Origin of the sequence: Henriciella sp. AS95 (assembly GCF_038900055.1) — a bacterium.
In the GTDB taxonomy this organism is placed as follows: domain Bacteria; phylum Pseudomonadota; class Alphaproteobacteria; order Caulobacterales; family Hyphomonadaceae; genus Henriciella.
The window spans coordinates 2,370,209-2,485,209 of the sequence record NZ_JBBMQM010000001.1 but is presented as its reverse complement, the minus strand read 5'-3'; the positions used below and the strand labels follow the sequence as shown (position 1 = coordinate 2,485,209).

The 115,001-nt window shown below is 58.2% G+C and carries 104 protein-coding genes and 5 tRNA genes (2 of these 109 running past the window's edge); 68 read left to right on the top strand and 41 right to left on the bottom strand.

The window, feature by feature from the left end; translation table 11 throughout:
- Nucleotides 1-745 carry the 3' portion of a hypothetical protein gene (locus WNY37_RS12275; RefSeq protein WP_342973676.1) on the top strand. 50 nt of this gene lie to the left of the window's left edge, so 745 of the gene's 795 nt are visible here — the last part of the coding sequence; the start codon falls outside the window, past its left edge; the stop codon is at nt 743-745.
- Here the strand turns inward: WNY37_RS12275 and WNY37_RS12270 are convergent.
- Together WNY37_RS12270 and metG are read right to left on the bottom strand one after the other, a co-directional pair.
- A complete protein-coding gene (locus WNY37_RS12270) occupies nt 726-1,358 on the bottom strand; it encodes a hypothetical protein (protein ID WP_342973675.1) in 633 nt (210 codons plus the stop codon). The two genes, WNY37_RS12275 and WNY37_RS12270, sit on opposite strands and share 20 nt — an antisense overlap.
- A gap of 79 nt (nt 1,359-1,437) precedes the next feature.
- Complete coding sequence (gene metG / locus WNY37_RS12265; RefSeq protein WP_342973674.1) at nt 1,438-3,180, bottom strand: methionine--tRNA ligase; 1,743 nt, start codon at nt 3,178-3,180, stop codon at nt 1,438-1,440.
- A gap of 104 nt (nt 3,181-3,284) precedes the next feature.
- On the opposite strand from metG, the gene WNY37_RS12260 reads away from it, so the two are divergent.
- Entirely contained in the window at nt 3,285-3,746 is a 462-nt protein-coding gene (locus WNY37_RS12260) for a DUF1761 domain-containing protein (protein WP_342973673.1), read from the top strand.
- A gap of 118 nt (nt 3,747-3,864) precedes the next feature.
- Here WNY37_RS12260 and WNY37_RS12255 read toward each other — a convergent pair whose 3' ends face one another.
- Nucleotides 3,865-4,356, bottom strand: a complete 492-nt coding sequence (locus WNY37_RS12255) for a hypothetical protein (protein WP_342973672.1) — start codon at nt 4,354-4,356, stop codon at nt 3,865-3,867.
- Between the two features lie 119 nt (nt 4,357-4,475).
- Nucleotides 4,476-4,931 carry a hypothetical protein gene (locus WNY37_RS12250; RefSeq protein WP_342973671.1) on the bottom strand — a complete coding sequence of 152 codons (456 nt, stop codon included), beginning with the start codon at nt 4,929-4,931 and terminating at the stop codon, nt 4,476-4,478.
- Nucleotides 4,932-5,073: 142 nt separating this feature from the next.
- Between WNY37_RS12250 and WNY37_RS12245 the strand changes: the two genes are divergently transcribed.
- From WNY37_RS12245 to WNY37_RS12180, 14 genes are all read left to right on the top strand, one after another.
- Nucleotides 5,074-5,149: transfer RNA gene (locus WNY37_RS12245), tRNA-Thr, on the top strand.
- A gap of 244 nt (nt 5,150-5,393) precedes the next feature.
- Nucleotides 5,394-6,251 carry a type II secretion system protein N gene (locus WNY37_RS12240; protein ID WP_342973670.1) on the top strand — a complete coding sequence of 286 codons (858 nt, stop codon included), beginning with the start codon at nt 5,394-5,396 and terminating at the stop codon, nt 6,249-6,251.
- A 7-nt stretch (nt 6,252-6,258) separates the two neighbouring features.
- Nucleotides 6,259-8,208, top strand: coding sequence for a type II secretion system secretin GspD (gspD, locus tag WNY37_RS12235; RefSeq protein ID WP_342973669.1), 1,950 nt, complete (start codon nt 6,259-6,261; stop codon nt 8,206-8,208).
- A gap of 28 nt (nt 8,209-8,236) precedes the next feature.
- Nucleotides 8,237-9,742: a type II secretion system ATPase GspE gene (gene gspE / locus WNY37_RS12230; protein WP_342973668.1), complete on the top strand. Its 1,506-nt coding sequence runs from the start codon at nt 8,237-8,239 to the stop codon at nt 9,740-9,742.
- Complete coding sequence (gene gspF, locus WNY37_RS12225) at nt 9,720-10,943, top strand: type II secretion system inner membrane protein GspF (RefSeq protein WP_342973667.1); 1,224 nt, start codon at nt 9,720-9,722, stop codon at nt 10,941-10,943. The genes gspE and gspF overlap by 23 nt, the downstream gene beginning before the upstream one ends.
- A 15-nt stretch (nt 10,944-10,958) precedes the next feature.
- Nucleotides 10,959-11,408, top strand: coding sequence for a type II secretion system major pseudopilin GspG (gene gspG, locus WNY37_RS12220; protein WP_342973666.1), 450 nt, complete (start codon nt 10,959-10,961; stop codon nt 11,406-11,408).
- A 3-nt stretch (nt 11,409-11,411) separates the two neighbouring features.
- Nucleotides 11,412-11,891 carry a prepilin-type N-terminal cleavage/methylation domain-containing protein gene (locus tag WNY37_RS12215; RefSeq protein ID WP_342973665.1) on the top strand — a complete coding sequence of 160 codons (480 nt, stop codon included), beginning with the start codon at nt 11,412-11,414 and terminating at the stop codon, nt 11,889-11,891.
- Nucleotides 11,881-12,264: a type II secretion system minor pseudopilin GspI gene (gspI, locus tag WNY37_RS12210; RefSeq protein ID WP_342973664.1), complete on the top strand. Its 384-nt coding sequence runs from the start codon at nt 11,881-11,883 to the stop codon at nt 12,262-12,264. Before WNY37_RS12215 ends, gspI begins: the two co-directional genes overlap by 11 nt.
- Nucleotides 12,261-12,890 (top strand): type II secretion system minor pseudopilin GspJ, encoded by a 630-nt coding sequence (gene gspJ / locus WNY37_RS12205; protein WP_342973663.1) that lies wholly within the window; start codon nt 12,261-12,263, stop codon nt 12,888-12,890. The genes gspI and gspJ overlap by 4 nt, the downstream gene beginning before the upstream one ends.
- Nucleotides 12,887-13,885: a type II secretion system minor pseudopilin GspK gene (gene gspK, locus WNY37_RS12200; protein ID WP_342973662.1), complete on the top strand. Its 999-nt coding sequence runs from the start codon at nt 12,887-12,889 to the stop codon at nt 13,883-13,885. The genes gspJ and gspK overlap by 4 nt, the downstream gene beginning before the upstream one ends.
- 2 nt (nt 13,886-13,887) lie before the next feature.
- Nucleotides 13,888-15,057, top strand: coding sequence for a type II secretion system protein GspL (gene gspL, locus WNY37_RS12195; RefSeq protein ID WP_342973661.1), 1,170 nt, complete (start codon nt 13,888-13,890; stop codon nt 15,055-15,057).
- Entirely contained in the window at nt 15,054-15,551 is a 498-nt protein-coding gene (gene gspM / locus WNY37_RS12190; RefSeq protein ID WP_342973660.1) for a type II secretion system protein GspM, read from the top strand. The genes gspL and gspM overlap by 4 nt, the downstream gene beginning before the upstream one ends.
- Entirely contained in the window at nt 15,548-16,306 is a 759-nt protein-coding gene (gene gspN, locus WNY37_RS12185) for a type II secretion system protein N (protein WP_342973659.1), read from the top strand. The genes gspM and gspN overlap by 4 nt, the downstream gene beginning before the upstream one ends.
- Nucleotides 16,303-16,800, top strand: a complete 498-nt coding sequence (locus WNY37_RS12180; protein WP_342973658.1) for a hypothetical protein — start codon at nt 16,303-16,305, stop codon at nt 16,798-16,800. Before gspN ends, WNY37_RS12180 begins: the two co-directional genes overlap by 4 nt.
- Before the next feature lie 28 nt (nt 16,801-16,828).
- On the opposite strand, the gene WNY37_RS12175 is transcribed toward WNY37_RS12180, so the two are convergent.
- Nucleotides 16,829-16,904 (bottom strand) — tRNA-Asn (locus WNY37_RS12175).
- 311 nt (nt 16,905-17,215) lie between these two features.
- Nucleotides 17,216-18,484, bottom strand: a complete 1,269-nt coding sequence (locus WNY37_RS12170) for a nucleoside transporter C-terminal domain-containing protein (protein ID WP_342973657.1) — start codon at nt 18,482-18,484, stop codon at nt 17,216-17,218.
- Between the two features lie 251 nt (nt 18,485-18,735).
- On the opposite strand from WNY37_RS12170, the gene WNY37_RS12165 reads away from it, so the two are divergent.
- Nucleotides 18,736-19,602, top strand: a complete 867-nt coding sequence (locus WNY37_RS12165) for a phytanoyl-CoA dioxygenase family protein (protein ID WP_342973656.1) — start codon at nt 18,736-18,738, stop codon at nt 19,600-19,602.
- 111 nt (nt 19,603-19,713) lie between these two features.
- Complete coding sequence (locus tag WNY37_RS12160; RefSeq protein ID WP_342973655.1) at nt 19,714-21,192, top strand: adenosine deaminase; 1,479 nt, start codon at nt 19,714-19,716, stop codon at nt 21,190-21,192.
- An 18-nt stretch (nt 21,193-21,210) separates the two neighbouring features.
- Here the strand turns inward: WNY37_RS12160 and WNY37_RS12155 are convergent, their stop codons facing one another.
- Nucleotides 21,211-22,344 carry a purine nucleoside permease gene (locus tag WNY37_RS12155; RefSeq protein ID WP_342973654.1) on the bottom strand — a complete coding sequence of 378 codons (1,134 nt, stop codon included), beginning with the start codon at nt 22,342-22,344 and terminating at the stop codon, nt 21,211-21,213.
- Between the two features lie 251 nt (nt 22,345-22,595).
- On the opposite strand from WNY37_RS12155, the gene guaD reads away from it, so the two are divergent.
- Nucleotides 22,596-23,915 (top strand): guanine deaminase, encoded by a 1,320-nt coding sequence (guaD, locus tag WNY37_RS12150; protein WP_342973653.1) that lies wholly within the window; start codon nt 22,596-22,598, stop codon nt 23,913-23,915.
- A gap of 4 nt (nt 23,916-23,919) precedes the next feature.
- Here the strand turns inward: guaD and WNY37_RS12145 are convergent, their stop codons facing one another.
- Both WNY37_RS12145 and WNY37_RS12140 read right to left on the bottom strand, forming a co-directional pair.
- Entirely contained in the window at nt 23,920-24,498 is a 579-nt protein-coding gene (locus WNY37_RS12145; RefSeq protein ID WP_342973652.1) for a TIGR00730 family Rossman fold protein, read from the bottom strand.
- 27 nt (nt 24,499-24,525) lie between these two features.
- Nucleotides 24,526-26,325: a 5'-methylthioadenosine/S-adenosylhomocysteine nucleosidase gene (locus tag WNY37_RS12140; RefSeq protein WP_342973651.1), complete on the bottom strand. Its 1,800-nt coding sequence runs from the start codon at nt 26,323-26,325 to the stop codon at nt 24,526-24,528.
- 464 nt (nt 26,326-26,789) lie between these two features.
- Here WNY37_RS12140 and WNY37_RS12135 point away from each other — a divergent pair, with 464 nt between their 5' ends.
- Nucleotides 26,790-29,165: a TonB-dependent receptor plug domain-containing protein gene (locus WNY37_RS12135; protein WP_342973650.1), complete on the top strand. Its 2,376-nt coding sequence runs from the start codon at nt 26,790-26,792 to the stop codon at nt 29,163-29,165.
- A gap of 101 nt (nt 29,166-29,266) precedes the next feature.
- Here WNY37_RS12135 and WNY37_RS12130 read toward each other — a convergent pair whose 3' ends face one another.
- Genes WNY37_RS12130 through WNY37_RS12120 form a run of 3 tightly spaced genes read right to left on the bottom strand, consistent with a single transcriptional unit; the run spans nt 29,267 to nt 33,296 of the window.
- Nucleotides 29,267-30,625, bottom strand: coding sequence for an 8-oxoguanine deaminase (locus tag WNY37_RS12130; RefSeq protein WP_342973649.1), 1,359 nt, complete (start codon nt 30,623-30,625; stop codon nt 29,267-29,269).
- Nucleotides 30,622-32,001: a nucleobase:cation symporter-2 family protein gene (locus WNY37_RS12125; RefSeq protein WP_342973648.1), complete on the bottom strand. Its 1,380-nt coding sequence runs from the start codon at nt 31,999-32,001 to the stop codon at nt 30,622-30,624. The genes WNY37_RS12130 and WNY37_RS12125 overlap by 4 nt, the downstream gene beginning before the upstream one ends.
- A complete protein-coding gene (locus WNY37_RS12120; RefSeq protein WP_342973647.1) occupies nt 31,998-33,296 on the bottom strand; it encodes an NCS2 family permease in 1,299 nt (432 codons plus the stop codon). The genes WNY37_RS12125 and WNY37_RS12120 overlap by 4 nt, the downstream gene beginning before the upstream one ends.
- Nucleotides 33,297-33,543: 247 nt before the next feature.
- Between WNY37_RS12120 and xdhA the strand changes: the two genes are divergently transcribed.
- Genes xdhA through xdhC form a run of 3 tightly spaced genes read left to right on the top strand, consistent with a single transcriptional unit; the run spans nt 33,544 to nt 38,362 of the window.
- Nucleotides 33,544-34,998 carry a xanthine dehydrogenase small subunit gene (gene xdhA, locus WNY37_RS12115; RefSeq protein ID WP_342973646.1) on the top strand — a complete coding sequence of 485 codons (1,455 nt, stop codon included), beginning with the start codon at nt 33,544-33,546 and terminating at the stop codon, nt 34,996-34,998.
- Nucleotides 34,998-37,334, top strand: a complete 2,337-nt coding sequence (gene xdhB, locus WNY37_RS12110) for a xanthine dehydrogenase molybdopterin binding subunit (protein ID WP_342973645.1) — start codon at nt 34,998-35,000, stop codon at nt 37,332-37,334. The genes xdhA and xdhB overlap by 1 nt, the downstream gene beginning before the upstream one ends.
- On the top strand, nt 37,331-38,362 hold the full coding sequence (gene xdhC / locus WNY37_RS12105) for a xanthine dehydrogenase accessory protein XdhC (protein WP_342973644.1): 1,032 nt from the start codon (nt 37,331-37,333) through the stop codon (nt 38,360-38,362). Before xdhB ends, xdhC begins: the two co-directional genes overlap by 4 nt.
- Here the strand turns inward: xdhC and WNY37_RS12100 are convergent.
- Entirely contained in the window at nt 38,302-39,306 is a 1,005-nt protein-coding gene (locus WNY37_RS12100; protein ID WP_342973643.1) for a bile acid:sodium symporter family protein, read from the bottom strand. The two genes, xdhC and WNY37_RS12100, sit on opposite strands and share 61 nt — an antisense overlap.
- A gap of 267 nt (nt 39,307-39,573) precedes the next feature.
- Here WNY37_RS12100 and WNY37_RS12095 point away from each other — a divergent pair, with 267 nt between their 5' ends.
- The 10 genes from WNY37_RS12095 to uraH are packed head-to-tail and all read left to right on the top strand — an operon-like array spanning nt 39,574 to nt 48,643.
- A complete protein-coding gene (locus WNY37_RS12095; RefSeq protein ID WP_342973642.1) occupies nt 39,574-39,747 on the top strand; it encodes a hypothetical protein in 174 nt (57 codons plus the stop codon).
- Complete coding sequence (locus WNY37_RS12090; protein ID WP_342973641.1) at nt 39,747-41,072, top strand: AtzE family amidohydrolase; 1,326 nt, start codon at nt 39,747-39,749, stop codon at nt 41,070-41,072. Before WNY37_RS12095 ends, WNY37_RS12090 begins: the two co-directional genes overlap by 1 nt.
- Nucleotides 41,072-42,658, top strand: a complete 1,587-nt coding sequence (gene ggt / locus WNY37_RS12085) for a gamma-glutamyltransferase (protein WP_342973640.1) — start codon at nt 41,072-41,074, stop codon at nt 42,656-42,658. Before WNY37_RS12090 ends, ggt begins: the two co-directional genes overlap by 1 nt.
- Complete coding sequence (locus WNY37_RS12080) at nt 42,652-43,935, top strand: allantoate amidohydrolase (protein ID WP_342973639.1); 1,284 nt, start codon at nt 42,652-42,654, stop codon at nt 43,933-43,935. Before ggt ends, WNY37_RS12080 begins: the two co-directional genes overlap by 7 nt.
- Complete coding sequence (locus tag WNY37_RS12075; RefSeq protein WP_342973638.1) at nt 43,910-45,136, top strand: alanine--glyoxylate aminotransferase family protein; 1,227 nt, start codon at nt 43,910-43,912, stop codon at nt 45,134-45,136. Before WNY37_RS12080 ends, WNY37_RS12075 begins: the two co-directional genes overlap by 26 nt.
- Complete coding sequence (gene puuE, locus WNY37_RS12070; protein WP_342973637.1) at nt 45,133-46,023, top strand: allantoinase PuuE; 891 nt, start codon at nt 45,133-45,135, stop codon at nt 46,021-46,023. The genes WNY37_RS12075 and puuE overlap by 4 nt, the downstream gene beginning before the upstream one ends.
- Entirely contained in the window at nt 46,013-46,393 is a 381-nt protein-coding gene (hpxZ, locus tag WNY37_RS12065) for an oxalurate catabolism protein HpxZ (RefSeq protein WP_342973636.1), read from the top strand. The genes puuE and hpxZ overlap by 11 nt, the downstream gene beginning before the upstream one ends.
- The gene (gene uraD, locus WNY37_RS12060) at nt 46,390-46,893 is read left to right on the top strand and encodes a 2-oxo-4-hydroxy-4-carboxy-5-ureidoimidazoline decarboxylase (protein WP_342973635.1); all 504 of its coding nucleotides are present in this window, start codon (nt 46,390-46,392) and stop codon (nt 46,891-46,893) included. The genes hpxZ and uraD overlap by 4 nt, the downstream gene beginning before the upstream one ends.
- Nucleotides 46,890-48,308 carry an NAD(P)/FAD-dependent oxidoreductase gene (locus WNY37_RS12055; protein ID WP_342973634.1) on the top strand — a complete coding sequence of 473 codons (1,419 nt, stop codon included), beginning with the start codon at nt 46,890-46,892 and terminating at the stop codon, nt 48,306-48,308. Before uraD ends, WNY37_RS12055 begins: the two co-directional genes overlap by 4 nt.
- Nucleotides 48,308-48,643: a hydroxyisourate hydrolase gene (gene uraH / locus WNY37_RS12050; RefSeq protein ID WP_342973633.1), complete on the top strand. Its 336-nt coding sequence runs from the start codon at nt 48,308-48,310 to the stop codon at nt 48,641-48,643. Before WNY37_RS12055 ends, uraH begins: the two co-directional genes overlap by 1 nt.
- Before the next feature lie 52 nt (nt 48,644-48,695).
- On the opposite strand, the gene WNY37_RS12045 is transcribed toward uraH, so the two are convergent.
- Nucleotides 48,696-48,769 (bottom strand) — tRNA-Cys (locus tag WNY37_RS12045).
- Nucleotides 48,770-48,919: 150 nt separating this feature from the next.
- Here WNY37_RS12045 and WNY37_RS12040 point away from each other — a divergent pair.
- The 11 genes from WNY37_RS12040 to WNY37_RS11990 all read left to right on the top strand — a co-directional run bounded on the left by WNY37_RS12040 (nt 48,920) and on the right by WNY37_RS11990 (nt 60,191).
- Nucleotides 48,920-49,573 carry a protein-L-isoaspartate O-methyltransferase gene (locus WNY37_RS12040; protein ID WP_342973632.1) on the top strand — a complete coding sequence of 218 codons (654 nt, stop codon included), beginning with the start codon at nt 48,920-48,922 and terminating at the stop codon, nt 49,571-49,573.
- A gap of 105 nt (nt 49,574-49,678) precedes the next feature.
- Nucleotides 49,679-50,968, top strand: a complete 1,290-nt coding sequence (locus WNY37_RS12035) for a TolC family outer membrane protein (RefSeq protein WP_342973631.1) — start codon at nt 49,679-49,681, stop codon at nt 50,966-50,968.
- A gap of 107 nt (nt 50,969-51,075) precedes the next feature.
- Nucleotides 51,076-51,864, top strand: a complete 789-nt coding sequence (locus tag WNY37_RS12030) for a DUF2497 domain-containing protein (RefSeq protein WP_342973630.1) — start codon at nt 51,076-51,078, stop codon at nt 51,862-51,864.
- Between the two features lie 82 nt (nt 51,865-51,946).
- Complete coding sequence (locus WNY37_RS12025) at nt 51,947-54,832, top strand: valine--tRNA ligase (RefSeq protein WP_342973629.1); 2,886 nt, start codon at nt 51,947-51,949, stop codon at nt 54,830-54,832.
- A 15-nt stretch (nt 54,833-54,847) separates the two neighbouring features.
- Nucleotides 54,848-54,988, top strand: coding sequence for a hypothetical protein (locus WNY37_RS12020; RefSeq protein WP_342973628.1), 141 nt, complete (start codon nt 54,848-54,850; stop codon nt 54,986-54,988).
- Between the two features lie 143 nt (nt 54,989-55,131).
- Nucleotides 55,132-55,275 carry a hypothetical protein gene (locus tag WNY37_RS12015; RefSeq protein WP_342973627.1) on the top strand — a complete coding sequence of 48 codons (144 nt, stop codon included), beginning with the start codon at nt 55,132-55,134 and terminating at the stop codon, nt 55,273-55,275.
- A 2-nt stretch (nt 55,276-55,277) separates the two neighbouring features.
- Nucleotides 55,278-56,264, top strand: coding sequence for an isoaspartyl peptidase/L-asparaginase (locus WNY37_RS12010; protein ID WP_342973626.1), 987 nt, complete (start codon nt 55,278-55,280; stop codon nt 56,262-56,264).
- A gap of 66 nt (nt 56,265-56,330) precedes the next feature.
- A complete protein-coding gene (locus WNY37_RS12005) occupies nt 56,331-57,272 on the top strand; it encodes an aldo/keto reductase (protein ID WP_342973625.1) in 942 nt (313 codons plus the stop codon).
- The gene (locus tag WNY37_RS12000; protein WP_342973624.1) at nt 57,265-57,804 is read left to right on the top strand and encodes a GNAT family N-acetyltransferase; all 540 of its coding nucleotides are present in this window, start codon (nt 57,265-57,267) and stop codon (nt 57,802-57,804) included. The genes WNY37_RS12005 and WNY37_RS12000 overlap by 8 nt, the downstream gene beginning before the upstream one ends.
- 189 nt (nt 57,805-57,993) lie before the next feature.
- Entirely contained in the window at nt 57,994-59,721 is a 1,728-nt protein-coding gene (gene ilvD / locus WNY37_RS11995; protein WP_342973623.1) for a dihydroxy-acid dehydratase, read from the top strand.
- 86 nt (nt 59,722-59,807) lie between these two features.
- A complete protein-coding gene (locus WNY37_RS11990; RefSeq protein WP_342973622.1) occupies nt 59,808-60,191 on the top strand; it encodes a hypothetical protein in 384 nt (127 codons plus the stop codon).
- Here the strand turns inward: WNY37_RS11990 and xth are convergent.
- The gene (gene xth / locus WNY37_RS11985; RefSeq protein ID WP_342974899.1) at nt 60,188-60,976 is read right to left on the bottom strand and encodes an exodeoxyribonuclease III; all 789 of its coding nucleotides are present in this window, start codon (nt 60,974-60,976) and stop codon (nt 60,188-60,190) included. The two genes, WNY37_RS11990 and xth, sit on opposite strands and share 4 nt — an antisense overlap.
- A 137-nt stretch (nt 60,977-61,113) precedes the next feature.
- Between xth and WNY37_RS11980 the strand changes: the two genes are divergently transcribed.
- Complete coding sequence (locus tag WNY37_RS11980) at nt 61,114-63,879, top strand: M1 family metallopeptidase (protein WP_342973621.1); 2,766 nt, start codon at nt 61,114-61,116, stop codon at nt 63,877-63,879.
- Here WNY37_RS11980 and WNY37_RS11975 read toward each other — a convergent pair.
- Entirely contained in the window at nt 63,840-65,048 is a 1,209-nt protein-coding gene (locus WNY37_RS11975; RefSeq protein ID WP_342973620.1) for a CaiB/BaiF CoA-transferase family protein, read from the bottom strand. The two genes, WNY37_RS11980 and WNY37_RS11975, sit on opposite strands and share 40 nt — an antisense overlap.
- 113 nt (nt 65,049-65,161) lie before the next feature.
- On the opposite strand from WNY37_RS11975, the gene WNY37_RS11970 reads away from it, so the two are divergent.
- Nucleotides 65,162-66,334, top strand: coding sequence for a DUF2336 domain-containing protein (locus WNY37_RS11970; protein ID WP_342973619.1), 1,173 nt, complete (start codon nt 65,162-65,164; stop codon nt 66,332-66,334).
- Here the strand turns inward: WNY37_RS11970 and WNY37_RS11965 are convergent.
- Nucleotides 66,331-67,017 carry an EAL domain-containing protein gene (locus WNY37_RS11965; RefSeq protein WP_342973618.1) on the bottom strand — a complete coding sequence of 229 codons (687 nt, stop codon included), beginning with the start codon at nt 67,015-67,017 and terminating at the stop codon, nt 66,331-66,333. The two genes, WNY37_RS11970 and WNY37_RS11965, sit on opposite strands and share 4 nt — an antisense overlap.
- A gap of 117 nt (nt 67,018-67,134) precedes the next feature.
- Between WNY37_RS11965 and WNY37_RS11960 the strand changes: the two genes are divergently transcribed.
- On the top strand, nt 67,135-67,947 hold the full coding sequence (locus tag WNY37_RS11960; protein WP_342973617.1) for an NUDIX hydrolase: 813 nt from the start codon (nt 67,135-67,137) through the stop codon (nt 67,945-67,947).
- Here WNY37_RS11960 and WNY37_RS11955 read toward each other — a convergent pair.
- From WNY37_RS11955 to WNY37_RS11930, 6 genes are all read right to left on the bottom strand, one after another.
- Complete coding sequence (locus tag WNY37_RS11955; protein ID WP_342973616.1) at nt 67,944-69,209, bottom strand: amidohydrolase family protein; 1,266 nt, start codon at nt 69,207-69,209, stop codon at nt 67,944-67,946. The genes WNY37_RS11960 and WNY37_RS11955 overlap by 4 nt on opposite strands.
- On the bottom strand, nt 69,206-70,633 hold the full coding sequence (locus WNY37_RS11950; protein ID WP_342973615.1) for an amidohydrolase: 1,428 nt from the start codon (nt 70,631-70,633) through the stop codon (nt 69,206-69,208). The genes WNY37_RS11955 and WNY37_RS11950 overlap by 4 nt, the downstream gene beginning before the upstream one ends.
- Nucleotides 70,634-70,724: 91 nt before the next feature.
- Nucleotides 70,725-71,873: a GNAT family N-acetyltransferase gene (locus WNY37_RS11945; RefSeq protein ID WP_342973614.1), complete on the bottom strand. Its 1,149-nt coding sequence runs from the start codon at nt 71,871-71,873 to the stop codon at nt 70,725-70,727.
- A gap of 9 nt (nt 71,874-71,882) precedes the next feature.
- Nucleotides 71,883-72,821 carry a hypothetical protein gene (locus WNY37_RS11940; RefSeq protein ID WP_342973613.1) on the bottom strand — a complete coding sequence of 313 codons (939 nt, stop codon included), beginning with the start codon at nt 72,819-72,821 and terminating at the stop codon, nt 71,883-71,885.
- Between the two features lie 95 nt (nt 72,822-72,916).
- On the bottom strand, nt 72,917-74,917 hold the full coding sequence (gene parE / locus WNY37_RS11935) for a DNA topoisomerase IV subunit B (RefSeq protein ID WP_342973612.1): 2,001 nt from the start codon (nt 74,915-74,917) through the stop codon (nt 72,917-72,919).
- 109 nt (nt 74,918-75,026) lie between these two features.
- Entirely contained in the window at nt 75,027-75,689 is a 663-nt protein-coding gene (locus WNY37_RS11930; protein ID WP_342973611.1) for a uracil-DNA glycosylase, read from the bottom strand.
- A 242-nt stretch (nt 75,690-75,931) separates the two neighbouring features.
- Between WNY37_RS11930 and rpoZ the strand changes: the two genes are divergently transcribed.
- From rpoZ to recO, 7 genes are read left to right on the top strand one after another with little or no spacing between them, the layout of a single operon-like run.
- Entirely contained in the window at nt 75,932-76,282 is a 351-nt protein-coding gene (gene rpoZ, locus WNY37_RS11925; protein WP_342973610.1) for a DNA-directed RNA polymerase subunit omega, read from the top strand.
- 6 nt (nt 76,283-76,288) lie between these two features.
- Nucleotides 76,289-78,532, top strand: a complete 2,244-nt coding sequence (locus tag WNY37_RS11920; protein ID WP_342973609.1) for a bifunctional (p)ppGpp synthetase/guanosine-3',5'-bis(diphosphate) 3'-pyrophosphohydrolase — start codon at nt 76,289-76,291, stop codon at nt 78,530-78,532.
- Nucleotides 78,529-79,110: an orotate phosphoribosyltransferase gene (gene pyrE, locus WNY37_RS11915; protein ID WP_342973608.1), complete on the top strand. Its 582-nt coding sequence runs from the start codon at nt 78,529-78,531 to the stop codon at nt 79,108-79,110. Before WNY37_RS11920 ends, pyrE begins: the two co-directional genes overlap by 4 nt.
- Nucleotides 79,111-79,126: 16 nt before the next feature.
- The gene (gene acpS, locus WNY37_RS11910; protein ID WP_342973607.1) at nt 79,127-79,540 is read left to right on the top strand and encodes a holo-ACP synthase; all 414 of its coding nucleotides are present in this window, start codon (nt 79,127-79,129) and stop codon (nt 79,538-79,540) included.
- On the top strand, nt 79,537-80,301 hold the full coding sequence (gene rnc / locus WNY37_RS11905; protein WP_342973606.1) for a ribonuclease III: 765 nt from the start codon (nt 79,537-79,539) through the stop codon (nt 80,299-80,301). Before acpS ends, rnc begins: the two co-directional genes overlap by 4 nt.
- Complete coding sequence (gene era / locus WNY37_RS11900) at nt 80,294-81,244, top strand: GTPase Era (protein ID WP_342973605.1); 951 nt, start codon at nt 80,294-80,296, stop codon at nt 81,242-81,244. The genes rnc and era overlap by 8 nt, the downstream gene beginning before the upstream one ends.
- Nucleotides 81,244-81,975 (top strand): DNA repair protein RecO, encoded by a 732-nt coding sequence (recO, locus tag WNY37_RS11895; RefSeq protein ID WP_342973604.1) that lies wholly within the window; start codon nt 81,244-81,246, stop codon nt 81,973-81,975. Before era ends, recO begins: the two co-directional genes overlap by 1 nt.
- Here recO and WNY37_RS11890 read toward each other — a convergent pair.
- On the bottom strand, nt 81,972-82,673 hold the full coding sequence (locus WNY37_RS11890) for an extensin family protein (protein WP_342973603.1): 702 nt from the start codon (nt 82,671-82,673) through the stop codon (nt 81,972-81,974). The genes recO and WNY37_RS11890 overlap by 4 nt on opposite strands.
- Nucleotides 82,674-82,752: 79 nt before the next feature.
- On the opposite strand from WNY37_RS11890, the gene parC reads away from it, so the two are divergent.
- Both parC and WNY37_RS11880 read left to right on the top strand, forming a co-directional pair.
- Nucleotides 82,753-84,987, top strand: coding sequence for a DNA topoisomerase IV subunit A (parC, locus tag WNY37_RS11885; RefSeq protein WP_342973602.1), 2,235 nt, complete (start codon nt 82,753-82,755; stop codon nt 84,985-84,987).
- 60 nt (nt 84,988-85,047) lie between these two features.
- Nucleotides 85,048-85,608, top strand: a complete 561-nt coding sequence (locus WNY37_RS11880) for a LemA family protein (protein WP_342973601.1) — start codon at nt 85,048-85,050, stop codon at nt 85,606-85,608.
- Nucleotides 85,609-85,666: 58 nt separating this feature from the next.
- On the opposite strand, the gene WNY37_RS11875 is transcribed toward WNY37_RS11880, so the two are convergent.
- From WNY37_RS11875 to WNY37_RS11850, 6 genes are all read right to left on the bottom strand, one after another.
- Nucleotides 85,667-87,247 (bottom strand): TRAP transporter large permease subunit, encoded by a 1,581-nt coding sequence (locus tag WNY37_RS11875; protein WP_342973600.1) that lies wholly within the window; start codon nt 87,245-87,247, stop codon nt 85,667-85,669.
- Nucleotides 87,237-87,743, bottom strand: a complete 507-nt coding sequence (locus tag WNY37_RS11870; RefSeq protein ID WP_342973599.1) for a TRAP transporter small permease subunit — start codon at nt 87,741-87,743, stop codon at nt 87,237-87,239. Before WNY37_RS11870 ends, WNY37_RS11875 begins: the two co-directional genes overlap by 11 nt.
- A 170-nt stretch (nt 87,744-87,913) precedes the next feature.
- Nucleotides 87,914-89,032, bottom strand: a complete 1,119-nt coding sequence (locus WNY37_RS11865) for a TRAP transporter substrate-binding protein (RefSeq protein WP_342973598.1) — start codon at nt 89,030-89,032, stop codon at nt 87,914-87,916.
- A gap of 53 nt (nt 89,033-89,085) precedes the next feature.
- Nucleotides 89,086-89,850, bottom strand: a complete 765-nt coding sequence (locus WNY37_RS11860; protein WP_342973597.1) for an arginyltransferase — start codon at nt 89,848-89,850, stop codon at nt 89,086-89,088.
- A gap of 12 nt (nt 89,851-89,862) precedes the next feature.
- Complete coding sequence (locus WNY37_RS11855; protein WP_342973596.1) at nt 89,863-91,608, bottom strand: SLC13 family permease; 1,746 nt, start codon at nt 91,606-91,608, stop codon at nt 89,863-89,865.
- Between the two features lie 136 nt (nt 91,609-91,744).
- Nucleotides 91,745-92,383 carry an OmpA family protein gene (locus WNY37_RS11850; RefSeq protein ID WP_342973595.1) on the bottom strand — a complete coding sequence of 213 codons (639 nt, stop codon included), beginning with the start codon at nt 92,381-92,383 and terminating at the stop codon, nt 91,745-91,747.
- Nucleotides 92,384-92,613: 230 nt separating this feature from the next.
- Between WNY37_RS11850 and WNY37_RS11845 the strand changes: the two genes are divergently transcribed.
- The 3 genes from WNY37_RS11845 to WNY37_RS11835 all read left to right on the top strand — a co-directional run bounded on the left by WNY37_RS11845 (nt 92,614) and on the right by WNY37_RS11835 (nt 94,918).
- Nucleotides 92,614-93,480, top strand: coding sequence for an NAD(P)-dependent oxidoreductase (locus tag WNY37_RS11845; protein ID WP_342974898.1), 867 nt, complete (start codon nt 92,614-92,616; stop codon nt 93,478-93,480).
- Between the two features lie 115 nt (nt 93,481-93,595).
- Nucleotides 93,596-94,480, top strand: coding sequence for a TIGR00341 family protein (locus WNY37_RS11840; RefSeq protein WP_342973594.1), 885 nt, complete (start codon nt 93,596-93,598; stop codon nt 94,478-94,480).
- Nucleotides 94,481-94,483: 3 nt separating this feature from the next.
- Entirely contained in the window at nt 94,484-94,918 is a 435-nt protein-coding gene (locus WNY37_RS11835; RefSeq protein WP_342973593.1) for a DUF1801 domain-containing protein, read from the top strand.
- 1 nt (nt 94,919) lies between these two features.
- Here the strand turns inward: WNY37_RS11835 and dacB are convergent, their stop codons facing one another.
- The 4 genes from dacB to WNY37_RS11815 all read right to left on the bottom strand — a co-directional run bounded on the left by dacB (nt 94,920) and on the right by WNY37_RS11815 (nt 98,224).
- On the bottom strand, nt 94,920-96,380 hold the full coding sequence (gene dacB / locus WNY37_RS11830; RefSeq protein ID WP_342973592.1) for a D-alanyl-D-alanine carboxypeptidase/D-alanyl-D-alanine-endopeptidase: 1,461 nt from the start codon (nt 96,378-96,380) through the stop codon (nt 94,920-94,922).
- Nucleotides 96,380-97,384 (bottom strand): porphobilinogen synthase, encoded by a 1,005-nt coding sequence (hemB, locus tag WNY37_RS11825; RefSeq protein ID WP_342973591.1) that lies wholly within the window; start codon nt 97,382-97,384, stop codon nt 96,380-96,382. The genes dacB and hemB overlap by 1 nt, the downstream gene beginning before the upstream one ends.
- Entirely contained in the window at nt 97,381-97,830 is a 450-nt protein-coding gene (locus tag WNY37_RS11820) for a GNAT family N-acetyltransferase (protein WP_342973590.1), read from the bottom strand. Before WNY37_RS11820 ends, hemB begins: the two co-directional genes overlap by 4 nt.
- 118 nt (nt 97,831-97,948) lie before the next feature.
- The gene (locus tag WNY37_RS11815; protein ID WP_342973589.1) at nt 97,949-98,224 is read right to left on the bottom strand and encodes a PilZ domain-containing protein; all 276 of its coding nucleotides are present in this window, start codon (nt 98,222-98,224) and stop codon (nt 97,949-97,951) included.
- A gap of 327 nt (nt 98,225-98,551) precedes the next feature.
- Between WNY37_RS11815 and WNY37_RS11810 the strand changes: the two genes are divergently transcribed.
- Nucleotides 98,552-99,046 carry a MarR family transcriptional regulator gene (locus WNY37_RS11810; protein ID WP_342973588.1) on the top strand — a complete coding sequence of 165 codons (495 nt, stop codon included), beginning with the start codon at nt 98,552-98,554 and terminating at the stop codon, nt 99,044-99,046.
- A gap of 53 nt (nt 99,047-99,099) precedes the next feature.
- A complete protein-coding gene (locus tag WNY37_RS11805) occupies nt 99,100-99,798 on the top strand; it encodes a hypothetical protein (RefSeq protein WP_342973587.1) in 699 nt (232 codons plus the stop codon).
- Here the strand turns inward: WNY37_RS11805 and WNY37_RS11800 are convergent.
- Nucleotides 99,784-100,395, bottom strand: a complete 612-nt coding sequence (locus tag WNY37_RS11800) for a cytochrome c family protein (RefSeq protein ID WP_342973586.1) — start codon at nt 100,393-100,395, stop codon at nt 99,784-99,786. The genes WNY37_RS11805 and WNY37_RS11800 overlap by 15 nt on opposite strands.
- Before the next feature lie 315 nt (nt 100,396-100,710).
- Between WNY37_RS11800 and WNY37_RS11795 the strand changes: the two genes are divergently transcribed.
- The gene (locus WNY37_RS11795; protein ID WP_342973585.1) at nt 100,711-103,686 is read left to right on the top strand and encodes an SdrD B-like domain-containing protein; all 2,976 of its coding nucleotides are present in this window, start codon (nt 100,711-100,713) and stop codon (nt 103,684-103,686) included.
- Between the two features lie 57 nt (nt 103,687-103,743).
- Here WNY37_RS11795 and tig read toward each other — a convergent pair whose 3' ends face one another.
- The 5 genes from tig to WNY37_RS11770 all read right to left on the bottom strand — a co-directional run bounded on the left by tig (nt 103,744) and on the right by WNY37_RS11770 (nt 107,640).
- Nucleotides 103,744-105,078, bottom strand: coding sequence for a trigger factor (gene tig, locus WNY37_RS11790; RefSeq protein ID WP_342974897.1), 1,335 nt, complete (start codon nt 105,076-105,078; stop codon nt 103,744-103,746).
- A 125-nt stretch (nt 105,079-105,203) separates the two neighbouring features.
- A tRNA-Leu gene (locus tag WNY37_RS11785) sits at nt 105,204-105,288 on the bottom strand.
- Nucleotides 105,289-105,328: 40 nt separating this feature from the next.
- Nucleotides 105,329-106,108 carry an NAD(P)H-hydrate dehydratase gene (locus WNY37_RS11780; protein ID WP_342974896.1) on the bottom strand — a complete coding sequence of 260 codons (780 nt, stop codon included), beginning with the start codon at nt 106,106-106,108 and terminating at the stop codon, nt 105,329-105,331.
- A gap of 222 nt (nt 106,109-106,330) precedes the next feature.
- Nucleotides 106,331-106,870 (bottom strand): histidine phosphatase family protein, encoded by a 540-nt coding sequence (locus WNY37_RS11775; RefSeq protein ID WP_342973584.1) that lies wholly within the window; start codon nt 106,868-106,870, stop codon nt 106,331-106,333.
- Complete coding sequence (locus WNY37_RS11770) at nt 106,867-107,640, bottom strand: Coq4 family protein (RefSeq protein ID WP_342973583.1); 774 nt, start codon at nt 107,638-107,640, stop codon at nt 106,867-106,869. The genes WNY37_RS11775 and WNY37_RS11770 overlap by 4 nt, the downstream gene beginning before the upstream one ends.
- A 237-nt stretch (nt 107,641-107,877) precedes the next feature.
- On the opposite strand from WNY37_RS11770, the gene WNY37_RS11765 reads away from it, so the two are divergent.
- The 6 genes from WNY37_RS11765 (at nt 107,878) to WNY37_RS11740 (ending at nt 114,586) form a co-directional block, all read left to right on the top strand.
- Nucleotides 107,878-108,216: a P-II family nitrogen regulator gene (locus WNY37_RS11765; protein ID WP_084393853.1), complete on the top strand. Its 339-nt coding sequence runs from the start codon at nt 107,878-107,880 to the stop codon at nt 108,214-108,216.
- A 57-nt stretch (nt 108,217-108,273) separates the two neighbouring features.
- Nucleotides 108,274-109,677, top strand: coding sequence for a type I glutamate--ammonia ligase (gene glnA / locus WNY37_RS11760; RefSeq protein WP_342973582.1), 1,404 nt, complete (start codon nt 108,274-108,276; stop codon nt 109,675-109,677).
- Nucleotides 109,678-109,859: 182 nt separating this feature from the next.
- Nucleotides 109,860-110,483, top strand: a complete 624-nt coding sequence (locus tag WNY37_RS11755) for an ATP-dependent Clp protease proteolytic subunit (protein ID WP_342973581.1) — start codon at nt 109,860-109,862, stop codon at nt 110,481-110,483.
- Between the two features lie 118 nt (nt 110,484-110,601).
- Complete coding sequence (gene clpX, locus WNY37_RS11750; protein ID WP_342973580.1) at nt 110,602-111,867, top strand: ATP-dependent Clp protease ATP-binding subunit ClpX; 1,266 nt, start codon at nt 110,602-110,604, stop codon at nt 111,865-111,867.
- Between the two features lie 142 nt (nt 111,868-112,009).
- Complete coding sequence (gene lon, locus WNY37_RS11745) at nt 112,010-114,415, top strand: endopeptidase La (RefSeq protein ID WP_342973579.1); 2,406 nt, start codon at nt 112,010-112,012, stop codon at nt 114,413-114,415.
- 95 nt (nt 114,416-114,510) lie between these two features.
- Nucleotides 114,511-114,586: transfer RNA gene (locus WNY37_RS11740), tRNA-Val, on the top strand.
- 6 nt (nt 114,587-114,592) lie between these two features.
- Here WNY37_RS11740 and WNY37_RS11735 read toward each other — a convergent pair.
- Nucleotides 114,593-115,001: the 3' portion of a thioesterase family protein gene (locus tag WNY37_RS11735; protein ID WP_342973578.1), read on the bottom strand. Its footprint extends 137 nt past the window's final position; 409 of the gene's 546 nt are visible here — the last part of the coding sequence; its start codon lies off the right edge, out of view; the stop codon is at nt 114,593-114,595.

Here is a 115,001-nt window from a genome sequence, read left to right as displayed (position 1 = left end):
TCCGCCTGAGGGGCCGCCTCCGCCACCGACAGGGCCGGCGATCAGCGCTTCACCAGCGAAGTCTCCAAAGCCGCGCAAGGGCGAAACACTCGATCGCAACCTGCTGCAGCCAATGAAGGTCTATACCCATTCGCCAATCCTCTATTGGTGGCCGATCTGGTCATTGGGCTTCATCTTCTATTTCCTGCAGGCCACCGGTTTTGTCGGCGAGCCGGTGAACCAGAAGGTCCTGGGCCTGATCTTTGTCTTCACGCTGGCATTCGTGATTTTTTCGACCACAGTCCGGTTGCGCGGAGCCAATTCCGTTATCTTCGGTCTCATTCTTCTGATTGGATTTATTCTGCTGACCTTTGCTAATCTGTCCGGCCCGATTGCCGACTTTTTAGCGCAGCTCGATATTCGCATGAGCAACATGTTCTACCTCGTCACGGCGGTTCTGATCTTCCTTCAATGGGCGCTCATGATCTTCGCCTTCGACAAGGTTCGTTATTGGGAAGTCGTGCCGGGGCAGCTGCACGAACGCGTCTTCTGGGGCAGTGGAGACCGGGCCGAGAGCGGCGCGAATGCGCGCTGCCGTTACCGCTCCGACGATTTCCTGCGTCACCGGATCCTAGGCCTGGTCGTGACGGGAGACATCGAAGTGACGCTCGGTGACGGCGAAGTCTGGCATATGCACAATGTGCTGTTTGCCAAGCAACGTACGCGCAAGATCAATGAGCTGATCGTTACGCGGCCAGTTGATTGAAGCTTGGGTGAAGGGTCGGCAGGTAGCCGCCCCTCAGGGCTTCCAGTGTGGCCGATGGAGTCAGATACCCGACGGGCGCTGATGGAAGGTCGGTTGCTGCTTCATAGCTATTAAAGGACCATGCCAGCGCCTTGTCTTGCCACTTCAGCCAGGCGCGGCCGGCATGCGCAAACATGGCGCCATCCGGCAAGGCGTGAGCCGGCCCACGCATAAGTGGCAGCTTTTGTCGTATTCTGGCCTGCATCTCACCCGCGATCAGACTGTCGAGCTCGCCCACCGATGGTGTGTCATCGAATACTTTGCGAGACATCAGCGCGCCACGGAAGGCGAGCGCATCGCCCTTGCGGCATTCGAAGCATGGGCGGTGTCCGGCCGCGAGCGCCGTCGCCTCGTCCATGAAGAAGAGTTCCGTGTAGAGGCCGGGCTGCATCAGCTTGCGGCGGCGTCCCTTGAACTCAAGCAGACAGATGATCCACTGGCGGCTAGACCACCGGGTGGGTCTGAGCGTCTGATCTTCGCGGTGAAAGCAACCACCTCGATTGCCCGTGAAAAGACCCCTGGATGGCGACGCATGAATCTCGCCAAAGGGATCGACACGGTTTTGTAAGGTCATGGCACGGTCTCCAGATCACCGAAGCGCCGTCGCATTACTCCTATTTGGTGTCGGCATTGCGACACCCGTCAAAACAGGTTCAGTCTTCCCCGCCGAACTTCTCAGTCCATTCGGCGACCTGATCGTCCTCGATTTTGCGGAAGAGCACGTCCGGCGGCGCGATGTCCATGCCGTGGGGCAGGGCATCCAGAAGCGTCCGGACGTCGCTCAGGCCCTCGGCGGTCATGGTTCGATTGGCGTCCGGAATGTTCAAAGCATCGAGGATCATTTTCGCCGCTTCCGGTATGATGGGCTGAGCGATGATGCCAAAGAGGGCCGCGAGGTTAAGGCCAGTTCGTACGCCGATTGCGGCCTCATCGACATTGTTCTTATACTTCACCCATGGTTCGGCCTTGGTGAGGTATTCATTGCCCGCCGCCCAGATCGCGCGCGTTTCCGCGGCTGCTTTGCGGAAGTCCATATTTTCATAATGCTGAACGAGCTGCGGCAGCCGGGTTTCGAGTTCTGATACCATCCAGGCTTCGGCCTCGCCAGTGTCACCAGCGGCAGGCACTTTTCCATCAAACTTGGACGCGCAGTATTTGGTGATCCGGTTCACGAAATTGCCGAGAACGTTGGCAAGGTCGGAGTTGATGGATGACTGGAAGCCTTCCCAGGTGAAGGCCGCGTCAGAGCCTTCCGGCGCATTCGCAATCAGGTACCAGCGCCAATAGTCGGCGGGCAGCAGGTCCAGCGCCTGGTCCATGAAGACGCCGCGCTTGTTCGAGGTAGAGAACTTTCCGCCATACCAGGTGACCCAGTTGAAGGCCTTGAGCTGGTCGACGAGCTTCCATGGCTCCTTCGAGCCCATGATCGTGACGGGGAATCCGACTGTATGAAAGGCGACATTGTCCTTGCCCATGAATTGGACGTACTGGACTTCGTCGGCGCCCTCATCGGTCCGCCACCAGGAGCGCCAGGCGTCCGGGTTTCCTTTCGCCTTCGCCCATTCCTCAGTCGCGCCGATATATTCGATCGGCGCGTCGAACCAGACATAGAAGACCTTGTTCTCGAATCCGTCCCGGACCGATCCGTCCGGATTGATGACCGGCACGCCCCATGACAGGTCACGTGTGATGGCACGGTCGCGCAGGCCCTCATCCAGCCATTTCAGCGCAATACTCCGCGCCAGCGCTGGCCAGTCTGTCGAGGCCTCCACCCAGTCGCGGATCGTCTCTTGCATCTCTGACTGGCGCAGGAAGAGATGGCGCGTCTCGCGCACTTCTACATTCTTCGAGCCGGATACGGCCGAATAGGGATCGATCAGCTCCACAGGGTCCAGCAGGCGCCCGCAATTATCACACTGGTCGCCGCGAGCCTTCTCATAGTCACAATGTGGGCAGGTGCCTTCGACATAGCGGTCTGGCAGGAAGCGGCCGTCGTCGATGGAATAGACCTGCTCCATGACCCGTTCCTCGATGAGGCCATTGGCTTCGAGGACGTTTGCGAAGTGCTGCGTCAGACGTGCATTCTCCTCGCCGGATGAGCGCCCGAAATGATCATAGGAAAGCTCAAAGCCTTCGCCGGCCTTTTTCTGAATTTCGTGCTGTTCGTCGCAGTAATCACGAACCGAAATGCCGGCCGCCTGCGCGGCGAGTTCGGCGGGTGTGCCGTGTTCATCCGTGGCGCAGATGTAAAGTACGTCGTGGCCACGCAGCCGCTGGAACCGTGAATACACGTCAGCCGGAAGCATCGAGCCAGCAAGATTGCCGAGATGCTTGACCCCATTGATATAGGGGAGGGCTGAGGTGACGAGGATGCGGCGTTTGCCAGTGGCGGTCATGTCTCTTCCATAATTCTACTTTTGCGGGCATGCTCGCACCCGCTGGGCTGGGGGCCACTCATAGCGCGGCGAATTAAAAATGAAACGGGCAAGGGGAGGAAACCATGCCACGACTTGCAAATGTGAATCTGCTCGGAGTGCTTCTCGCCGCCATCGCAATCTATTTTGTCGGCTTCATTTGGTACGGGCTCCTCTTCGCCGAGCCGTATTTGAACGGCATCGGTGTGTATTTCGGCGAAGGCATGGAATCGGTCACTTGGATGACGCCGGAGGGCGCGCGGACAGACACGCAGATGCCGATGGATATCACCTGGATGCTGGCGGGAATGGTGATTCCGATCGTGCTGGCATTCGGTCTAGGCTGGCACATGAAGCAGAAAGGCATCAAATCATTGCAGACGGCTGTCCTGTTCGGACTCTGGCTATCCTTGCTGATTGGCGTGCCGCTGATGGGCTACGCGCTTGTTTATTCGCCGTGGCATTCAGTTACCGCATTCCTGGTCGACGCGTCTCATACGGTCGTCACCTTTGTGGTCGGCTGCGCGGTCCTGTCATTCTTTGACTAGAAAGGCATAAAAAAGACCCTGCGGTCTGCGGCCAACTCATTGCGCCGCAATTTGAAAATCAAACGGGCTAGCAGCGTTCAGGCAATCAGGAGTTTCAATCCTCGCAGCCGCAAGCGCCTCACTCGTCCTCGACGCCGATTGTACTCTGGTCGCTGGTCGACACCTCGGATGAATCGGAGGCACTGAACGCGCCGCCTGTCACACCGACGCGGCTGTTTTCCGTCGCCAAAACGGATCGGTCGGACGTGGAAAATCCTTGAGAAGAGCGCGACTCGCTAAACTCCGTCTGATCCTCAAATGTGACTTTGCCGCCTGTGACGGCCAAATTGCTCTTGCCAGGTTTTGTTAGTTTGGATTGGTCGGGAGTTTTCAGCTTCCCTTTTTGGGAGGGCGTCACGAGAGTGCGTTTGGCTGGATCGGCTAACTTGCTCTGATCGGAAACGATAGCCGACGTCTTTCCCGTCTCTACTTTGGACATGCCTGGTTTTGCCAATTGCACTTCGTCTTTTGTTTCAATTCGCTTGTCGCCTTGTGCCGCAGCCATCATGGCGGGTGCTGCCAGCAAAATTAGGACAAATGCGGTCCGGCTGAATGGAGGCGTGAAGGACATGACAATGCTCCCGTGTGGCGACTTTCATGCAAACTAAGCCTCAATATGCACGATCAATATGAATGAACCCCGAATGGCATGAGCCGTTCGGGGTTCGGAACTCTGGACTGTGCAGAAGTCTAGCCGACGACGGCGACTTCAGTGTCCATTTTGAGTTTCACATCGCGCGCCATGACGGCGTTCGAGGCTTCAGCCGACACGTCAGTTTTCAGATTGGTCTTGGCCGATTGGATGCCGTGTGCGCGAAGTTCGCTCATGACGGTCATGCGGCGGGCTTCAGCGAGCGACAGTTTCGTCGCCTCGGTGGTTGCATCGCCAGCCTTCGACGTCGCGTCGATATTGAGGACGGCGCAGCCTGACATCTGTTCACGCACTTCGCGAATGGCGTCGCGGGCAAAGCTGGTCAACTCGGCAGTGCCTGGCTCGAAATAGACATCGAGTTCGACAGTGTCGCAGGTGCGCACTTCAGGGGCGTAATAGGGTTCGGTTGGCGGCGCTGGCAGCGCATCATCTGCGAAAGCAGGGGCGACCAGGCAGGCCATGGCGGTGGCAGTAGCAAAAATCGTCTTCTTCATCTCTAGTGCTCCTTCTTGCACAGTGATGAAACAACGCAGCTTTGGCAAAAAGGTGCCCAAAAAGTTGAACTTTGTGGCGAACAGGTGATCTTACAAAGGAATCTTGCCCTGCCGCTTTTGACAGACTAAAGGGCAGACGTCGGCCGGTATAGCTCAGCTGGTAGAGCACCTGATTTGTAATCAGGGGGTCCCGGGTTCAAGTCCTGGTGCCGGCACCACATTTTCCTTCCATTGCTGTCTGCAGCGCCTGTCAGAAAAACGTCATCGACTTCGCATAAAGAGGCGAGAACGGGCTTTAAGCCTGTTACACTTTTGAACAAATGCTATTCCAGACATTGGGGAGCACCCGATAGCGCGCTGCGGTCGTATCTGTTGGGAGTGGAATGATAAGCCGGTACAGCGGGGCGCGATTGTGCGCGTTCTGATGAGACCGCGAAAGTGGTGATGGTGACAGAGGGAAAATTGACGCTGCCACAGTGGATGCCGCGCTTCCTTGAAGCCGCGCGCGTCGCTATGGAGTTTTTGCTTCTCATTGCCATTGCTTATCTTGTTGCAAAGATCACCTGGCTCATCTTGGCGCCCGGGCCTGCTGTTTCGCCATTGCAACCGCGTCCGCTGCCATCCCCGATTGGGCAGTCCGCTGATAGCGCGGCGCGCGCAGATCTCAGCCTGCTGATGACGACCAACCCGTTTGAAGCCACAGGCGCAGCCATTGAGATTGTCCCGGATGCGCCTGAAACACAATTGAACCTGAAGCTGGTGGCGCTGTTCATGTCGACCGGAGACGCTGGCGGGTCGGCGACGATCGTGACGCCGAACGGCGAGACGACGCGATACGAGCTCGGCGATGACATTATCAACGGCGTGGTCCTGGAACGTATCCTTTCAGATCGTGTGATCATCTCCCGCAATGGCGCTGAAGAAACCCTGATGCGCAGCGGTCGCGATTCCGGGCTGTCGGTGATCGGGGATGGATCGACCACGCGATCCGAGGCTAACCGCGTCAGGACAGACGCTCCGGCGAATTATACACCGGGTGTAAGAGCAGCGACCCTTATGGCTGGCATCGACGCTGTGCCCGAGACCGGCTCGTCCGGTCAGATCAGCGGGTTTGTCCTGCGCCCGCGCGGCGACGCCTCCTTGATGCAGTCGGCCGGGCTCCAGCCTGGCGACCGATTGGTCGAGATCAATGGCTCCGATCTCAGCCAGCTTGACCCGGCTGCGCTGACAAGCCGTTTTCTGAATACACCTCGGGTTAATGTGACTATTATCCGGAATGGCGAACGCCGCTCGCTGGATATCAACTTTGAGATTGATTGAGACACACATGAAGACGCTCCTCACCGCTTGCGCCGTCGCTGCCCTGTCTGCACCATTCGCTACAGCCGAAATGCAGTCGCCGCAGGCCGCGCGCCATGTGCTCAGTCTGGACGACGTGGAGATCACAGCGCTGATCGACGATGTCTCCATCATCACAGGCTATACGTTTATCCTTCACCCCGATGTCGCGCGCACGCGCGTGACGGTATTGTCTCAGTCACCCATGACGACGGAGGAGGTGTTTCAGGTTTTCCTGTCGACGCTTCGTGTTCACGGCTTCGCTGCCATTCCGGCAGGCAAGGGCGTCTACCGCGTGGTGCCAGAGCAGCTGGCTGTAGGAGAAGCGGGAACGGTGAACGCTGGGCCGAATACTTTTATCACTGAGGTTTTCAGGTTCGACACATTCGGTGCGGTCGAGGCCGCTCAGATGATTAAACCAATCGTCGATGCGCAAGGTCAGGTGGTGGCCAATACGCGGTCGAACTCCGTCGTGGTGGTGGATTACGCGTCCAATATGCCCCGCATTCGTAGTATCGTTGACCAGCTGGACGCGGATGACCGGACCGAAGTTCAGTCCCTCGCCCTGAAAAGCGTGCCGTCCAAGGAGATGGCGGAAATCCTCAAGAGTCTGCTCGGCACGCGAGATGGAGAGGCCGTCAAGAATTTCGAAGTCTCTTCGTCGCCAACGAGCAATTCCATTATCGTCCGCGGAGACGCCACCATGGTGGCCCGGTCGATCCAGATCGCCCAGGAGCTGGACCAGGCTGAGCCGACCCGGGACAATCTGCGGGTGATCGAGCTCAACAATTCCAATGCCGAAGAGATCGTCCCGATTCTCGAGAAGATCGCTGCGACGATGGCTGAGCAGCGCGGACCGGCGGAGGGCGGCGTGCCGACCGCGACAATCGCGCATCACCCGGAGTCGAATTCTCTGATCATCAGTGCAACTCCGGACACACTTCTGGCGATGGAGCGAGTGGTCGAAGCGCTCGATAAGCGCCGCGCGCAGGTGCTGGTCGAAGCGATTATTGTCGAAATGTCCGACGACACGGCCCGAGAGCTTGGCGTTCAGTTCCTGCTGTCTGGTACGGGCGATTCCACGACACCATTTGCCAGCACCAACTTCACCCGTTCGGCCCCCAATCTGCTGGCGCTGGCCGGCGCCATCCTGACCGATGGTGACCTGCCCGGCGGCTCTAATGGTAGCCCTTTCACCAACGCTGCGATCAGCTCGCTTCTGGGTGTGAACGGTTCGCTGCTTGGCATTGGCGGCCAGGATGGAGACACGCTGTTTGGTGCCATCATCAACGCGGTCGAACAGGACACTAATTCCCGCGTCCTTTCCAAACCTTTCAACATGACGCTGGACAATGGAACGTCATCCTTGCTTGTCGGCCAGGATGTTCCGCTGACTTCTGGCGAAGTGCTGGGCGACGCCAATTCCAACCCGTTCCGGACGGTTCAGCGCAAACAGGTCGGCGTGAAGCTCGAGGTGACACCGCGCATCTCCTCCGACGACACCATCCGCCTCGATATCTATCAGGAGGTGTCCAATGTGGCCGATTTTATTGGTGGATCGTCTCCGGACCTCATCTTGAACACGCGCGAGTTCTCGACCAGCCTGCTGGCCGATGACGGCGAGATCATCGTTCTTGGCGGCTTGATTGAGCAGACAGATTCGAAAGTGAATTCAAAAGTTCCGCTGCTGGCAGATATCCCGGTGGCGGGTAATCTGTTCAAGTCCGAAGGGCGGGCGAATACGCGAACCAATCTGATGATCTTCATCAAGCCAACGATTGTCAGGGATCGTGACGATGCATCTCGCGTGACGGCGCGTAGTTACAACTATCTGCGCGCTCAGGACTTGCTGCGCGACAACAGGGTCGGCGTTGGCATGGATGAATTTCTGGGCGAAGTCCTGACGGGGCCCGTTCCTGTCACGGAGCCGTCCGAGTAAGCGCCAATCATAGCCAGGCCAATTGTGTATGAGTGAAATCGCCGGACATCGCACACTGACATACGCCTTTGCCCGCGACAAAGGCCTCGTGGTGTTGTCTGACGACGAAGAGACGATTGAGCTCGGCGTGCGCGCGGGTGCCGCTCCTCAATCCATCATCGAAGCCCGCCGCGCCCTGGGACGGCCGCTCCGCTTCCAGCATCTTGATGCTCAGCGTTTTGAGCGCGAACTTTCCGAACACTACGCGCGCAGCGCGGTCGATGGCGGCGAAACCGAAGCGGCCATGGACGGGCAGGGCGATCTTCACTCGCTTATCGACGATATTCCGCAAACGGCCGACCTTCTTGACGGGGACGATGACGCGCCCGTGGTCCGGCTGATCAATGGTTTGATCTATGAAGCGGTGAAACGCAGGGCGTCCGATATCCACATCGAGCCGCATGAGGACAATCTGTCGGTTCGTTACCGGATCGATGGCGTGTTGCAGGAAGTCCTGACGCCAACCCGCCGGTTGGCAGCGCCGCTCACCAGCCGCGTCAAGGTCATGGCGCGGCTCGATATCGCCGAAAAACGCATTCCGCAGGACGGGCGTATCTCTCTGTCGATTGGCGGGCGCTCGATCGATGTCCGCGTTTCGACTTTGCCATCCCGGTACGGCGAACGTGTCACTATGAGGCTGCTGGATACGCGCAACGCCTTGCTGAGCCTCAATGAGCTCGGCATGGATGAAGAGACGCTGACGCGCTTCCGATCCGTTCTCGCTCAACCCAACGGCATTACGCTCGTCACGGGGCCAACCGGCTCCGGCAAGACGACGACGCTCTATTCAGCGCTCTCTGTGCTGAACAATGGTCAGCGCAATGTCATGACGCTTGAAGATCCAATCGAGTATGGCCTGGAAGGCATTAGCCAGACGCAGATGCATCATAAGGTCGGTTTGACCTTCGCGGCGACGCTCCGGGCTATTCTCCGCCACGATCCTGATGTCGTCATGGTCGGTGAGATCCGCGATCTGGAGACAGCAAAAGTCGCGTTTGAGTTCGCGTCAACTGGCCGCCCAGTGCTGTCCACGGTGCATACCAACAGTGCGGCGGGCGCGATCCAGCGCCTGAGGGATATGGGGATCGAGCCTTACGTTCTGGCGGCAACCATGCGCGCCGTGCTTGCCCAGCGTCTGGTGCGTCGGTTGTGCCACCATTGCCGTTCCCCGCACGAAGCGACCGCTGATGAGAAGGCGATGTTCGGCATACCGGAACATGAAGCTCATACCTTCTTTCGGCCAGCCGGATGTATGAGCTGCTCGCAAACCGGCTATGAAGGCCGTCTCGGCGTTTATGAACTTCTCCTCGTCGATCAGGACTTGCGTCAGCTCATTCGCGACGATGCGTCCGAAGATGCTCTGGAGCGCCACGCCTTTGCAGGTCATGACAGCCTGTTCCGCAATGCTCGGCGTTACGTGACCGCAGGGGAGACGAGCGTCGAAGAGGTGTTGCGCGTCTGCCGCAAGGAGGATGAGCGCAGTGGCGGTCTATGATTATCAGGCCATCGGCGCGGATGGAAAGCGCACGTCCGGCGTCATAACCGCCGACTCAGCGCGTGCGGCACGCAAAGAGCTGCGCTTGCGCCAGCTCTCGCCGCTCGATGTCAGCGAAAGTCGCAAGGCCAAAGCCAAAGACGGCGTGACCGGACATGATCAGCGCTTGTCGGGCGGTGATCTTGTCGTCGCGACGCGCCAACTCGCCCTTCTGGTCAAGGCAGGCACGCCGGTTGAGGAAGCCATCGGTTCAGTTGCCGCCGAAGCGGAAAAGCCGGCGACCCGCAAAGTGTTCATGGGCGTTCGTTCATCGATTACGGATGGCTATTCGGTCTCTGAGGCCTTGAATGGTGCCCCGAAAGCCTTTCCGGCTTTCTATCGCGCCGTGGTCTCGTCTGGACAGGCCTCGAGCAAGCTCGACGAAGTGCTGGAGCGTCTTGCCACGCACCTCGAAAAATCACGCAAGATGAAGAACAAGATCCTCTCGGCGCTGATTTACCCGATCGTGCTGAGCGTCATCGCGCTGGTCGTGGTGACGCTGCTCATGGTCTTCGTGGTCCCCGCCATCGTTGAGCAATTCGACACGCTCGGCCAGGACCTGCCATGGCTGACGGAGGCCGTGATCGCAATTTCAGCCTTCTTGCGACGCTGGGGCATTGTTCTGATCCTGGTGATCATCGCCGCCGGTTGGGGCGCCAGGCGCCTGTTCCAGGTGCCCGCCGTGGCCGAAATGCGTGATCGCTTCATCCTGTCCCTGCCTGTTGTCGGCAAGCTTTCACGCGGCGTCTCATCAGCAGCCTTCGCGCGGACATTCGCGACATTGTCCGCCAGCGGTGCACCGGTTCCCGAGTGCCTTGGCGCTGCGCGAAATTCCATGTCGAATGCCGTCTTCCGCAAGGCCGTTTCGAGTGTCCGTCGCCGGGTGGAGGAAGGCTCCACACTTGCGCGTGCGATGCGGACCGAACAGGTTTTCCCGCCAATGCTGATCCATATGGTCGCCAGCGGCGAGCGCGGCGGCGACCTCGCCGGCATGATGGGGCGGGCAGCCGACTATCTCGAAGACGAATTCGACAATGCCACCACCGTCGCGCTCGGCCTGCTCGAGCCGCTGATGATTGTGTTCCTGGCAGGTATTGTCGCGCTGATCGTGCTATCGATCATGCTACCCATTCTACAGATCAATACGCTGGCCATTGGCTAGAAGAGGAGGCGTCGAATGACCCAGAAAAAGAAGCGCAAACCATCGAAGCAGGCCGGCTTCACCCTGACCGAGATCATGGTCGTGATCTTCATCATCGGCCTGCTGTCGACAGTCGTCCTGTTCAATGTCCTGGGTGCCCGTACTGATGCGCAGGTAAAGACGGCGCGCACGAATGTTGCGGCCCTGACCAACGCGCTCGAGCAGTATAGCCTCGACATGTATGACTATCCGACAGAACAACAGGGCCTTGAGGCGCTGGTGACTGAACCGGCCGGTGCCAATTCCGCAGGCACGTACCGCAAGGGCGGTTACATTCAGAAGCTGCCGCTCGACCCATGGGGTCGTCCATTTGTCTACCAGCGCCCTGCTGAGAAATCAGACAAGGCGTATGATCTATACTCGCTTGGCGCGGACGGTCAGGATGGCGGCGAGGAAGAGAATGCCGACATCGGTAACTGGAACTAGGGTTTGAAACACGCGCCCGCATACCGCTGCGAGACCGGGTTTACGCTGGTCGAAGTGTTGCTCGTGGTATTTATCATGAGCCTGATTACCGGCGTGGCTGTGCTGACACTGCCTGAGCGCGAAGATCCATACGAAAAAACGCTTGCCGAGGTGCAGCAAACAATCAGCGCGATCCGTGATCGTTCAATCCTGACCGGTGAGGTCCTGGGCGTATCGATCCACGATGACCGGGTCTCCATCGTCAGCTGGACAGGAACGGAATGGCAGCCGACAGGCAGAGCGGGGTTTGACCTGCCACCCAATGCTGAACTCGAGATTGTTCGCGAGCGCGGCGCTCGGCGCAGCAGTGATGGTCCGTCCGTCATCGTCTTCAACCCCCTCGGTGTGACAGAACCGGTGCGGCTCGACCTTCGCGCCGGGCCGCTCACCTTTGCGCTGAAGCTCACCGAAGATGGCGACCTGGTGGAAGCCAATGAAAGCTAGGCGCGCTCATCAGGCGGAGCGGGGCTTCAGCCTCGTTGAGACGGTCGCCGCTCTGGGCGTCCTGTCGCTGGCGGCGGTGCCGCTCATGCAGCTGTCGTCAGATGCTGTCGTCAATACTGCGCGTCTGGAGTCCCGGCTGCTGGCGCGGACCACCGCCGAGAACGTTCTCGCGCGGGCGATGGCTGACAATGCGCCTCTCGTGGTTGGTCAGGAGAATGGACGAGAAGAACAGCTTGGCCGCGAATACGACTGGTCACTCACCATCCTTCCCACCGAGCGTGAAGACCTCCTGCGTCTTGAAGTGCAGGTGCGCGAATCCGACCGCGAGCAGGTGTTGGCCCGATTGGCAACATTAAGGGCGGTCGAGCCATGACGCACCAGGCATCCAGCCAGTCCGGTTTCACCCTCACCGAAACGCTCGTGGCCCTGTTTATCCTGTCCATTCTTGCGGTGGCGGGCGGCAATTTGTTGTTGCGGGCCACACAAGCGGGCAAGCAGGTCAGAGACCGTGAAGCCGTGATCCGCACATTGGACATCGCGCAGGCCTTCATTCGAGATGACCTCGAAGCCATGGTGGCGCGCGGGTCTATCCCTGAAGACGGGTTTGGTGAACCGGTAAGTCTTGTCGGCGGGCGCACCAACCAGACTGATGCGCTTCTGAGATTTGTGCGCAATGGCTGGATCAATCCTAATCGTGTCATCCCCCGCAGCGGACTACAGACCATCCGCTACGAACTGACAGAAGACGGCGAACTGGTGCGGGCAGCCTACCTTCGCCCCGACCCGACCCCGAATACCAATGTCGCCCGCCGCGTGCTGCTCGATCATGTTGAAACGGTGGACCTGGTCTTCTGGCGAAATGGCCAGCCGTCTGCCTATTGGGAAGGACGTATTGCGCCGCCCGACAATGTTCTACCGGATCTGATCGATATGCGTATCGCGCTGGAGGATGGCCGCGTGCTCACGATCAGCGGCCTTGTCGGAGGGTTGCCGTCATGAGCCAGCATTCCCGACAGAATGAACGGGGGGTGGCTCTCGTCACCACTTTGATGATCGTTGCCGCCATGTCTGTTGTGGCCGTCACTCTTTCGACCGCCGTCTTGTCGAGTACGAACCGGGCAAAATCGCTTGATGCCAGCACGCAGGCGGACTGGTTGTCATATGCGGCTGAAGAATATGCGCGCCTGGTCGTCAACGACGTCATGATCGCGACGGCGGGCGCACTGTCTGACAGTATTGAAGGGCTAAATACCCCGCTGACTTTTGAGGCGGAGGGTGGACTGATCACCCTCACAGCCCGTGATGCGAGTAATTGCTTCAATCTGAACAGTCTCACCGGTCATCAGGCTTCGAACGACCGGACTGTCGGATCCGCAGCTCAAATCCATTCGCCGGCAACCGACCTCCTGGCACTCATCGAATTAGCGGGGCTCGACACGGTGGATGGTGAAGGCCTGGTCGCGAGCATTGTGGACTGGATCGATGCAGACCAGTCTCCAGGGCTTAATGGCGCTGAAGACAGCTATTATTCCAGTCCCACTATGAATTACCGAACGTCAGGACAGAAGCTGGCGGATGTGTCCGAGCTTCTGTCGGTTCGGCATTTCAGCGCCGACACGCTTGATGCCATGGAGCCGTTCATCTGCGCGCTGCCTGAGGAGACGCAGCCGCCTTTCAATATCAATACGATAACTGAGGCCCAGGCCCCACTTTTGTCTCTGGCCCTGTCAGGTGCACTTCCTGTCGATCGCGCGCGCGATCTTGTCTTTCAGCGCCCACAGGGAGGATGGAGTTCACTCGACGAGTTCATTGGCCTTCCGGACGTCGCTGAGATCTCGCCAGAACTGATACGCGCAGATATGCTCGGGAGAACATCCACCTATATCGACGTGCGGGCGGCGATCGAGTATCGCGGGACACGGCGGGTATTTGACTTGTTGTTTGCGGTGGACGAAGGCCGCACGCTTACTGTTCGCCGTGAGCGCAAAGGATAGTCGTGGCTGATCTTTTCATCCGCTTGCCGAAACTGCCGTCGGGGCGTCCGCTTTTTGCATGGCGGGCATCGGGCGAATGGCACTGCAGTGAAGAAAGGCCGGAGGGGCGGTTTGGGAACGGCGAGTCTGCAGTGGCGCTGGTGCCCGGCACATCGGTCACAGCCCACCGGGCCGAAATTGTTGCGCGCAAACCGGCAGAAGCGCGGCGCACGGCTCTCTTCGCCATAGAGGATGATCTCGCCCAGCCCGTTGAAGCGCTGCACGTCGCCCTTGGGCCTGCGGGCGAAGGGCCCACCCGAGACGTCCATGTTGCGTCCCTGGACGACATGCAGCGGTGGCTGGGCTATCTGAACGCGCTCGGCGTGCCGGAAGCTGACCTCGTTTGCGTGCATGCTCTGCTGCCCGGCGGGAATGTCGTCGTGGATATTGGTGACGAGCTTCTTTTCCGAAGTGACGCCACGACGTTCGCCTGTGACAGCGACGCGTCGGACGATCTGGTGCGGTCGATCGCACCAGACAGCATCGACACGGTTTACGGCACAGCGCTCGCGCGCCGATTGGACTCGGCGGCCCGGGTCGAGCCGCTGGACGGCCCCGAAGCCGCGCTCGCGCAGCTGGCTGAGTGGTACAACTCCAAAACGCCGTCCGCGCATGTCTCGCTGAGGCAGGGTGATTTCGCTGTGCGCCGTTCGATGGATCTCAAAGGGTTTGAACGCTGGCGCCTGGCGGGATCGCTGGCTTGCATCGCCGGCGTGGCGTGGCTCGGGGGAGCCTGGCTGGAAACTCAGGCGCTCGAGACCCAGGCTGCAGACCTGCGCTCGCGCACCAATATGATCGTTCGCAATTTTGCGCCCGAGGCCAATGGAAACGCTACCGCCGCAATTCAGAGCATGCAGCAGAGCCAGCGCTCAGCCGCAACCTCGATGCGCCCGACATCGGCCACAGCCGCTCTATATGAAGCTGTCGCGCCTGTTGAGAACACCGAGGTCCGCTCCCTCAGATATGACGCGAATACCGGACGCCTGACGGCGATGGTCGTATTCGATGACTATGCGCAGGCCGATGAGATCGGTAGTCGACTGGAAGGGATGGGTCTGTCTGTCACGCTTGGTGCCGCCCGTCAGTCTGGCGCGCGTGTTCTGGGCGAATTCAACATCGAGGCAGCAACATGAGCGGTTGGTGGGAAACGCTCTCCGGCCGCGAGAAAGGCCTGATCGGTGCAGCAGGGCTGCTCCTTCTTTGCGTGTTTGTCTGGTACGGTCTGGTGTCGCCAATCTCCTCGGCGCGAGACACCGCGCGGCTTGATCGCCTGGCGGCGGCAGATGAGCTGTCGCGCATCGAGCGCCTGGCCGCGTCAATCCGGGCCCGCTCAGCCTCCAGCGCCGCTGTCCCGGTCTCATCGAATGCGGCCATGAATGCCGATGCCTTCAAGACTGCGGTCACGCAGCAGGCGCAGTCTGCGGGTCTTTCAATCGCACGCCTCCAAAGCAGTGATGAGGGTCGTTTCTCGCTTGTCTTCGAGCAGGTCGATCCGCGCCAGCTTTTTTACTGGATGAGTAGCGTCGAGACTCAGCTCGGCGGGCGGATTGAGCGCATGAGTGTGGATCAAGCGGGCAATGGACGCGTTAGAGCCACGATAGAACTCAGTGGAGGTGCCGGTACTTGATCCGTTTCATTCTTGTCTTGGTGGTGCTCGGCGCCCTTGTCTGGTTTGCCGCGAGCCGGGTGCCGCTCGGCATGGTGCTGACCCGTCTGCCGCTCAACGATATGGGCGTTGAGTGGACGCAATCAGAAGGCACGGTCTGGGACGGACGAATGTCCGGCGTTTATATCAATGGCCAGCCGGTTGGCGATGTGGATGTCGCATTGAGGCCAGTGTCGTTGCTGTCGCTGTCGCCAACAATGGAAGTGCAGTGGGGCGGGGCAGGTGGCCGCGGTGCTGGCGTCGTCACGGTGAAGGGGTCAGGTGATATCTCCGCGAGCGACGTGCGCGTCGAGCAGAACATCTCGGCTCTGGAAAGCCTGACCAATGAAATTCGTTCGATCGGCGGGATTCTGCGGATCAATGGTGGCAGCGTCGAAATCGTCGATAATGTGTGCGTGTCCGCCTCCGGCAATGTCCAGACCGATGCGCTGACCCGTGCTGCCCAGCAATTTGGCCGGCAGTTTTCCACCCTCACAGGTACGATCACGTGCGAAGAGGGCGCCTTCAACATCGCGATGAATGGGGACAGCCCGGATGGCGACGTGCTGGACTTCAAAGCGATCGCCGACCTCAACGGAAATTCGCGGATTGATGTGACCGCTGAAACAGAAAGCGACGATATTGAGACGCTTCTGGCGCGTGGCGGTTTTACGAAGTCTGGAGACGTGTGGACGTATCAGCAAACCACCCAGGCCGGCGGAGGCGTAACGCCATGAGAACGACATTCAGCCTTGCAATCATCGCCTGTGCGGCGCTGGCGGCCTGCTCTTCGCAGGGTGAAAAGCCAGACGTGGCAGCGCCCGTACAAAGCGCGCCCTCATCCTTCATTCCCGCGACCAATGTCGTGCCAACAGGCGGTCTCGGCCCTCAGCAACTCGGCTCGAGAGAATGCGCGCTCTTCCTGTGGAGCAAGACAGACGCGACGCAGCTCATCTTTTTCGAGAAGGCACAGTCAGGCACCGCCACGATGAAACTCGGAACAGAGACTGTTAATGTCGTTCAGACGCGCAATTCGGGCGAGATCTTTGGCCAGTTTCTGACCGAGCAAGGTTTCGCTGGCCCGGCGGGCGAGCAGATTGTCGTGAGCGTTGTTCCAGGCGATCAGCTGGACGGCGGACAACGCGTCGAATCGGGAAAACTCTCGATCACCACGACAGAGCAGTGGACTACGGTGATTCCGGTGCTCGGCGTGCGTGCCTGCCAACCTTGAAGGCTTGATCGTCAGGGAAGGGTGAAAGTGGCTCCGCGAGTAGGACTCGAACCTACGACCGGGCGATTAACAGTCGCCTGCTCTACCAACTGAGCTATCGCGGATCACTTGCGAGACGGCTCCAATACCAAAGCAGCGCCCTGTGTCAAACGCCCTCTTGCAGCGAGGTGAAAAAAAACGGCGGGAGGCAAGCTCCCGCCGAGGCGTTGGGTGATGGTGGGTGTCTCCAAAGAAGACGAGACTAGGTATCTCGCGGAATGGTTAATGCGGCGTAAACAGATTGCCTGAAGCTTGTGATCGCCCGTCAATATTAAGGCCATAAACGCCGTGGACGCTTGGCCTGTCCCTTATTCTGAAACCAAACCTTAAACCGGTTTGCCAAACGGCGGTGCAGAGATAACCGAGTCGGCAAGCGTCAGGTCAGGAAGATACCAAGCAATGTGCCGTTGAGCAGGTTCGCCATCACGCCGGCCCACATGCTTTTAAGCCCCAAGTCCAGGAAGTCCTGCCTGCGGCTTCGGCACATGGCAGACAGGCCGCCAACCATGATGGCCAAAGCGCCAAAATTGGCGAAACCGCACAGCATATAGATCAACATGACGCGCGACCGGGGCGCCAATTGACCTTCTGCAATCGCTGACAGGTCGATGAAGGCGAGCAACTCGTTCAGAACCATCTTGATCCCGATGAGTCGTCCGGCATCCACGCAGTCTTCCCACGGAATGCCAAGAAGGTACATGAAGGGGGCGAGTAGCCAACCGAACAGTCGGCCTGTTGTCACCGGTCCGCCGTCGACGTCGGGAATCCAGGCGGCAAGAGCGATGTCAGTCAGCGCGATCAGGGCGACGGCTACGACAATCATCCCAACGACGAAGATGAACACGTTCACCCCGTCCTGAACGCCGCGTGCGAACGCGTCCATTGTCGACTGGTACAGTTTTGGCGGTGGCACCTCCTTCTGGATGGCGTCGTCAGCCGGTTCGGGCGGCTGCATGATTCGCGCCATCGCAATCGCTGCCGGGGCTGCCATGAAGGAGGCGACGATGACGTGCGATGCCGCTTCCGGAATCGTGACCTGGAGCAGGGTAATGTAGAGCGCCATGACTGTGCCGGCGACCGTCGCCATGGCTGCCGTCATGACAAGGAAGATGTCGGCGCGCGACATCCGCTCGAGATAGGGACGGACAATCATTGGCGCTTCGACCATGCCGAGGAAGATGCTGGCCGCCGTGCCGAGGCCAAGCGGGCCGGAAAGGCCAAGCGTCCGCTGGAGCACAAATCCGATCCCCTGGCACAGCTTTTCGAGGATGCCCCAGTGCCACAATATGGCGGCGATGGCAGACACCACGATCATCAGGGGCAGGATCTGGATCGCGAGGATCATATTGTTTTCCGGATTCACCTCGTCGAAGGGGGCGGGACCGCCTGCAAGGTATCCGAAAGCGAAGCGCGTGCCTTCACCTGTCGCCTGGAGCAACACGCCAAGCCCCGCCGCAATCGACTGAAGGGCCGTTCGAAGGAAAGGCACAGTGAACATGATGAATGCGAAGCCAACTTGCAGGCCGATCGCAATAGCGACCGTCCTGTACGGAATGCGGTTTCGGCCACTCGACCAGGCCCAGGCGATGGCGAGCAATAAAAGAAAGCCAAAAACGCTCCGCAGATTATCGAATGAGTAGTCCATCGCCCGCCTATCCCTCTTTGCCTTTTCGCATTCTCAGCTTCATGAGAAATGGGACCCGGTCGAGCAGGGCGACTGTGTGATTGGTCGGGACAGGTCGTTTGAGACCGATTGCTGGGCAGTCTCAGCCAGTCTTGTGACGATTTCCAGCAAAAGCACCAAACTTGCGCGCCTTGAGGGGCGGGGACTCGACAGCCTTGGACACCAAGCGAATGATGCGGCCTCGGCTTTACTTTTTGAACAGAGTTTTCGCGATGGTTGGAACGGTCAGTCTGAATACGGATATCGGCGTTTTTCACGTCGATCAGCTGGAAGAGCTGGATGCATTCTTTCGTGAGCACGGATTCGCGATCCTTCGCGGGCTCTATAGCAAGGATGGTCTCGAGGCGCTGACGGCTGAATGCGTCGCGGCACAGAACAAGGTAATCGAGGGCGATCTGGCCGCCCGCTATGGCAATTCGGTTCTGCTGGATGATGCCGTGAATGGCGAGGTTCGCTTCACGAATTACGTCCAATACATCACCGAAGTGTCTCCGGCGACGCGTGCATCCGTGCTTCATCCGGCCATCGAGGAACTCATGGAGAAGTGGGTTCCGGATGGTCACCTCAGGGAGCATTCCCGGTTCGGCGTTGTCTATCAGGATGCACGGGGCGGACGGAACTCCGGCTATCGGCGCATCGGCTGGCATTCTGACTGGCAGAGCGGTCCGCATCGCGATTGCTGGCCATCGGTGGCCTTCACCATCAACATCGATGCAACCAGCCCCGAAAACGGGTTTCTTCGGGTTGTGCCGGGCTCCCACAAATGGGCGACGCCTGCGCCCTACAAAAACGCGAACAACGTACCCGTTCCGGATGGCTCAGCGCCCACAGGTGGCTACACTGACGAGCCGCCACCGTTCGACATGCCGCTGGCCTTCGAGAAGGCGCCAGGAGAGATTGGCATCTATTGCGAGGCTGGCGATGTGCTGTTTCACGACGCCTATCTCTGGCATTCGGCGGCCGTCGCGACCAATGACCGGGCGATCCGTCGTCATGTGCGCGGCGGATGGATGTCGGGCGAACCAGACGTCCAGCCAGAAGACTTCATAGAAGACTTCGTGAAAAACGCAGCGCGATAGACCAGCGCTGACAACAGACTGATACTCACGCCCATGCTGCGCTCCGTCTTTCTTACACTTGCAGGCCTGTCTGGGATAAACCTCGTGGGTTGCACCACGCCGCCTGCGCCTATGAAGGTTGCGACCGCCCCATTGAGCGCCGAAGCCCGGACAGAGGCGCTATTTGAGCGGATCTCAGACGATCCGGTTCTGCTGCGCGTTTTCCTACGCGACATGCCGAAGGGCGGGGACTTGCACAATCACGCGTCCGGAACACCGTATGCTGAGGAATATCTTGATTGGGCGGCGCGCCGGGACTTCTGCATCGATGAAGCGGAAGAAGCGATCGTCGAGCCGCCTTGTGACGGGGCGGACCAGGTGTCGGCGAATGGATTGATGCGCTCTGACCCCGACCTTTATTCAGAACTGGTCGATGCCTTGTCTGTCCGTGACCTGATAAGCGGCGTGCAGTCCGAACAGTCAGGCCACAAGCAGTTCTTTTCGAGCTTCGGAAAATTCTTTCCGATTGTGCGTGAAGAGCCGGCTCGAACGCTGGCATCGGTGAAGCGCCTCGCGGCCGATGACCGGGTGTCCTATGTCGAGCTGATGTTCAATCCGGGTCCGATCGACAGTTACTTCTCGCAAGTGGTGGACCCTGAATGGGATGAAAACGACCTGGAAGCGGCTTTCCAGCGTTTGGCGCCGGAAATTGAGCCTCTGATCCAGCAATCGCTAGCTGAAAGGCGAGCGGTCGAAGATGACGCAAATGGGCTTCTTGGTTGCGAAGATGACCAGCCGGACGCGGGATGTGACGTGACCGTCTATTACAACACTTACGGTCTTCGCCGTTTCCCGAATGAGCAGTTGTTCCGGCAGCTCGCGCTCGGCTTTGCCCTTATTGAAGCTGACCCGAAGTCCGTTGGTATTTCACTTGTCGAGCCTGAGGACGATCCGCGTTCGATTGAAAATTACGACCTCCACATGAGGATGATCGCTTTCCTGAGTGAGAAATATCCGACCGCAAAGGTCACCTTACATGCCGGTGAACTCACGCTGGGGCTTGCACCATCTTCCGCGCTTCGAACCCATATTCGTGACGCCATCATGATTGCGGGATCGCAGCGCATTGGACATGGCATCGACATCGCCTGGGAGCATCAGAGCCGCGATACGCTTGACCGCATGGCAAACGAAAAGATCGCGGTCGAAATCAACCTCGTCAGTAACGACGTCATTCTCGGCGTACGCGGCGCGCAGCATCCGCTAAACTTATATCTGTCGTCGGATGTGCCCGTTGTTCTGTCGACGGATGATCAGGGCGTTCTGCGGACTGATATGACGGAGCAGTATGTTCGCGCCGCACTGGAGCATGGGCTCGACTATGCAGCGCTCAAACAGGTCGCGCGTAACAGTCTGGAATACGCGTTTGTGCCAGGAGATAGCATTTGGAGCGAGGGAGAAGTTGGCGTCATCTCGGATGCGTGTAACTCGCTTTCATCCGCCGCATGCGATGCGCTGGCAGCGGAAAGTCCGAAAGCAGACCTTCAGCGCCAGCTTGAGCGTGACTTCACGGCCTTTGAAAACGACATCGCTGAATGGGATATCCGCTGACGCACTTCCGGTAGCGCCTTATTCGACGCCCGGAACAGTGTCTTCGTACTCGTCCCAATTCTCGGTGATCTCGTCCACGACAAAACCGCCAACCAGGTAAAGACTTTCCAATGATGCCAGCATGCCGGCAAAGCCCTTGTTTTCGTCGAGAAGGTTTTCAGCGGCTGTCTTGCCTTCAGGCTGCATCGTATAGTTGCTGCCAGCCCGCAGCACCATGAAGCGGTCCTTGTCGACCTTCTCAATCCGATCGAGATAATCGATGGCGAGATAGGTGCCGGTCTCTTCCATGGCCGAGGTGACGAATTCGCCCTGGCCATCGGTCCAGTAGTCGACCCAGTCATTGGCCCAGTCATTGAGGATCTTGCCGTGCCAGAACGTCATGGCGGCGAGATGTTCGCCTTTCAGGACGAAGGGTGGTTTTTGCGCCATTTCATAATTCACATATTCGGCCCGTGCCTCGGCGAGGCCATCAAGGTCCGGCAGGTCCAGATCCTTGGTCAGCTCATACGCCCAGTCGCGCAGGCCTTCATTGATCTTGTACATCTCACCCGTCGGCTCCGGCTTGTCTGGATCATATGGTTTCGTCGTGTAGCGAGGGAAATAACCGGTCGGCCAGTCCTCCGGTTTCTCTCGCGCGTCGATTTCATGGGAGAGGTCGCCATCGACCAGATAGGCAGACCAGACGGCAGAGCCAATCGACGCATCTTCCGGATCGACGCCAGCGATGCCCGCGACCAGCCAGTACGCCTTTGAAAGGTCGAACCGGCTATCCAGCCCGAGTGCCATGGTCGCGGTGGCGGCGCGCGCCGTACCGATGCCCGTCACCATGGCGAGAACCTGATTTTCCTCGTCATAGAAAAGATCATGATAGGACTGCGGAAACGGGATCTGCATGTCGAGTGGACGACGTTCTTTCCAGAGCTGGAATTCGGCCGGTATGTCACCTTCGTCTTCGCCAATCTCGAACATGGTCACCACGACGACTTTAACGGGCAGCGACACGGGGCAATAATCGCCCGGCACACAGTCCAGGACAGAGACCGGCGTTTCGGTTTCGGCCTCGGCGGGCGGGGGCACTTTGGCGCAGCCAGAAACGAGCGCTGCCAATGTCGCCGCGCCGATGAGCGTCTTGCCTGCTGAAAATATCGTCATTTGTAGGCCCCCTGTGCCGTCTGATGATGTCTGTCATGACAGTAAGGGGCGGTTGGTTTTCTTTGGTCAACGATGCGTTGATTGAGGCGATTGAAGTCGATTGATCTGCTCTGAAGCATACCAGTTCGCCCAAGGGATGCTCAATTGCTGAACTCCAGGGCAGCGGCGCGGCGAGTATTCGCCAGCATCACTTCCAACTGGACTCAGCTTGTTGACTGCTGTGGTCTGAATAACACTAGAAGAAAATGGCAATGACCACGGCTGGAGGCATCGACACTGGTATGACCGACAAGGTGCTGCGCGGGCGGGTCCTGACGTTTGTCCGGCGTCCGCGCGCGTTCGATGACGACGGTAGCTACGAGTTCTGGGATGATGGCGCGGTTGCGATTTCCAGTGGCAAGATCGTCTGGCGCGGCGGGTTCGGCGATCTGCCGAATGACTATGCCGGGATGGATGTCGTCGACCATCGGCCGGGGCTGATCTTGCCCGGCTTCATCGATGCGCACGCTCACTACGTGCAGATGCGGGTCATCGCGAGCTATGGTACCCAACTTCTCGACTGGCTTGAACGCCATACATTTCCGGAAGAGGCGCGTTTTGAAGATGCCGCCTATGCCGAGCAGGTCGCTAGCCATTATCTGGATGAGTTGATCCGGCAGGGTGTCACAACGGCGGTCGTTTACGGGTCGTCTCACAAGGCGTCCATGGATGCCTTCTTCAGCGAGGCGCATGCGCGCGGCATGTGTATGATCGCGGGCAAGACGCTGATGGACCGCGGCGCTCCGGCCGTGCTGCTTGATACGGCCCGATCGGGCTACGACGACAGTAAGGCGCTCATCAATGCCTGGCATGGCAAGGGGCGGCTACACTACGCGATCACGCCGCGCTTCGCGATCACATGCAGCGCTCAACAACTCGAACTTGCCGGCACGCTTCTCAAGGAAGAAGAGGGGGTCTACCTGCAGACCCATCTGTCCGAAAATCATGACGAGATCGAAGAGACTTTACGGCTCTATCCGTCGGCGCGCGATTATCTCGACGTCTATGAAACTGCCGGTCTGCTCGGTGAGCGCTCTCTCTTTGGTCACTGCCTGCACCTTACGGACCGGGAGCGTGATGCCATGCGGGCCAGCCAGTCGGTGGCCGTTTTCTGTCCAACCTCGAACACCTTCCTCGGAAGTGGCCTGTTCGACTATGACGGGCTGAGGGATGCGGGCATCCCGGTGGCGCTTGCCAGCGACGTTGGCGGGGGGACCAGCTACTCGATGTTGGCTACGGCCGCCGAGGCCTACAAGGTTTGTCAGATGCGGGGATACAGCCTGAATCCGCTTGAGAGCTTTTACCAGATGACGCGCGGAAACGCCGACGCCCTCTCGATGGCGGATCAGATCGGGTCAATCGAGCCGCAATGCGCCGCCGATCTCATTGTCCTCGACAGTCTCGCCACGCCAGCCATGACGGTGCGCATGGAAACGGCTGAGAGCCTCCAGGACGAGTTGTTCGTGTTGCAGACGCTCGGTGATGACCGCAGCATCACGGCCACTTACGTCGCCGGTCGCCAGCTGAAGTAGACGATTATCGCTCTTCGGGCTTCAGCCACTTCTTGACCAGCGGTGGTTCGAACGTCGTGAGTTCATCAAGCAGTTTGACCGGGTCATTGCCGACGAGCGTCATGCCGCGATGAACCGCTTTCACGAAGCCTTCTTCGACCATATGGTCCAGGAAGGTTTCGAGCGCATCGTAAAACCCGTTCACATTATAGAGCGCCAGCGGTTTGCGGTGCACGCCGAGCTGCGTCCACGTCCAGACCTCGAACATTTCCTCCATTGTGCCAATCCCGCCGGGGAGGCTGACAAAGGAGGAGGAGAGATCGTGCATGATCTGCTTTCGCTCATGCATGGAATCGACGATGCGTAGATCGGTCAGTGTTTCGTGCGCCTGCTCGAGATCGAAGAGCTGACGTGGCAGGACACCAATGACCTCGCCGCCAGCCTCCAGGGCGCCGTTGGCAACAGCACCCATCAGTCCGTCCCGGGCGCCGCCATAAACAACGCCAAAGCCCTTACCGGCGATGAGGGCACCAAACTCGTAACCGGCCTTCATATAGGCTTCGCCCTTACCGGTGTTCGATCCGCAAAAAACGCATATTCTCAAGCGTGTGGTTCCTTTACTCAAAACGATTTATTGGGCCGTCGCCGCGAGGTCGCTGAGATCGGCCAGAAATTCCGCCCGCAGGCTGTCCAGCGCGAGCTTGTGCTCCGCCACAGCCGGGTTTGCAAGGTAGCCGTGGCCGTCCGGCATCGCTGCCCAGTCATTGCCCAGCCAGGCGACTTTTCGGCCCGTTTCGCTTAAGCTGAGATCGTTATGTCCGCTGCTCATCCGGTCGAGTGTATCGAGCAGATCACTCATGGCTTCAGCCTCAAACGCGCCGCCATCGGTGTTGCCCAGCGTGTAAAAACGGTCCTCGACCGGATAATAGGTGTAACCAAGATCAAAGTTGCCGTCCGCCTGACCCAGCATCATACCGAATACGGATTCAAGGCTGTCGACGGATAGCAAGTCGTATTGGCCGTGCTCGATCAGATGAAACGCAGAAAGATCTGCAGACTGATCGTCATATACGGGGCAGTGGGCGATAACCCCTTCCTGCATAAAGACATATCCGAAGGCGCTGGCGATAGCCGCAGCGGTGTCGAGGTCATCAGGCTCATCTGATGCGAGGCGCATGGCGAGCGACGGCGACGTTCGGCCTTTCCATCCGCCCCAGACCTCCAGGACCACGGGATCGGAGAGCGCTTTGGAGGAAGGGGCCACAAGTTGCGCGATGTCTTCTGCCCTCTGGATTTGTGTCGCCAGAAAAGCCTTGTGGGCCGTATCGTCTGAAAGCATGCCCATCAATTGCGCCGCCTTCGGCTCTCCCAATGACAGGCCAGCGGCTTTCGAGGCAGCAGAGAAATTGATCTCGCAATAGTCTTTCTGGGTGAAGGCCTGTGGCCGAGCGCCCTGAGCGCTTCCATAGGCGTCCAGAAATGCCAGAACCACTGCGGCGGAGTTTTCGGCCGCCAGATGCTGGAACGCCGTTATTTCATTCTCTTCAGCTTGTCCGCCGCCCGCCAGATCCGACAGGCTGCGGAAGGCTATGAAGGGCACATCGTTCGAGTAGGCCACCATCGCGATTGCGGCAGTTTCCATTTCCGCGACCTGCGCGTCGAACGTCGTGTGGAGATAATCGCGGAACCGCGCATTATCCATGAAAATGGATCCGGTGACACCATTTCCGCCGACGACAACTTCGGGGGCTTCAGGCAGGCACAATCCGTGATCGTCGCATTGTTTGAGCTTCGCGCTGCTGGCGACCGTGTCTGCAAGCGCCAGAAGGTCCGGCGTGGCGTCAAACCAGATCTTGCGCTCTGGATCGCTATCGCCGGGGCGGGAAATACGAACCCCGCGCGTGCCGATGAAGTCGAATGCTGGCATTTCCGGCTCGACGCCCGCATGCGGCTTGTATTCGCCAGGTGCCGTCTCTCGCATATAGACGGACTCATTATACTGGGCCCATCTTGCCGGGACGGTGACGTCACCAATGCTGAGCGATGGATCGAGACCGCCGGCAACGCCGCTGACGATGATGGCGCTGACATCGAAGCGTCGCAGGAGCCGTTCGGTGGTCATCGTGGCATTGACCAAGCTGACGCCTGTTTCGAACAGGATGACGTCCTCGCCCTGCATCTCGCCAGTCCAGTAGGAGACACCGTTGATCTTGTACTCAGCGGCGTTTTTCAGTTCCGGAATCAGGGCTGCAAATTCAGGTGCGTAGGCCGTGGCGATGGCGATCCGGGGTGTCTCGCCGCCGCTCGGCGCTGGATTGGCGTCCACCTCCATGACGACCGGTTTGCTCTGACACCCGGTCAGACAAACCAGCGCGGCCAATCCGACAAATCGTGCCGGCCAATTTGGCAGTGTCGATAAAAAAGATTTCATTGGAGCGCTCTCTGAAGCCGACGTCGGTTAGTGTGATCCCAGAGTTGTGGCCTTCCTGCTTCACTGCAATCACTGCTTCGCCTTAAGCGGTCGATGCCTGTTTCGTGATCGCATCGCTGGCATGGCGGTGATGTTGTGATCGATATCTACGCATTAATACTCATTAACGCTTTCCGCGCCGAGAATCTGTTCCTCACGCTATGCAGACATTCATAGCGTCAAATCGGTTATCGAGTCGTGCGATCTCTATAGCGATAGTCTTTTCGGAAGATCAGAACCCTCTGAAAAGGCCGCGAACAGTGCGAGTTGGCTCCTTAATTTTGAGTTGGAATTATTATCGAACACGTGAGGGGTAAGCGAATATGTCGAATAAGCAGGAGGTCTCTGGGGCCAACATCCATGCAGTAGGGGGTAGCGAGGAGCGAAAGTCTCGTAGCGCCACATCGCCATTCCAGGCGAAATTCATGTTGTCAGCGGCTGGTCTCGCCATGCTGGCCGCCATGCCAAATACGGCCTTGGCGCAGGAAGAAGAAGCCGAAGCGCGGCAGGAAACCGTGATTGTCACGGGCAGCCTTCGCGCCCTTCCGGTTGAAGATGTCGGTTCGGTTTTCGGTTTCGACAAAACGCTCACGGAAATTCCGCGCTCCGCGTCGACCATTTCATCCGACCAGATCGAACGTTTCGGCATTACCGACATTTACGGTCTCGTCGCGCAATCGCCAGGTACTTTCACCAACTCCTTCTTCGGTGTTGGTGGCGCGCTCGATATTCGTGGACAGGCCGGTGAGACCTATTTCCGTGGTGTCCGCCGCCTCGACAACCCGGGCAACTACGCAACGCCAATCGCGGCGGCTGACCGTATCGACATCGTGCGCGGCCCGGCCTCGCCGATCTACGGTCCGTCCAAGTCAGGCGGGTACATGAACTTCGTGCCGAAGTCCGCACGGATCGAGGGCGGCAAATACATGGCCGCACCTGAAGGCGAGATCACGTATACGGGCGGTAGCTGGGACAAGAGCGTGCTCAGCGGGACCATCACGGGGCCGGGCAACCTGTTTGGCCAAGCGTTCGGCTACAACCTCTATGCTGAGATCGAAGATTCCGGCAGCTACTACAACAACATCTCGACGCAGCAGACGATTCTGCAGGCCGCCTTCGATACGAACATTACTGAGAAGCTGCGGGCCGAGTTCGGCGTGATGTACCATGATTTCGAAGGGGCCCAGAATGGTGGCTGGAACCGCCTGAGCCAGGACCTTGTCGACAATGGAACCTATGTCACAGGCACCGCTCAGCCGCTCGACACGGATGGCGACGGTCAACTGTCTCAAGCCGAGTTCGACGCCGTGGGCGTATTCAACCCGTTCGGGGCGTTTGCGTGCGGTGGCGGGGCCACGGCCGATGGCTGGACCGATGCCTGCCTGACGGCGGCCTATCCCTATCTCGCCCTGGAGAATGTCGGGACAGCGAAACTCTCACGCCAGAATGTTCTCACCGGGCCTGAAGATTCGCTGCAAAACGAAGACATCGCCATGTACTTCGACCTGATCTGGGAAGGGGACGACGGCTTCGAGATCAAGAATCAGATGTTCTATGAGTCGTATGATAACCGGAACCTCAACTCCTACGGCTTCGCACAGTTTCACGACTCGTGGGTGTTTGAAGACAAGATCGTCATCGCAAATGAATTCGAGTTCGATGGTCTGACGGTGAATACGCAGCTGTCTCCGTCCATCCGCTACACGGAATACCGTCACGGCGACGATTTTGACTATGAGTTCTTCCATCGTGTCGATCTTACCCAAGGCTATGATGCGCGCTCAGATCGTCTTCTGGCGCTTGAGTGCGACTGTGGCTGGGCGGACTACAATGTCGGCAACTATACCGATTATGGTATCGCAGGCCTGGTCGATGCTGAATTCGACTTTGGTCTGGGCGTCTTGCTCGGTATTCGTCACGACACGATCGCCGCAGAAGCGGTTTCCGGTCGCTACAGCCAGGGTGGGTCCGGTGACGAGTCTGATAGCGGCGTTTCCTGGAATGCGTCGGTCAACTACAAGACCCCGTTTGGCGTCATTCCGTATGTGACCTTCTCAGAGCAGACAGTGGTTATCGCTGGACAGGGTGCTGACATTTCGGGTCCTGACGTTGCGGCGAAAACCTTCCTTACAGCGACAGAAATGAGAGAGGTCGGCGTTAAGGGCGATTTCCTTGATGGTCGTCTGTATGCTGCCGTTTCCTATTATGAGCAGGAGCGGACTGATCGGAACGTTCAGTCAACAACGGTCAATCAGGACATCAAGACCGAAGGCCTTGAGGCTGAGATGCGCTGGTCTGTCAGCGACAGCTTCCTCATCACGGCGGCCTACACCAATAGCAAAATCGTCAACGAAACCTTTTTGACTGACGGCACAGCGTTCAGCTTCTTTGGTATCGACGATATGCCGAACGTGACCGATCCGTCACTGATCTATGGCGGTCAGCCAATTGGCCTCGTCCTTATTCCGGATGAAGATGCTGCCAAGCGCCAGGGTATTCCTGAGAACATGTACTCGATCACCGGGACGTATGACTTCGGGAATGGTTTCTCGGTATCAGGCAGTGCTGTGAACGTGGAAGAAGTTTTCTCGGGTCAGTCTCGCGCCGTCAAACTGCCCGGTTATACGCTGGTTGATCTGTCTGCCTCCTATGAGATCGACGACTGGCTGTTCCGGGTCTCTGTGAAGAACGCAACGGATGAAGAGTACTTCCGCGCCAACTTCACTGAGCTGTTCGGTTCAACGATCGTGCTTCCTGAGAAGCCTCGGAGCGTGCAGGCATCCGTGATCTACAAGTTCTGATCGAAACGGTCTGAGCCATAGAAAAGAGACCGCCCGGAGAGTGATCTCCGGGCGGTTTTCTTTGTTGTGCTCGTGTGTGTCGCTGTGGGCCGATCGATCGTTTAGCCCATGAGCCACTTCAGAGAAGCTTCGGCGTGATTGCGGATATCATTGACGTCATCGTCGCCATTCAGGTGTCCGTCCACCACGATCGCTTTGCCGTCGACATAGACATGACGGGCGGACACGGGCGCGCAGAGCACGAGCGCGGCAATCGGGTCCCATGCCCCTGCTGTTTGCAGCCCCGTCGTGTCCCAGACGGTGAGATCGGCCCGCTTGCCCGCTTCAAGGGTCCCGCAATCGGAGCGGCCCAGCATCTCGGCGCCGCCTCGCGTGGCGAGATGCAAGGCAGCTCGTGCGCTCATGGCATCTGCGCCGTTGGCGACCCTTTGCAGCAACATGGCCTGCCGCGCTTCCAGCAGGAGATGGCCAGCATCATTCGAGGCAGACCCATCAACCCCCAGCCCGATTGGGACGCCTGCCGAAAGCATCTGCCGGACCGGCGCAATCCCGGAACCGAGCCGGCAATTGGAGCAAGGGCAATGCGCGACACCTGTCCCGGTGCGAGCGAAGAGTTCAATCTCGTCCGCATCGAGTTTCACACAATGCGCATGCCAGACATCGGGCCCGACCCATCCCAAACGCTCGGCATATTCGCCCGGTCGGCAGCCGAATTTTTCGAGGCTGTAGGCGATATCCTGATCATTTTCAGCCAGATGCGTGTGCATCATGACGCCCTTGTCGCGGGCAAGAAGGGCCGTGTCACGCATCAGGTCTTGGCTCACAGAAAAAGGAGAGCAGGGTGCCAGCGCGACGCGAAGCATCGCTCCGTCGGATGGGTCATGAAACCTGTCGATGGCGTCGATACAATCTTTGAGGATATCCGCTTCGTTCTCGACCATTGAGTCCGGCGGCAGACCGCCCTGGCTCTCGCCGATGCTCATCGAACCGCGCGTCGGGTGGAAGCGAATGCCGATTGACTGGGCCGCCTGGATCGAGTGCTCAAGACTGTCTGGATGTGGGTGGAAATAGAGGTGATCGGTGCTCATCGTGCAGCCGGAGAGGGCCAGTTCAGCGAGCCCCAGCTGCGCTGAATGGAAGATCTCGTCCAGCCGGTAGCGAGACCAGATCGGATACAGCGTCTTGAGCCAATCAAACAGCAGCGCGTCCTGACCGGCCGGGACAGCGCGGGTGAGTGTCTGGAAGAGATGGTGGTGTGTGTTGACGAGGCCGGGCGTGACAACACACCCGTCCGCCCGTACGATCTCGTCGGCCTCTGTGTGCCACTCAGAGAGTTCAGCTTGTGGGCCAACTTGCCGGACAACGCCGTTTTCGATCAGGATCGCGCCCATTTCGATTTCCGTGCCGGCATCGTCCATAACCGCCACGACGTCTGCATTGCAGATCAGCGTCGTCGTCACGCGACGTCTTCTTCAAGCTCAGGCAGGCAGAGGTTGAGGACGACGGCGATAAAGGTCGCAGGAAGAAGGCCGGACGTCAGAAACATGCGGATGCTTTCAGGCACGTGTTGAAGCGCGCCGGGCTCCAGCTGCAGGCCAAAGCCCAGCGAAATCGACAGCGCAAAGATAAGCATGTTTCGCTGGGTCCAGTCGACCTTTGACAGGATGGAAATTGACGCCGACGCGACCATGCCGAACATGATGATCACGCCGCCGCCAAGCACTTCGATCGGGACCGTGATGATAAACGCACCGATCTTTGGCAGCAGGCCGCACAAAATAAGGAAGATGGCGCCGAGCGTGACGATGTGACGGCTCATGATGCCGGTCATGGCAATGAGCCCGACATTCTGACTGAACGACGTATTGGGCAGGCTTCCGAAGATGGCTGCTCCGAAGGTGCCAAGGCCATCGGCCAGCGTCGCGCCCGACAACTCCTCGTCCTTTGCTTCGCGTCCAGCGCCGCCCTCTGTAATCGCGCTGACATCGCCAACCGTCTCGATCGCCGAAATGATTCCCATCAGGCAAAACCCGACTACAGCGGCGATGGAGAAGTTGAAGCCGAACGCAAATGGCACCGGGACAGACACCCAGCCTGCTGCGCCCACCTCGGCCAGGTTCACACGCCCCATGGCGAAGGCCAGCGCGTACCCGACCAAAAGCCCGAGCAGAACAGACGCGGATGACCACATGCCGCGCGTGAAGAATTTGAAGCCGAACGTCGCGACGATGACCGTTCCGGCGAGGAGCCAGCTCTGCCAGCCGCCATATTCAGCTGTGCCGATGAGGGGGACGCCGCCGGCAGCATACTGAATGCCAACCTGTAACAGTGACAGCGCAATCATCGCCACCACCAAACCTGTTACCAGTGGCGGAAAGGCAAAGCGCAGGCGTTTCACGAAGATGCTGAGGCCAGCGTGAAATAGCCCGCCGAATAGCGCGCCTGTCGTGAGCACCGCCATGGCCTCAACGCCCTTGCCGGCCACCAATGGAATCATGATCGGAAGGAAAGCGAAGCTGGTGCCCTGCACGATTGGAAGCTGCGACCCGACCGGCCCAAAGCCGATCGTCTGCAAAAGCGTCGCCGCGCCTGCAAACAGCATCGACATCTGGATCATGTAGAGAAGGGCCGAGATGTCAGGCGACCCATACCCGAACCCAGCCGCACCCGCGACAATGATGGCCGGCGTCACATTCGAGATGAACATCGCCAATATGTGTTGGATGCTCAGAGGGATCGCGGCGGCGAAGCCGGGGAAGTAGTCAGGATCGCGGCGTTGTTCAGCCGTCATGAGAGGCGTGGGCGAAGGCTTTCGCGGAGCCTCAGCCTCGCTCATGCCGCATCCAGGAAGATGAACTTGGCCAGGAACAGGGCTGCCAGGACAATGACGCCGACGCTAAGCTCTTTCCACTTGCCTGAACCGATCTTGATTGCGGTGTAAGCGATGAAGCCAAGGCCGAGGCCGGTCGCAATCGAATAGGTCAGCGGCATCGCAACGGCGGTAATGACCGACGGCACGTAGCAGGTTGCGTCGTCCCAATCGATATCCGCAAGCGCGCCCACCATAACGCACCCGACAAAAACCAGGGCAGGCCCTGTCGCATAGGATTGGATCGCGCCGGCGAGCGGAGCAAAGAACAGCGCCACCAGAAACATGATGCCGACAACAATCGCGGTCAGGCCTGTCCGGCCGCCTGCATTCACGCCTGCGATGCTCTCGACATAGGAGGTTGCCGATGAGGTGCCGAGTGCCGCCCCGATCATCGTGGAGGTACTATCGGCCAGCAGCGCCTTGCGAAGGTTTTTGACGTGTCCGTTTTCGTCCAGAAGGCCTGCCTTGTGCGCAACAGATACGAGTGTGCCAGCTGTGTCGAACATGTCGACGAAAAGGAAGGAGATGACCACGGCGATGAGCGCGACTTCGAAGGCTTTTGCCCAGTCGAGCTGCAGGAAGGTTGGCGCAATCGATGGCGGTGCGGAGACGATGCCGCTGGGTTCGGCAACGCCGAGCAGCATGCCCAGAATGGTAATGCCCAGCATGCCGAGCAGAATGCCGCCTGGCACCTTCCGCGTCTCGAGAATGGCGATGGTCACGAAGCACAGAATGGCGAGCAGGGTCGGCGTTGCGGACAGGTCGCCCAGGCCGACCAGCGTTGCTGGATTATCGACGACGATGCCGACACTTGTGAGGCCGATAATAATCAGGAAGAAGCCGATGCCCGCCCCGATAGCGAGTTTCAGTTCCATGGGGATGGAGTTGATGATCCACTCGCGGACCGGCAGCAGGCTGAGGATCACAAAGATCGTGCCCGACATGAAGACCGCCATCAGCGCGGTCTGCCACGCCACGCCCATCCCGATCACGACACCATAGGTAAAGAAGGCATTGAGACCCATGCCGGGGGCAATTGCGATCGGATAATTCGCGTAAGCGCCCATGATCAGGGAGCCGACAGCCGCGGCGAGGCATGTGGCGACGAAGACGGCACCCGGGTCCATGCCGGCCTGGGAAAGTATGTCGGGATTGACGAAGATGATGTAGGACATGGACAGGAAAGTGGTCAGCCCTGCCACCACTTCCGTCCTTACAGTCGTTCCGCGCGCTTGAAGTCCAAAAAACCTGTCGAGCATCGCCCGGTTACCTCCCATTCCCTCAGTCGCGCCAGACTGGCGTGCATCGGTCAGGACGTAAAATCGCTCGACATCAAAACCTGCAGGAACATCAACGCTGTGCGCTTTTCTGTCAGGCCAGGGCGGGACCGCAGCACTTCTGGGCAGAATTGATGCAACCGCACCAATCTGCCGGCTTGCTCACCTGATTGACTGACAAGCCGTGCCGCAGGGGGCATAATGCTGCAATGATCACAGGAGCCTTCGCATGATCCGCTTTGTCATGGATGGTCGGCTGAGGACGCTGGAAAATTGCGATCCCACCCAGACCGTACTGGAATGGCTGCGCGAAGAAGAAAACCGCACCGGCACAAAGGAAGGCTGCGCTGAAGGCGATTGCGGCGCATGTACCGTGGCATTGGGAGATCTCGTGGACGGGAAGGTCCGCTACCGCGCCATCAATGCCTGTATCGTTTTTCTGCCCATGCTTCACGGACGCGAACTGGTGACGGTTGAATCGATCGGCTCGTCAAAGGCGATGCATCCGGTCCAGCAGGCCATGGTCGACAATCACGGGTCGCAGTGTGGCTTCTGCACACCGGGCTTCATAATGTCGCTTTTTGCGCGCTATCAGGATAGCGACGCGGCGCTGCCTTCATCGGCAAATACGGTGCTGGCCGGTAATCTATGCCGGTGCACCGGTTACGGCCCGATCCAGCAATCTGCCGAGGAAGTTGTGCCGGACCCGTCGATCCAGAACCGGTTCGGTGGGCCGGACACAATCAAGCTCCTGCAGAAGATCGCTGACGAACCGGCTGGAGAACTTCGTTTCTCAGACGCCGCTTTTCAGACAGAGCGCCTCGGTTACGTGCCGGTGACGGAAGCGTCGCTGGCGGACCTGCTGACGGCCCATCCGGACGCGACAGTGGTCGCCGGCGCAACGGATGTCGGTCTCTGGGTCACCAAGGCCCTGAAGAACCTCGAAACGGTCATCTTTCTCGGCAACATCAATTCGCTCCAGACGGTGGACGAAACCGATGCCGGGCTGAAGATTGGGGCAGGCGTCAAATACAGTGATGCGCTGTCGGTCTTGTCGGCCCTGCACACTGATATCGGTGCCCTACTGACACGCCTCGGCTCGGTCCAGGTCAGGAATAGCGGCACGATTGGTGGCAATATCGCGAACGGGTCGCCCATCGGCGACACACCGCCAATCCTCATCGCGCTGGACGCGACGCTGACACTTGGGTCGGCGAATGGGGAGCGGTCGCTGGCGCTTGAAGACTTCTTTATCGACTATGGGAAGCAGGATTTGAGGCCAGGCGAATATGTGAAGTCGGTCACGGTCCCGCCCATCACGTCCGATGTCGTGTTCCGCACTTACAAGATTTCAAAACGATTCGATCAGGATATTTCCGCTGTCTGCGCGGCCTTTGCCATCAAAGTATCCGGCGGCATCGTGCAGTCAGCCCGCATAGCCTTTGGCGGTATGGCGCCAACGCCGAAGCGCGCGGCAGCCTGCGAGATGGCGCTCTCAGGTAAACCGTGGACTCTGGAAACCGTTGAGCAGGCCTGTGCTGAAATGGCGAAGGATTACACGCCGATCACCGACATGCGAGCGTCGGCTGACTACCGCCTGAAGGTGGCGCAAAATCTTCTCAAGAAAGCCTTCCTTGAGGCGACAGGAAAAACGCGCACGCGCATTCTGGAGGCGCAGGCCTGATGCTCGACAAAACCGCTCAAGATGCCCCGGAAGATACGGTGAAAGGCGACGTGCGACAGGCAAGCAAGCATGACAGCGCGCACCTGCACGTCACCGGTGAGGCGCAATATATCGACGATGTGCCAGAGCCGGCGGGCTGCCTGCATCTCTATGTCGCCAAAAGTGAGCGCGCTCACGGGAAGATCCGGAGTATGGATTTGTCCTCTGTCGAGGCATCACCCGGTGTCGTCGCCGTGGTCACTGCGGCTGACATTCCGGGCGCGAATGACATCGGGCCAGTCATCAAGGATGATCCGCTTTTTGCCGACGGTACGGTGCTCTATCACGGCCAGTGCCTTTTCGCCGTCGTGGCAACGAGCCGAAAGGCCGCCCGGCTCGCGGCGTTGCGGGCCGCTGTCGAATACGAAGATCAGGTTCCACTCGTCACGATCGGTGATGCCCGTACCGCGTCGTCCTTGATTGAGGATGAGCAGGTGATGACATTGGGGGATGCGGATGCTGCCATCAATGCGGCGCCGTTCAAACTCTCCGGCAAACTGGTCGAAGGCGGACAGGACCATTTCTACCTCGAGGGACAGGTCGCGCTCGCGATTCCCGGCGAGAATGGCGAACTCCTGATCCATTCCTCGACGCAGAATCCCACCGAGGCGCAGCACCTGATCGCGGCTCTTCTCAACATCCCCGACAGTCAGGTCAGCGTTGTCGTGCGACGGATGGGCGGCGGTTTTGGCGGCAAGGAAACGCAGTCGACGCTCCTCGCCGCTGCAGCAGCGCTAGGCGCCTTGAAAACCGGTAAAGCCGTCAAGTTTCGCATGGACCGGGACGATGACATGATCATGACCGGCAAGCGACACGATTTCGAAGTGGGCTGGACCGCCGGCTTTGATGCGCGCGGCGTTTTGCAGGGGGCGAGCTTCGATCTTGCCAGCCGCTGTGGCTTCTCGACAGATCTTTCGCTGGCGATCAATGACCGCGCCATGTTTCATGCGGACAATTGTTACTTCTTCGGCAACGCCAGGATCGTCTCTAACCGCATGCGAACCCATACCGTGTCGAACACGGCATTTCGGGGCTTCGGTGGGCCGCAGGGCATGGTGGGCGTTGAGCAGATGATGGACGCCGTCGCATTCGAGGTGGGCCGCGACCCACTCGATGTGCGGCTCGACAATCTTTACGGTGAAGGCCGCGATCTGACGCCATATCATCAGACGGTCGAGGACTTTGTTGCCCGCCAGTTGATGGATGAGCTCGCCGGGTCCTCAGACTATCGCGCCCGGCGGGCCGAGATCGAAGCGTTCAACAAGCAGGAAGGCACGATCAAGCGCGGCATTGCATTGACGCCCGTCAAGTTCGGTATCTCCTTCACGACCACCCATCTCAATCAGGCCGGCGCGCTCATCAATGTTTACACAGATGGCAGCATTCAGCTGAACCATGGCGGCACCGAAATGGGGCAGGGGCTGATGGTCAAAGTCGCGCAGGTGGTGGCGCACGAGTTCCAGGTCGATATTGATCGCATTCGCATCATGGCGACATCGACCGACAAGGTGCCAAATACGTCAGCAACGGCGGCATCGTCAGGCTCTGACCTGAATGGCATGGCCGCAAAGGCAGCCGCTGAGACCATCAAGGCGCGGCTCGTCGCCTTTGTGGCTGAGCGGGAAGGCGTGGACGCTGACGACGTTGTTTTCACGAACAACAAGATTCTGGCTGACGGCAAAGAATTCACCTTTCAGGAGATCGTTCAAGCGGCCTATCTGGCGCGGATATCCTTGTCTGCGACGGGCTATTACCGGACGCCGAAAATCCATTACGACCGCGCGAAGCATCAGGGGCGGCCCTTCTACTATTTCGCCTATGGCGCGGCCGTCTCCGAGGTCGAGATCGACACGCTGACGGGCGAGAACCGGACGGTCCGAACTGATATCCTGCACGAGGTTGGGCAATCGCTGAACCCGGCCATCGACATGGGGCAAATCGAAGGTGGATTCATTCAGGGCATGGGCTGGCTGACGACGGAGGAGCTTGTCTATGACGAGCGGGGGCGGCTGCGCACACATGCTCCTTCTACATACAAGATCCCGACAGCCTCTGACCGGCCGGCCGCTATGAACATCAAAATCTGGGACAAAGGCCGAAATGAAGAGCGCACCATTCACCGCTCCAAAGCCGTCGGTGAGCCGCCCTTCATGCTAGCGATCTCCGTGCTCTCAGCGCTGACGCATGCCGTCTCCGGCGCGACCGGGCATAAAGTCTGGCCACGCCTCGATGCGCCAGCGACTCCCGAGCGCATCCTCATGGCTGTTGAGGCTGCGTGCGCCGAGGCGGCAACATGAAACGTCTTGAATGGGCGGCACAGGCGCTGAAGCTGATTGAAGCCGAGGGCGCAGCGACCCTGATCACGCAATGCATCGTTGAAGGGTCGGCGCCGCGCGAAGCGGGCACGAAAATGCTGGTCAGTGCTTCGAGTGTCATCGGCACAATTGGCGGCGGCAACCTCGAACACCAGGCCATCCGTCAGGCTCGGGCGCTGCTGGAGCGAGCTGATCTCCCGCACCTGTTGCAGGATTACCCGCTGGGTCCGCTCCTGCGCCAGTGCTGTGGAGGGCATGTGCGCCTGCTCCTGGAGCGCCTTGATGAGAACGATACCGATTGGTTGACCGCATGCGCTGACGCGGAAACAACTTCGGCTCCCATTGAACTTGTTACTCGGCTTGATGGGCAGTCCCCTCGAAAGTCAGTCCGGCGCGTCGCTGAGGGGCGAGCGGTGGCACAACCATGGTTCATGAGCACAGATGGAGACGCGTTTCCGGTCGCGCGCCCGCCGCGTGAGGCCTGCGGGATCCTGGTTGAACCGATTGAAAAACGGGCCCCGACAATCATGCTCTTTGGCGCGGGTCATGTGGGAGAAGCGATCGCGCATGTGCTTTCGATTGCCGACTTCAATATTCGTTGGTTCGACAGCCGCGAAGACTATACCGGCGAGAAGAGTGGCATCGAAATCGAATCGCTTGACGACGCCGATGCCGCAGTTTCCAGCGGCCAGCCCGACGCGATCTGGCTCATCCTGACCCATGATCACGAGCTCGACTATCAGCTTACGCGTGCCATACTTCTGCGAAGCGACTTTGCTTATTGCGGTCTGATCGGCTCGAAGACGAAACGGGCGCGTTTCCTGAAACGCTTGCAGGGTGATGGCGTCCCGGAAGACGCGATCGCCCGCCTGACGTCACCGATCGGATTGCCGGAGCTGGACGGAAAGGCCCCTGCAATGATCGCCGTCTCCGTGGCTGCACAACTCCATCAGCTTGCCGGCGCGTCGGCGGCAGCGGCTTCCAGCATCTCTTCGGTCTTGCGCGCATAGCGCTGCGCCATGACGGCACACGCCATCAGCTGGAGCTGGTGATACAGCATCAGCGGCAACATGATCAGGCCAAGGCTTGGATTTCCAGCAAACAGGATCTGCGCAATCGGGGCGCCATTGGCGAGGCTTTTCGTCGATCCGCAGAACACGGTTGCCGATTCATCATCCAAGGGCAGAGAGAGGCGTTTGGATGCAAAGATCGTATAGCTGAAGGCGAGGCCCAGAAAGACCAGGACGAGCGCGATCGTCACGACAAATTCGACGAGAGAGAACTGCGACCAGACCCCGCCTGCTGTCGATTCCGCAAATGAGCTGAACACGATGAGCAGGATCACACCGCGATCGATCTTGGAGGTGATGGATTTGTATTTGACCAGCAGCGTTTTGATCAATGGTCGCGCAAGCTGACCCAGAATGAAGGGGAGGAGCAGCGTGATCGCAATGTCGACCATGGCGTCGAGGACCGAAAAGTTCGTTTCGCCTGTCGCCGTCACAATCGACATCAGTGCCGGCGTGATGATCATGCCGAGAAGCCCGGAAAGGGTCGCATTGAAGACGGCGACGGGGACGTTGCCTCTCGCCAGCGCCGTCATGGCGACAGATGAAGACACGGTGGAGGGCAGGGCGGCGACGAAGAAAAAGCCAAGCAGAAGGAATTCCGGCAATGTCTGCCTCAGGCTGAAATAGAGGATCAGGCCGAGGATTGGAAACACAACAAAGGTCGTGGTCTGGATCAGCAGGTGAACGCGCCAGTTCTTCAGACCGGTCACCAGCTTCTGGCGATCAAGGTTCGCGCCGTGCAGGAAGAACACAAGCGCGATGCCCCACTCGGTCACGGTGCCAAGTCTCAATGGCCCATCACTGGTTCCGAGCTGCGGAAAGATAAGCGCCAATATGACGGCGCCGATCATCAGCAAAACGAAACGGTCTGGAATAAACTTCATGTTGCCCCTCAAGCTTCGTCGCGCAGCCTAGACGGCTCTCCACGCGATGCGCCAGCATCTTCTGTTCCAGTCGTCGTTAGAAGTCACGCATTGCCCGCAGAACTGACGCGTTGGCCCCGAACCTTACAAACCGTGTTCAGAATTCGGGCGAATTGCGCATGTGCTGCTACGAATTACCGGCTCTGATTGATCGCGAAGCAGGCCGGTGCCACAACAGAAACTGAGAACTTTGCGGGCCCAGGTGACGGAACCGCAATGAGAGGGACCATGTCGTCGGATCAGGAACAGACGCCAATATCACTGGATCGGAACGATCTGGAAGCGAAAGCTGATCGGCTTGGCGTTAAGCTTGAAGACGAGATGCTGCCGGCCATCCGCCAGAATCTGGAATTGCTGTTGGCACATCATGCAAAGGTCCGCGCGGCCAGGGCAGGCGACTGATGTCTGTTAACGGTGTCGTCTCGGGTGGCGCGGTAGAAGCGGTTTCGGCCGCACTCGGTGCTGTGGAACGCTTCGATGATGAGCTGAATTGCTTTACGCGGATTTGCCGGTCGGAAGCGCTCAGCGCCGCCGCTGACCTGGACGAGCGCCTGAAACAGGGAGAGGCGCCGGGGCCGCTTTCCGGCGTGCCGTTTGCGGTAAAAGATCTGTTTGATGTCAAAGGCTTGCCCACCACAGCGGGCTCGGCGATCCTGCAGCATGCGCCTGCGGCGAAGCAAGAAGCGCCGGTCGTCGAACGCCTCAAGCAAGCGGGGGCGATCCTCACCGGCACACTCAATATGGATGAGTTTGCCTACGGCTTTGCAACGGTGAACAGCCATTTCGGCGTGACGCACAACCCGCATGATCCAACGCGTCTCGCTGGCGGTTCTTCTGGCGGCTCGGCGGCGGCTGTGGCGGCTGGACTGGTGCCTCTGTCACTGGGCTCCGACACGAATGGGTCAGTGCGTGTGCCAGCGAGCCTGTGCGGGATATTTGGCCTGAGGCCGACGCATGGCGCCTTTCCAATGGAGGGGGTGTACCCATTTGTAGACCGTCTCGACACGGCTGGCATCTTCACACGGTCAATGGATCTGATGCGCGCTGCCTTTCGCGTCCTCGGACAGACGGAAGCAACCAACCCGGCGCCAGACACTCTGAAGGTCGGTCTGCTGGGCGGTTGGTTCAAAAAGGGCGGTCAGCAGGTCGCCTTCGACGCGGCGCAGACTGTATTCGAAGCACTGGGCGGCGAAGATGAGGTCGTTCTTGATCTGGCAGAAGCGGGCCGGTCGGCGTCTTTTCTGATCACCGCGTACGAGGGTGGGTGCCTTCACCTGCCATATCTGCGCACGCAGCCAATGGATTATGACCCCGCTGTGCGCGACCGCCTGATCGCTGGGGCCATGTTACCGGACAAGATGATGGCGGACGCTCGCGAAATGGCGGACCGCTCAATTCAGGAAGTGTGGTACAGGCTCGATGAGTATGACGTACTCATCGCGCCGGCGACGCCATGCACCGCGCCAGACATTGAGGCCGGCACGATCGAAATAGATGGGGAGATGGTTTCCGCCCGCGCAAACCTTGGGCTGTACACACAGCCTTTGAGCTTGCCTGGCGTGCCGATCCTGTCGGTCCCGGTTCGTCAGAATAAAGGCCTTCCAATGGGCGTGCAGCTCATTGCTGCGCGCGGTCGCGAGGAAGTGTTGTTTGACGTTGCCGAACGCCTGCTGGCTGAGGGCGTGGTGGCTATCGAAACGCCAAGAATATTTGCCGGGGCCACGTGATGGTGGAAGGCACCCCTCCAAGCAAGGGCATGGTCACAAGCCCTCATCATCTCGCGAGCGAGGCGGGGCTGGCGGTGTTGAAAGATGGCGGCAACGCTGTCGAAGCCTGCGTCGCCACCGCAGCGGCGCTGGCCGTGGTCTATCCTCATATGACGGGCATTGGCGGAGATGGGTTCTGGCTCGTTTCCGAACCGGATGGCTCGGTCTACAGCATCAATGCCTGCGGCGCGGCTGGGGAGAAGGTCTCCCTGTCGCTCTACGAGGCCGCCAATCTGAAAACCGTGCCGTGGCGCGGTCCGCTTGCGGCGATCACGACGGCTGGCACCATATCCGGCTGGGACGCGGCCCTGGAGAAGACGGGCAGTTCGCTGCCTCTATCGCGCCTGCTGCGTGACGCCGCTCACTATGCGCGAGAGGGCGTCACGGTTACCCAGGGCGGGTCCGACGTCGCGGCCGCAAAGGATGCGGAGCTGAAAGACGTTCCGGGTTATGCCGATGTCTTTCGACCGGCGGGCGAACCGCTCAAAGCCGGCGATCGGCTCAAACAACCCGCACTGGCGCGAACGCTTGAAAGCCTCGCAGAACAGGGACTGCGCGCGTTCTATGAGGGCGATCTCGCCAACGATATTGCCGATGAACTGGAAGTGGTCGGCAGCCCGCTCACGCGATCAGACCTGCAAAACCATACTGCGGAATTTCATGAGCCGCTGACTATGACGGTCCGCGAGGCGAGGCTCTTCAACACCGCGCCGCCGACGCAGGGCCTAACGTCGTTGCTGATTCTGTCTCTCTTTGATCGGCAGGATCCGAATGAAGCGGAGGGCTTCGATCACATTCACGGGCTCGTCGAAGCGACAAAGCAGGCCTTCATCCGCTACCGGCAGATCGGCCTTGGCGATGCGGCCTACATGACGGCCAGTGCTCAGAGTGTGCTGGACGATACGGCAGCCATTGAAGCCATGGCGGCAGACATCGATCCCACGATGGCCATGCCCTGGCCGCGGCCCAGTCAGCCCGGTGACACAACATGGTTCGGCGCCGCCGATTCTGAAGGCCGGGTCGTCAGCGTGATTCAATCTACCTATTTCGAATTCGGATCGGGCATCGTGCTGCCAAAGACAGGCATCGTCTGGCAAAATCGCGGTGCGAGTTTCCGCCTGGCGGAATCCGGCTGGAATGCTCTCAAACCCGGTCGCAAACCCTTCCATACGCTCAACCCGGCCTTGGCGAAATTTCATGACGGGCGCGTCCTGGCTTACGGAACGATGGGCGGCGAGGGGCAGCCCCAGACGCAGGCTGCCATCTTCTCCCGTTTCGCCCGGTTTGGCGTTCCGCTGCAGGAGGCTGTGGACCGACCGCGCTGGCTTCTGGGGCGCACTTGGGGCCAGCAGAGCATTTCCCTGAAACTTGAAGCGCGCTTTCCCAAGGGCTTGTGCGACGCGCTGGCAAAGGCCGGGCACGACATAGAAATGGTCGAGGATTTCTCGACCTTGATGGGACATGCCGGAGCGATCTGTCTGTACCCGGATGGAAGGATGGAAGGCGCCAGCGATCCGAGAAGTGATGGGGCGGTAGCGACATGGTAGGGGCATCCGGACATCGCGCGATCGATCGCTGTCTTGAGCTTGGAAAGCAGCCCTTTAGTGCAACTTCGAACTCGCTCTATCGCGGTTATCTCACGTCCGCGCACGCCGCAGCCGTCAACAGAACGAGCGAATGGATGCAAGAGGCCGGAATGACGGTCCGCATGGATGCGGCCGGTAATCTCATCGGGCGCTATGAAGCAGTCGCTCCAGATCGCAAAGTGCTGCTCATCGGGTCGCATATCGACTCGGTCCGCAATGGTGGCTGCTATGATGGCCCGCTCGGCGTTATGCTCGGCATTGAATGTGTCGCTGCGCTTAATGCTGCTGGCAAGCGGATGCCATTTGCCATCGAAGTGATCGCTTTCGGCGATGAGGAAGGCTCTCGTTTCGAGGTGGCGATGATGTGCTCGCGCGCCGTGGTCGGGGAGGTCGTCACCGGCGCGGCGGATCTTCAGGATGCGGACGGCGTCACAATGGCTCAAGCGCTCTATCACTTCGAAAGTGAACTCTCCATTCCGATGCCGGAAGGCAGTTTGTCTGCGGCCAGGCGCCATCCGGGCGATGTGTTGGCCTTTCTTGAGGCGCATATTGAGCAGGGCCCTGTCCTGGAGGCAGAGGATTTGTCAGTCGGGGCGGTATCCGGTATTGCAGCGCAGCTTCGGTATGAAGTCCGGATCAAGGGCGATGCTGGCCATGCGGGGACAACCGCCATGCATTTGCGGCGCGACGCGCTCGCCGGCGCAGCTGAAATTATGGTCGAAATTGAGCGCCTTGCCGGGCTCGGCGATGTCGACGAAGTCGCGACTGTCGGCCGGATCGAGGCATTCCCCGGTGCGGCGAATGTCGTTCCTGGAGAAACGCGCTTTCTGCTTGATGTGCGCGCGGGCGACCAGACGCGCCGGGACGCGCTGGCCGATCGTATTATTCAACGGGCTGAGGATATCTGCCGGCGACGCAAGCTGGAGATCACGCTTGGCAAACTTCAGGATCTTGCGGCGGCGCCGTGCGATCCGGATCTGGTAAATCTGATGGAAGATGCGCTGGAGGCCTGCGGGCAAAAGCGGCGAACACTGGTCAGCGGCGCCGGACATGATGCGATGATCCTGTCTGAGCTTTGTCCGGCCGTGATGCTGTTCATTCGTTGCGAAGGCGGGATCAGCCATAACCCTGCCGAACATGCTGAACCGGCCGACGCGGAAGACGCGTTGCAGGTCATGATGAAATTTCTCGAATTAATGGAGGCACGGGCGGATGACCGGCTCTTACAAGCAAATTGATCCACCGCAGCGATTGCTGATGGGGCCGGGCCCCGTCAATGCGCATCCCCGTGTTCTACGGGCCATGTCAGCGGACCTCCTCGGACAATTCGATCCGGAGTTCACCGCCTATATGAATGAGGTGATGGCGCTCTACCGGCCGATATTCGGGACAGAGAACAAGTGGACCTTCCTCGTCGATGGCACCGCCCGCTCGGCCATCGAGGCGTCGCTCATTTCTCTCGCCAAGCCGGGAGACCGAGTTCTGGTGCTGAACTTTGGGCGGTTCGGCCTGCTGCTGACGGAAATCCTCGGCCGGATCGGGGCGCAGGTGCGAACCGTGGATGCCGAATGGGGCAAGACCGTACCGCTGGATGAGGTTGCCGCCGCGATTGCGGAGTTTGAGCCCAAAGTCGTTGCGACGGTTCACGGTGATACGTCGACGACAATGGCGCAGCCGCTTGAAGGCTTGGGAGCCCTTTGCCGCGAAGCGGGTGCGCTCTCCTATGTCGACGCGACGGCGACGATTGGCGGGATGGAAATTGCGTCGGACCGGTGGGGCGTCGACATCGTGACGGGCGGTCTTCAGAAATGCCTCGGCGGGCCTTCCGGCTCAGCGCCTATAACGATTTCCGATCACGCCGCAGAGCATATTTTTGCGCGCCGGCATACCGAACTCGGAATTCAGCGGGATGATCTGGAGCAGGGCAGCGGCCAGCGCATTGGATCCAATTATTTCGACCTCGCCATGGTCATGGATTACTGGTCGGAGAAGCGTCTCAATCACCATACAGAAGCGACCAGCATGCTTTATGCGGCCCGCGAGTGCGCTTGCGTTTGCCATGACGAAGGCCTGGACGCCCGCTTCGCCCGCCATGCCGCAGCCGGCGAAGCGATGACGGCGGGCCTTCGGGCGATGGGGCTGACCGTGTTTGGCGACGATGCCACCCGAATGACCAATGTCACTGGCGTCTATATCCCGGACGGCGTGGAGAGTGAGCGTGTGCGCACACGAATGCGCGAAGACTTCGAAATTGAAATCGGCACAAGCTTTGGTCCTTTGCATGGCAAGATCTGGCGTATCGGCGCGATGGGCTACAATGCCCGCAAGCATAAAGTCCTGATAACGCTGGGCGCGCTTGAAGCCGTCCTTCGCGCAGAAGGTTTCGGCGTCGCCGCCGGGGCAGGGGTCGATGCAGCGCTTGAGGTCTACGCGTCATGATGCGCGATCTTGTTGGATATGGAGCAAACCCGCCCAACCCAAATTGGCCTGGTGGAGCCAGGACGGCCGTCCAGTTTGTCGTGAACTATGAAGAGGGCGCCGAAAACAACGTCATCAACGGCGACAAGGGCTCCGAAGCATTCCTGTCAGAAATGGTCGGCGCGGGGTCGCACGAAGGCATGCGGTCCATGGCAATGGAAAGCCTCTACGAATATGGCTCGCGCGCCGGCTTCTGGCGGCTTCACCGCCTCTTCACGTCACGAGGCGTGCCGATGACAGTTTTTGGCGTTGCGAAAGCGATGGAGATGAATCCCGAAGCGGTGGAGGCCATGCTGGCCGCTGACTGGGAGGTCGCCAGCCACGGCCTGAAGTGGATTGATTACCAGTATGTCGATGAAGCCGTGGAGCGGGCACATATTGCCGAAGCCATCGACATCCACACGCGTCTGACCGGCAGCCGTCCGCTTGGTTTTTACCAGGGGCGCACCAGTCCGAATACGGCGCGTCTCGTCGTGGAAGAGGGCGGCTTCACCTACGACGCTGATAGCTATGCCGACGATTTGCCTTACTATGACAGTCGCCATGGCAAGCCACAGCTTATCGTTCCGTATACGCTGGATGTGAACGACATGAAGATCGTGGCGTATAACGGCTTTGCGGAGGGTGAAGAGTTCTTCCGTTATCTGAGGGATACGTTTGATGTGCTGCATTCCGAAGGCGGTCGAATGATGTCGATCGGCCTTCACGGACGCATTGCCGGGCGGCCGGGCCGTACGCTCGCCATATCCCGCTTTCTCGATCACATTCTCAACACGGACGATGTGTGGATCGCGCGGCGGATCGATATCGCAAATCATTGGCTAAAGGAGCATCCGTATGAAGATTGATGATCCTGCGGTCGTTTCCGAGGTGCGCGAAGCGTTGGCACGATACGAAAAAGCACTCATGGAAGATGATATTGCGGCCATGGACGACCTCTTCCGGCAGGCGCCTCAGACCGTGCGATACGGCGTCGGCGAGGTGTTGTACGGCTATGATGAGATCGCGGCCTTTCGCAGAGGGCGCGGTGGGTCTCCACAGCGAAAACTCGGACGTGTCGAGATCGCCACCTATGGAGACAGTTTCGCCACCGCCAATGTCGAATTCTTCCGTGAAGGGACAGACAGGCGCGGCCGGCAGAGCCAGTCCTGGGTGAAGTTTCCTGACGGCTGGAAGGTCGTCTCTGCGCACGTCTCGATAGAAGGGTCCGGCTCATGACGATCGATGACGTGAATGCCATGGACCGCTCCGCCTTCATCGAAGCATTCGGCGATCTATACGAGCATAGCCCCTGGATTGTTGCCGAAAGCGCTGAGCGCGGACCCTTCAAGGATCGCGATCATCTACAGTCTGCGATGACGCACGTGGTGGAAACGGCCGGAGAGGACCGGCAGCTCTCGCTTCTGCGTGCTCACCCGGAATTGGCTGGCAAGGCCGCCATGGACAAGACCCTGACCGATGCGTCCACCGCCGAACAGGCATCGGCGGGTCTCGACCGGATGACGCCCGCCGAATACGAGGAGTTTCATGCGCTCAACGCCGCCTATCGCGAGCGCTTCGATTTTCCATTCATCATCTGCGTGCGACTAACCGACAAGCCGGGCATTCTGAGAGCCATGCGCGAAAGACTTCAGAATGACCGCGAAACCGAATTCCGCACGGCGCTCGACGAAGTTTCAAAGATCGTCGGGATCCGACTGGAGGAGATCATGTCATGACTGGCCTTGCCGAACACAATGCGCGTGTGCGCTATGACCTCGAAGCCCTGGGGCTCAACGCGCCGACCTGGGTTGAACCGCGCGAAGGGGTCTATGATGTTGTTATCGTCGGCGGCGGGCAGAGTGGCATGGGCGCGGCCTTCGCGCTCCGCAAGGAACGCGTCACCAATGTTCTGATCCTCGATGAGAATGAGAAAGGCCTCGAAGGCCCGTGGGTGACCTATGCGCGCATGATCACACTGCGAACGCCCAAGGACCTGCTTTCCATCGATTGCGGTATCCCCTCCCTGACGTTTCGGGAATACTGGGTCGCCCAGCACGGGGAAGAAGGTTGGGATTCTATCGACAAGATCCCCCGAAAGGACTGGATGGGCTACCTCCGCTGGTATCGGGATATCCTCGACCTGCCGGTCCAGAACGAGTCGAAAGTGACGAAAATTACGCCGACAGGAGGTGGCATTCACGAGCTGAACGTAACCACGCCGTCCGGCCCGCAAACCATAAAGGCCCGCAAGGTGATCCTCGCGACGGGCATCCAGGGGGGCGGCGAGTGGCACACGCCTGACTTCATCAAGGATGCGCTGCCGAAATCGCGATACGCACACACCTCCGAAGCGATCGATTATGAAGCGCTCAAAGGCAAGCGTGTCGGTATCCTCGGCGGCGGAGCCTCGGCATTCGACAATGCCCAGCATGCGCTCTCACTCGGTGTCGACACGGTCGATGTCTTCATGCGCCGCAAGAAAATGCCGCGTATCAACCCGATCCGGTTCATGGAGAAGACGGGCGTCGTGCCCCGCTTTGCCGCGTTGGACGATGCGCGCAAATACGAGGTCATCTCGCACTTCATCACGATGAACCAACCTCCGACGAATGACACATTTCAGAGGGCAGCGGCTTATCCCGGCTTTGGCCTTCATCTCGGCTCTCCCTGGGAAGCGGTGCGCGACACCGGGACTGGCGTCGAAGTCACGACGCCAAAAGGCACGTTGACCTATGACTTCGTTGTTCTTTCGACCGGCATGCTGACCGATGTCGAGCTGCGCCCCGAACTCTCAGAAGTCGCCGATAGCATTGCGCGCTGGGGCGACGTATTCGACGCGCCGGAAGCGATCAGGAACCGGCTCCTCGACTTGCATCCCTATCTCGGCGACGGATTCGAATTCACGCCCCGTACGCCGGAAGACGCTGCGGATGTGCACGGCCTCTTCGCGTTTAATTACTCTACGCTGGTCAGCCTCGGGCTGTCAGCGTCCGCGCTGACAGGGCTGCCTTACGCGCTCCCACGCCTGGCAAAGGCGGTTGCTGATCAGCTCTTCCTTGACGACAAGGGCGCATGGCTGGAAGCCTATCTCGGCTATAACGATGAAGAGTTTGTTAGCGAATGGACGCCGGACGAAAAGGTAAGGGCATAATGGGACTGTCGACGCATGTGCTTGACCTTGTCACCGGACAGCCGGCGCGGGACGTGTCGGTTTCAGTGTCGCTTAACGGCAAGGAAATCAAACGCGATAAGACGAATGATGATGGCCGCTGCGCGGACCTGCTGGACGGCGGGTCGCTGGAAAAAGGCATTTACAAGCTGACGTTTCAGGCGGGGTCATATTTGCGCACGACCCATCCGGGCGAAGGCGAAGCCCCCTTCTTTGACGTGATCGATATTCAATTCACCGTCTCGGACACGGGACGCCACTACCACGTGCCGCTGCTGCTGTCGCCGTATGGCTATTCGACCTATCGCGGAAGCTAGGACCCAGAGTAGGGGCCGAGTGATTGCCTTGAATTGTCTGGAAGCTTGCATCTGGAGGCCCCGCCCGGAATCGAACCGGGGTACACGGATTTGCAATCCGCTGCGTCACCACTCCGCCACAGGGCCGTTCAGAGCAGGGCGATCTGATAGCAGCGTGCCTTGCCGCATGCAATCGAAGAAAGCGGCCTTTCTCACATATGGTCACATTGCCAGTTGGAGCCGGCTAATATATTGCGAGGCTCAAACGAGTCTGAGCCTTGAAGAGGATGCTGCCCCGTGAATTTCGCAAAGATGCGCCAGACCATGGTCGACACTCAGGTCCGCCCGAATGATGTGACGGATCCTGAAATCGTTTCAGCCTTCCTGCATACGCCGCGGGAAGCTTTTGTCCCCAAAGCGGATCAGGCGATTGCCTATGCGGAATACGAGATTGAAACGAGCGAGGGCCGCGCGCTCTGGACGCCGCGCGATCTCGGAAAAATGCTGAAATCTCTCGATCCCCAGCCAAATGATATTGCGCTCGTGATTGGCGCCGGTGCCGGTTACGAAACGGCCCTGCTGGCGCGCATCATCGAGACGGCGATCGCTCTGGAAGATGACGAAACCCTCGTGGATGAAATGTCGGACCGGTTCGGCAAGCTGGGCATCGATCGTGCCGTGGCCGTGCAGGGCAATCTCAGAGACGGGCTGCCGGACCAGGGGCCGTTCGACATCATATTTGTCACGGGCACCGTTGAAGAAGCTCCTGAGGCCTGGTTCAGCCAGTTGGCAGAAGGCGGGCGTCTTGGCGTACCGGTTCCTGTCGGACGGGATCTGGCGCGCGGCCGTGTCTATACACGTGCCGGGGACACGACGTCTTATCGCGATGTCTTCGATGGCTGCCCACCGGAGCTTCCCGGTTTCCGGAAGAAGAAAAGCTTCGCATTCTAGCGGGCCGAGCCCCACTGATTACCTGTCGTTAGCAAAAGAGTGAACAGTGTTCACTTTTTTGAAATTCGTGCCTAGTCTACGTTGAGTGGATGAGGAGGATGCGGGATGAGGCTGACATACCTATTGGCAAGCGTGTCTTCGCTCCTGCTTGTTGGTGCGCCGCCAGCATCTGGCGAGTCGCTTCAGGACGCGCTCGGCGCCGCCTACCTCAACAATCCGGATATTCGCGTTCAGAGAGACGCCGCCGATATCGCTGAAGAGCGGATCAATCAGGCGCGATCTCGCGGCAAGCCGACCGTCAGTGTGTTCGGCAGCTACCTTTATGAGTCGATCGACTCCAGCCGTCCGTTCGCCTTCAACAATGGTGACCGGCCGGTTGCTTCAGCACAGCTTGAGGCTCGTTTTCCCATCTATTCGGGCGGTCGTCTTGGAGCAGGTGTGCGACAGGCCGAAGCCAACGCCTTCGCAGCTGATGCGCAGCTGGACGCGGCGACCCAGTCGCTGATGCTCGACACGATCACTTCGTATGTAGACATCATCCGCGATCGCGCCGTCATCGATATCCGCAATAGCAGCATAGAGCTTCTGGAAGGACAGCTGACCGCTTCGGAAGACAGGTTTGAGGTCGGTGACATCACACGCACTGATGTGGCCTTGTCTGAAGCCCGGCTGGAAGGGGGGCGCGCTCAGCTGGCAGCGGCGGAGGCTCAGCTCGAAGGCAGCCTCGCTTATTATGTTTATCTGACGGGAACCGAGGCCGGAGAGCTGGCGCCAGTCCCACCAGCGCCAGAGCTTCCGGCGACATTCGAACAGGCGCTTGATCAAGCGTTGAATTCCAATCCAGCCATCGAAGCGGCCCGGCACGCGGAGCAGGCCGCGCGCGAAGCCATAAAGTTTGCCAAGGGAAGCCTTCGGCCCGAGCTTGCCGCCATCGCTCAGGCCGGCGTGCAGGAGTACCATACCGATGGTTTCACGGACACGAACTTTGTGGCGGGGGCCCAAGCGAGCGTTCCTCTCTTTACCGGAGGCCTCAACGCCTCGCGCCTGCGCGAAGCCAAGCTCCAGCGCAGTCAGGCGCTGAGTCAGATTGCGTTGAATGAGCGTCTGATCCGGGCCCAGGTCGCTCAGGCCTGGTACGCTCATGAGGCCGCGTCACGTGCAGTTGCAGCGACGGAGCGGCAGGTCGAAGCCGCCGAGATTGCTTATGAAGGCGCTCAGGAAGAATTGAAGGTCGGCTTTCGGACCACGCTGGATGTCCTGGATCAGGAACAGCAATTGCTGGAGGCGCGCCTGGCAGTGGTCACGGCCAAGCGGGACCGGTACGTCGCCGTGCACCAGTTGCTCGCCGCAATGGGACGTCTATCCCCAGAAATGCTGGGCATTGGCATTCGCTAACTGTTCGTTGACGTGCAATCGTCCAGCGAATCCATCATAACACCCTATTAACCGACGCGGTGTAGCCCAGAAGGGCAACATGACAACATACCATTCGGGAGCTGGGAATGGCCGACAAAGCGCAAGCAGAACCGACAATGGAGGAAATCCTCGCCTCCATTCGCAAGATTATCGCTGATGATAGCGACACGGGCGGCGCGACGGCGACGCGTGCAGCCCCGGAACCGAAAGTGGCTGTATCGGTTGGCGAGCCGGATGAGTTCGACGATCTGTCGCTGGATGATGTGCTTGAGGATTCAGACAGCACCGCTGAGGCATTGGCCAGCGACCCGGATGACGAGTTCGAATCGCTTTCTGACGATGACGATCTTCTCACGGACGTCGACGAGGACATGTTCGACAATCTGACCGCCGAATCCATCGAAGAAGAAGCGGTAGAGACCGCAGCTCCGGTTGACCCGGACCTCGAGGATTTCGACTTCGATGCTGTCGATCTGGATGTTTCTGAACCGGTCATCGAGGATACACTGTCGGCGCCCGAAACCGATCTTGAGGAAGAGTTCGTCTCGGTCACCGAAGAAGAAGATGAGCCCGCCGCCGAACCGGCACCAGTCTCTCATAGCGAGGAAACGCACATGTTACGTGGCAAGACTGAAGCGCCAGCCGCACAAAGCGGCGGCATCACCGATGAGCGCATCGCCGGCGCCGCCGCGAGTGCGCTTGGCAAGCTGATGGTCAAGCAATCTACCGAGAGCGGCGACCCGAACACGCTCGAAGGCCTGATGATGGAAATGCTCCGTCCGATGTTGAAAGAGTGGCTCGATGCCAACCTGCCAGCCATCGTCGAGCGCAAGGTGGAAGAAGAAGTCCGCCGTATTGCGCGCATGGCAGGCTAGAACAGCTCACACTCTTTGATATAGAGACGAGGCGCGCCATAACCGGCGCGCCTTTTGTTTATTGTCCTGATGGAATTTGAATATGCTCGACCAACGCTTTGACCCTGCGAGTGCCGAACAGCGCATCTATGAGCGCTGGGAGGAAGCTGGATGCTTCCGTCCCTCCGGCGATACCAGCGCCGAGGCTTATTCCATCGTTATCCCGCCGCCGAACGTCACCGGCGTCCTTCACATGGGCCACGCGCTCAACAACACGCTGCAGGACACGCTGATCCGGTTCGAGCGGATGCGCGGCAAGAATGTGCGCTGGCAGCCGGGCACCGACCATGCCGGTATCGCGACCCAGATGGTGGTTGAGCGCCAGCTCGCTGCAGATGGCAATGAGAGCCGCGCCAGCCTCGGCCGCGAAAAGTTCGTAGACCGCGTCTGGGAATGGAAAGAGAAGTCCGGCGGCCAGATTATCAACCAGCTGAAACGCCTCGGCGCCTCCTGCGACTGGGACAATGAGCGCTTCACTATGGATGAGGGCCTGTCGGACGCGGTGAAGAAGGTCTTCGTGCAGCTCTACGAGGACGGCCTCATCTACCGCGACAAGCGCCTGGTAAACTGGGACCCGCACTTCCAGACGGCGATATCGGACCTCGAGGTCGAGAACCGCGATGTCAAAGGCCACATGTGGCACTTCAAATACCCGCTCCAGGACGGCGAGACCTACACCTATGTCGAGAAGGACGAGGACGGGAACATCACGCTCGAAGAAACCCGCGACTACATCTCCATCGCCACGACACGCCCCGAAACAATGCTCGGCGACGGCGCTGTGGCGGTCCATCCGGATGATGAGCGCTACGCCCCAATTGTCGGCAAGCTGTGCGAGATCCCGGTTGGCCCGAAAGAGCATCGCCGTCTGATCCCGATTATTACGGACGACTATCCGGACCCGGACTTCGGCTCCGGCGCGGTCAAGATTACCGGTGCGCATGACGAGAACGATTATGGCGTCGCGCAGCGCAACAATATCCCGATGTACCGCCTCATGGATGTCGAAGCGCGCATGCGTACGGATGGCCCAAGCTATGAAGAGAGCGCGGCTGCGGCGAAAGAGATCGCGGGCGGTAAATCTGCCACAACAGCTGAGATCGATGCGCTCAACCTCGTTCCGGAAGCCTATCGCGGGCTTGACCGGTATGAGGCCCGCAAACGCGTGGTCGAGGATATCGATGCCGACGGCCTGATGATCGAGATCGAGGACAAGCTGATCACCCAGCCCTTCGGGGACCGCTCCGGCGTCGTGATCGAGCCGATGCTGACGGACCAGTGGTTCGTGAACGCCGAAGAGCTCGCCAAGCCCGCCATTGAGGCGGTGCGCTCCGGCAAGACCAAGTTCGTGCCCGAGAACTGGACCAAGACCTATTACAACTGGATGGAGAACATCCAGCCCTGGTGTATCTCGCGCCAGCTCTGGTGGGGGCATCGGATTCCAGTCTGGTATGGCCCGGATGGCAAACCTTTTGTCGCGGTGTCCAGGGAAGAGGCCGTCGAGCAGGCCAAGTCACACTACCAGCAATTTTATCATGATGAGAACGTGCCAGATGAAATCGTAGAGATTGTCTGCGCGGCATACAAAAGTGACCCCATATGCCTTGAGCAAGACGAAGACGTCCTCGACACTTGGTTCTCTTCCGCCCTCTGGCCGTTCTCGACGCAGGGCTGGCCTGAGAAGACCGAGGATCTGAAAACCTTCTACCCGACCAGTGTGCTCATCACCGCGCATGACATTATCTTCTTTTGGGTCGCCCGGATGATGATGATGGGCCTCAAATTCATGGACGAAATCCCGTTCCACGATGTCTACATCCACGCACTCGTCCTCGACGAGAAGGGCCAGAAGATGTCGAAGTCCAAGGGCAACGCCATGGACCCGCTGGAACTGGTCGATGAGTATGGCGCCGACGCGCTGCGCTTCACCTTCGCCCGCCAGGCCGCCCAGGGCCGCAATATCCGCCTCTCCAACCAGGCCGTCGAAGGCTATCGCAACTTCACCACCAAGCTCTGGAACGCGACCCGCTTCGCTGAGATGAATCAGTGCGAGTTCGGCCACAACCTTCAGCCCGGCGACCTCAAACTCCCACTCAATCGCTGGATCGCCGCAGAGCTCGCCGAGGCCGCAGACGCCGTCACCGCCGCGCTTGAAGCCTACAAGTTCAACGAAGCCGCCGATGCGCTCTACCAGTTTATCTGGAACGTCCTCTGCGACTGGTACATCGAACTGATCAAGCCCGTCATGAACGGCGAGGACGAGGCGGCCAAGGCCGAAACGCGCAAGACATGCGGCTGGGTCATCGACCAGACGCTGAAACTCCTCCATCCGATCACGCCGTTCGTCACAGAAGCGCTTTGGGAACAGACGGAAGACGACGCGCGCAAACGTCCGGGCTTCCTGATGAGGCAGTCCTGGCCAGACTTCAAAGGCGCGTGGGCTGACACAGATGCTGAAGAGGAACTTCAGTGGGTTCTGGATACCATCTCCGAAATTCGCTCGACCCGCTCTGTCCTGAACGTCCCCGCTGGCTCGCAGATTGCGGCCTCCCTTATCGGCGCGTCCGACAAGGTGAAAGGCTGGGCCAGCGAGAACGAAACGGCCATCAAACAGATGGCGCGCCTCTCGGCCTTCGCCATCGCGGATGATAAGCCCGCCGGTGCCGTGACGATCGCCTCTGGTGACGAGACTATCGCCCTCGAAGTCGAGGAATTCATCACGCCTGCCGACGAGATCGCCCGCCTCGACAAGGAGATGGCGAAACTCGACAAGGACATCACCGGCACTGAGAAGAAACTCCAGAACGAGAACTTCGTCTCCAAGGCGCCGCCAGAAATCGTTGAGGAAAATCGCGAACGCGTGGTTGAATGGAAAGCCACGCTTGCCAAGCTCGCCTCTGCGCGCGACCAATTAGCCTCGATTGCCTAGCCAAAGGAGCGCAACATGAATATCTGGATCGTGATTGGCATAATGGCTTTCGTGGTTCTGGACATGATCGTGCTGGCCTGGCTGTTCAAACGCCAGAACCGCAATGCCCAGCCGGGCCTGCGCACGCTGGAAGATGAGCACCGCGACGACAGCTGAAGTTTGAAACGCCGACAAATACCCTGATCCGTCCAATGCGATCAGGTAAAATGAAGCAATGACCCGGAAGATTGTTGCGCGGCCCTTGAAAAACCGCTCGCGGCGCGGGAACACTGAGGCAGGCAATTGATTGGACCCCGCTAATGATCTGGAACATCGCTCTCGGCATCGCCATTTTCGTGCTTATCGATTCCGTCATCCTTCCGAAGTTTTCGCGTCTTCTGGACAAGGCGGAGGCGCGGCTCGAGCCGGCCAGATCTGCTGTTGCTGACAAGAGCAAAGACTAAACGTGATCCGTTCAGTCTTTTGCGCGCTTGCCACAATGGTCACGATTATCCACGCCCCCGCGCATGCCGATGACACACCTGAATGGCGCATCGTCATTCATGGCGGGGCAGGGGTCATCTTGCGCGAGAACCTCTCGGTTGAACGGGAAGCGGCCTACACGGCCGCACTCGAAACCTCGCTCAAGGCAGGCGGCGATGTGCTGGCCTCCGGTGGCAGCGCCGTCGATGCCGTTCAGGCTGCCGTCCTGACCATGGAGGATGATCCGCTGTTCAATGCAGGGCGCGGCGCCGTGATGACAGCTGCCCGCATTCACGAACTTGACGCCTCGATCATGGATGGCCGCGACCGCAATGCCGGCGCTGTCGCAGGCGTCACTCGCGTGCGCAACCCCATCCTTGCCGCCCGCGCCGTGATGGACCAGTCCGAACATGTGATGTTCGCCGGGCCAGGCGCCGACAATTTCGCTGAAACTGCCGGGCTGGAGATGGTCGATAATTCCTATTTCACAACCGAGCGTCGCAGCCAGGCGCTCGACCGTGTGCTCAGGGAGCAGACCCGTACCGACGCAGACCGTCACGGCACCGTCGGCGCCGTTGCGATTGACCGGCAAGGCAACATCGCTGCGGCGACAACGACCGGCGGGATGACCGCAAAGGCGGCCGGCCGGGTCGGCGACTCGCCCATTATCGGCGCTGCGACCTATGCCCAGAACGGTGTCTGCGCCGTCTCTGCGACCGGCCACGGCGAATACTTCATCCGCGTCGGTGTCGCCAAAACCATCTGTTCGCGCGTCGAGCTCGCTGGCGAAACGATCGTGGCGGCAGCAGAAAACGCTCTTGGTCAGGTCGAAACCCTCGGCGGTGACGGGGGTGTCATCGTCATGGGCGGCGAAGGGCAATATGCTTTTGTCTTCAACTCCGCCGGCATGTATCGCGGTATGATGGACGCGAGCGGGACGCTGGAAACGGCAATTTTCGCTGCCGAGTAATTGCCGGTTGGTAACGGTGCGCCAGCACCCTACCTGACTGATGTAACAGTTTCAGGAGATACCATCATGGACATGCGCACTCTCGGCCAACCCGACGCAAAAATTGCCCCGCTTGTCCTGGGCGGAAACGTCTTCGGCTGGACAGCGGACAAAGAGACCAGCTTCGATATTCTGAACGCTTTCCTCGATGGCGGTTTCAATGCGGTTGATACCGCCAATGTCTATTCGCGCTGGATTCCGGGCCATAAGGGCGGCGAGTCCGAAACGGTGATCGGCGAGTGGCTGGCCGCCGACAAGCGCCGCGATGAGCTGTTCCTGATCACCAAGGTCGGCATGGATATGGGTGACGGGAATGTCGGCCTCAAAGCAGATCGGATCATCGAGAATTGCGAGGCGTCGTTAAAGCGTCTGCAGACCGATCATATCGATCTTTATTTCTCTCATGCGCCCGATGAGGACACGCCCATCGAGGAAACGCTTAAGGCGCACCAGAAACTGATTGATCAGGGCAAGGTGCGATTCGTTGGGGCCTCGAATTATGATGCGAAACAGCTCGCCGAAGCGCTCGAAGCGGGTCAGGAAGATGGCCGAGCGTCGTACACCGTCCTGCAGCCGCATCTCAATCTGATGAACCGGGACGATTATGTCGGCGATCTTGAAAACCTATGCCTCAAGAACGGAATTGGCGTCATTCCATATTTCGGGCTCGCCATGGGCTTCTTGACCGGTAAGTACCGCAGCGAAGCCGATCTAGACAAAAGTCCACGCGGCGGCCGAATGAAGGAGTGGCTGACCGATCGCAACTTGGCGCTACTCGACACGATGGAAGAGGTTGCCGAGGCGCATAATGCGACGATGGCGCAGATCGCGCTTGCATGGCTGCTCGAACGTCCGAGCGTAACGGCGCCGATTGCCAGTGCCACCAGTCTCGAGCAACTGGAAGACATTATGGGTGTTGCCGGCATTGGGTTGAGCATCGACGAGGTAAAAAAGCTGAACGATGCCTGACACCGATGCGACCGATCTCGTCGTTCGCGACGCGACACCGGATGACTTGCAGGCCATCGCGGCGCTGTCGCGGAAAACATTCTGTGACAAGTTCGCCCATCTCTACCGCCGAGAGGATCTCGACGCCTTTCTGGAAGAGTCGCACAGCGAGGCTTTCTACAGGCCCCGTCTAGGTCGCGCCGATCTCCTGATCCGGGTCGCCGAAAGCGCTGATGGTGACCTTGGCGCCTACCTCCTTTGCGGGCCGCTCAGCTTGCCGGCAAAAGATCCGGCGCCGGGCGCTGTTGAGCTGAAGCGCCTTTATGTCGATGAGCCTTTGCAGGGGCAGGGGCTCGGGACGCGCTTTGCTGAGGAGGCGTTTGTCTGGGCAAAGGCGCAAGGCGCACCGCAGATGTTCCTTTCCGTCTTCTCCGAAAACCATGGGGCTCAAAGGCTCTATCATCGCATGGGATTTGAGAAGGTGGATGAATTCTGGTTCCCGGTCGGTGAACACAGGGACCTTGAGTACCTGATGTGTTGGACAAGGGCATAATCTTGCTCAAATAGACCACTTAACTGACGATTGTGCGAAAATCGGCCTGGTTTCGGCCTGTCAAATGAAGCTCGAAGGGCAGGATATTTCACAGTTGATCAGGCGGAAATTTCTCCAAACGACTAGCGCCAGCGGCTTTGGCGTCCTATTCAGGCGGCGAGTTCAATTTCCGCCCTGGAGGCCCCCGATATGAGCAAGACCTGGGACAAGTCACGCCTTCCATCCCGTCATGTGACCGAAGGCCCGGCGCGCGCGCCGCACCGCAGCTATTATTACGCAATGGGCCTGTCGACCAAGGACATCAAGAAGCCCTTTGTCGGCGTTGCTTCCTGCTGGAATGAAGCCGCTCCATGCAATACCGCGCTGATGCGCCAGGCCCATGCGGTTTCCGAAGGCGTCAAGGAAGCGGACGGCACCCCGCGCGAGTTTTGCACGATTACCGTCACGGACGGCATCGCCATGGGCCATGAAGGCATGCGCTCATCGCTGGTTTCCCGTGAAGTCATTGCAGATTCTGTCGAACTGACGATGCGCGGCCACGGCTATGACGCGCTCGTCGGCGTCGCTGGCTGTGACAAGTCACTGCCCGGCATGATGATGGCGATGCTCCGCCTCAACGTGCCATCGGTCTTCCTGTATGGCGGCTCCATCATGCCCGGCAAGTTTGAGGGCAAGGACGTCACCGTCCTTGACGTCTTCGAAGCCGTCGGTGCCCACGCCGCTGGCAATAATCAGATGACCGAGGAGAAGCTCCACGCCCTGGAGAAGCTCGCCTGTCCCGGTGACGGCGCTTGCGGCGGCCAATTCACCGCAAATACAATGGCTTGCGTGTCCGAAGCCATTGGTCTTGCGCTGCCGCTGTCTTCAGCTCTTCCTGCGCCGTATACCAATCGCGACGAGTATGCTGTTGAGTCCGGCAAGGCTGTCATGCGCCTCATCGAGAGCGGTCTGCGCCCGCGGGATATCTGCACACGAGAAGCCTTCGAGAACGCTGCGATCGTTGTGGCGGCCACAGGTGGCTCGACCAATGCGGCGCTCCATCTGCCGGCCATGGCAAATGAGTGCGGCGTGAAGTTTGAGCTGAAGGACGTCGCCGAAATCTTCCAGAAGACCCCATACATTGCGTCCCTGAAGCCGGGCGGCGAATATGTCGCCAAGGATTTCGGCGAAGCGGGCGGTGTGCCGATGCTGATGAAGACGCTGCATGAGGAAGGCCTCATTCACGGGGACTGTATGACGGTCACAGGCAAAACCTGGGCCGAAAACCTCGAAGAGGTGACCTGGAACCCAGAGCAGAAGGTCATCTACCCGGCGAGCAAGCCCATCACCAAAACGGGCGGCGTTGTCGGCCTTTGGGGCTCACTTGCGCCAGACGGCGCGATCGTGAAGGTCGCAGGGCTTGAAAAACTTCAGTTCCAGGGACCGGCTCGCGTCTTCGATGGCGAAGAAGCCTGCTTCAAAGCCGTTGAGAACAAGGAGTATGAGGAAGGTGATGTCCTCGTGATCCGTTATGAGGGGGCCAAAGGCGGCCCTGGCATGCGCGAGATGCTGTCGACCACGGCGGCGATTTACGGGCAGGGCATGGGCGACAAGGTCGCGCTGATCACGGATGGTCGATTCTCTGGCGCGACACGCGGCTTCTGCATTGGCCATGTCGGCCCGGAAGCGCAGGAAGGTGGGCCGATCGGCCTGCTCGAGGATGGCGATATCATCACGATCGATGCTGAAAAAGGAACGATCGACGTCCGCCTCTCTCCGGCGGAGATGGCCGACCGCAAGCGTAAGTGGGAGCCCCGCCAGACCCGCTATGGTTCCGGGGCGCTCGCAAAATTCTCGAAACTGGTTGGGCCGGCTCATCTCGGCGCGGTCACGCACGAAGGGTTCGACGGAGAGCGTCACGTTTACGCGGATCTGTAAGGTCCATTGCAGATGCCCAAATGTGGTCCAGAAATGGCCAATCTGTTCAGCAAGGCTTCACGAAACTGAAGTTAGGAGTGTTTTCCATGAAACACCTTCTTTCCTTGCGCTCTGGTGCGGCCATTTCGATTGCCGCGATCGTCTCAGCCGCTTTCACACCGGCTATGGCGTCGGCAAGTTGTTACAGTCAGGGCAAGTCGCTCAATGCCCAGCAGGCCGAGGCGGCTGACCTGAAAACGGAACGCGACGCACTTCTTGTCAGCGTTGAAGATGCAGGAGATGTCTGGGAAGAAGCCGAAGCCACGCGTGGCTGGACGCCTGAACATACCGCAACCGCAGACGCGACCAAAGCGAAATACAATTCGCTAAAGGACGAACTCTACGCGCTTGAAGCCGAGCTGCAGGAGAAAGTTGTCAGTCTGAACGAAGGCGTGGCCGCCTACAATCGCAGCTGCGCGACCAAGAACTAGATCTCGTCGTCTCTCAATGTTGCAATGACCGGTACGTGATCGGACGGTTTCTCGAGCCCGCGTGCCTTCTTGAAAATCTCGACGCCTTCGAGACGGTCCGCAGCTTGGGGTGAGAGCAGCAGATGATCAATGCGAATACCGTGGCCTTTCTGCCATGCCCCGCCCTGATAATCCCAGAATGAATATTCGTGCGCCCGGCCGTCGGCGACGTCGTAGGCCTCCGTCAGACCGAGCCATTTGAGCTTCTGAAAGGCCTGCCTGGTCTTCGGCAGGGCGAGGGCGTCATCGCGCCAGACAGCAATATCCCAGCAGTCCACATCGCGCGGGATCGTGTTGTAATCGCCCCCGAGCACAAATGCCTCTTCCTGTTCGAGGAGTGCTTTTGCGTGGTCTGCCAGCCGGTCCATCCAGGCCAGCTTGTAATCATATTTGTCGCCGGGGGCAGGGTTGCCGTTTGGCAGGTATATTCCGCCAACCCGAACCGGCTGATCGCTGAGCACCAGCGCTTCAATGTAGCGAGATTGGTCATCGCTTTCGTCGCCGGGTAGCCCTTTGCGCACATCCTCTAACGGATGGCGAGAGAGCAGGGCGACGCCATTGTAACTCTTCTGCCCATGCACGGCGCAATTATAGCCTAGCTCCTCAATTTCGAGGTATGGGAAGGCGTCCGTCTCGCACTTGATCTCCTGAAGGCAGATGACATCGCAATCGATCTCTTTCAGCACTTCAAGAACGGTCGGCAAGCGGGCCTTGATCGAATTTACATTCCAGGTGGCGACTCTCATGGCACCCGTATAATCACCAATCACAGTGAGGACCATCTTGCCGCTTCGAAAATCTGCCAAATCGCTTTACGGCTCGCTGTAATAGGTTGGTAGGCTGGAAAACCTGGTCGTAAGAATTACGAATGCGGGAGGGCGATTTGTTCGTTCGGAACTTGTTTGTCATGGTCCTGTCCGGGGCGTTTCTCGCCGCGTGCGGGCCTACGCCGCATCCTGCACAGCCAGACTTGTCCGAATTGTACGAAAGAGCCCCGCGGGGTCAGCTGCCCGACGGCGTTCGGCCTACCGCCTACCGTGTCGACCTGACGCTTGATCCGCGCCAACAGAGATTTGGCGGTTCTGTCACGATGGATGTGGCCTTTGACCAATCGGCGACGGGATTTTGGTTGCATGGGCAAGGCCTTGAAATCAAAGACGTAATCCTCAGCGGGCGTACGCTTGATGAAGACGATGGCTATTGGCGGGACGTTTTGAAGTCAGGCGTTGCCTGGGTCGGATTTCCACGTCGAGTGAGCCCTGGAACGGTGACCGTCAGGGTCGACTACACAGCCCCCTTCGACAAGAATCTTTCCGGACTCTTTCGTGTGGAAGAGCAGGGCGATGCCTATGCGCTTGCCAAATCAGAGAGCATTCAGGCGCGGCGGTTCATGCCGGGTTTTGATGAACCGAAGTACAAGGCGCCTTTCGACATCAGCCTCACGGTGCCGGAAGGCTACGAAGCGATCTCGAATACTCCAATTCTGAGCCGCGACCCGGTCGAGAACGGTCTGGAGCGCGTCACATTCAAACGCACGCGGCCGATGCCGACCTATCTCCTGTCTCTGGCCGTTGGGCCGTTTGACGTGCTGGAGGCACCAGCGCTCGCGCCGAATGCCGTCCGGCGGGCCGTCGTTCCGCTCACCGGTTACACACGCCGCGGAAAGGGAGAAGAGATCGCTTATGCGCTGTCGACCACCGGGGCGATGATCGATTTTTTCGAGAATGCGCTCGGGATTCCGTATCCTTATGAGAAGCTCGATATCATCGCTGCGCCGCAATGGCCGAGTGGTGCCACGGAACTGGCTGCGGCGATCACCTATCGCGAAAGCCGCATCCTGTATGGCCCGTCCAGCGGACCGGCCGCACGCCGCTCGCTGTTGAATATTCATAGTCACGAACTCGCGCATATGTGGTTTGGGGATCTTGTGACCCCGCCCTGGTGGGATGACCTCTGGCTAAAGGAAGCCTTCGCAAGCTGGGCCACCGGTATCGTGCTGTCGGATCTGGAGCCTGATGGCGGGTTTGAGCTCGATGCGATTTCAGAGAGCGTCAGCGCGATGTCACTCGACAGCCTGCAAAGTGCGCGTGCGGTGCGTGAACCCATCACGTTGAATGAGAATATCCGGAACGCCTACGACTCGATTACCTATGACAAGGGGCTAGCCGTCATTGCAATGGTCGACGGCTATTTTGGCGCAGACATATTCCGACCGGCGCTTGGCCGATATATCGAACGGTTTGAGGATGGTATCGCCGACAGCCCGGAGTTTTTCGAAGTTATCGGCCAGGAAACCGATGAACCAGATCTCACAAAAGCCTTCCGGAGCTTCGTCGAACAATCAGGATTGCCTCGAATAGATGCGCAGCTTCAGTGTCTGGAAGATGAAGCGCCGACCATTACTGTTCGTCAAAGCCGCTACAAGCCTCTCGGCAGTCCCATCGAGGAGGAACGCCGATGGACAATTCCGTTTTGTGTCGTCACCGGTGCGGGTGCCGAACGGTCCCGTCAGTGCGCGATGATCGATCGGGAAACAGCGACCATTTCCCTGGACGCGGGCGCGCCGTGTCCGGACTGGATACTCCCGAACGCGGGCGGGACAGGCTATTGGCGATTCAATCTGGAAGCGCCGCAATGGGCAACGCTGGCGGTCAACTTCTCTGAGTTGAGCGGCGCAGAGGCGCTGGTTGCTGTGGACAGTGCGATGGGCGCGTTCAGGGCGGGTGATGCGTCACTCGTATCGGTTATGGCCGTCGTCAACGCAGCTGCTCTGCGGTCCGAGCGCCAGGTGGTTGCCGAAGCCATATCAGCATATGCGACGTTGCTTCAATTCCTGCCAAAGAACAGTGATGCGCGCGCAAGCTATGAGGCGGAAATACAACGCCTGTTCAAGCCTCAGATCGAATTGTTGGCGCAAGCCAGCGACGAGAACGGCCGGATCCTGGCGTCGAAACTGGAATCCTTCGTCGCAAGGTACGGAAACGATGCGGAATTGAGGGCTGGATTCTCCGGGGCAGCACGCTCCTATATTGGTATGCACGTCGAAGACGAGACACGAACGCTGACGAGTGATGATTTCTCGACAGCCCTCGCGATCGCGGTTCAGGATGGTGGGCGACCAGTATATGAAGCGCTTCTGTCTGCGCTGGACGAGATCGATGATCCGATGTTTGAACGGGCTGGCGCCTACGCCATCGGGCAGAACACCGATCCCACGCTCAACGGCGAAATTCTGGAACTGGCCGTTTCAGGAGCGCTGGGAACGCGTGAGGCCTACACGATCGTATCCGGACAAATGGGGCGTGCTGAAACCCGCGCTGAGACATGGATATGGCTGCGTAACAACTTTCCCACCTTTGTAAGGGTCATTCCAGGCCAAAGGCCTCGGGCGACACCCAGACTGGCGTCAGACCTCTGTAGCGCAGAAGCATCGGGTCAGCTCAGTCGGCTGTTCGAGCGATATGGCGATTTGGCGCCGGGGCATGAGCGAGCGCTTGCTGAAGCGCAGGAAAGCATCCAGTTGTGCGTGGCGCTGCGCGATGCAAAGTCCGAAGAAGTTCGTCGATATTTCTCGCTTCTAACGCCTGTCGAGCCTGAGCTGCCGACCGATCAGCTGCCCGAAGATACCACGCCTGATGAGATCAATTGACTGATCTTCTCTTCGCTTTTGCCGAGCGATTCCAGAATTGTACGGGAATGCTCCCCGAACTGTGGTGACGGGCCCTTGGGGCCATCATTCGCGCCGGGAAACCGGACAGGCGAGGCGGGTGACGAAAAGGTTGATCCGTCACCGGCGGATGATGGCACTTGCACGACGCCGCCTGCTGCAAGGACCTGCGGGTCCTTAGCGGCCTCCGCCATGGTCTGTACCGGCGACCATGCGACGGCATGTTTGTCCAGCCGCTCGCCAGCTTCCTGCTTTGTGAGCGCACCGAAGCCAGCATCGAGGACGTCCACGCATTCACGACTATTGGCGCGGCGGCCTTTAGCATTGTTGAATCGTTCGTCATCGATCAGGTCTTCCCGGCCGATGACCTTGCAGATCGGCGCCCAATCCGACTCGCCTTGGCGCGCGACGATGCAGAGCCAGTGGTCGTCGGAGGTCTTGAAGAAGTTCATGATCGGTACCGTCTGCTCATGACGCTCTTTGGTCGACCCAAGCCGCCCAAAGAAGAGCTGGATCGCAAAATCCGAACCCATCGTGAAGAGGGCAGTTCTCAAAAGGGACGCTTCAACCAGGCGCCCGTGTCCGGTTCGCCCGGCTTCTACGAGTGCCGCACAAATGCCTGCAGCCGCAGCAATGCTGGTCGTGTGATCACCAAAAGCTGTTCGGCACGGAAATGGTTCGCTACCTTTCGGGATGGTCGAGCGCGCCACGCCTGAGCGGGCCCAGAAACTCGCAATATCGAAGCCTGGCTTGTCGGCGTCGGGGCCGTCCAGGCCGTAGCCCGTGAGGCTGCAGTATACCAGTTTTGGATTGACCGCTTTCAAGCCCTCATAGTCGAGCCCAGAACGGGCGAGACCACCCGGCCGAACATTGGTCAGGAACACGTCCGCAGTCGCTGCGAGCTCACGGAGCAGGGCGTTTCCTTCGTCAGTGCGGGTATCGATCGCGATCGATTTCTTTCCGCGATTGTCAAAGTCGAAAACCGGGTTGTCCTGGAGGTCGGTGCCGATCGTGCGAAAGAACTTCCGAATGGGGTCGCCGCCGGGTGGTTCGACCTTGATGACCTCTGCGCCCCAGTCGCTCAGAATGCTGCCAGCGCCCGGAGCCGCCATATAAGTTGCGTACTCAATTACGCGCAGTCCTTCGAGCATTGCAGTTTCCTCACTTGTATTGCTGCGGCAATTTCCAGATTGGTAAACCGGAAATTAACCGGACCGACTCAATTGTCGTCATTTGAAATCGGAGCACAAGAGAAGGCGTCCAAATGAGCGTTGCAACCATGCGTCCGCATTTGTCGCAAGATGATATCGAAAGGCTGATGCGAGGAGAAACCTCCGAAGAGCGTGCCAGTATCGCGCATCGTCTGTGCCGTCGCATCGCTACGGACGCTCTCACCGACGATGAGCGGGAGCACGCCGAAGGCATTATCCAGATTCTCGCCGATGATACGGCAGACCTCGTTCGTCGCACGCTGGCAATCGCCCTGCGTAATTCGCCACGTCTGCCGCGTGAGATTGCGCTGAAGTTGGCTCAAGATATCGAATCGGTGGCTTTGCCGGTTCTGGAATTCTCGCCATCATTTACCGATGAGGACCTGATTGAACTCGTCCTTGCGGTTACGGCCAGCAAGCAGTCGGCGATTGCGGCGCGCTCAGGAATTAATACCGAGCTTTGCGAAATCATCAGCGAACATGCCGCATCCGAAGCGGTTGTCACGCTTGCGCGTAACAAGACTGCGAGTTGGACCGAGAAGGCCTTTGAAAACTCAATTTCGCGCTTTGCCGACAATGATGAGCTGAAAACGGCCATCGTCGATCGCGAATATATTCCCGTCCATATTGCTGAAAAGCTGGTGTCGCTGGTGTCGGGGCAGGTGTTCGACATCCTGGTCAATCGTCATGAGCTTCCGGCTCAGGTGGCCATTGATCTGGCGTCTGGTGCCAGGGAGCGCGCCACGATCGATCTCGTTGAGCAGGCAGACCGCAGCCAGGATATGCCCCGCTTCGTTCACCAGCTCGATTTGAACGGTCGCCTTACCCAGTCGCTGCTGATGCGGGCGCTGTGTGTCGGCCATATGAGCTTCGTTGAGCATGCGCTCGCAGAGCTCTCAGGCGTTCCACACAGCCGTGTGTGGCTGATGGTGCATGACGCCGGACCTCGCGGTCTTGCCGCCATTTTTGACAGAGCGGGTCTTCCGCGGAAGTTGTTGCCGGCGTTCAAGGCTGCGGTGAGCGTTTATCACGAGACAGAACTAGATGGCGGCACGGACGACAAGGCCCGTTTCCGCTCGCGCATGATCGAACGGGTGCTGACCCAGTTTCAGGCCATTCCGAAGGACGATCTCGATTATCTTCTTGAGAAGCTCGATGCTTACTCCGAGCAGTCCGCCATATCCGGAGGCGACCAAGGCTCGGAGCGCATTTTCAGCGCTGGCTAAGCGTCTGTGCGGGGGCGCAAGCCAAGCTCGATACCGAACTCTGCCAGGTCCTCGCCGTCCCGATAGTTCACGTTTTCCGCAATTATCGCCATTCCACAAGCTACTGCCGCTTCAACGCGGCCAGCGAGATCATCCGACGTCCAGAGCTCTTTAGCGTCGATGCGGGCCGAATCCAGCATCAGTCGAAGGCCGGTGTCCATAGGCGTACACCAGGACTTAGTGGCATTGATCCCGACCCGAAAACCCTTGCTGCGGAGGGCTTTGATGCTGTTGGATATGTCTGTTCGCGATTGAGCGAGTGAAGCGTCTTCCACCTCGATGCAGATTTCCTGTGGGCAGATGTGGCTACGGGCAGCTGCAGCATCGCACGCCATCGGTGTATCGGGATGCATCATGGCGGCTATGGGGGCGGCGACGATGATTGGACGGGCCGTTGCGACTTCCTCATGGGCCAGGCGAGCGGCTGCTTCGACCTGGTGCGCGAGCCAGAGGGCAGGGCTGATGCGTTCTGCGATCAGCCCTGTCGTGCCGAAGGACGCACGCTCTTCATAGCGCTTGGGCGTTTCGGCAATCAGGTTGACGATGTCACCATTGATGAGGTGTATGACGGGCTCGAAACGTAGCGCTGGCAAAAGGCCCGGATTGTAGGCTTTAGGCGTGGCGCGCGTTCTGAGCTGTTGCATTTTTCACCTGTTCTGTGATCGTCTGATAAGAACGATATAGAGCAAGGGAATTGAGATCACGCGCACAAGGGCGCTCTGATTTCTTTCAAATTTGCTGGAAATACAGAGGAAGACTGAGTGACCAAACCCGTGCCTGATCCGTTGCTGTCCTCGACCATTCTGCTGCTGCGCGATGAGCCCGGTTTGCAGGTGCTCATGGTCAAGCGGCACTACCAGATAGACTTCGCTGCTGGCGCCCTTGTCTTTCCGGGTGGCAAGGCCAACGAAGAAGATACGTCGGACGACTGGGCGGACCTGACCGATGGTGATTATGCCGGTGCAGAACGGGTTGCCCGGATTGCAGCCATTCGCGAGGCCTATGAGGAGAGCGGGATTATCCTGGCACGCGGACAGTCGGGGCGGGGCGAAGGCAAACCATTGGTGGGAGCCGATGTCGCCGAACGGCTCTCGCCACACCGGAGCGCCGTCGACAAACGCGAGAAGAGTTTCATTGAGTTGGTTCGCGACAACGAGATTGTACTCGCGCTCGATACGCTCGTGCATTTCGGGCACTGGATTACGCCGACCATGATGCCGAAACGCTTCGATACACATTTTTACCTGGCACCCACGCCTCCCGATCAGCTTGCCGAACATGATGGTCGAGAAACGACGGACGCAATCTGGGTGGAGCCGTCGCGGGCGCTCGACATGGCGGCGAATGGCGAAGCGACCGTGATCTTTCCTACACGTATGAACCTGGGCAAGCTGGCAGAAAGCGAGGCATGTGCCGCGGCGATTGAACGCTTCACCGGGGAGGCGGTCGTTACTGTGTTGCCCGTGGTCGGTGAGGATGATTTGGGCAATCCGTGCCTGCACATCCCGGCTGAGGCGGGCTACATGCAGACGACGGAGCCTTTGGAAGCGGTCGCCAATGTCGCGAAGCGCTAGCGCTTATATGCCAGCGGCTTCTGGCTTTCATCCAGTGACAGATACCGGTCGCGCAGTCTGGTTTGTCGGCTCTCCAGGCTCTGCTCGACGCCATCTATGTAAATCTTGGTCGGTGCGCTCGTAATTTCCAAAGGGTCGCCATCCCAAATGACGACATCGCCCGCGCTGCCAGTTTGCAAGCTTCCATATCCCGACATTCCATAAATTCGCGCGGGCACCGTGGTTATCGCGCGCAGAGCGTCTTCATGATCGACGCCATTGGCGACTGCATTACCGGCAACTTGCAAGATCAGCCGCGTCTGGTGGCTTTCATCGTCGAAATAGGAAAAAGCTGTGGGGACGCCCGCATCAATGAGGCGTTCAGCATTGTATTGCGTGGCCCCCAGCGATTCGAAACGTCCGGGCAGGTTCGCAAAAGGATCGATGATGACTGGAATGTCTGCGTCGGCGAGCTCTTCGGCGACCATCCAGCCTTCCTCGGCACCGACCAGCGCGATGTTGAGACTGCTGTTCTCGGCCTTCAGCTCGATGACCTCCCGTATGTCGCTGGCACGGCTGACACGCAAAAGGATGAGCTGCGACCCACGACTCGCCGGACCAAATGCGAGCGCATCGACGCGGCTGAGCGCGTCACCTTCATTGTGCGCGAAGTATCTCGCAGGGTAGGTGCGCGCGTCGACCAGGGCGGCGCGCAGTTTCGCCCAGGCGGCGGGTCGTGATCCGCCTGACAGGCCGGAACCGCCTTCGCCAAGATTGATGAAGGTGAAAGCTTTCTCCTTGGTGATGGAATTGGGTTTGCCTGATGTGTCGGCAATGAATCCCTGCCCACCAAAAAGCGAAGAACCGAAGCCAGGCGCGACCGCGACGCGAGTGACCCCTGCAAGACGCGTCACGTCGATAGTTGTCTCGTTTGGATTGAAGCCATCGCTCATGTCGAGCGCGATTGAATAGTCGGAAGCGCCGGCGGCTGAATCGTTTGTAGATACCTCAGAGGACACCTCGACAATGCCCATGCGCGAGTAAGCTGCGAATATGCCTGGCGTGACCCAGGCGCCATCGGCGTCGATTGTTGTCGTGCCAGCTGGAATGGAGGCGTTCGGCCCCACGGCCGTTACCTTGCCATCCTGAATAATCAGGGTCGCACCTTCGACGACGCGATCACCAGTCCACAACTTTGCGTTATCAATGGCGACGTCCTGAGCTGCCGCGCCCAGAACGGCGAGCGAAGACGTAGCGAGCAAGGCCAGAATATTCCGGATCATTTGGTGTCTCCTTCACCCGGTTGGCCGAGTTCAAAGTCCGTAACGGCATTTTCGTCCGGAGCGTTGAGGTCATACATCAAGGCGCCGTCGATAAAGACCTTCTCTGCCTTGGCGTAGACACTGAATGGGTTCGTGTTCCAGAGCACAACGTCTGCGTCCTTGCCGGTCTCGAGCGAGCCGGTCTGGTCAAAGATACCCAGCGATTTGGCCGGGTTGGATGTCAGCCACGTCCACGCATCGGCATCAGAGATTTCGATGCCCACCCTTCGACCATCGGATAGAGCCTTGGCCGCTTCCTGATTGAGTCTTTGTATGCCGATGTCACTATCGGAGTGTACGATGGCGCAGGCGCCTGCATTGTGGACCATCGGAATGTTCTCCGGGATGCCGTCATAGGCTTCCATCTTGAAGCCCCACCAGTCTGCCCACATCGACGAGCAGATGCCTTCGTCTGCGAGCTTGTCGGCAATCTTGTAACTCTCGACGGCATGGTGGAAGGAGCTCACTTTGTATCCAAACTCCTTCGACATATCGATGATCTGGGCCATTTCGTCGACGCGGTAACAGTGCATGTGGACGAGGATGTCGCCATCAAGCACCCCTTTGAGGGTGTCGAGTTCGAGGTCGCGGGCGGGCATATCTCCGCCATCCTCTTCCCATTTGTCCCATTTCTGCTTGTATTCGGTCGCCTTGATCCATGAATTCCGGTAACCGGCGAGGTTGCCCATCCGTGAATATGGCGCGCCTCCAGGAAAGCCGCCGCCACCATAACCATAAACCCGCTTTGGATTCTCGCCGCATGCCATTTTCAACGTGTAGGGCGCGTCCGGGAATTTCATGCCCTGAACGGTGCGGGCGCGTATGTTCTTCACAATGACGCCGCGACCGCCAAACAGATTGGCCGAACCAGGAAGAATTTGCATAGACGTGACGCCGCCCGCGAGGGAGCGCGTGAAGCCGGGATCCTGAGGCCAGACGCTGTGTTCAGCCCAGACTTCTGCCGTGACGGGACCAGATATCTCATTCCCGTCGCCGTGTGCGCTAACGCCCGGGGACGGATAGACGCCGAGGTGCGAATGATTGTCGATTATGCCCGGCGTGACGAATTTCCCGGATGCATCGATAACGTCCACGTCATCGCCGACTTCAATGCTTTCGCCGATCTCAGCGATGTTGCCGTCCGACAAGAGGACGTCATAGTTTTCGAAAACGCCACCGATACCATCATAAACCGTCGCCCCCTGAAGCAGGACGGGCTGCGAGGGATATGGTTCGTAAGTGGAAGGGTAGGGATTTTTGTCGAAGCCCGCCGTTTCAGTTGAGCCGGTGTTTTCTGGCTCACTCTCGATGCCGTTGTCACCACCGCAGGACACCAATCCGGTTGCACAGATGATAGCTGTTGCCAGCCCAATCGCTCGTTTCATCATCACCCCTCAACTGTGTTGAACGGCTATAGTGATCGACCGGATCGGACTTGCAATGGCTTCGGGAAATTTTCCTGAGATTTCCTGCGGTTCAGGCCTTTGTCCCAGCAGCGCGCGCTTTCACGGCATCCAGGAAGTGCACCATGCGCGCCACGGAGTTGAACTCGCTTGCAGCGATCTGGTCCATTCGGCGTTTCAACCGGCCAGTGAGCGAGCCATCCTTCATCGCGCCGGCCCGAACCCACAGATCATGCCACAGCTTTCGATGCTGAGCCTGAAAGCCGTCACCCGTTGCGAAGACGGTCGTCGTTGGTCTCGCTGAATTGGCGAAGTATTTCTTGTAGTGATCGTGGCCGGTTGCGAGGTCATAGCAGTCCAGTCCCATTTCATCCCAGTGCTTCAGGACGTTCAGGAGGAGCAGGTTGCCGGGAGAGTAGGGCGCCCATTTTGGTTCGAAGGCTGCGATCCAGGGGTGGAAACTGTCTCCAGCGCGAAAGCCAAAATGCCCACTGACGAGTTCATCACCTGACCAGAGGCTGATGCAAAAGCCATATTCGCTCGCGGCGACAGCATCGAGGATTCGGCGCGATTCGCGGCTCGACGTGATATCGAGATATCCAGACTCAGCGAACTGACGTGACTTGATCTGAAAAAGCTGCGTCAGGAACGAATTGGAGGGACGTCCCCATTCAAGCTGCAGCGGACCAACCTCCCTCTCAAACTGTTTGGCCAATCGACGAAAATTCTTGAAGCGTTTGGCGTGTTTTTGCCGACGAGATTCGATGTATTCATCAGCGGTCATGTCGCCGGGACGTATAACGTGATGTTCAAGCGCGGTGTCACCGGTGGTTGGATCTGGATAGGGAGTGACCGAGGTTGCGCTTTCAAATGCCGGAAGTCCGGTCAGATTTAGAATGTCTTCGAGGTTCAGATCAGCGCTGGGGGAGATGATGGGACCGGAATAGTCACTGAATGGCGCGCCAAGGGGCCGTGCAAGCCCACCTGGACGCAAATGTACAGGCAGGACAGCCACGAAGCGCTTGCCCTGAGATATGATTGCGATGCGCACATCATCTCGAATCTGCGAAATCACCGCGCCGAATTCGGGCATCAGAAGCGCGCTGTCGTAGGCTTGCGCTTCAGCGATCAACGCCGACCAGGCATCAAGGTCAACGAGAGATAACTCATCAAACCGGACGAGCCGCGAGGCAATGATGGGAGCAGGAGACGAGAACGCCACGCGCAACACCTATTGCAGCTGGCGCGTGCAATTGGGGACCGAGAGATCAACCGCGAAGGTTGCTGGCGTTGGCGACGTTTCGGGCGCTCGTTTTCCGACCCGCTTCAGAACCCGCGCTATAAGCGCTTTGGAGACGGTCTCGGGAGAAACACCATAAGCGCGCGGAGGATTCGCACCAAAATCACGGCGAAGGCGTGCATTGGTGTATGTCGCATTCGCATTGATGATGGCAGGCAGGGTCATGAATTCGCAGGAGAGCGAAACATTCAACATATCGCCGTTCTGAACGCGGTGTGGCGCGGTCTGGGGCCAGGTCACGCCCATGCCGGGCTTCAGGGAGAACTCCTGCGCGAGGCGCTCAAAGTCTGCGCTATAGTGCAGGCCTTCTTCCTTCTCCCGCAAAGCGATGGCTTCCAGACTGCTTGCTGGCGCGAACCGTTCGGTCGGTGGATAAAACCAGGCGGTTTTTTGCCCGCGAACCTGAAAGAGCGCCACCATGGGAATGTCGAGGTGATAGTGGACATTAACGTTCGGCGACGAGATCAAGACGCCCATGTCTCGCTTCATGACTTTCTGGCCGGACATCGTCTGGATGCCGTCGAAGATCTGGTCTGCGATGGGAGCATAGTCTTCAACGAGCTGGTTTGTGGCGCGCAGATTCAGCCAGATTCGACCGGTCTTCACCGCTTCGAGCAGTTCTTCACCGGACATATCCGGCGCTTCGCCTTTAACGGGCGCTTCTTCACCTTCACCATGTTCGGCAAACGTCCAGATTCCCAGCTTGTCCCGCGGATACATATCGAGAAGCGCGGCCAGCGAGCCGTCGCAGAAAAGCGGAGAGTTGTGAAATGAGTGGCGTGCTTCAATGATCGCCTTGCCAAACTCGTCGCGTGCTGCCTGCGGCCATTTCACCATGATCGTCGTCCCGTCCTGAAACATTACGGGCATTCGCGCGTCGCAAAACGTACATCCAGCCCTACTCGCCTCTCAGGAGAGCAAGATGCGGGCCGATTGGTGGAATTGGATGGTCCGGTAGTGGCGGCTTAGACGTCCAGATCGTCTGCGAACTGGGCGTTTTCCTGAATGAACCGGAAACGATGCTCAGCCTTCTTGCCCATCAACGTCTCGATCAGTTCGGCTGGTTTCATTTCGGTCAGCTCGTCCAGGGAGTCTGGCAGCGTGATGCGGGCGAGGGTGCGCGTCGACGGATGCATCGTCGTTTCCTTCAACTGCGCCGGGTTCATTTCGCCCAGGCCCTTGAAGCGTCCAATCTCGACTTTCTGGCTGGGCTTGAACTCTGCTTCGAGAAGGTCGGCCTTTTGCTCGTCGTCCATCGCGTAGACAGATTTGCCCTTATAGCTGAGACGATAGAGCGGAGGCATCGCCATGTAGAGGCGGCCGCTTTCGATCAGGCCAGGCGTCATCTGATAGAAGAAAGTGATGAGCAAGGATGCGATGTGGGCGCCGTCGACGTCAGCATCCGTCATGATGATCACCCGCTCGTATCGCAGATCGTCGATGTTGAAACGCGTTTTGAGGCCAGTACCCAGTGCCAGCATGAGGTCTGACAATTCCTGGTTTTTTTCGAGCTTGTCGTCCGAGGCCGAAGCGACGTTCAGAATCTTGCCGCGCAGTGGCAGAATGGCTTGGGTTTTACGGTCGCGGGCCTGCTTGGCAGAACCACCGGCCGAGTCACCCTCGACGATGAAGAGTTCAGTGTTTTCGCCGCCGCTGGCGGAGCAGTCTGCGAGTTTACCGGGTAGGCGTAGTCGTTTTGTTGCTGACTTTCGGGCGACGTCTTTGGCCTTGCGGCGCTTGGCACGTTCATCAGCGCGCTCCATGGCCCAGTTGAGCAGCTTGTCGGACTCTTTCGGGCTGGCGGCGAGCCAATGGTCGAAACGGTCTCGCACGGCATTTTCAACCAGGCGGAACGCGGCAGTGGTTGAGAGCTTGTCCTTGGTCTGGCCAACAAATTCAGGGCCACGGATGAAGACTGACAACAGGATACCAGCATAGGCCATGATGTCGTCAGCGGTAATTGTTGAGGCTTTCTTCTGGCCGGTCAGCTCACCATAATTGCGAAGGCCCTTGGTGATCGCAGAGCGAAGACCTGCCTCGTGCGTGCCGCCATCTGGCGTTGGAATGGTGTTACAGTAAGACCGTGAGAAACCGTCAGCCTCACCAAAGCCGGCTGCCGTCCAGGCGATTGCCCACTCGACCTTGCCTTCATCGGTTTCGACGAGGCCCGAGAAAGCTTCCGCGGTAATCGTGTCCTTGCCTTTGAAGACTTCGTCCAGCTGGTCGGCGAGACCGTTCGGATAAGTGAGGACCGCCTCGCTTGGGATCTTGGAATCTTCTGGCAGCAGGGATGGGTCGCAGGACCAACGAACTTCGACGCCCCGGTAAAGATACGCTTTCGAGCGCGCCATCTGGAACAGGCGCGCAGGCTTGAAGCGGAGTTTGTCGCCGAAAATCTCGTTGTCGGGCTTGAAGCGGACCGTTGTGCCGCGGCGGTTCGGCGCTGCGCCTTTCAGTTCCACCGGACCGACAACGTGGCCTCGCTCAAACGATTGCACATAGAGCTTCTTGTCGCGGGCAACTTCCACGTCGACGCGCTCGGACAGCGCATTCACGACTGAAATACCGACGCCATGAAGACCACCGGCAGTCGCATAGGCCTTGTCAGAGAACTTACCGCCTGAGTGAAGCGTCGTCATGATCACTTCCAGAGCGGACTTGTTTGGGAATTTCGGATGCGGATCGACCGGGATGCCCCGACCATTGTCGACGACCGTCAAATAGCCGTCCGCGTCGAGATGGACTTCAATCCGACTTGCGTGCCCAGCAACGGCTTCGTCCATCGCATTGTCGAGAATTTCGGCAAAGAGGTGGTGATAGGCGCGCTCATCCGTGCCGCCGATATACATGCCGGGGCGTTTGCGGACGGGCTCGAGGCCTTCAAGGACTTCAATGTCCTTAGCGGAGTAACCGGATTCATCGGGCGTCATATTGTCGAAAAGTTGCGCCTGGTTGGAAGCTGCCATTGAGAATCCCCGTCTAAACCGACTCACCCGAATGATACGAGGCCTAATGTCAGGGCGACAGTGTTAATGGCGCGTTAACCTTCCCGCTCTTGTGGGTAATGTCTGTGGATCAGGCGGAAACGGCTTCCATAAGTTCCCTGGCGCGACCGAAAACGTCTTCGAACATCTCTGTCGTCAGTCGGCCGGTATTCGTGTTGTAGCGTGAGCAGTGATAGCTCGAGATAACGATGAGGCCGTTCGGCGCATTGTATTCGGTGCCATGCCCAAACGGATGCTCCTTCACTTTCATGTCGAGTGCCCGACAGGTCGAGTCGTGCGAGATCTTGCCCAGGCAAAGGATGATGCGAAGGTTCTTGAGTGCTGCGATCCGGGCCTTCAGATACTCGCGGCACGTGTTCACTTCTGACCCTACGGGTTTGTTTGCAGGCGGAACGCAGCGCACCGCGTTGGTGATCATTGCATCCTTCAGTTCCAGGCCATCATTCGGGTTGGCAGCATATTCACCGCTTGAAAATCCAAACTTGTTGATGGTGGCGTAGAGCAGATCTCCGGCCCAGTCGCCCGTAAACGGGCGGCCGGTCTTGTTTGCCCCTGACACGCCGGGGGCGAGCCCGACAATCAGCAGACGGGCGTTCTCATCGCCGAATGATGGCACGGCACCATTGAACCAGCCGGGGTGTTCGAGGCGGTTCTTCGAGCGGTATGACACGAGCCGAGAGCAGAGGTCACAGTCTGCCGGTGCCTCAGCCGGCAGTTTATTCGCTTTAGTCATCATTTAACTCCTGACCGTGTCGGTTCGCTTCGGCGCAGTGAAGGACATGCATTCGAGAACGACTCGCGCGACGCGCAATGACAGATGCTGACCGGATGCGGGTTCGGCCCTGAAAACATCTAGCCAATCCATTAGATTGTGTAATGCTGACTGAAGGTTACCGGCGCACTGCATTCAAAGCAAGTCGTGGGTTGTGCTGGCGTGCTGCGGCGCATATAAAGTCCGGCTACAGGAGAATTCCCATGGCACGCGTAACTGTTGAAGACTGCATCGAGCAGATTCCAAATCGTTTCGACCTGATTCTGGTGGCTGCGCAGCGCGCACGCATGATCCGCGAAGGCTCGCCGCTGACCATTGACCGTGACAATGACAAGGACCCGGTGGTCTCGCTTCGCGAAATCGCTGAACGTTCCGTGAGCTTGGACGTCGTCAAGGAAGGCCTCATTGCAAGCCTTCAGGAAGTTCGTCCGGGCGAAGAAGAAGAGCGCGAAGCCGACCGCGTCGCTCTCGAGGCGGCACCAGCGGCCAGCGAGGAAGACGTCATGCGCGCTTACCAGGCTGAGCTCGAATCAGGACGCGACGATAGGTTCTAGGCGATTATGAAAAGTGCGACCGTAACGATCTCTGATCGGTCGCCCGCAAATATGGAGCGGCGCGAGTCTGGTGCTCGCGCCGTTATACCATCTCGCGACGACCTGATCGCGGCAGTCAAACAATACCATCCCGAAGCAGATGCGATCCGTCTTGGGAACGCCTATGATTTCGCCAAGGAACAGCATGGCGAACAGCTTCGCCAATCAGGTGATCCTTACTATTCTCACCCTGTTCAGGTCGCGATGTTGCTGGCCGGAATCCGGCTGGACCAATGTACGATCATGGCCGGCCTCCTGCATGACACTGTGGAAGATTGCGATGTTACGCTGGACGAGATCGAGACCCGGTTTGGTCATGACGTCGCCGAACTCGTCGATGGCGTAACGAAGCTCGGAAAGCTCGACTATAAGTCTGAGAAGTCCAAGCAGGCTGAGAACTTCCAGAAATTCATCCTGGCGACGGTTCACGATATTCGTGTCTTGCTGGTCAAGCTGGCAGACCGACTTCACAATATGCGAACGCTGCATTTCGTTCCGAAAGAAGCGTCGCGGATGCGCATCGCGAAAGAGACGATGGAAATTTACGCGCCGCTCGCTCGCCGGGTCGGTCTGTATCAGGTCGCATCAGAGCTTGAGGACCTGGCCTTCCATCATGTGAATCCTGGCGCACGTGAAAGCATTATCCAGAAGCTCGAGGAACTGACCTCGGAAAATGCGGATGATCTTGAGCGTATCCGTTTCGCCATCAAGCAGGTTGTCGGCGAGCAGGGCATAGAGGCCCGAATTAAAGGGCGGCGCAAACAACCTTATTCGATCTGGCGCAAGCTGGAAAAGAAATCCATTTCCTTCCGCGATGTCGCGGACATCTTTGCATTCAGGATCATCGTTGAACGTGTGGACCAGTGCTATCAGTTGCTTGGGGCGTTTCATACGGTCTGGGCCTGTCTGCCCGACCGCTTTCGCGACTTCATTTCCGTGCCAAAGCCGAACGGTTACGCGTCGCTGCACACAACGGTACGTGCATCCGGCAATCGGCTGGTAGAGCTCCAGATCCGTACCGAGGCCATGGATGATACCGCCGAGCACGGCGTTGCGGCGCACTGGACCTACAAGAATAGTGAGTATGGCTTCGATCTGGAATCGTCGAAGGCTGCCGGTCTGGACCCCGGGGCAAACCTGCGGGCGTTTGGCGAACTCCTCGCGGATGGCGCCGAGCCAGATGAGTTCCTCGAGCACGCGAAGCTCGAGATGTTCCGCGAGCACGTGTTTGTTTTTACGCCCAAAGGGCGCCTTATCATCCTGCCGGGCGGTGCGATGCCGCTGGACTTTGCCTACGCCGTTCACACAGCTGTCGGCGACACTTGCGATGGCGTGAAGGTCAATGGTGTCGTGCGAACGCTTCGAACGCCTCTGAAGAATGGTGACGTCGTCGAGATTTTGCGCCGCGAAGAGTCGCGGCCGGTTGTCGGTTGGGAGGCTCTGACCGTTACAGGCAGAGCCCGATCTGCCATCCGGCGGCTCATTCGCGGTCGCGAGCAGGCCGAGTTTATTCGGCTGGGCCGTACGCTCATGGACCGTGACCTTCGCCGGGCGGGCCTGGATCCGTTCGAGATCGATTTGCCCCGCATCGCGTCGCGCGCGGACTTCGATAGCGCCGAAGCGCTTGCCGAAGCCATCGGCAGGGGGCGATACGATACAGGCGACTTCATTCGAACCGCATTTCCGGGCCATGAGCCTCCCGAGCCGGGCTCGACTGATCGCACGGTTCTCGATGACGAGTATGCCAGTCGGATCGTTGCTGGTGAGGATCTGACACCGGGCGTGACGCTCCATCTTGGCGAATGTTGCCATCCAATTCCCGGCGACAGGATCATTGGTTTGCGAGAGCCCGAAAAGGGGCTCGTGATTCACACTATTTTCTGTTCGCGGGTCGCTGAATTTGAAGACCGTCCTGATCTCTGGGTGGACCTGCGCTGGAATGAGCTGTCCAAACAAGGTGTTGTTGCGATCGGCCGCATCAGTGTTCGTGCCGTGAACAAGCGTGGTGTCATGGCGAGCCAGTGTTCGGCCGTCGCGCAGGCCGGTGGAAACATCACACGCGTTGAAACCGGCGAGCGCACATCGGATTTTCTTCAGCTCATCTTCGATATTGAGGTTGAGGACCTTCGCCATCTGGAGCAGATAAAGGCCGCATTGCGGGCGCTCGCTGTTGTCGAGAGCGTCGAACGCCTGGAGGAGGTTCACACTTGACCAATGACGATGTGCTGGATGTGTTTCGAGAGGCGGGCGCACTTCTCGAAGGCCACTTCATTCTTTCGTCTGGTAGACGCAGCCCGGTTTTCTTGCAGAAGGCGCTTGTATTTTCTCAGCCAGATCTGGCCGCCAGACTGTGTGGGGCGCTTGCAGACCTCGTCACCGAAAAGTTTGGTCGGATCGATGTTGTCGCCGGTCCGGCCGTTGGCGGTATTATTCCAGGCTATGAACTCGCGCGCCAACTTGGCTGTCGGTCGATCTTCGCCGAAAGGGTTGATGGGGATCTGCAGTTCCGCCGAGGCTTTTCGATATCGGAGGGCGAGCGGATCCTTATCGCCGAGGATATTGTGACGACGGGATTGTCCTTTCGCGAGACGGTTATCGCTCTGGATAAACTTCCTGGCGACGTGGTGGGCGGCTCCTGCATCATTGATCGCTCGAATGGTAAGGCAGATGTCGGGTGCACCTTGGTCTCGCTCGCCAGCGTCGATTTTCCGGATTATCCGGCCGACAGTCTTCCGCCGGAGCTAGAGGCATTGCCAGCCGTGAAGCCTGGCAGTCGGGGCCTCGCCTAGGCGGGAGTGAAATTTCATGATCATCGGAATGGGTAACGATCTCTGCAATATCGAGCGGATCGAGAAGTCGATCGCGCGGTTCGGTGACCGGTTCAAGCAGCGTTGTTTTACTGAGACAGAGATCGCGCTTGCCGAACGCCGGCGCCTCTCGGCCGAGACGTATGCAAAGCGATTTGCGGCCAAAGAGGCCTGCGCCAAAGCGCTGGGTACGGGCGTGCCACGTCGGGGGGTCCATTGGAAACATATGGGTGTAATCAACTTGCCGTCTGGCAAGCCCACGATGAAGCTGACGGGCGGCGCGGAAAAACGGCTCGCTGAACTGTTGCCGGAAGGCTACGATGCGCTCATCCACCTAACGATTACCGATGACCATCCATGGGCATCCGCTGTTGTCATAATCGAAGCGGTGCCTCAAAGAACCACGACATGAACAAGCCGCGTCCAAAAAGAAAACGCCTACGCGCAGCAGGCCGTACGATTCCGCGCAAGCGGCCTGAGCTGTCGTCGGAACGCCGGGCTGAACTGGAAAAGAGGCTTGGTTACAATTTTCAGAACGTCGAGTGGCTTCATCGCGCTCTCACCCATCCAAGTTTGATCGACAATTATGATGGCGATGCCCAGTTTTCGAACCAGCGTCTTGAATTCCTGGGAGACCGCGTTCTCGGTCTTGTCATGGCAGAGTTGTTGATCGCGAAGTTCCCGGCCGAGCGCGAGGGGTATCTAACAAAGATATTCCACCAGCTCGTGAGCGGCGAGGCGTGTGCAGAAGTTGGAGAAGCGATCAGTCTCGGCGACTATCTGTTCCTCGACGCCTCCATGCAAAAGAACAAGAAGGGCAGTTACGACAAGAGTGTCGCTGACGCTATCGAGGCGATCATAGCCGGCATCTATCGAGATGGAGGCATGGATTCTGCACGCGGATTCATCAAGCGCCACTGGATCATGGAACTTGTCGAGCGCGAGGTTTCGCAGCAGAACCCCAAGACGCGCCTGAGTGATTGGTGCGGGGCAAATCGCTCACCATATGCGGTCTACAAGATTATCGATCAGTCGGGGCCGGATCATGAGCCGGTCTTTACGGTCGAAGTGAGCGTCGAGGGTAGGGGCTCGGCGAGAGAAACAGGCCGGTCTCGGCAGGAAGCTGAGATGGCAGCTGCTGACCGGCTATTGAGGGAACTGCTACGTGGTTGACGAGAACGACATCAAGAAATCTGGCTTTGTCGCTGTCATCGGCGCGCCAAATGCGGGTAAATCGACGCTGACCAATGCGATGGTTGGGACAAAGGTCGCGATCGTGACACACAAGGTGCAGACGACGCGGTTTCCCGTTCGAGGTGTGGCGCACCATGGCGAGGCGCAGATCGTCATCGTTGATACGCCCGGCATCTTTTCGGCCAAGCGCAAGCTGGACCGCGCCATGGTAAAGGCGGCCTGGGCTGGCGCCGACGATGCGGATGCTGTTGTTCACCTGATCGATGCGGCTTCATGGATCGCTGAAAGCAAAGGAAAGGCAGCGCCTGCGCAAAAGCGATCCGTCGAGGACGATGAGCGCGTGATCGCGACGCTTCAGGAGACAGGCAAGCAGGTCATCCTCGCGCTCAACAAGATTGACCTCTTTCCGCATGACGAAATTCTACCCTTCATGAAGAAATTCAATGATGCGGGCGTCTACAGCGACATCTTCATGATATCCGCCGAGAATGGCGATGGGGTGGATGCATTGATGGCGGAGCTGGCCAAACGTATGCCCGAAGGCGGCGCAATGTTCCCGCCTGACCAGTCCGCGGATATTCCAATGCGGCTTCTTGCGGCTGAAATCACGCGCGAAAAGCTGATGCTTCGCTTGCATGAGGAACTGCCATATCAGCTCATGGTCGAGACGGAATCCTGGGAAGATTTTCGCAATGGCGATGTAAAGATTCAGCAGGCCGTCATAGTGGGCCGCGATACGCATAAATCCATTGTGCTCGGCAAGAACGGCCAAACCATCAAAGCGGTCAGCAAAGCAGCACGCCAGGAACTCAGTGACCTGCTTGATAGAAAGGTTCACCTGTTTCTATTCGTGAAGGTCGACGAGAAGTGGCAGGAACGTCGTGAGTCCTATTCCAGCGTCGGGCTGGACTTTGATCTCTGATGCAGTGGCGCGATGAGGGCCTGATCCTCGGCGGTCGCAAATTTGGTGAAAGCGGCCTGATCCTGGACGTATTGACCAAAACTCGAGGTCGGAGGTCCGGCCTGGTCTATGGCGGCGCATCGCGAAAAAAGCGTGCCCAATTCGAGCCGGGAAACTCAGTCGAGCTTTCCTGGTCCGGCCGACTGGAAGAGCAGCTTGGTCGGTTCGATGTTGCCGAGGCCACGAGGGCCCGGTCTTCGCGGCTCATTGACCTTCCTGAGGCCTTGCTTGCCGTAGCATCAGTCGCGGCTCTTCTCAGGGGCACGCTCAATGAAGGTGATCAGGCTGGATCCTACTTGTTTGAGGCGACCGAAATGTTGCTCAACAGCCTGGAAGAAGAAGACGTCTGGCCTGCGCTTTATGTCAGATGGGAGCTCGGACTGCTGTCTGCTCTCGGGTTCGGTCTTGATCTCGATGCCTGTGCGATCAGCGGCGAAAATGATGGGCTGACCCACGTTTCGCCAAAAACGGGCAGGGCGGTGCGCGGCTCGGAAGCTGAAGAGTATGTTGATCGCTTGTTGGCGTTGCCCGCGTTCCTGGTTGATCCGAAGCAGCCCGCTTCCGACGCCGATATCATCGATGGCCTTGAATTGACCGGCGTCTTTGTTGAGCGTCGTCTCTTCCATGCAAACAACAAGGACTTACCAGAGCCAAGACGTCGTCTCTATGCAAGGCTCGTCAAACGCACCTAGCGGCAGATGCTGCTGCTACCCATGTCAAAGTGGAAGTGGTCGGCATGGGCGGCGTTGTAATCTGGTCCGAGTACAACAGAGAACAATCGGCACGCGCCGTCATGGGTCGCGGTCAGAAATTCCCCCAGTTCACTGTCCTCTCGCCAATGTTGGCGCACGTCGACGGTTCGCCCATCGGCCAGCTTGAAACCGCGAATGTCGATGGCATTTGCGCGGCCGTGCTCACTGAGGCGTTTTGAGCCGGCGATATTGCGACAGGAAAAGCTGCCATAGGTCAGCACTTCTTCGACCGGTGAACCAAGAATATCTCTCGCGGCAGGCGCAACGATTTCGCGTTCCCAGATATACAGCGAAGCCATCTGGTGGCAGGTCATCTTGAGTGGTGCGACCGAATAGGGGATCGTCGAATTGTTCAGGACGGCGGTCCGTGACAGGGGGCAGCGGTCGGTGCTCGCGTCTTCATCTGTCAAGGGCGTATACTCGACGCCAGCTTTCTGAAGCACGTCATAGCACAGGTCTGTGTCGGCCTTTATACGCTGAAGCTTGAAGTATGTGGCGACGCCAATCGGGTCATTCAGGCTGATCGGTCTCAGCGGGTTATGCTGTGCCGGCAGGTAACGATTGGCGATAAAGATCGCGAACAGAACGATGGCGACAATGCCGACCTGCTTTATCGTTCTTTCGAGCGTGTTGTTCATTCCTTAACCAATCGCGGCAATCTGTTAACGTTACGTCTGCTGGCTGATTCCCGATCGGGAACAAGAATAGGGAGCCTACATGTCCGACCTTCTGGACCATGAAGATGGCAAGATTATCAACGAACCGCTTAGCGAAGCACTGACGAAGCGCTATCTCGCTTATGCGCTGTCGACAATTACTTCGCGGGCGCTTCCAGATGTGCGGGACGGCCTCAAACCGGTCCAGCGCCGTATTCTCTACGGCATGCGGGAACTAAAGCTTGATCCGGATGCAGGGTTCCGCAAGTGCGCCAAAATCGTTGGTGACGTCATGGGTAACTTCCATCCCCACGGCGACAGCGCGATCTATGACACACTCGTCCGGCTCGCGCAGGATTTCTCGGTTCGCTATCCGCTTGTCGATGGTCAGGGTAATTTCGGCAATATCGATGGCGATAATGCAGCCGCATATCGCTATACCGAAGCGCGCATGACCGAAGCAGCGAAACTGCTGCTTGAAGGCCTCAATGAGGATGCGGTCGATTTCAAAGACAACTATTCGGAAACCGATACAGAGCCGGTGGTGCTGCCGGCCGGATATCCAAACCTGCTGGCGAATGGTGCCACTGGCATCGCTGTCGGTATGGCGACCTCGATTCCGTCTCACAACGTCGCTGAAGTCATTGATGCCGCTCTGCTGCTGATCGACAACAAGGACACTTCCATCACCGAGCTGATGAACGTCATGCCCGGGCCGGACTTCCCCACAGGCGGCGTTATCGTTGAGCCCCGCAGTGCTATCCGCGAAGCTTACGAGACCGGCCGTGGAGGTTTTCGCATCCGCGCGCGCTGGCATGTCGAAGACCTTGGCCGCGGCACCTGGCAGGTCATCGTCACGGAGATTCCGTATCAGGTTCAGAAGTCGCGCCTCATTGAAAAGCTGGCCGAGCTTATCGAGAGCAAAAAGGCGCCGCTTCTCAGCGATGTTCGTGACGAAAGCGCAGAAGACATTCGTATCGTGCTCGAGCCGCGCGCCAAGACGGTTGAACCGGACGTGCTGATGGAGAGCTTGTTCAAGCTCTGTGACCTGGAGTCGCGCTTCTCGATGAACATGAACGTGCTGCATAAGGGGGCTCCGCGCGTCATGGGGCTGCGAGAGGTGTTGCAAGCCTATCTCGACCATCGCCGCGAAGTCGTCGTGCGCCGCGCTGCGTTCCGTCTGGACAAGATTGAGAAGCGCCTCCATCTGCTCGACGGCTATCTCATCGCATATCTCAATATTGATGAGGTCATCCGGATTATCCGTGAAGAGGATGAACCGAAACAATTCATGATGGACCGGTTCAAGATCACCGATGTCCAGGCTGAAGCGATCCTCAATCTCCGTTTGCGCGCCCTGCGTAAACTCGAGGAGATGGAGATCAAGCGCGAGCATGAAAACCTTATGGAAGAGCGCGCGCAGATCGAAGCCCTGCTTGGGTCGACGCGCCGCCAGTGGACCAAAGTCGGCAAAGAGCTCAAAGAAGCTCGCAAGGCCTTCGATCCTGAGACCGAGCTTGGTCGTCGCCGGGCTGCATTCGAAGACGCGCCAGAGATCGACCTCACAGCGGCTCTTGAGGCATCCACGCCGAAAGAGCCTCTCACGGTTGTCCTCTCGTCCATGGGGTGGATCCGTGGTCTCAAGGGGCACGGCGTCGATCTTGAAACGACCAAATTCAAGGACGGAGACAGTCTCTATCTGAGTGAAGAGGTCTACACGACCGACAAGATCATTCTGATGGCAAGCGATGGTCGAGCTTTTACCTTGACCTGCGATAAGCTTCCGGGCGGGCGCGGACATGGAGAGCCAATTCGCTTGTCTATCGACCTGGAAGACAATGTCGACATCGTTTCCATGTTCAAACTTGAGCCGGACCGCAAACGTCTCGTCGCGTCAGACATCGGTTATGGCTTCATCGTCCCCGAGGGAGAACTGGAATCGAACCGCAAGGCCGGCAAATCGTCGGTGAATACCGGTGGCGGGAAATTGGTTCTCTGCGAACCTGTTGAGGGCGACCAGATTGCCGTGATCGGCACCAATAAAAAGCTCCTCGTATTCCCGCTGGACGAGCTGCCAGAAATGCCGCGTGGCAAAGGGGTCAAACTGCAGAATTACCGCGGCAAGGAAACGCTCGCGGATGCAATGACCTTCTTCCGCGAAGACGGACTCTTCGTGAAGGACGCGGCTGGTCGTTCACGCGGCTTCCCTGAATGGGAGGAGTGGCTCGGCAAGCGTGCGCAGGCAGGCAAGATTGCACCAAAGGGGTTCCCGAAGTCGGGTCTCTTTAGCGGATAGCTTGCCACGGTCCGTAGTGGCGGCTACTGCATTGATTGATTAAGAGGGTGGAGGTCTTTGATGACTGTTCTTTACGTACTGCTCGGGGCGCTGGCGATTGTCGTCGTTTTCCTGATCGGCATCTACAATTCGCTGGTTTCGAAGAAGCAGCGCGTCAATCAGGCTTTTGCCGACATCGACGTTCAGCTGAAGCAGCGTCAGAACCTGATCCCGAACCTCGTTGAAACCGTTAAAGGATACGCCACGCACGAGCGCGAAACGCTTGATGCGGTGATCACGGCGCGGAACTCGGCTGTTGCCGCAAACTCTCCTGGGGAGATGGCGCAAGCCGAAGGCATGCTGACGAGTGCGCTTGGCAAACTGTTTGCGCTGGCCGAGGCGTATCCTGACCTCAAAGCCAATGAGAACTTCAAAGACCTTCAGGACGAGCTGTCCGTCATCGAAGACAAACTGGCCGCCGCGCGGCGCTTCTACAACGCTGCCGTTCAGGACTACAACACGTCACGCGAGCAGTTCCCGAACTCTATCGTGGCCGGCATGTTCAACTTCCCGGAACGCGAATTCTTTGATCTGGGCGGCGATCGCACAGCGCTTTCCACGGTGCCGGAAGTGAAATTCTAACGCGCGCCGCGTAACCATGTGAAATGATTGAAAGGCCCGCCGGATTTTGGCGGGCTTTTTATTTGGCCACAAGTGACGGCAACCAGGTGGCGAGGCCCGGCACGAGGGCCACAAGCAAGATGATGAGAAGTTGTAGCCCGATAAAGGGTACAGCGCCGCGCCAGATATCAGCGGTCTTCACGGTGTCGGGTGCTGCGCCTCGCAGATAAAAGAGTGCGAACCCAAAGGGAGGTGTCAGAAAGCTGGTTTGCAGATTGAGCGCCATCAGAATGGCGAGCCAGACAGGGTCGAAACCCATGACAATCAACGGCGGCGTGACGAGGGGGACGACGACGAAGACGATCTCAATGAAGTCCAGGAAGAAGCCGAGCACGAACATGACCAGCATGGCACCGATCAATGCCCCCCAGCGGCCGCCAGGTATTGAAGCCAGGACTTCTGCTACGGTTTCATCGCCGCCATATCCCCTGAAGACGAGCGAGAACAATGACGCACCGATCAGGATCAGGAAAACCATAGACGTAATGTGCACAGCGCTTTTCAGCGCAGGCTGCAGCTGGTCGCTGCGGTGCAGGATCATCATGCTGGCCAAGATGCCGACGAACAGGAGTACGGTCGCCGCAAGTGTGATCAGCGCCCCGATAATCGTTATGGCAGAGAGGTGCTCCACACCGAGACGGAGATCGATAAGATTTCGCACCAGCAAGATGGCGAACATCGACGGGAAAGCGATCAATACAAATCGCTGAAGCAATTCATCATCTTTCGTGCTCAACCGCAGGCCAGCCAGCAGCAACGCGCCAGCAACACCGATCGATGCAGCTTCGGTTGGCGTCGCTATGCCTGCCAGGATGGCTCCCAGGACAGCGATGATCAGCACCAATGGAGCGCCGAGGCCAAACAGAACTTCTTTTCGCGTCAAAGGCGGACCGTCATCATCGCTGGTCGCCGGACAGGCCGAGGGCCGGGTAAATGCCGTAAAGGCTATCCAGGCGAGGTACAAGCCGACCAGGATGACGCCGGGAATGAGGGCGCCGGCGAAGAGATCACCGACTGAAACGACGAAGCCGTCTCCCTCCATTTGAGAAGCGGCCTGGCTCGCCGCGTTGGAGACTGCGTCGGCAAGCAGGATGAGCACAATGCTCGGCGGAATGATCTGGCCAAGGGTGCCTGACGCCGCAATCGTGCCTGTCGCGAGTTTCGGGTCGTAGTTCTTTTGCAGCATTGACGGCAGGGCGATGAGCGTCATCGTGATGACCGTCGCGCCTACGATACCGGTAGAGGCCGCGAGCAGCGCGCCAACGAGGACAACGGCATAGCCAAGGCCGCCCCGAACGCCGCCGAGGAGGCGGCTGGCGATGTGCAGCAGGTCCTCTGCGACGCGTGAGCGCTCGAGAATCACGCCCATGAGGACAAATAAGGGCACGGCGACGAGCGTTTCGTTCTGCATGATCGAACCGCCCTGTATGCGGCTTGGTAACGACCTCAATAAAGGCTCTGGAAATACGCCAACTGCGATGCCGATCAGCGCGAAAATAAGAGCGACGCCACCAAGTGTAAGCGCAACGGGATAGCCCGCGAGCAGCGCGCCGATAGCGGTCGCGAACATCAACAGGGCGAGAAGGACCTCAAGCTCCATAGTGTTCGCTCATCGGCGTGTTGTCAGCGTCGCCTTCTTTCATTTGCCCTGTCAGGCGCAGTGCGGACTTGAGCGCGATCGACAGGCCCTGTGCCAGGAGAAGAACGGCAAATATCGGTACGAGTGTTTTGAAGAGGAAAAGGAGGGGGAGGCCATCACTCTCTCGCGACCCTTCAAACAGAGACCAGGCGCGCGTCAGTCCTTGTTCGCCGGTTGTCAGAATTCGTATGCAAATTGGAAATAGGAACAGATAGGTCCCAGCCAACTCGATCCAGTTGCGGCCTTCTTCGCCAAAACGAGGGCGGAGAATATCGACACGCACATGGGAGTCGTCCTTGAGTGCCGACGCTGCGCCAAGCATGAACATGGTCGCAAACGCATAGATCACGGTTTCCGAGAGCCACGTCCACGACAGAGCAAAGGCGTAACTCGCGATCACAACGGCAAGCTGAAGCATGAAGAGCAAGACAGAAGCAACGATGGCCGCGCTGAGCACAAACCGCGTCGCTCTATCTATCTGACGGCACAGGAATACAGAGACGCGGGCAAATACCGCCGGAAAAACGAGCGTGAGTAGGGGGAGGAGGAAGACAGGCAACAGACAGATGCCAATCCATTTAAGGAAGCTTCCGAGCGTGAGAAAAAAGTCTGCCCCCATTGCCGCGCCTATTCGTTTTGTGCGCCGAGTTCACGAGCGGCGTAATAAGGCCCATCTGACACAGCGGCCCATTCACGCATGGTTTTCAGGCCCGCCTCAAAGCTCTCATAGATGCGTTTCTCAATTCCGTCCCGCCCGGATGCCGCGCGCACATCAGCAGCGGCTTCCCCCATCGCCTTCACGACATCATCGGGAAACGACCGCATCTGAACGCCGTGCTCATCCTTCAAAATATTGAGATAGACAGCATTCTGATAGGTGAATTCGCCAAGAGACAGGTGGTTTACCGACTGGCACGCCGCCGTAATCAGGGCCTTTTCGCCAGGTGACATACTTTCCCAGACTTTGAGATTTATGCCGACAGCCAGGCTCGCGCCTGGTTCGTGGAAGCCTGGCCCGTAATAATAAGGAGCTTCACGGTAAAATCCGAGGGAGTAGTCATTCCAAGGCCCGACCCATTCGGTTGCATCGATATTGCCGGTCTGCAGCGCCTGATAGATTTCGCCACCGGGCAGTGCTTTGGCCGATCCACCGAGCGCGCGCAGGACGTCACCGCCTTGCCCGGGAATGCGCATCTGCAGTCCGACCAGGTCATCCAGGCTGTTGATCTCCTTGCGAAACCAACCACCCATCTGGTGTCCCGTGTTTGCGCCCTGAATGGCTTTGACGCCGAACTGGGCCGACAGTTCGTCCCAGAGTTTCTGCCCGCCGCCAAAATCGATCCAGCCCATGATTTCCTGCGCGGTCATGCCGAAAGGAACAGCCGTAAAGAAGGGGTAGGCGGTTGATTTGGCCGTCCAGTAATATTCCGCACCGTGATACATATCGGCCGAGCCGTTAGCGACCGCGTCGAAGCTTTCAAAGGCCGGTACAAGTTCCCCGGCCGCGTAGACCTTCACTTCGATAAGACCGTTGGACATCGCAAGAATTGATTCGGCAACGCGTTCGGCAGCGCGGCCAAGACCGGGCAGTCCTTTCGGCCACGTCGTAACCATGTTCAGGCGGCGCCTGTTGCGGCTAACGGCTGGTGCAGCAAGATCCGCGGCCTTGTGCGGATTGCCGAACGATGCGGCCGCACCGCCGATGCCTAAAAGGCCGGCTCCCAGCAAATTGCGTCTTCGGATCAATGGGCCCTCCCGACCGGTGTGATCATTCTCGGGACTTTTGCCCGGTGAAAGATCTATTCGTCGTCTTCAAGCCGACGCCAGACGGGTCCGTCAAGCACTTCCAGCGGCTGGAAGCGACGCTTGTAGTCCATTTTCTGGCTGCCCTTGATCCAGTAGCCAAGATAAACATGAGGCAGGGCAAAGTCTTCAGCGCTCAATATGTGATCAAGGACCATGTAGGTGCCCAAGCTACGTTGAGACTGCCGAGGATCGAAGAAAGTGTAGACCATCGAAAACCCGTCTCGCAGCACGTCTGTCAGCGAAACGGCGACCAAAGGCGCGTCCGGCTCACTTCCTTGGCGGTATTCGAAGAGCAGCGTCTGGACCGGTGATTCATTCACCATGCCAACATATTCGCGGTAACCCATCTCTGACATGCCGCCGCCTTTGTGACGCGCGAGAAGGTAATTCTTGAGCAGCCGGAATTGCTCGCGGGTCGCTTTTGGTTCGACGGGTGTGCGGACCAGGTCCTGGTTGCGATTTACAATTCTCGCCTGATTGCGGCTGAGTTTGAAGTTTCCAGCGTCGACGCGGACGCTGCGACAAGCGTTGCAGCTCGGGCAGGCCGGCCGGTACGCGACGGCCTGACTTCGGCGGAAGCCCGCTTCGCTGAGTTGATGGTGCAGAGAGTCTGGAGAAGCTTGTGCGAGATGAGTGAAAGCTTTGCGCTCGAACTGGTCTTCCAGGTAGGGGCAAGGTGTTGGCGCGGTCACGTAAAACCGCAGCCCACGGCGCAAGCCGGGTACTGAAAATAGCGACTCATCAAGTTTCATCGTCATTTATTAACGCACTCAAAGTCCAAATCGCCAAGGGGCCAATGCCGTAAAGGCCAACCATATCACTACAATCAATGGTCCACCAAACTTAATAAAGTCCGTAAATCTGTAATGACCGGGCGCCATGACAAGCATGTTCGTCTGATAGGCGATTGGAGAGGCAAAGCTGCAATTGGCAGCGTATATGACCGCCAGGACGTAGGGCAATGGATCAGCATTGGCCGCGTGCGCCGCTTCAAGCGCAACCGGCGCGAACAGGACGGCGGTTGCCGCATTACTGAGGATGTTGGTCAGCACCGCGACACTCAGGAAGATTGCGGACAGGATCGCCAGCTCGCCATAGGGCTCGGCTACGCCCACGACGAGTTGCGCGATGAGTGTCGCAGCGCCTGTCATTTCCAGAGCGGTTCCCATGGCAAGCGCAGCTGCGATCACGAGGAAGATCCGCAGGTCGAGGGCGCGGCTTGCCTGACGCGTATTCACGCATTGAAACAGGATCATCGCCACAGCAGCGGCCACTGAAGCGATCAATATCGAGGTTAGGTTCAAGGCTGCGACAATAACCATCGAAATAGCAATGATGCGTGCTGCCTGACCGCGCGCCGTGATGGGAATTTCACTTTGGGACCATTCAAGCAGAATAATATCACGGCTGGTCCGCAGGTTCTGAAAGGCGTCCGTCGGACCGCAAAGAAGCAGCGTGTCACCTGCTTCCAGTCGGATTTGTCCAAGTTTTGCGCGGATCATTCTGGAGCGTCGCTGAATGCCAAGCACCACGGAGGAGGTGAGGCGCCTGAAACCGAGGAGTTCGACTGTCCGTCCGGCCATTCTCGAGCCCGGTGCGATGACGGCCTCGACAAGGCTAAGCTGTGGGGCATTCGAATCGACGTCGTCGGAATCGTCCGCGCCCTGCCATATCTGTTGCAGCATACCCGGCCGGGATGCCAGCAAATCGGTCAAGGATTTACGCGTAGCGGCGACGATTACCAGATCGCCGGCGCGCAATTGAACATCGTCAAACGGCGGTAATATGGCCCGTTCGCCGCGCTGGATCATTCGGACGGTCATGTGCTTTAGGTCGGGAAACATGCCCGCAACCGGTGATTTCCCAACAAGGAAATGGTCACCGGTCACCTCGATCTGCGCGACGAACTGTTTACCCGTCGGCACGAGTTCTTCCGCAAATGTGCCACGATCCGGCAGCAGAAAGCGGGAGAATAACAGGATGTACACCATGCCGACCCCCGCGAGGATGATGCCCATTGGAGTCTGCGCAAAAAAGCCCAACTGCGTGTCTTCAATCCGGTTGTAGGCATCAGCCGCCAGCAGGTTCGTTGAAGTACCGATCAGAGTTGTCATCCCGGCGAGAATGGACACGAAACTCAACGGCATCATGAGCTTGGAGGGCGACGTCTTCATCCGGGAGGCAATCGCGCTCATGATCGGCAAGAACATGATGACCACCGGCGTATTGTTGGTGAGGGCGCTGGTCGCGAACACAGCAAGAAAGGTTGTGAGCAGCGTGAGAAACGGCCGTTTGCCGTATGATGACACCAACGCCTTTGTCGGTCCGTCAATGGCGCCCGTCTGGAAAATACCTTGTCCGACGACGAGTAAGGCCATGATTGTAATCAGGGCCGGGTTGCCAAATCCCTCCAGCAGATTTTTGGCAGTAATTTGATTTCCATCAACGCCGACGGCGCCCGGCAGGGAGAAGATCACCATCAATGCCGCGATCACACCGATCGAGATGATCTCCATTGACCATCGATCGAGCGTATAGAGGACAATGGTGACGAGGACCGCAATCAGGCTGACCCACATGGGCCAATTCGATATCAGTTCTGCGGCCATTCGGCCTCCTCGCCTGTATCCCGACCCCTATGGATCCGCGGATCTATTCTATTTGAATCACTATGCTCAAGCGACGGTTTTGAGGCAAGTCAGCGCGGCCGTCTTCGAGGGGCCGCGTGTCTGCGAGGCCTGATACACTGCGGATCTGCGAGGCATCGACGCCGCCAGCTAACAGGGCACGGCGCGCCGCGTTGGCTCGATCAGAAGACAATTCCCAATTAGAATAGCCGGCCCGCAGCATTGGGGCGCTGTCGGTGTGGCCCTCAATGGCTACCGGGAGGCCGAGGCCTGCTATCGCTTTGGCGGCAAGGTTGATGACAAGCGTTCCGCGATCATTCAGTGTCGCTTCACCCTTGTTGAAGAGTGGCATGCGCTCGAGATCGATGAGCTCAACGCGAATACCGCCGTCGTTAGCCTGCACGAAGACATTGTCTCGATGCTGCTGGAGTAAGCTGGAAGCGTAAAGTTGCTCAAGAATGAGGTTGCTTTCAGGCTCCGTAACTGTCGTGAGGTGTGGTTCGAGCTTTGACGAAGAGCTGAACTGACCGGCAATATCCGCACGTTGGTCGTTGGATGCGCCGTGTATCAGCCACATGACCAGAAAGAATGCGCATAGCGCCGTCAGAAAATCGGCATAAGCCAGCTTCCATGCGCCTTGGCGGCGGACGGGAGCGAGGGGCATTCTGCTAGCCCTGCGGTAAGAGGCGTAATTTCCAGCCATAGTCTTCCGATCATTCTGATCTGGAAACGTGGTTAACAGGTCTGTCTTGAGGTCTCCTCTCGTAATCCTGACGAATTTGATACAAATCCAACCGGGCTCGATATTTTGGTATTTATCTGCAGCCGGTGTCGATAAATGGCGTCAACCGCTCTAGTTTGAGCGAAAACAATATGACGATTGGACAAGCGAATATGAGCAAGTGCGCGTTTTTGGGGCTCGGGGTGATGGGCTTCCCTATGGCAGGTCACCTTTCCAGAAGCGGACACGATGTCAGCGTCTGGAACCGGACGGCATCGAAATCGAAAACCTGGGCAAGCAAGTATAAGGGGGAATCGGAAACGGATGCGGCGACTGCTGTATTCGGCAAGGAGTTCGTGTTTCTCTGTCTCGGCGACGATCCAGATGTCGAAGCCGTATTTGATGCGATTGAGCCCAATCTCGCTGCAGGTATGGTAGTCGTTGATCACACGACCGCGAGTGCGGACTTGGCTCGCCGCCTGAATGAGCGTTGCCAAAAGCGCGGGGCGAGTTTCATTGATGCGCCGATATCAGGCGGCCAGGCCGGTGCGGAAAACGGCAAACTGACAATTATGTGCGGCGGCGATGAAACCGCGATGGACAAGGCTCGACCCGTCATGAAGTCGTATGGCTCGCGGATAACGCACATTGGGGAGAGCGGGGCAGGCCAGCTCGCTAAGTCCGTGAACCAGATTTGTATCGCCGGTATCGTGCAAGGTTTGTCAGAAGGTATTCACTTCGCCGAAGCGAACGGACTGGACGTTGCGAAAGTCATTGAAGCAATCTCCGGTGGCGCGGCGCAAAGCTGGCAGATGGAGAACCGCTGGAAGACGATGTCGGAGCGAGAATTCGAACACGGCTTTGCTGTCGACTGGATGCGAAAGGACCTTCGTATCGCCCTGACGGCGGGCAATTCGGCCGGCGCGTCTTTACCGGTAACGGCTTTGGTCGATCAGTTTTATGCGGACGTGCAGGCTGCAGGTGGCCGGCGCTGGGATACCTCGAGCCTCATTGCACGCCTGAAGAAAACCGAGTCTTGAGGTGCGCCAGCTAGAAGTTCATCTCAAACGACGCGATAGCGATACAGTGCTGCGGGCGATCAAGGCTTTTGAGCCGGTCGACTGGGTGCAATTCGACGTCCACCAGGAAGACCGCATGTATCTGAAAGTGATCATGCACGATGGTCGCTCGCAGGCGCTTAGTGATGCCATCTACACGGCTCTTGAGACGTGCAATGACTGGCGGGTGACGATGATTCCTATCGAAGCCGTCATACCCACACCCGAGCCGCTCGAGGAAGAAGACAAGAAAGCAAATCTGGCTGTCCTGAGAGAAGAGTTGCTCGACGATGTCACCCGGGATGCGGCTCTGACCACGGATTTTCTGATCCTGTCGGGCCTGTCGACGGTGGTGGCCGCGATCGGGATGAATTCGAATGGGGTCGCTGCGGTCATCGGCGCGATGGTTATTGCCCCGCTCCTGGGCCCGATCCTGGGGTTTGCGCTCGGTAGCGGGCTTGGGAATATGACCCTGCTGAGAGAGTCTGGCAAAACGCTCGCCGCAGGATTGGGAATTGCGCTTCTGGTTGCGTTCGCACTCTCATTTGTGCTGCCTCTTAATCTAGAGAGCCAGCAATTGATTTCGCGAACTCAGGTGCGTCTCGATAGTGTTGCATTGGCTTTGGCCGCTGGTGGTGCTGCTGCCCTCTCCATGGCTCAAGGTAAGGCGGCCGTGCTGGTCGGCGTCATGGTCGCTGCTGCGCTGCTGCCGCCGGGTGCGGCCCTCGGGCTTTTCCTTGGAGCGGGTGAGTGGACCCTGGCATCACGATCGGCCACGCTTCTTTTCCTCAACATTGTCTGCCTGCTTGTATCGGCATTGGCGGTGTTCCGTCTGAAGCAAATCAAGCCTCGCGGATGGATCGATCAACAGAATGCGGATCGCGCTTTTTGGCTCAATGTGGGGCTATCGGTTGCTTTGTTGATCGTGTTGATCGTTCTCATCATCGTTCTTGACCTCGGCAAAGCTGTCGATCTGGGGTGATGAATGGGCAAGGCTGAAAACAAGACCAAACCGACAGCGCAGTCTCCGACCGCATTTATAGACTCGGTAGAGAATAAAACTCGACGGGACGACGCAAAGCGCCTGCTCAAGATCTTCGCAGAGGTCACGAACCTGGAACCGAAAATGTGGGGACCGAGCATAATTGGTTATGGTCGCTACCATTATAAGTATGAAAGTGGTCGCGAAGGCGACTTCCTGCTCACCGGGTTTTCGCCGCGAAAGTCGAACCTCGCCATCTATATTCTGTCGGGGTATTCCGGCCTTGAGGCCCAATTAGAACAGCTCGGAAAACACAAGCTCGGCAAATCTTGCCTATATATCAACAAGCTGGCCGACGTGGATGAAGATGTCCTGCGGGAGATCATCAAGCATGGCATCCAATATATGCGCGCGAAGTACGAGACCTGGGAAGAGTGACTCAGAGGTCCCGAACGAAGCCAAGCACCAAATCATCGATGATGCGGCGCGCCTGACGATGCGTGAGGCCGGAATCGTTGATGAATACGGCGAAGGCATACTGTTCGCCGCTGGCCGCCGTGAAGTATCCAGCAAGTGCGTCAGTTCCATAGACGCTGCCCGTTTTCGCGCGGATCATTCCGGGTAGAAAAGACGCAACAAAACGCCTCGATAACGTCCCGTCCTCGCCATTGGCGGCAATGAGCGGGTACCAGGCTTCATACCATTCCTGCTGGCTCGCCCAGCTGAGGGCGCTCGTCATGGCGCCGGGTGATAAGCGGTTGTAAACCGAAAGACCGGATCCGTCAGCGACATCGTATTCGTAGTCTTCAGCCCCGGCTTCGGCCAGAATGTGTTCGACTAGCCAAATTCCAGATTCCGGGGTGCGATCGGCCAAAGTCAATGAAATGTGCTGCAGCAGGACTTCGCTATCGATGTTGCTGCTTTCGTGCAGGATCGCTTCGATCGTTTCTGACGGGTTGGGAGTCGGCAGCGCATAACGAGCAAGTTCCACGCGGCTGTTATGGCCGGCTTCGGAATTGGGCGACGATCGGACGACGCCGCCGGTAACATTTACACCCCGTTCAATCAGCATCGCCCGAAAGACCTGACCCACATAATTGGTTGGGTCAGCGAGGCCAAATCGAAGCGGGAGGGTCGTGCCGGGCGGCAGGTTTCCACTGAAAACCGCCAGGTTTGAGCCCGCTTGCAGGTCCAATTCGAGTTCCTGGCTACCGCTGTTCATGGTGACTGCGGACACATCCGTTTCGAAAGCAGGGTATGACGTCCAGGAAAACAGCGGACTTGCGGAGGATTGGCGCGGCGCTGAGATCCTGGCGGCCGCTTCTCCACGATCAGCGCTGAGCGCGGAAACTGCAGCACCATAAGCGAATTTGAGGTCGTCATGGCTCCAGCCATCCGGCCGGTAGGGTGGGCGAAACAGCGTGTCATCGACAATCACAGACCCAATTTCGTCGAAGTCCGAACTTGCCAGAGTTTCTGCGAGCGTCGAGAGGCAATTGAGTTGGCAGTCTGGTGCAACAGACAGGGTGACGTCGCCAGTGCCAATCAGGCGCACGTTAGGACGCTCGGCGTCGGTCGCACTTGATTCAACGGTGAGAACGGTTCCTCGGGGCCACCCGGAATTTTCAAAATCCCCCAGAAAATGGAACGCTGCGATGGTTGTCAGTAGCTTTTGGCTGGACGCTGGCAGGAAACGGCGTTGCGCGTTCGTCTCCAGGACAGGCGTGCCGTCGAGCCGGACAACGGAGATGCCAATATTGCCGCCTTTGAGGTCGAGATCCTTGATCTCGTCATTAGCGCTTGGCGTTTGAGCCTGTATCGGCGCGGCGACCAGAAAACTCGTACAAGCGCCGACGATTAGTAACGACCGACAGGCGCGACTGAGCCATCTGCTCATCATCAGGCGTTCAACAGCTCTGCAGCCTGCTCGGCAAAGTAGGTAATCACACCGGCGGCGCCTGCACGTTTGAATGAAACCAGAGTTTCCATCATGACGCGTTCGCCATCAATCCAGCCGCGGTCACCAGCCGCTTTGATTTGCGCATATTCCCCCGAGACCTGGAAGGCGATTGTCGGGATCGCAAAAGTCTCCGAAACCCGGCGAACAATATCGAGATAGGGAAGGCCAGGTTTCACCATGACCATGTCAGCGCCTTCAGCAATATCCATAGCCACTTCACGCAGGGCCTCGTCCGAGTTCGCCGGATTTTGCTGATAGGTCTTCTTGTCGCCTTTGAGGGCCGTCGCTGAACCGATCGCATCGCGGTAGGGCCCGTAGAAGCCACTGGCGTATTTGGCGGCGTAGGACAGGATCATTGTGTTGACGTGTCCTTCCTCCTCTAATGCCTGTCTGATGGCACCGATGCGCCCGTCCATCATATCCGACGGGGCAACAACGTCCGCGCCGGCGTCAGCCTGAACTAGCGCCTGTTGAACGAGAATGTCGGTCGTTGTGTCGTTCAGCACGTAGCCATTCTCATCGACCAGGCCGTCGTGGCCGTGGGATGTATAGGGGTCCAGCGCCACATCGCAGATGATCCCAACATCTGGGGCTGCGTCCTTCATGGCCTTTATGACTTCTGGCACCAGGCCGGATGGATTCAGGGCTTCCTGTCCGCGCTCATCTTTCCGGTCCGGATTGATGTGAGGGAAGACTGCGATAGCGGGTATGCCGAGACTTTCGGCCTTGCGCGCGGCTTTGGCAGCCTCAGCGACGTTGAGGCGATAGAGATCTGGCATTGAGCCGACCGGAATTCGGGGCTCCGCTCCGTCATGTACAACCATCGACCAGATGAGGTCAGAGGGCGTCAGAACATGTTCTGCGCTCAGCGTCCTGATCCAGCCGGCCTGGCGGAGGCGGCGAAGGCGGGTGTTTGGAAAAGTCTGGGGAAATGGTGAAGTCATGCGTTCCTATTAGCGCGAATGAAGCTCTTGCGAACACGCTTTCTCATGAAAACTCTCTTCGAAACGTCCATAAAGGGACGTTGCGCCGTTTCAATTTCAATCATGAAGGGCTGGTAGTCCTGTTTTCGGATTATTCGGTAGCCCAGTCTTGCATAAAAAGGTGCATTCCAAGGTACATCCCTGAAGGTCGAAAGAATAATCTGCGGCTGGCCAAGCTTGCGAGCCTTCGAGGTCAGGTTATTCATCAGGAGCGTGCCGATGCCCTTCTTACCATGGTCGGGATGCACGCTCACCTGATCCAAGTACAGGCCGGATGGCGCGATAGAGACGAGCGTAAAGCCGATAGCATGCCCGGTATCGTCCCTCGCGACGTCGAGACGCTCAGACCGCATGGCCTCCTCAAGCACATCCAGCGGGACATGGTCTTGTAACGCCTCTTCGCTCAACAAGCCGGTCGGAGCGAATAGCTGTCCTGCGGCAAGGTCGAGCTCGATTAATCGAGAGATGTCGGATGGTCCGGCGGGGCCGATCTTTATATCGTGAATGGGCTCGGCTCCCAGATTTCTATAGAGCGATGGTTTCCGAAGACAGCAAGCGGACGCCGAGCAGGGGACCGCGTTGCCATTGCTTGATCGCTTTGCACTTCTTAATTTTCTGACGATCAGGGCTCACAATTTCGATCACGAAATTTTCGGGAACAACAACTGAGTTGGACAGCAGCAGCTTTGCTCCGCGCTGCGAAAGATCTTTTACGACAAACGAAATCTTGAACCCATTCTCAAGGATCAGGGTGCCCGATGTATTTACCTGGAACCGGACATATTCGCGATGTTCTTCCATGGGCGCTAACTATCCTGATTTGGTTGCGCGGGATTTAATCTGGAACAACGACTTACTGCGATTTGCGGCCAAACCTACACTGAGCTGTTGGCTTCCATCTGCAGTCAACGATGCGGAACGTAGAAAGCGTTCCTTCCCGTCCAAATTCAACGCTCAATAGCAGCAGGGCTGCCAATTTTCGGTTCTGCGACCATTCAAATTTAATGAAAATTGCCCGTTTTGTTAACGAAGTGAGCGTCCAGAACGGTCATGTTTAACGAAATATCAGGAAGATGGGCGTAACTCTAATCAAACTACAACAAAAGTTGAGTGATGATGGTGGTACAAATGAACAACGCTGCGCAAGCAGTGACCAGTGAAGACACGGTCGCTGAATCTTTTCTGAAATCTCTTTCCCTGCTTGAGCAGGCTCATCGCCGTCTGCACGACGTCGTCAAAGACGACTTGGAGCGGGGTGGTGAGCGTCACCTGACGGGTGTGCAAGCTCTGCTTCTTTATGAAATCGGGGATGGTGAAACGCCAGCTTCGACGCTGCGGGCTCGCGGTGCATTCGCAGGCACGAGCCTATCTTACAACATCAAGAAGCTTCAGGAGGGTGGCTACCTGCTGCAAGCGCGCTCTGAAGCCGACAAGCGCACCGTTCACCTGCGGCTCACAGAGCGCGGTCACAAGGTGCGCGAACGTGTCGAAGGCCTCTTTGCCAAGCAAGCAAACGCACTTGAGCCGACTGCGAGCGTCCGTCCGAACGACTTGACGCAGCTCAACAAGACGGTTTCCCGTCTCGAGCGCTTCTGGTCCGACCAGATCCGTTTCCGGCTCTAATTTAAGCGCAAGCTTTTCAACGTGTGACGGAGGGCCTATAAAGCCCTCCGTCTATGCTTAGGTGGGGTCTAATCGTTGCGATCGCGTATTGCGCGCCAGATGCAAATGCTGGCCCGTGGGTTCGCCATGACAATGAGGTTTATACCCGCCTTGCCGTGTCGCGCTCGACTGTCGAGTCTCTTGATGCCCTGCGGTACGACACTTATTCCGAATTCGGCCTGAGTGACGACTGGACCGCCACGTTCAAATATGAACGTTTGCAATTCGACCAATTTGAAGAATTCAACGCTGATGGATGGCGCGCCACAGCGCGCCGGGGCTTCCGGCTATCTCCAAATATTGTTGCCTCGGTCGAGGGCGGCGTGTTGCAAGGGGCTGCAATCGGCGGCGCTGCGGCTTGCGAAAAATTCGGAGCAGAGGCGCGGGCCGGTTTCGGGCAATCACTGACCTATAAAATGAAAAAGAAGTCCGTGCCTGCTTTCTGGTTTGCTGAAGCGGCTTACCGGGTTCACGATGACGGTTGCAATCGCCAGCGCCTGGAGCTTGGTTATGGCCAACGCGTTTTTGGCAATGTGTGGGCCATCTCCCAGGCCTGGTTTGATGATGGCACGCACAATGCGGGCTCCAGCAAATATCAGTTCGAGTATCTCTGGAAGGCTGACACGTTCGAATTGTCAGCGGGCACCCTTACGGAGTTTGGCGGAGAGTTCGATGAAAGCGCTGTGTTCGTCGCCGTTTCAAGGATCTTCTGAAGTGTCGGGCGGTGTCGTCTCATATCCGCTTTCAAGCATGAGATAAGCGATCACGGCCGTGCGGTCTGCCGGCTTTCGGACGCCCACGAAACTCATATTGTTGCCGGGGAGGTAGGACTTCGGGTTTGAAAGCCATTCGTCCACATGACCGGGCGTCCATACAATGTCGGCATTTGAGAGTGCATCGGAATATTTGAAGTCTGGTAAGGAGCCGGCTCGCCGTCCGAAGATCCCGTACAAGTTTGGCCCGACGAGATTTTGACCGCCTTCTTTGACTGTGTGGCAAGACGCGCAAAGTTTGAACGTCCGGCGCCCAAGGGAGTAGCTGGCCTCATTGTAAGGCGCCGGCAGGCCCGCAAATTCATTGCCTTGAGGCGTAGTGGTATCTTTGCTGGCAGCGGGCGGAGTCTTTGCATTGGTTTTGCTGGTCTCACGAGTCGGTTCGGCAGGCGCTGGCTCTGATGGGCTACAGGCTGACACAAGAATCGAGGCCATGGTGGCCAAAAAAAGTGTTTTAAATTCCGGCATTAGGGGAGACTCTTTAGCTAGCTTCTCGCTGCGTGAATTGCGAAGAAAACGACCATCAAACGATTTCACAAAGCGGGGCTATTGTCGGTGGGGCCTGATGTCGCGTCCCGCTGGCTCCTGTTGTGCTGCTTACAGGCAGATAAGCCAGATATTAACTCAGTTCGGATAAGGCTTGCCCAATAAAAATACCATTGGGTGATAACAAATGTTTCGAATGCGTGCTGGCCTTCCGGCTGGATCGCTTGCCTGTCGTGGGGAAGCGCGTCTGCCTAACTGGTCCTTGGCATCGGCTCCAGTGAGTTGATTTGAGGATGTGAGCTTCCTGGTAGCTCACAGGCAATGGCGAACCGATCTGGCATACCAGCCCTCGTGGCTGCACTCTTAATGGCTGTGGCGCCTGTCGCAGCTGCCCAGACGGGTGTGCGCAGCGATTCGATACGCGTGTCTCAGCCAGATGCGTATGTCATGTCTCTGGAGCGTTCATTTGACGATGCAGCCGGTGAGGTCGATGTGCCGGTCGAATACCGCGATGTGACTGTCGAAGGTGTTGTCGTTTCTGTTCGCACGCGTCGCACGGGTGACGAGCTTGATGCACTTCTGATCGATGCTGAGCCTATTGCAGACGCCCTCCAAGGGCGGTTCGAAATGAATGAATCGACGCTCACATACCACCGTCACCAGGATGGCGCTGTGATAACGATGGATTTTGCGGATGGAGACGTCCGATCAAACGGAGTGCTTGTCGGCAAATTGCCCAGTTTCGAGCCTATTGAGAAGGCAGGCGTGTGGCTCGGGCCGAATGCGATTGCGGTTCTTACCGGCACGGTCGTCAACCAAGGCCTGGATGGCGAATTGATTTACGCTCTCGACAAGCGGTTGCGTCCAGAGTTCGACCTCGACGTGTGGGTCAATGGCCGCCCCGTCGACACCTTTGGCAATGAAGCCCGAACCGTCGGTCCTGTGCTCCTGGTTCCGCTTGGGCCAGTTGCTGAAGCTTTGGGTCATGAATTGAGAGTGGAGCCTGGTTTTGTGACTGTCGTCCGGTCGCAGGACTCTGCGGTCATCAAGCTCGATCTAGCGTCTGGATTGGTTTCAGTGAACAACACACCACGCCTTGTGACGCCCAATATGTCCTTCTCCGACCGGAACCAGCTCTTGCTACCGTTTTCAGCCGTTGAAACGCTTACGGGCACCCATATCACCGTTACGCCGGGCTCCAATCGCATAGACATCAGTCTTGATGATCGCCTGGGTGACGCTGGACTGCCGGGAGACGCCGTTTCGTCAGGGATCGGCAATACGCCCCTCACGCCCGAAGCGTTGAGCTATCAGCTTAGCGATCGCGGGCCTGTCATGGCGCAATTCAGTAGCCGCGTTGATCGCGTAAACTCTCGCCTCACCTATGAAAGTGCAGGCGGCATGGAAAGTCGTCGCGAGTTGGAGCCCAGCTGGCTGTCGCTGGACGTTCAGAGCCTTGATGGCTGGGTCGGCAGTGCTGGCGACTATAGCGAGCGCCACCGCGAATTATCTGGCGTAGATGTGTCGCGCATACGGGGTTTGTCATACCGCGAGCAATTAGATGACGGCACTCTGGTTGCTGTGGCCGGCGGATCAACTTTGACGGGGACGGAAAGACTGAGCGATACCGCTTCAAAGCCGGAATTCGGGGGATTTGCCGCGGGTGTCAGGGTCTTGGGGGCTGATGGTTCACAAGAATTGGGGGCGTCCATGAAGTCACTGGACGGCGGTGAAACATCAGCCTTTGTCTTGTCAGGCCAGAAGGTCCTGGATCAGAACGGAAAAGAGGGCGTTCTGCAGTCCGCCTATGTTTCGGCGGATGTAGGACATTTCGATACGAAGATCGGCTCCGGCCTCGATATTCGCGGTCGGGGGCAGGCGCGCTATCGGATAACGGACCAGATAAACGCTGCCATTACGGCCTATCATGTCGGTGAGAAATTTACGGCCTCAGCAACTGACTCTGCCTTCCAGGGTGTGTTCGACAACCGCGTCGGCGCCCGCACTGGAGGGAGTGTTTCGACCGACTGGCGCAGCGCAAAATCCTGGGGCCTCCTACAATATGTCGCCGTCGGTGCACGGGCCAGCGTCACCCACATTGGTGGCAGTAACGATATCACCGCGCAATCACTTGTCATGTCGGTCAGTACGCGCATCGGTAGAGACGGGCCGGGCGTGTCGATTGATATCGACCAGACCAGGAAGGAAGAAACCGACGGCGTAACCGACACAACCTCGGTTCGTGCGCGTGTGTTTCAACGGTTCGATTGGGGGATAGTGCAGGCGAGTTACGACTCTCAACCCGCTGCCAATACTGCCGAACAAGCCGTCGTGGCAGTGCAGGGTAATCCTTTCCGCAAGTCGCTTGGAGAGGGCGCATATGTTTCCCTTGCCCCGTCGGCGACACTCGCTAGGACTGATGGATACACATCGCTACGGGTCGGTGCGTCCGCCGCATTTTCCTCCGGATCAAGGCTTGGCGACAAGCTGACAGTGGACGGACAGATGTCGGCGCTACCCAGCGTGAATCCTGATGACAATGACACGCGATATTTCGCGAATCTGCGGGCTCGGTACCTGATCAACAAGAATACTGAGTTGACCGCGAGCTACTTTGACGACCTTCAAGGGCGCAACGACTTGTCCGTGGCGCTGCGCGGCACCATCGCGTTCAATGAACCGCGCCAGCATGCGCTGCCTCTCGAAGACCGCGGCGCTCTGACCGGCACGGTTTTCGTCGATTTGAACCGAGATGGAATTCGTCAGGAAATTGAACCAGGCGTGCCCGGTGCCCGCCTCAGCGTGCGTGGCACTCGCTTGTCCCTGGCAACCGATCGGGACGGCAACTTCATGATCCAGAATATAAAGGAGGGGGTGTCTGTCATATCGGTCAGCCGCCAAAGCCTGCCTCTCGGCTACATGGTGTCTGATGGCCAGCTCTCAACAGCGACCATCACAAGCGGTCGGCGAACAAATGTTGAGATTCCGATTGTGATGTCCGGCCAGGTCCGCGGTGCCGTCTTTGTGGATATGGACGGCGACGGAAAGGCCGGGCCAGAGGATCAAAGGCTGGAGGGTCAGGCCATTCAACTCATTGACGCTTCGACATCGAAGGTCTCCGAGGCAGCTTCAGCTTCTTTTGGTCAGTATGGCTTTGAGAACCTGTCTGCCGGCAAGTATCGTCTGCGCGTCATGATTGGCTGGCAGGAGTTCAACGTTGATGTCGAGTTGGCAGATGACGACCTGCTGAAGGTTGTACCAATTGCGGTGCCGCCAGCGCTGATGGGGATGGAGCCACCGGTTGATGCGGCTCTGCCAGACGAGATCGCAGCAGCAGCCTAAAAAAAAGGCCCGACAGCTTTACGCTGCCGGGCCTTTATTCATGAAGCTGATCGTCGCTTACTCTTCGTCGTCTTTCATGAGCTCGTCTTTGGACACCTTCTTGTCGGTGACTTTGACGTTTTCGAGGAGATAGTCGACGACTTTGTCTTCGTAGATGGGAGCGCGAAGCTGGGCCATTGCGTTCGGATTCTGCTGGAAGAATTCGATGACCTGGCGCTCCTGTCCGGGATAGCGTTGAGCTTCGCGGATCAGAGCCTGCTGGACTTCCTGCTCGGAGATCTTGATGTCCTGGAGACGACCGATTTCAGCCAGAACAAGCCCAAGGCGAACACGGCGCTCAGCAATGGCGCGGTACTCTTCTTTCAGCTTGTCTTCGGGCTTGTCCTTGTCTTCGTCGCTGGCGCGGCCGGCATCCATTTCGGCCTGGAGTTGTTGCCAGATCTGATCGAACTCCATGTCCACCATTTTAGGCGGCAGCTCGAAATCATGGGCTTTGTCCAGTTCGTCGAGCAGGGCGCGTTTTGCCTTGGCGCGAGATGCATTGTCGAGTTCGGCCTGAAGCTGGTCGGTGATGAGTTTTTTCAGCTCTTCCAGAGAATCGATGCCGAGACCTTTGGCGAACTCCTCATCCACTTCCGGCGTCTTTGGCGCGCGAACTTCGTGTACGGTCACTTCAAAGACGGCGTCCTTGCCGGCGAGGTGCTCGGCTTGGTACTGTTCGGGGAAGGTCACTTCGACGTCTTTTTTGTCGCCGGCTTTCGCTCCAACAAGCTGTTCTTCAAAGCCTGGGATAAAGCTGCCTGACCCAAGGACCAGCGAGTGGCCTTCGGCTGCGCCGCCTTCAAAGGCTTCGCCGTCAACCTTGCCGAGGAAATCGATCAACACGGCGTCGCCATCACGAGCCTTCGCTGTCTTGCCGCGAGCCTCGAATTTCTGATTGTTTTCGGCAACCTGGCCGAGCGCCTCTTCGATCGCCGCGTCGTCGACTTCGGAGACGGGACGCGTAATCTTCATCTTCGACGTATCGGCTGGCTCGAACTCCGGCATGATGTCGACATGCATGTGGAAGGCGAGGTCTTCCTTGCCGTCCAGGACAGCGTCCATGTCGCTTTCCATGTGCATGTTCGGCTGGGAAGCTGGCCGGATATCGGCGTCGGCAATTGCCTTTTCGCTGGATTCTTTCATCGCAGCTTCGACCACTTCGCCCATGATCGACTTGCCGAACATTTTCTTGACGTGCGCAGCAGGTACTTTGCCGGGGCGGAAGCCCTTCAGACGCATTTGAGGACGAATTTCCTCAATCTTGGCATCAAAGCGCGTCTGCAGTTCGCTTGCAGGCACCTTGACCTTGTACATGCGGCTGAGGCCTTCGGCGGTTTCGGTGCATTCCATGTCTGTCATTCCTTGTGCCGGTTCGGCCTCATTGGCCGCGCATCTGGCATCGATTATCCTTGAAGCGGCGGTGTATGTCACAGCGTGGCGCGACTGTCTACGCGTGGAACATGACCAATCTCACATGGTGCGGATGGAGGGACTTGAACCCCCACGCCTCGCGGCGCCAGAACCTAAATCTGGTGCGTCTACCAATTTCGCCACATCCGCAATATGTGGAGGGGTCTCGTACTCAGCTCCGAGGCGCGGTTCAAGACCTCAATTCATAAAATCTGGAGAGAATAGCCGGCAGGGCTTCGGGAAGATCTTCCGCGATGAGCCCCGGACCGAAATTGCGTCCCGCTTCGCCGTGCACCCAGACGCCCGCACACGCCGCATCGAATGAGGTCATGCCCTGAGACATGAGACCGCCGACGACCCCGGCCAATACATCTCCGCTGCCCGCCGTCGCAAGGAAAGGTGAAGCGTGACGGTTGATCACAGGACGCTCGTCAGGCGACGCAATTATCGTTTCTGCACCTTTTAGAATGATCGTCGCGCCGGACTTTTGTGCCGCCTCAATCGCCGCCAGCTCACGCCCTTTGTCTTTCAACAGCCCTGCAAATAACCGTTCGAACTCTCCTTCGTGAGGGGTCAGAATTGCGGGCTTCTGCAGGCGTTTGAAAAGATGTTCCGGCTGATCCTTGAATACCGTGAGAGCATCCGCATCGAGGACGGCTGATGCTGCATGATCCAATACCGTTTCAACGTTTCGGGCCGTTGTGCCTGAAACTCCTGCGCCGGGCCCGATAACGACACAATCCATCTGTGCGGTGAGCGCCGCCAGCTCTTCTTCGTTCTGGAAGGGCTTTACCATGACCGCCGTGGCGTGGGTGGCATTGACCAGAACCGAAGCGGGCGGCGAGAGAAGGCTGACCAGGCCGGCGCCGATGCGTAGGCCAGCTCGAGCCGTCAAGCGCGCTGCGCCTGTGGCAGCTGTTGGGCCCGTTACACACCCCAGATGTCCACGCCCATATTTATGGCCTTCCACGCTGGGCCACGGCCATCTTGCGAGCCAAAGCTCGGGGCCGTTCTCAAGAGGGCTGAGCTTGGTCAACTCGACTTCTCCAATGAATTCCGCCTCGCATCTTCCGGATGAAATGATACGGCGAAAGGAAGCGGTATCAACAGCCCGAGCCAATCCAAGAGCAAACTATAAAGGGCAGAACACCGCCCCATGCAGAACGTTGGGCACATCTGCGGCGTTCTGGGACTAAAGGACTTTGGTCTCTGCTTCGCCGCCCATCGCCTGAACAGCCAATTTGTCACCATTTCGAACGAGTGTTGTGATGGAGCAATTGCCTGGGCGGAAGACAGTCACGCTCTGAGTTCCATCAAGGTGCCCAACGATGGCATTGATCGCCACGAAGTGTGTGAAGACTGCCGTGTTATCGGGTAGGGCTTCCACCGTCGCAATCAGTCTGGACCGCCAGTCTTTCAGAACTTGCGGCGCAGCGGACCAGTTGCCGGCCATGAGATTGGACAGCCAGGCGCGGCGGTCTTCAAGGCCCTCCGGTGTCGGGATTTCTGTTACTGCGTGGACCGTTTCCATCTCGATCCCCGATTGTCCCGAAAAGGCGCGCGCCGTTTCCTGACACCGCGCCATTGGACTGGAGATGACCTTTTCGACCGGCGCTCTCAACAATTCTTTTGCGGCGGCCGCGGCCTGCTTTCGGCCTGACTTGGACAGTCCTGGATCAGCCGCTTCACCCCAGCTGGCGGCGGCTTCTCCGTGTCGAATAAGCCAGATCAAGCTGCTGTTGCCAGGGGTTCGATCCCAGCGTCGGCCAGAATTTTCAGGGCGCGATGATACAGGATCGGCTCTGCAATTCCGAGTTCAGCGCGCACTTCGTCCAGTGGCCTCGGCAACAGAGCAAGAATGTCTTGTTCGATTATTCGTTTTGCGCGCTTGCCGTTTTCGCGGCCTTCCCGGATCACGCCTTTAATGTCCGCTTCCTTGGGGGCGACTTTCGCGATCTGACGCCCGCCCATGAAGTTGATGAAGCGCACGCCGAGGCCGCCTTGCTGGCTATGTGTGAACCCCAGAAGCGTTGCCTCACCAAGCGCGTCGCGACCATAACCGCTCAGAATGTGAAACATATCATGCGTGTCGCGCAGACGGTTCGCGTACCAGAGAAGATCGTCATCGTAGTCCCGCCAGCCAGTGTCGCGCTTCTCGCTTTCTGCAACGAGGCCGGCTGCTGTTAGCCCTTCGCGTTCCATGAATTCCGCATAGACGCGGCCGACGCTGCCTTCTGGCATCTCATAAAGAGGGCCGTGATCGTCGAGAAGAGGGGGAAGATACGTTCTCTTTCGAAGCTCTGCGGCTCCGCGTTCCGTCGAGACGAACCGCTCGAAGTCTTTCAGCAAATGATTGCCGTTCAGCGACTCGATGATCAGAAAGACCTGCTCGGTATCTTCCTTGTTGGCGATGAGCCGCTGCATGTGCATCCATGCCTTGAGCGGCCTGAATTTAGGCTGAGGACGGTCTGGATTGATGTTCGTCATCGTAGCGGCGGTCATGAAACTTCCCGGAAATGCTGTATAAACGTTGGACATTATATAGCATCAGCCCATTAACAGAACAATGACGCGGGCGTCATTTTTGCCGCTACAGCCCTGCCCAAATCACAGTCAGTTGCGCTGAATTTCTGTGCAGAAGCAGAGAGCTGTGGTCCAATTCGTTAATCGAATTGCCGCCTTGCGCGCAGGCCTGCTAATCCACGGCAAAACCATTCAAAAAGAGAGGGTCTAGGGCCAATGAAAAAGATTGAAGCGATCATCAAGCCATTCAAGCTTGATGACGTGAAGGAAGCGCTTCACGCAGTCGGCATGCAGGGGATGACTGTCACTGAAGCAAAAGGCTTTGGACGCCAGCGCGGACATACTGAGCTGTATCGCGGCGCTGAATATGTTGTCGATTTTCTTCCCAAGCTGAAGGTCGAACTCGTCGTCGCCGATGGTAGCATACCTGGTGCGATTGAAGCGATTTCCAAAGCAGCGCACACCGGAAAGATTGGCGATGGAAAAATCTTTGTGTCAGAAGTAACCGAGGCTGTCCGGATCAGAACCGGCGAGACAGGCGAGGGCGCGCTCTAAGCGGGTGTGCCGTCATCGAGACGGGCGAAAAGACAGGAATTCATACAGGAGGGCTTTATGGCCGAAAATCTAATGAAACTCATGAAGGAAAAGGACGTCGAGTTTGTCGACCTGCGGTTCACGGATCCGCGCGGCAAGCTGCAGCACGTCACCTTCGACAAGGGCATGATCGACGATGACTTCTTCACGGAAGGTCAGATGTTCGATGGCTCGTCAGTTGCGGGTTGGAAAACGATCAATGAGTCCGACATGCTGCTCATGCCGGACACGAGCGCTGCGCTTATCGACCCGTTTTTCCAGCAGACAACCTTGGCCGTTATCTGCGATATTCTCGATCCGATCACGGGCGAGGCCTATAGCCGCGACCCGCGGACAACAGCAAAGAAGGCGGAAGCCTATCTGAAGCAGTCGGGAATCGGCACGACGGCCTATTTCGGACCTGAAGCCGAATTTTTCGTATTCGACGATGTGAAGTGGTCCACCGAGCCGCACAAGACTGGATATTCGTTCGATTCGACCGAACTGCCGGCCAATACGGACAAGGAATATCCAATGGGCAATATGGGCCATCGCCCACATGCCAAGGGCGGTTATTTCCCGGTGCCGCCAATCGATTCCGAGCAGGACATGCGCTCTGAAATGCTGTCCATCATGGGCGAAATTGGCCTGGAGCCAGAGAAGCATCACCACGAAGTGGCGCCTGCTCAGCACGAGCTCGGCATGAAGTTCTCGACCCTCACCAAGATGGCCGACAATCTTCAGTATTATAAATACGTGATTCACAATGTGGCTGCCCAGTACGGCAAGACCGCCACATTTATGCCGAAGCCATACTTCAATGATAACGGCTCGGGCATGCACGTTCACCAGTCGATCTGGAATGGCTCTTCGCCAACGTTCGCCGGCGATCTTTATGCTGGTCTGTCGGAGTCCTGCCTTTTCTATATCGGCGGCATCATCAAGCACGCCAAGGCTCTGAACGCGATCACCAACGCGTCCACGAACTCCTATAAGCGTCTGGTGCCGGGCTTCGAAGCGCCGGTTATGCTGGCCTATTCAGCCCGCAACCGCTCGGCGTCGATCCGCATTCCGTTCGGCTCGAACCCGAAAGCCAAGCGTATTGAAACGCGCTTCCCGGATCCAACCGCGAACCCATACCTGGCATTCGCAGCGCTTCTGATGGCTGGCCTTGATGGGATCGAAAACAAGATCCATCCGGGCGACGCCATGGACAAGGACCTTTACGACCTTCCACCGGAAGAAGCGAAGTCGATCCCACAAGTATGTGGATCGCTGCGTGAAGCGCTCGAAAGCCTCGACGGCGACCGGGAGTTCCTCAAGAAGGGTAATGTGTTCGACGATGACCAGATCGATGCCTATATCGATCTGAAGATGGAAGAGGTTGAGCGCCTTCAGCTCCACCCTCACCCTGTCGAATTTGACATGTACTACAAGATCTAGGTCTTGGTGGACCTTCAACAAGATTGCGCCGGGGCATTGCCTCGGCGCTTTCGATTCAGATTAAGACTTTATCCACTGCCGTCATCATAACGCCTCTTGCGTGCAATGGTTGGTAGACAAATATGCCAACCTCTGCGACCACAGTCGTGATGAGAACAACAGACTACGCTGGGAACTCCCGAATGTCCGATCCCTACACCACTGCGCTGAACCTGGTCCCTATGGTCGTCGAGCAGACGAGCCGGGGTGAGCGGGCTTTCGACATCTTCTCTCGGCTCCTGAAGGAGCGTATCATTTTTGTCACTGGCGGGATTGATGACGGCATGGCCGCTCTGATCACGTCGCAGCTCCTGTTTCTGGAGTCCGAAAGCCCGAAAAAAGAGATCGCCATGTATATCAACAGCCCGGGCGGATACGTTTCCTCCGGCCTCGCGATCTACGACACGATGCAATATATCCGCTGCCCGATCTCAACGGTCTGCATAGGGCAGGCGGCCTCGATGGGCTCGCTTCTGCTGGCTGCCGGCAAGAAAGACCTGCGCATCGCTCTGCCGAATGCACGCGTCATGGTGCACCAGCCATCTGGCGGGTTTCGCGGTGTGGCGACTGATATTGAACGGCACGCCGAGGAGATTCTCGAATTGAAACGCCGTTTGAACAATATCTATGTGAAGCACACCGGACAGGATTATGACACGATTGAGCGTAAACTGGACCGCGACACCTTCATGACGGCTGAGGAAGCTAGGGATTTCGGTTTGATTGACCAGGTTTTTGAGCGCCGCAAAGGCGAAGACGAAGAATAGTTCAGGCTGATGCGCCGCTGCACTTGCGCGTCTGAACTTTGAAAATAAGATCGATTTCGTGCGAGAAAGCTGCGCGGCATAAATCGTGCGTTAATTGATCGCAAGCATTGAGGTAGCCATGACTAAACAAAACGGCACCGGCGATTCGAAGAATACGCTCTATTGCTCTTTCTGTGGAAAGAGCCAGCACGAAGTTAAGAAGCTGATTGCGGGACCTACCGTTTTCATCTGCGACGAATGCGTCGAACTCTGCATGGATATCATCCGTGAAGAGAGCAAGGCTTCAGGCTTCAAATCGAAAGAGGGCGTTCCAAGCCCCCGTGAGATATGTGACGTCCTTGATGACTATGTGATCGGCCAATCCTACGCCAAACGCATTTTGTCGGTCGCTGTACACAACCATTACAAGCGTCTCTCGCACGCCTCCACGTCTGATGGTGTGGAACTCGCGAAGTCAAACATTCTGCTCGTCGGCCCGACGGGGTGCGGCAAGACGCTGCTCGCACAGACGCTGGCGCGCATCCTGGATGTGCCGTTCACCATGGCTGATGCGACGACGCTCACGGAAGCCGGTTATGTCGGTGAAGATGTCGAGAATATCGTTCTCAAACTGCTGCAGTCTGCCGACTACAATGTCGAGCGGGCACAACGCGGTATCGTTTATATCGACGAGATCGACAAGATTTCCCGCAAGTCGGACAATCCATCCATAACCCGCGATGTGTCAGGCGAGGGGGTTCAGCAAGCGCTCCTGAAGATTATGGAAGGAACGGTTGCGTCTGTTCCTCCCCAAGGTGGACGTAAGCATCCGCAGCAGGAATTTTTGCAGGTCGACACAACCAACATCCTGTTTATTTGCGGTGGTGCCTTTGCTGGCCTCGACAAGATCATTTCTTCGCGTGGTGAAGGGACCCGTATGGGCTTCGGCGCTGATGTGAAGGATCCGGACGGTCGCGGTGTTGGCGAAGTGCTTCGTGATACAGAGCCCGAAGACCTGCAGCGTTACGGTCTCATTCCGGAATTCATCGGCCGTCTGCCCGTCATTGCGACGCTGGAAGACCTCGATGAGGAAGCACTGATCGAGATCCTGAGCCAGCCCAAGAATGCTCTGCTGAAGCAGTACCAGCGTCTCTTTGATATGGAAGACGTCAAGCTGACCTTCACCGAGGAGGCTCTCACCGCCGTTGCGCGCAAGGCTATTGCCCGTAAAACCGGTGCGCGTGGCCTGCGGTCAATCATGGAAGGCATCCTGCTCGACACGATGTTCGAGCTGCCAAACCTGCGTGGTGTCGAAGAAGTTGTGGTCAATGGCGAAGTGGTTGAAGGCAAGGCTGCACCGCTGCATGTCCACGCCAAAGCCGCCAAGCCGAGCGAAGCATCTTAATTCTGTGCAATTCTTGATGCTCTGACCGGCTTGAATGGTCTGAGTTTACCTCCACATCTTTAACCAGAAGCCGGAATCGTCCACCCTTGAGACGAGCGGCGGATCGCTGCTGAGCAGGATCCAGAACTTAGGAGGCACAGAAATGCCCAGGAAAACCCTCCCAGTCCTTCCATTGAGGGATATTGTTGTCTTTCCAGACATGGTGGCGCCACTATTTGTGGGCCGCGACAAGTCGGTGAGAGCGCTGGAAATGGTCGATGAAGGCGAGAACGAGATCATGCTCGTCGCCCAGAAAGACCCTTCAACCGATGACCCGACTGCCGATGATGTTCACGAGCTCGGTACGGTTGCGACGATCTTGCAGCTGCTGAAGCTGCCAGATGGCACAGTCAAAGTGCTCGTCGAAGGCTCCAAGCGGGCCCGTATCGTCGAATTCAATGACCGTGACAGTTATTTCGACGCCGAAGTCGAACTCGTCGAGCCTGAAGCCGGAGACACCGGTGAAGTGCAGGCGCTTGCGCGGGCGGTCATCGATCAGTTCGAAAACTATGCAAAGCTGAACCGGAAGATTCCGCCGGAGTCGGTTGCGACCGTTTCCCAGATCACGGACGCCGGCAAGCTGGCAGACGCTGTTGCCTCACAGCTTCAGGTCAAGCTGACCGATAAGCAAGAGCTTCTGGAAGTTTCCAATGCCCGTGAACGCCTGGAGAAAGTCTTCGCTCTCATGGAGGGCGAGATGGGCATGATGCAAATGGAGCGGAAAATCAAAAACCGCGTCAAGCGTCAGATGGAGAAGACCCAGCGCGAATACTATCTCAATGAGCAGATGAAAGCGATCCAGCGCGAACTCGGTGATGCGAGCGAAGAGCGGGACGAAGTCTCTGATCTCGAAGAGAAAATTCGTGAAGTGCCACTCAGTGAAGAAGCCCGCACAAAGGCTGATCAGGAAGTGAAGAAACTCCGTCAGATGAGCCCGATGTCGGCGGAATCGACTGTGGTTCGAAACTATCTCGACTGGTTGCTTGCACTGCCATGGGGCAATCACAAGAACATCTCGACCGATCTCGACAAGGCGGAAGAGCAGCTTGATGAGGATCATTACGGTCTCGAGAAGGTGAAAGAACGCATTCTCGAATATCTCGCGGTTCAGAAGAGAACCAAGAAGATGAAGGGACCTATTCTCTGCCTCGTTGGTCCCCCGGGTGTTGGTAAGACGTCGCTCGGCAAGTCCATTGCGGAAGCAACAGGGCGTGACTTTGTGCGCGTGTCGCTCGGCGGCGTGCGTGACGAAAGCGAAATTCGCGGCCACCGCCGGACTTATATCGGCTCTATGCCTGGACGGATCATCCAGTCTATGAAGAAAGCCAAGTCGGGCAATCCGCTCTTCCTTCTGGACGAGATCGACAAGATGGGCATGGACCATCGCGGTGACCCGGCTTCGGCACTTCTCGAAGTGCTGGATCCGGCGCAGAATTCGACGTTCAACGACCACTATCTGGAAGTCGATTATGACCTGTCGGACGTAATGTTCGTGACGACAGCGAACTCGCTGAACATGCCGCAGCCGCTTCTCGATCGGATGGAGATCATCCGGATCGCGGGCTACACGGAAGATGAGAAGCTGCAGATTGCGATCCGTCACCTCATTCCCAAGATCCGTAAGGATCACGGGCTTGCTGAGAGCGAATGGGTCGTTAAGGACGATGCCGTTCGCGATCTGATCCGCTACTATACCCGCGAAGGCGGGGTGCGGAGCCTCGAACGTGAATTGGCAAAGCTTGCCCGCAAGGCTGTGCGCAAGATCACCCAATCGGGTGAGACAGCGATTGAAGTCACATCCGATAATCTGGGTGACTTCGCTGGCGTCCGGAAGTTCCGCTTCGGCCTTGCCGATGAGGAAGATCAGATTGGTGCTGTCACAGGCCTTGCCTGGACGGAAACCGGCGGTGACCTGCTCACCATCGAGGCCGTGCAGATGCCCGGCCGAGGCATGATGAAAGTGACCGGTAACCTTCGCGACGTCATGAAGGAATCGATTCAGGCGGCAAGCTCGCTCGTTCGGTCCAGAGCCGTCATGGTGGGTATCAAGCCGAGCCAATTCAACACGACGGACATTCACGTTCACGTACCGGATGGCGCCACTCCAAAGGACGGACCGTCTGCGGGTATCGCTATGACCACGGCCATTGTGTCGCTTCTGACTGGCAATCCGGTTCGCCGTGATGTCGCCATGACCGGCGAGGTGTCCCTGAGGGGGCGTGTCCTGCCAATCGGCGGCCTCAAGGAGAAGCTACTTGCTGCGCTCCGCGGTGGAATCAAAACGGTGCTGATTCCGGAAGAGAACGAGAAGGACCTCGCTGAGATTCCGGACAATGTGAAGGAAGGCCTCAAGATCGTTCCGGTGACGGACATCAATGAAGTCTTTGCCCGAGCCCTGACGCGTCCTCTGACGCCGATTGAATGGTCGGACGAAGACGAGGCTGCGCTTCAGGCGTCTCTGTCAGGCAAGCCGGTTGACCCGGACACTGCGGGTTCGCTGCGCCACTAGTCGCAATACACACTTATTGAGGGCGGCCTTCTGCATCATTCGCAGAAGGCCGTCTTGCTTTTCGCGACGAGCATGCGCAAAAGGCTCTTCTGGAAGGGCGGTTAGCTCAGTTGGTAGAGCATCTCGTTTACACCGAGAGGGTCAGCGGTTCGAGCCCGTTACCGCCCACCAGTTTCCTTATGTCGAGGCCGACGCAGAGTCTCGAAAGGTTTGGATGTCATCGATCATATTCTGGAACTCACGCGGCAAGGGTGGCGACGCCTGAGTGATGCCTAGGAGCTTCGTTACATCCTTGATCAGAACCCGTTCTGACTTCTTGCGGCTTGCAAACCTCGCGACCACTCGCAGCAGCGCTGTCTCCTCCTCATCACGAACAAAACGGTGTTCCAGGCAGAGATAAGTGTCGTTCCACCCGACGAGGCGTGTGGTAACCTTGAAAGCCTGGTGCGCTCGCAACATGCGCCTAAAAGCGACTGCCTCTGAAGCGACCACTGGCATCCAGCCTCGCTTGCGCAGCAGCGCCCAGGCATTCGTCCGGATGATGTAGTCAATCGTCGCGAGGTCGCTGAAAGAGAAATAACGGCTG

Excerpts from the sequence above, each read along its gene's own strand:
- WNY37_RS12270 (WP_342973675.1), bottom strand. The coding sequence starts at position 1,358 with ATGACCTTACAAAACCGTGTCGATCCCTTTGGCGAGATTCATGCGTCG.
- metG (WP_342973674.1), bottom strand. The coding sequence starts at position 3,180 with ATGACCGCCACTGGCAAACGCCGCATCCTCGTCACCTCAGCCCTCCCC.
- WNY37_RS12260 (WP_342973673.1), top strand. The coding sequence starts at position 3,285 with ATGCCACGACTTGCAAATGTGAATCTGCTCGGAGTGCTTCTCGCCGCC.
- WNY37_RS12255 (WP_342973672.1), bottom strand. The coding sequence starts at position 4,356 with ATGTCCTTCACGCCTCCATTCAGCCGGACCGCATTTGTCCTAATTTTG.
- WNY37_RS12250 (WP_342973671.1), bottom strand. The coding sequence starts at position 4,931 with ATGAAGAAGACGATTTTTGCTACTGCCACCGCCATGGCCTGCCTGGTC.
- gspD (WP_342973669.1), top strand. The coding sequence starts at position 6,259 with ATGAAGACGCTCCTCACCGCTTGCGCCGTCGCTGCCCTGTCTGCACCA.
- gspE (WP_342973668.1), top strand. The coding sequence starts at position 8,237 with ATGAGTGAAATCGCCGGACATCGCACACTGACATACGCCTTTGCCCGC.
- gspF (WP_342973667.1), top strand. The coding sequence starts at position 9,720 with ATGAGCGCAGTGGCGGTCTATGATTATCAGGCCATCGGCGCGGATGGA.
- gspG (WP_342973666.1), top strand. The coding sequence starts at position 10,959 with ATGACCCAGAAAAAGAAGCGCAAACCATCGAAGCAGGCCGGCTTCACC.
- gspI (WP_342973664.1), top strand. The coding sequence starts at position 11,881 with ATGAAAGCTAGGCGCGCTCATCAGGCGGAGCGGGGCTTCAGCCTCGTT.
- gspJ (WP_342973663.1), top strand. The coding sequence starts at position 12,261 with ATGACGCACCAGGCATCCAGCCAGTCCGGTTTCACCCTCACCGAAACG.
- gspK (WP_342973662.1), top strand. The coding sequence starts at position 12,887 with ATGAGCCAGCATTCCCGACAGAATGAACGGGGGGTGGCTCTCGTCACC.
- gspM (WP_342973660.1), top strand. The coding sequence starts at position 15,054 with ATGAGCGGTTGGTGGGAAACGCTCTCCGGCCGCGAGAAAGGCCTGATC.
- WNY37_RS12180 (WP_342973658.1), top strand. The coding sequence starts at position 16,303 with ATGAGAACGACATTCAGCCTTGCAATCATCGCCTGTGCGGCGCTGGCG.
- WNY37_RS12170 (WP_342973657.1), bottom strand. The coding sequence starts at position 18,484 with ATGGACTACTCATTCGATAATCTGCGGAGCGTTTTTGGCTTTCTTTTA.
- WNY37_RS12165 (WP_342973656.1), top strand. The coding sequence starts at position 18,736 with ATGGTTGGAACGGTCAGTCTGAATACGGATATCGGCGTTTTTCACGTC.
- WNY37_RS12160 (WP_342973655.1), top strand. The coding sequence starts at position 19,714 with ATGAAGGTTGCGACCGCCCCATTGAGCGCCGAAGCCCGGACAGAGGCG.
- WNY37_RS12155 (WP_342973654.1), bottom strand. The coding sequence starts at position 22,344 with ATGACGATATTTTCAGCAGGCAAGACGCTCATCGGCGCGGCGACATTG.
- guaD (WP_342973653.1), top strand. The coding sequence starts at position 22,596 with ATGACCACGGCTGGAGGCATCGACACTGGTATGACCGACAAGGTGCTG.
- WNY37_RS12140 (WP_342973651.1), bottom strand. The coding sequence starts at position 26,325 with ATGAAATCTTTTTTATCGACACTGCCAAATTGGCCGGCACGATTTGTC.
- WNY37_RS12135 (WP_342973650.1), top strand. The coding sequence starts at position 26,790 with ATGTTGTCAGCGGCTGGTCTCGCCATGCTGGCCGCCATGCCAAATACG.
- WNY37_RS12125 (WP_342973648.1), bottom strand. The coding sequence starts at position 32,001 with ATGAGCGAGGCTGAGGCTCCGCGAAAGCCTTCGCCCACGCCTCTCATG.
- WNY37_RS12120 (WP_342973647.1), bottom strand. The coding sequence starts at position 33,296 with ATGCTCGACAGGTTTTTTGGACTTCAAGCGCGCGGAACGACTGTAAGG.
- xdhA (WP_342973646.1), top strand. The coding sequence starts at position 33,544 with ATGATCCGCTTTGTCATGGATGGTCGGCTGAGGACGCTGGAAAATTGC.
- xdhB (WP_342973645.1), top strand. The coding sequence starts at position 34,998 with ATGCTCGACAAAACCGCTCAAGATGCCCCGGAAGATACGGTGAAAGGC.
- xdhC (WP_342973644.1), top strand. The coding sequence starts at position 37,331 with ATGAAACGTCTTGAATGGGCGGCACAGGCGCTGAAGCTGATTGAAGCC.
- WNY37_RS12100 (WP_342973643.1), bottom strand. The coding sequence starts at position 39,306 with ATGAAGTTTATTCCAGACCGTTTCGTTTTGCTGATGATCGGCGCCGTC.
- WNY37_RS12095 (WP_342973642.1), top strand. The coding sequence starts at position 39,574 with ATGTCGTCGGATCAGGAACAGACGCCAATATCACTGGATCGGAACGAT.
- WNY37_RS12090 (WP_342973641.1), top strand. The coding sequence starts at position 39,747 with ATGTCTGTTAACGGTGTCGTCTCGGGTGGCGCGGTAGAAGCGGTTTCG.
- ggt (WP_342973640.1), top strand. The coding sequence starts at position 41,072 with ATGGTGGAAGGCACCCCTCCAAGCAAGGGCATGGTCACAAGCCCTCAT.
- WNY37_RS12080 (WP_342973639.1), top strand. The coding sequence starts at position 42,652 with ATGGTAGGGGCATCCGGACATCGCGCGATCGATCGCTGTCTTGAGCTT.
- WNY37_RS12075 (WP_342973638.1), top strand. The coding sequence starts at position 43,910 with ATGACCGGCTCTTACAAGCAAATTGATCCACCGCAGCGATTGCTGATG.
- puuE (WP_342973637.1), top strand. The coding sequence starts at position 45,133 with ATGATGCGCGATCTTGTTGGATATGGAGCAAACCCGCCCAACCCAAAT.
- hpxZ (WP_342973636.1), top strand. The coding sequence starts at position 46,013 with ATGAAGATTGATGATCCTGCGGTCGTTTCCGAGGTGCGCGAAGCGTTG.
- uraD (WP_342973635.1), top strand. The coding sequence starts at position 46,390 with ATGACGATCGATGACGTGAATGCCATGGACCGCTCCGCCTTCATCGAA.
- WNY37_RS12055 (WP_342973634.1), top strand. The coding sequence starts at position 46,890 with ATGACTGGCCTTGCCGAACACAATGCGCGTGTGCGCTATGACCTCGAA.
- uraH (WP_342973633.1), top strand. The coding sequence starts at position 48,308 with ATGGGACTGTCGACGCATGTGCTTGACCTTGTCACCGGACAGCCGGCG.
- WNY37_RS12035 (WP_342973631.1), top strand. The coding sequence starts at position 49,679 with ATGAGGCTGACATACCTATTGGCAAGCGTGTCTTCGCTCCTGCTTGTT.
- WNY37_RS12030 (WP_342973630.1), top strand. The coding sequence starts at position 51,076 with ATGGCCGACAAAGCGCAAGCAGAACCGACAATGGAGGAAATCCTCGCC.
- WNY37_RS12025 (WP_342973629.1), top strand. The coding sequence starts at position 51,947 with ATGCTCGACCAACGCTTTGACCCTGCGAGTGCCGAACAGCGCATCTAT.
- WNY37_RS12020 (WP_342973628.1), top strand. The coding sequence starts at position 54,848 with ATGAATATCTGGATCGTGATTGGCATAATGGCTTTCGTGGTTCTGGAC.
- WNY37_RS12015 (WP_342973627.1), top strand. The coding sequence starts at position 55,132 with ATGATCTGGAACATCGCTCTCGGCATCGCCATTTTCGTGCTTATCGAT.
- WNY37_RS12005 (WP_342973625.1), top strand. The coding sequence starts at position 56,331 with ATGGACATGCGCACTCTCGGCCAACCCGACGCAAAAATTGCCCCGCTT.
- WNY37_RS12000 (WP_342973624.1), top strand. The coding sequence starts at position 57,265 with ATGCCTGACACCGATGCGACCGATCTCGTCGTTCGCGACGCGACACCG.
- ilvD (WP_342973623.1), top strand. The coding sequence starts at position 57,994 with ATGAGCAAGACCTGGGACAAGTCACGCCTTCCATCCCGTCATGTGACC.
- WNY37_RS11990 (WP_342973622.1), top strand. The coding sequence starts at position 59,808 with ATGAAACACCTTCTTTCCTTGCGCTCTGGTGCGGCCATTTCGATTGCC.
- xth (WP_342974899.1), bottom strand. The coding sequence starts at position 60,976 with ATGAGAGTCGCCACCTGGAATGTAAATTCGATCAAGGCCCGCTTGCCG.
- WNY37_RS11975 (WP_342973620.1), bottom strand. The coding sequence starts at position 65,048 with ATGCTCGAAGGACTGCGCGTAATTGAGTACGCAACTTATATGGCGGCT.
- WNY37_RS11970 (WP_342973619.1), top strand. The coding sequence starts at position 65,162 with ATGAGCGTTGCAACCATGCGTCCGCATTTGTCGCAAGATGATATCGAA.
- WNY37_RS11965 (WP_342973618.1), bottom strand. The coding sequence starts at position 67,017 with ATGCAACAGCTCAGAACGCGCGCCACGCCTAAAGCCTACAATCCGGGC.
- WNY37_RS11955 (WP_342973616.1), bottom strand. The coding sequence starts at position 69,209 with ATGATCCGGAATATTCTGGCCTTGCTCGCTACGTCTTCGCTCGCCGTT.
- WNY37_RS11950 (WP_342973615.1), bottom strand. The coding sequence starts at position 70,633 with ATGAAACGAGCGATTGGGCTGGCAACAGCTATCATCTGTGCAACCGGA.
- WNY37_RS11940 (WP_342973613.1), bottom strand. The coding sequence starts at position 72,821 with ATGCCCGTAATGTTTCAGGACGGGACGACGATCATGGTGAAATGGCCG.
- parE (WP_342973612.1), bottom strand. The coding sequence starts at position 74,917 with ATGGCAGCTTCCAACCAGGCGCAACTTTTCGACAATATGACGCCCGAT.
- WNY37_RS11930 (WP_342973611.1), bottom strand. The coding sequence starts at position 75,689 with ATGACTAAAGCGAATAAACTGCCGGCTGAGGCACCGGCAGACTGTGAC.
- rpoZ (WP_342973610.1), top strand. The coding sequence starts at position 75,932 with ATGGCACGCGTAACTGTTGAAGACTGCATCGAGCAGATTCCAAATCGT.
- WNY37_RS11920 (WP_342973609.1), top strand. The coding sequence starts at position 76,289 with ATGAAAAGTGCGACCGTAACGATCTCTGATCGGTCGCCCGCAAATATG.
- acpS (WP_342973607.1), top strand. The coding sequence starts at position 79,127 with ATGATCATCGGAATGGGTAACGATCTCTGCAATATCGAGCGGATCGAG.
- rnc (WP_342973606.1), top strand. The coding sequence starts at position 79,537 with ATGAACAAGCCGCGTCCAAAAAGAAAACGCCTACGCGCAGCAGGCCGT.
- recO (WP_342973604.1), top strand. The coding sequence starts at position 81,244 with ATGCAGTGGCGCGATGAGGGCCTGATCCTCGGCGGTCGCAAATTTGGT.
- WNY37_RS11890 (WP_342973603.1), bottom strand. The coding sequence starts at position 82,673 with ATGAACAACACGCTCGAAAGAACGATAAAGCAGGTCGGCATTGTCGCC.
- parC (WP_342973602.1), top strand. The coding sequence starts at position 82,753 with ATGTCCGACCTTCTGGACCATGAAGATGGCAAGATTATCAACGAACCG.
- WNY37_RS11880 (WP_342973601.1), top strand. The coding sequence starts at position 85,048 with ATGACTGTTCTTTACGTACTGCTCGGGGCGCTGGCGATTGTCGTCGTT.
- WNY37_RS11875 (WP_342973600.1), bottom strand. The coding sequence starts at position 87,247 with ATGGAGCTTGAGGTCCTTCTCGCCCTGTTGATGTTCGCGACCGCTATC.
- WNY37_RS11860 (WP_342973597.1), bottom strand. The coding sequence starts at position 89,850 with ATGACGATGAAACTTGATGAGTCGCTATTTTCAGTACCCGGCTTGCGC.
- WNY37_RS11855 (WP_342973596.1), bottom strand. The coding sequence starts at position 91,608 with ATGGAGATCATCTCGATCGGTGTGATCGCGGCATTGATGGTGATCTTC.
- WNY37_RS11850 (WP_342973595.1), bottom strand. The coding sequence starts at position 92,383 with ATGCCCCTCGCTCCCGTCCGCCGCCAAGGCGCATGGAAGCTGGCTTAT.
- WNY37_RS11845 (WP_342974898.1), top strand. The coding sequence starts at position 92,614 with ATGAGCAAGTGCGCGTTTTTGGGGCTCGGGGTGATGGGCTTCCCTATG.
- WNY37_RS11840 (WP_342973594.1), top strand. The coding sequence starts at position 93,596 with ATGTATCTGAAAGTGATCATGCACGATGGTCGCTCGCAGGCGCTTAGT.
- WNY37_RS11835 (WP_342973593.1), top strand. The coding sequence starts at position 94,484 with ATGGGCAAGGCTGAAAACAAGACCAAACCGACAGCGCAGTCTCCGACC.
- dacB (WP_342973592.1), bottom strand. The coding sequence starts at position 96,380 with ATGATGAGCAGATGGCTCAGTCGCGCCTGTCGGTCGTTACTAATCGTC.
- hemB (WP_342973591.1), bottom strand. The coding sequence starts at position 97,384 with ATGACTTCACCATTTCCCCAGACTTTTCCAAACACCCGCCTTCGCCGC.
- WNY37_RS11815 (WP_342973589.1), bottom strand. The coding sequence starts at position 98,224 with ATGGAAGAACATCGCGAATATGTCCGGTTCCAGGTAAATACATCGGGC.
- WNY37_RS11810 (WP_342973588.1), top strand. The coding sequence starts at position 98,552 with ATGAACAACGCTGCGCAAGCAGTGACCAGTGAAGACACGGTCGCTGAA.
- WNY37_RS11805 (WP_342973587.1), top strand. The coding sequence starts at position 99,100 with ATGCTTAGGTGGGGTCTAATCGTTGCGATCGCGTATTGCGCGCCAGAT.
- WNY37_RS11795 (WP_342973585.1), top strand. The coding sequence starts at position 100,711 with ATGGCTGTGGCGCCTGTCGCAGCTGCCCAGACGGGTGTGCGCAGCGAT.
- tig (WP_342974897.1), bottom strand. The coding sequence starts at position 105,078 with ATGGAATGCACCGAAACCGCCGAAGGCCTCAGCCGCATGTACAAGGTC.
- WNY37_RS11770 (WP_342973583.1), bottom strand. The coding sequence starts at position 107,640 with ATGACCGCCGCTACGATGACGAACATCAATCCAGACCGTCCTCAGCCT.
- WNY37_RS11765 (WP_084393853.1), top strand. The coding sequence starts at position 107,878 with ATGAAAAAGATTGAAGCGATCATCAAGCCATTCAAGCTTGATGACGTG.
- glnA (WP_342973582.1), top strand. The coding sequence starts at position 108,274 with ATGGCCGAAAATCTAATGAAACTCATGAAGGAAAAGGACGTCGAGTTT.
- WNY37_RS11755 (WP_342973581.1), top strand. The coding sequence starts at position 109,860 with ATGTCCGATCCCTACACCACTGCGCTGAACCTGGTCCCTATGGTCGTC.
- clpX (WP_342973580.1), top strand. The coding sequence starts at position 110,602 with ATGACTAAACAAAACGGCACCGGCGATTCGAAGAATACGCTCTATTGC.
- lon (WP_342973579.1), top strand. The coding sequence starts at position 112,010 with ATGCCCAGGAAAACCCTCCCAGTCCTTCCATTGAGGGATATTGTTGTC.